Origin of the sequence: Microbacterium sp. cf332, assembly GCF_900102175.1 — a bacterium.
In the GTDB taxonomy this organism is placed as follows: domain Bacteria; phylum Actinomycetota; class Actinomycetes; order Actinomycetales; family Microbacteriaceae; genus Microbacterium.
In genome coordinates, this window is sequence record NZ_FNKN01000001.1 from 1,366,089 (window position 1) to 1,479,920 (window position 113,832).

Consider the following 113,832-nt stretch of genomic DNA (forward strand, 5'->3'; position numbering starts at 1 on the left):
CGCAGGTCGCCTTCATCGACCGCCTGTCGGAAGCGCGCGGCACCGCGCAGAACCCGCTGGCGCTGCCTACCTCGCAGCTCGGCCCGATCATCACCAAGCTGCTCGACGACGTCACCTTCGACAAGGCGACACCCGCCGAAGCGGCATCCGAGCTCGTCTCGCAGGTGCAGACGGCGCTCGACGCGAGCTGACCGGCGACATTCCGGCAGGGCCGGATGCGGGGACCTCAGCCCCCGCATCCGGCCCTGCCTCGCATCCGCCGTCCGCCATCCGCCGTCCCGGCGCGCGAGCCGACGCGAATGGCGCCGAATCAGACGCGAAAACGACTATTCGCGTCGGGTCAGGGTCAGCGTCAGCGTCAGCGTCCGGCGGCGATGAGGAACGTGCTGAACGAGTCCGTCGGCAAGACGACGTCGAAGGCCGCGCCGTCGAGGGCGATCGTCACCGGCATCTCATCGGCGAGGTCGTTCTGCATGACGACGACGATCGACCCGTCGGGGTTCTGGAAGGCGAGCTGGTTCTCGTGGCCGGTCCAGCTGAACGCGTCGATGCGCGTGGCGCCGGCCTGCACGTGGTGCGCGAGGTGCTTCATGACGAAGAACTCGTGCGTGTAACGGAACGCGTTCGTCTCGGGATCGACGACGACGAGCGAGTTCTGCGCCCAGCCCCACCGGCTCACGCCGCCCTCGTCGAGGGCGAGGTTCCAGTACGTGTACGCGTTCGCGCCGGCCTCGAAGAAGCGCTTCATGAGCGACCACGTGTACCGCGCGAACCGCCAGTCGTTCCGGCCGTCGCCGCACTCCTGCTCGCTCTGATAGAGCGACAGATGCGGCGCGATCCGGTGCGCGTCGGCGATCGCGCCCTTCCCCGCCCACTGGAACCCGGCACCCGAGACGAACGCCCCGGCGTCCGGGTCCGCCAGCACGGCCGCGAGGTGCTCGGGTGCGGGACGCTCCTGCGTGCCGAAGAACACCGCGACGCCGAGCTCCCGCATCCGCGGCCCGAGGAGGGCGATGAAGCGCGCCAGCCCCTCCGGCGTCCACGTGCAGCTCGGGAACACCTGCGGGGAGTTGAACTCGTTCTGGGGCATGACCATCGAGATCTCGATGCCCTCCGCCCGGTAGGCCTCGATGAAGCGCGAGAAGTACTCGGCGTATGTCTCCAGGTACCGCGGCTCCTGGATCATCATGTCGGTGCCCTCGACCCCGACCTGATCCGGCCGCAGCCCGTTGTCGACGTCGCTCCCGCGCCACGGCAGCGCGGCAGCGTAGTGGCCGTTCGTCTTCATCCACGACGGCGGACTCCACGGCGACGCCCACAGTTTCAGGTCCGGCCGCCGCCGCAGCGCCTCGTGGATGTACGGCACCAGGGTCGACCGGTCGTGCTCGATCGTGAAGTGCTCGAGCGCGAAGTCGCCCTCGACCTCGTCGTACGAGTACCAATCCGTCGCGAAGTCGTTGGCGCCCACCGGCATCCGGCACACCGAGAACCCCGGGCCCCGTCCCGGTGTGAAGAGCTCGTCGAAGATCTCCGCCCGGTCGGCATCGTCCAGGCGCGAGAGCGCCCGCCACCCGAGCTCGTTGAAGCACACGCCGAAGCCCTCGACGGTCTGGTGGCGACGATCCGTGCGCAGCAGCACGTCGGGCATCCCCGTCGACGGCGCGAAGCGCGGCGCCGCCATCTCGACCCACGGCCGCTCGCGGTCGGTGCTCACCCAGCTGATCTGACGGTCGAGGGTTGCGGCGGTCTCGGACATGCGGGCCTTTCGGATGCGCGCGACGAGCGGATGCTCGGAGCTCGGGCTGGCGGCGAACGCCCCGCGTCACGATGACGCGACACTGCGTTCCTCCGCCATCATGGCAGAGCCCCGAAGCCCGGGAGCCTCAGAGCTCCGGCGCCGCGGCGCCCCGGTGCGCGCCTCGTCAGGAGAACGGGCGCGCCGCCGGTCGGGCGATGCCGCCGATGACGGTCGTGGGCCAGCGCGGATCGACGGTCAGCACCTCGACACCGGCGTCGGAGATCAGCACGGTGTCCTCCACCTTCGCGCCGGGAGCGCTCGGGTTCCAGGCGAACGCGTGCGGCGTCCGCACGACGTCCCGCGTCACGTCGGTCGCCCGAGGGTCGCGCCCCGCGTAGCCCGTCGGACCGCCCTGATGGTGACGCGTCCACTCGTCCGGCGCGAACCCCGCGTCGGCGTAGCCGCGGCATCCCGCGCGGAACGCCTCGTCGAGGCGCACGCCGGGGCGGGTCGCCGCGAAGAAGGCGGCCTCGACCGCGAGGATCCGGTCGTCGTCGGCGCCGATCTCGCCCACCCAGCGGGTGGCGTTGGCGATCAACCCGTGCCTCCGGCCGCACACGACGAGCATCGCCCGCTGCCCGAGACGCGCCTCGGTCGGCAGCGGATGCCGGTGCGGCAGACGCTCGTCCCCGGCGACGAGCAGCACGAGGGGGTCGATCCCCCGCGCGACCAGACCGGCGGCGAGCGCGGTCGCCGCCGCACGCTCGGACGTCGCCGGAGACAGCTCGGCGGCGACGTCCGTCAGCACCTCGGCCACGGCGCGACCCAGCGCCCGGTAGCGGTCGACCTCTTCCGCGACCAGCTCGGCTCGCGCGGCCCGCAGCTGCGGAGCGACGTCCGCCTCGCCGATCACGCGGCCGCCGGCGACGGGCGCATCCCCGGACGCTCCACCTGTCGCGCGCGCGACGACGGACTCGTACCAGGGGACGCGGACGACCCGTGCGGCATCGTCCGCGGCAAGCTCCTCCGCGATCAGCCGGTCGGCCTCGTTCGCCGAGACGTAGAGCGTGTCACCGTCCCGTGCGGCCCGCACGGCCAGAACGGGCGGGCCCGCGAGCGAGACGTGCGTGCGTGCTCCCCCGAGGTACCACGACAGCGCCTCGTGCGACGTCAGCACGAGCGCGTCCGCCCCGACCTCGGCCCGCACAGCGCCGATGCGGCGGCGCTTCACCTCGCGCTCGGACGCCGTCGCCGCGTCGCCCCCGGGCGCCCCGTCGGCCGCGAGAGGGTGGTCGTCCGCTTCCGCGGTGGTCGTCGCAGACATCGTCGTCTCCTGTCATAAAACGTTTCCTCGCATAGTATGGCCGGACCGGAGAGGGCGGGGCACGATGGCCGGAGCGAAGCAGACCACGATCACCGACGTCGCGGCTCACGCGGGCGTCTCGCTCGCGACCGTCTCGCGCGTGATGAACGGCAACGCCACGGTCGACCCGGCCCTGGCCGAGCGCGTGCGCGCCTCGGCCGCGCAGCTCGGGTACTCGGCGAACCCGCTCGCGCGCAGCCTCGTGCTGGGCCGCACCCAGACCATCTCGGTCGTGGTTCCCGATCTCGCGAACCCCACCTTCCAGGGCATGCTGCGCGGACTCAGCCGCGCGGCGGTCGCCGACGGATACCACGTGCTCATCGCCGACTCCGATGAGCACGTCGACGAGGAGCGCCTCCTCGCCCTCGAATCGCGACGGCGATCAGACGGACTGATCCTCTGCGCCCCCCGTATGAGCGACGAACAGCTCGCCGAGGTCGTCGCCGACGTCGCACCGGTCGTGCTCGTCAACCGTGCCGGCGATGCCCCGAGCGTCGCGGCCGACTACCGGACGCCGCTGCGCGCGATCATCGACCACCTCTACGCCCAGGGCCATCGACGCTTCGCGTACCTCGCCGGCGCGGCCCGCAGCGCCTCGAGCGGGCAGCGCCTGTCCGCCCTCGCTGACGCCCGCCGGGAGCTGACGGACTGCGAGGTCGTCGAGATCGCCGCGGGCGTCGACTTCGCGAGCGGCGCCGGCGCCCTCGACGACGTCCTCGCCTCGGGGGCGACAGCGGTGCTGGCGTTCAACGACCTGTCGGCGATGGGCCTGCTGAGCGCCGCCACCGAACGCGGCGTGGCGGTACCCGGCCGACTCTCCATCGCCGGGTTCGACGACATCCCGTTCGCCCGGTACACCTCGCCCGCGCTCACGACGGCCGCGGTGCCGATGGCCGAGCTCGGGGCGCGCGCCTGGTCGGCACTGCACGACCTCCTCCAGGGCCGAACGCCCGAGCCCGCCGTGACGGTGTCGCCGGAGGTCATCGTGCGCGGGAGCACCGGGGCTCCCCCCGCCTGAGCGGCGCCGAGCGGCCCGTCGCAACCTCGCCCTCGCGCGGCCCAGATCCGTCGTGCTACGCTGAGAAAACGTTTCCTGAGAACGCTTTCCCACACGGTGGCGTCTCAGCTCTTGGCACGAAGGAGAGCCATGACCCGCACGCGCTACGCCCTGGTGGGCGCGGGACACCGCGCGCAGATGTACGTCGACGCCATCGTCGGGACCCACGCGGATCGGGCCGAGCTGGTCGCGATATGCGAGCCGAACCCCGTGCGCGCCCAGCACTATCGCGATCAGCTCGTCGCCCGCGGGCTGCCGGCGCCGACGCTGTGGTCGCCGGACGACTTGGAGCGGATGATCCACGACGCGAACGCCGAGCGGATCATCATCACGGCGCGCGACGACCTGCACGCGTCGCTCATCGTCCGCTCGCTCGACGCCGGCGCCGACGTCGTCGTCGAGAAGCCGCTCACGATCGACGCCCCGAGCGCCGCCGCGATCGAGGATGCCGTCGAGCGCACCGGACGATCGGTCGTGCTGACGTTCAACTACCGCTACTCGCCGCGCAACAGCGCGCTGCGACAGGTGATCCAGGACGGTCGCATCGGACGGGTGACCTCGGTCGACTTCTCGTGGATGCTCGACACCAAGCACGGCGCCGACTACTTCCGCCGCTGGCACCGCGAGAAGGAGCACTCGGGCGGCCTGCTCGTCCACAAGGCGAGCCACCACTTCGACCTCGTCAACTGGTGGATCCGCGATGAGCCGCGCCGGGTCTTCGCATCGGGCGGCCTGCGTTTCTACGGTGCGCAGAACGCCCGGGCCCGCTCCCTCGGCGAGCGCCCCCGGCGCGGCACGCATGACGGCCGTCACGACCCGTTCGAGCTCGACCTCCGCGACGACGACCGGCTGCGGGCGCTCTACCTCGAGGCCGAGGGACACGACGGCTACCTGCGCGATCGCGACGTCTTCGGCGAGGGCATCACGATCGAGGACAACCTGGCGCTCGTCGTGGACTACGCCGGCGGCGCCACGATGTCGTACTCGCTCAACGCCCACGCGCCATGGGAGGGCTACCGCGTCGCCGTCAACGGCACCGAGGGCCGCGCCGAGCTCGAGGTCGTCGAGCGCGGCGCCGTCCTCGAGAACGAGGGCCTGCATCCGGTGCTCGATCCCTCGGCCGTCGACGCCGCCGGGCCGGCCTCGCTCCGCCCGCAGGGCGAGCGGCTGCTCGTGCAGCGCCACTGGGAGGACGCGATCGAGATCCCCATCGAGTCGGGCGAGGGCGGACACGGCGGCGGCGACGACCTGCTGCTGGCCGACGTGTTCGTGGGGCCGGGCGACGACCCGCTGGCGCGGCCCGCCGGGTGGGCCGACGGCGTGCAGTCGATCGCGGTGGGCATCGCGGGCAACCTGTCGCTCGCGTCGGGTCTGCCCGTGCGCACGTCCGAGCTCGGCATCCGACTGCTCGACGGCCGGCGATGAGCCGCGTCGTCGTCACCGGCGGCGCGGGACGCCTCGGTCGCAGCCTCGTCGGCGGCCTCGTCTCGGCCGGACACGAGGTCGTCTCGTACGATCGGACGGTCTCGGACGCCCCCGAGCTGCAGGGCGCCGACCAACTGGCGATCGACCTGCTCGATGCGGAGGCCACGGCGGCAGCGCTGCGCGCTCAGCGTGCGGGCGCGGTCATCCACCTCGCTGCGATCGCCGTCCCCTTCAGTGCCCCGGAGGACGTGATCATGCGCACGAACGCCGCCCTGGCGGTCTCGGTGCTCGGCGGAGCCGTCGCGGCGGGCGTGCCGCAGGTCGTCGCCGCCTCCAGCCCCACCGTGCTGGGCTACGGCGCACCGCACGGCTGGGTGCCCGATCGCTTCCCCCTCGACGAGGACACGCCCCCGCGCCCCTGGAACAGCTACGCGCTGTCGAAGCTCGTCATCGAGCAGACGATGCGGATGCTGCACCGCCAGACCGGCGACGCCGTGCGCTTCGCGGCGTTCCGCCCCTGCTACGTCATCGCCCCTGAGGAGTGGCGCGGCGCCCCGACCCAGCAGGGGCACACCGTGCGCGAGCGGCTCGACGATCCGGGCCTGGCCGCCCCGGCGCTGTTCAACTACGTCGACGCGCGCGACGTCGCCTCCTTCGCAGACGCCCTCCTCGCCGCCCTGCCGTCCATCCCGAACGCCGAGACGTTCTTCGTCGGGGCCGACGACGCCCTCGCCCGACTCCCCCTCGCCGAGCTCATCCCCCGCTTCCACCCCGGCACCGAGCACGTCGCGGCCGTCCTCACCGGCACGACCCCCGCCTTCTCGAACGCGAAGGCACGACGCCTGCTCGATTGGGTGCCTCGCCACTCGTGGCGGAACTCCCTCGTCGAGGAACCCGCCCGCACCGATACCCGAAAGGACGTGCCGGTATGAACTTCGACGGCATCCTCTTCTTCCCCGTCACCCCGTTCGACAGCGCGGGCGCCATCGACCACGACCTCCTCGGTGCGCACGTCGGCCGCGGGGTCGAGCACGGTGCCGGCGGCGTGTTCCCCGCGTGCGGCACGGGTGAGTTCCATGCTCTCTCGACGGCGGAGGCGGCGGCCGTGGTCCGCACCGCGGTCGCGAGCGTCGACGGCGCCGTTCCCGTCGTGGCGGGGACCGGCGGACCGCTCGGGCATGCGCTCGAGACGGCACGCGCCGCCGCGGATGCGGGGGCCGACGCGCTGCTCGTCCTTCCGCCCTACCTCGTGGGCGGACCGCAGGCGGGCCTCGTCGCCTACGTCGAGGCGGTCGCCGCGGCCTCGGATCTGCCCGTGATCGTCTACCACCGCGCGAACGCGCAGTTCACGCCCGCGTCGATGCGGCGCCTGGCCGAAAACCCTCGGGTCGCGGGATTCAAGGACGGCGTCGGCGACATCGGCACGACGCAGCTGATCGTCCGGGCGATCGCCGAGGCGGGTCGCGACGACTTCGCCTTCTTCAACGGCCTGTTGACCGCCGAGCTCACGCAGGCCGCGTATCGCGGGATCGGGGTGCCGCTGTACTCCTCCGCCGCCTTCGCGATGATCCCGGAGGTGGCCAACGCCTACTATCGCGCCTATGTCGACCACGACGAGACGCGTCGCCTCGCCCTGCTCGACGCGTTCTACACACCGCTCGTGGCTTTGCGCGACGAGACCCCGGGGTTCGGCGTCTCGCTGATCAAGGCGGGCCTGCGGCTGGAGGGTCACGCGGTCGGCGGGGTCCGTGCCCCGCTGGTCGACCCGACGCCCGAGCAGGAGAGCCGCCTCGCGGCGATCCTCGACGCCGGACGCGCTCTGCTGTGACGACGATCACCGCGCTCGACGCGCGCCTGATCCGCATCCCGCTCACGCGCCCCTGGGCCGCCGACGTCACCGCGGTCGGCGTCATCGCGACGCACCTGCGCCGGAGCGACGGCGCCGAGGGCTGGGGCTTCGCCTGGACCCCCCAGATCGGCGCGGAGGCGGTGCTCGCGCTCCTGCGTCACGACATCGCACCCGCTGCGATCGGACGGTCCGCCGAGCCGGGCGACGCCTGGCAGGGGCTCTGGGAGCACGTGCACGAAGCGGGCGGCGGCGGGGTGACCACGATCGCCCTCGCGGGTCTCGATCTGGCGCTGTGGGATGCCGCGGCGCGGGCGGCGAGCACGTCGGTGTCGACTCTCCTCGGCCGCCGGCGCGAGAGCGCCCGCGTGTACGGCAGCGGCGTCAACCTCCACTACTCGGTCGACGAGCTCGTCGCCCAGGTCGAACGGTGGGTCGCGCGCGGCTTCGACGCCGTGAAGGTCAAGGTCGGCAAGCCGGACGTCGCCGAAGACCTCGATCGGCTGCGCGCGGTGCGCTCCGTCCTGGGCCCCGAGCGCGGCCTCATGATCGACGCGAACCAGCGCTGGGACCTCGACCGCGCGACCCGATCGCTCGAGGTCCTCGCCGAGGTCCGGCCCGCCTGGATCGAGGAGCCGTTGCGTGCCGACGACGTCGACGGCCACGCCGAGCTCGCGCACCGGCTCGTCGGGGGGTCGCGCATCCCCATCGCCGTCGGCGAGAACCTGCACACCGCCTACCGGTTCGCAGAGGTGCTGCGCCGCGGGGCCGCGCAGATCGTGCAGCCGAACATCGTGCGCGTCGGCGGCATCACGCCGCTGCGGCGCATCGCCGCGATCACCGCGGATGCCGGTGCCGAGCTGCATCCGCATCTCCTGCCCGAGCTCTCCGGCCAGCTCGCGTTGACCCTCCCCGGCGGCGCCGCCGATCCGTGGGTCGAAGACGTCGAGGATGCCGGCTTCGCCGAGCTCGGCGCGCTGCGCGACCCCTGCCCCGTCGAGATCCGCGACGGGCGCCTGTACGAGACCGATCACGTGGGTCTCGGCCTGCGCTTCACCGACCCGTCGGACACCGACGCGTCACCCACCGACGACCGCGAGGAACAGCGATGACCACGACCCCCGCCCGCATCGACGAACTGGCCGCCGCCGCGGCCGGCGCGGCACCCATCTGGCGCGACGCGGACGCCGCGACCCGCGCCGGCTGGCTGCGCGCCCTCGCCGACGCCCTCGACGGCGCGGTCGGCGAGCTCGTCGCGATCGCCGACCGCGAGACCCGCCTCGGCGAGACGCGCCTGCGGGGCGAGGTCGGCCGCACGACGGGACAGCTGCGGCTCTTCGCCGACGTCGTGACGGAGGGCTCGTTCCGCGAGATCACGATCGACGACGCCGATGCTGCGGCGACACCGCCGCGTCCCGAGCTGCGCCGCATGCTGGTGGGCGTCGGACCCGTCGCGGTTTTCTCGGCGTCGAACTTCCCCTTCGCGTTCTCGGTCTGCGGCGGCGACACCGCCTCGGCTCTCGCCGCCGGCAACCCGGTGATCGTGAAAGCGCACTCCGGTCATCTCGAGCTCTCCCGACGCACCGCCGAGATCGCGAGCGCAGCACTCCACGACGCGGGCGCACCCGAGGGGTCGTTCGCCCTCGTCGAGGGCCGCGAAGCCGGCAACGCGCTCGTGCAGCATCCGCTCGTCCGCGCCGCCGGGTTCACCGGATCGGTGTCGGGCGGCCGCGCGCTCTTCGACCTCGCGTCGGGGCGCCCCGACCCGATCCCGTTCTACGGCGAGCTCGGCAGCGTCAACCCCGTCGTCGTCACCCCGGCGGCCGTCGCGGCACGTGGCGACGAACTCGCTCGCGGGCTCGTCGCGTCGTTCACCCTCGGCGCGGGCCAGTTCTGCACCAAGCCCGGCGTGGTCTTCGTCCCGCGCGGCAGCGGCTTCGTCGAGGCCGTCGCCGCCGTCGCGCCCGCAGCCACGGGCGGCCCGCTGCTGACCGACCGCATCACCGATGCCTTCCCCGCCGGGATCTCCGCGCTCGAGGCCGACGCCTCGGTGCGGGTCGCGGCGCAGGGCGTCGCGGGCGAAGGCGCCCGTCCGATCGTCCTCGTGTCCGAGACCGTCGCGGTCGCGGCCCGTCCGGACGTGCTGCTCGAGGAATGCTTCGGCCCGGTGACCCTGCTCGTCGAGTACGACGCGGACGCCGACCTGCACGCCGCCCTCGCCGCCGTGCCCGGGAGCCTCACCGCGACGCTGCACTCCGAATCGGGCGACGAGGTCGCGGCGACCCTCGCCCTGCTCCAGGAGCGGGCGGGACGCGTGCTGTTCGCGGGCTGGCCGACAGGTGTCGCCGTGACGTGGTCGCAGCACCACGGCGGTCCGTGGCCCGCGACCACGTCGCTGCACACGTCCGTCGGGGCCACCGCGATCCGCCGATTCCTCCGCCCGCTCGTCTTCCAGGACGCACCGGCCGCACTGCTGCCGAGCGAGCTGCGCGACGACGCGTTGCCCGCCATCCCGCACCGGCGGAACGGCGTGCTCACGCTGCCGTGATCCGCAGTGGCGGTCGACCACCCGGAAAGCGCTTGCCGTAGGCTGGGGTCATGACCACGAGCTTCACCGCCGCGTTCGACTGGGCTCGCCGACACGTCGGCGACGGGCGTCTCCCCTCGGCCGTCGTCGGGGTCGCCGACGCCCGCGGCATCCTCGCCCTCGACGCGGTGGCGGCGGACGTCGACGACCGCTACGCGCTCTTCTCGATCACGAAGCCGGTGCTCGGCGTCTCGGCCGCGCGGGCGATCCAGCGGGGCGAGCTCACCCTGCAGACGCCCCTGACACGCGCGCTGCCCGAGTTCGGCCGCGATCGCGACGACATCGTGCGGCTCGCGCACCTCGTGAGCCATACGAGCGGCATCAGCGAGCCTGCCCTCGACACCCGGGTGCCGCTCCGCACCGAGCTCCTCACCCGCGGTCGCGACTTCGCCGCCGGCACGGTGTCGCGGTACTCCACGCTCGCCTTCGAGGGCGTCGCGTCACTCGTCGAGAGTGCGGGCGGCCGCACCTGGTACGACGACATCGCCGAGTGGGCGTCGGGCATCGGCGCGGGCGGTCTCACCGCCGACCTCGACGGCACGGCGCCGATCGCGGACGCCGCCGCCGCGGGGGCCGACATGACCGCGTTCGCGGCACAGCGCAATCCCGGTGCCGGCCTCGCGGGACGCGCGCGCGACCTGCTCGCACTGGGGACCGAGCTGCTGCGGATCCACGGCGGCGCCCGTGACGGCATCCTCGCCCCCGCGACGCTCGCGATGATGCTTCGGCCCCTCACCGTCGACATCCCGCGGCTCGACCCCTATCCGGCCGAACGCGGCCAGGATTGGGGTCTCGCCTGGAACCTGCGCACCCGCGCACCCGGCCTGATCGACCGCGACACCTACGGCCACGGCGGCTGGGCGGGCACGGAGTTCTGGGTCCACCCGAGCGCCGGCATCGCATGGGTGCTGCTGACCAATCGGGCATCACGCCCCGGGGTCGACACCGACGAGCTCGACAACGCGATCGTGGGAGCGCTGTGAACGCGGCGCTCCGCATCGAGCACACCCCGTGGCCGCACCCCGAGCGACCGGCCTCGCTGCCTGCCCCCGGCGAGCGAGCCCGCGGCCTCTCGGTCACCGACCGCGCCCTCTACCGGCACGGCGAGGGCTGGGTGCCGGTGTCGGGCGAGGTGCACTACAGCCGCCTCCCCCGCGAGCGCTGGGGCGAGCGGATGCGGCAGCTGCGGGCCGCCGGCGTCTCCGTCGCCTCGACCTACGCGTTCTGGAACCACCACGTCGCCGAGCGCGGACGACCGCGCTTCGACGAACACCTCGATCTCGGCGCCTTCGTCGACGAGGCGGCCGCTGCCGGGCTCGACGTCATGCTGCGGATCGGGCCCTGGGCCCACGGCGAGTCGCGCAACGGCGGCTTCCCCGACTGGGTGCAGGACATGGCGATCACCCACCGGAGCGACGACCCCGCCTACCTCGAGCTCGTGACCGAATGGTTCGGTCAGCTCGCCTCGGCGCTCGACGGTCGGGCACGGCCGGGAGGTGCCGTCGTCGGCATCCAGCTCGAGAACGAGCTCTACGACCGTCCCGATCACCTGGTGACGCTGCAACGACTCGCTCGCGAGGCGGGGATGTCGGCGCCGCTGTGGACGGCGACGGCCTGGGGCGGGGCGCAGCTGCCCGAGCGCGAGGTCCTCCCTGTCTTCGGCGGCTACGCCGACGGTTTCTGGGTCGATCCCGGAGCCCCGTGGGATCCGACCTTCCGTGCGCACTTCTTCCCCTCGCACGACTGGGACGACCCGGGAGTAGGCGCGGACGTACGCGCCAGCCAGGGCTTCGCAGCCGCCGGGGCGGCCGCCGACCTGCACGGTTTCCCGCCGGCCACCTGCGAGCTGGGCAGCGGCATGGCCACGGCCTACCACCGGCGGCCCGTCCTGGCCGGGCGGGATGTGGCAGCCCTCGCGCACGCGAAGATCGGCAACGGCTCGGCCTGGCAGGGCTACTACATGTTCGTCGGCGGTCGGAACCCCGGGCCCGGCCTGCAGGAGACGATCGACACCGGATACCCGAACGACATGCCCGAGCTCGGGTACGACTTCCACGCCCCCATCGGACAGTCGGGCGATCTCGCGGAGTCGGCTCCCCTGCTCCGCGCTCAGCACGCCTTCCTCACCGCCTTCGGCGAGCGTCTCGCGCGGATGAGGTCGTCGCTGCCGGACGTCCGCGCGACCTCTCTCGACGATCGCGGCACCCTTCGGTGGGCGCTCCGCTCGGACGGCGAGCAGGGCGTCGTGGTGATCTCGCACCACCAGCCGTTCGAGCAGGTCGCCGACGTCGCCGGCGTGCGCCTGCACGTCGTGCAGGCGGGTATCGAGACCACGTTCCCCTCGCACCCGGTGACGATCCCCGCCGGCACGCTCGCGCGCTGGCCGGTCGGGCTGACGGTGGGCGGCACGCGCATCGACTGGGCGACCGCATCGCTCGTCACCGTCCTCGATGCCGCCCCTCGCCCGACCCTCGTGCTGATCGAGGACGACGGCATCTCCGTCGAGATCTCGGCGGGCGGCCGGGGCGCGGCCACGATCGAGCCCCGGCACGAGCCGGTCGGGCTCGACGGGGTCGACGTCGTCGTCCTGCCCGCCGACGATGCGTCCCGCCTGTGGGTGCGCCCGGGCAGCCACCCCGAGCTGTGGCTGACCGACGGCGAGCTCTCGTGGGATGCCGACGGCGCCCTGCTGCGTGGCGCGTCGCAGGCTCGCCGGTACGACCCGTCGACGCGAACCTGGACGACGGTGACGGTGACGGCGGTGTCAGCCACGCCGCCGACCGCGCCGGAGGGCGAGCCCGCCGCCGTCGAGCTCGACCGCGCAGCGGCCGCTCCGCTCGCGGATCACGGCTTCGGCGGACCGCGTCACCGAGCCCCGTCGGACGAGACCTTCGCAGAGCGGGCCGCCCGGTACCGGATACGGCTGCCCGACGCGCTCGACCCCGGGGCCGACGCCGTGCTCGACCTCGACTGGGCGGGCGACGTCGGCCGCGTCGTGGTCGACGGCCGCATCGTCGACGACCGCTTCTGGGACGGCACGCGCTGGTCGCTGTCGCTGCGTGACGCGGGCGTGATCCCGACCAGCGAGGTGGTCGTCGAGGTGCTGGCGCTGTCCCCCGCCTCGACGGTCACGCTCGCGTCCGGTGCGCAGGCACGGCGTGCCCACGCGGCGGCGACGACCGTTCGCGCCTCGGTGCGGCGGCGGGGCCCCTGGCAGCGCCTCGCCTGAGGCGGTCCCGGCCGCGACGAGGGGTCAGCGACGCGGACCGGAGCTCGCGCGCACGACGAGCTCCGTCGCGACGAGCGTTCGCTCGGCGGGCACCTCGCCCCCGTCGATCTCGGTGAGCAGCGAGCGCACGGCGGCCGCGCCGATGCGGTCGAAGTGCTGCCGCACGGTCGTGAGCGGCGGCCAGAAGTTCGCCGACTCGGGGGCGTCGTCGTACCCGACCACGCTGATGCCCCCGGGGACGGGGCGACCGGCCTCGTGCAGCGCGCGCAGGAGTCCGAGCGCCATCCGGTCGTTGGCGGCGAAGACCGCCGTGACCCCGTCGACGGCGGCGAGCGACCGGCCGATCTCGTAGCCCGACTCGGCGGTCCAGTCGCCGACGTGCACCTCCGGCACGTCGGCACCACGGGCGTCGAGCGTGTCGCGCCAGGCGACGCGCCGACGCTCGGCCGCGAACGACTCCCGCGGTCCCGAGATGTGGTGGACCGTGTCGTGCCCGAGATCGAGCAGGTGCTCCGTCGCGAGACGGGCGCCGAGCGCCTGATCGTTGTCGACGACGGGATAGGGGTAGTCGGCGCTCGAGTCCACGACGACGACGGGCAGCCCCGTGGGCAGCGCGAGCTCGCGCTCGCCCAGGCGGTGGGTCTCGATGAGGATGATGACGCCGTCGACGGCGTGCTCGGCGAGTCGCACGAACGCACCGGAGACGTCGGACTGCGTCGCGGACTGCACCGTGATGACGGTGAGCGAGTACCCCGCATCCGCCGCGACCGACGCGACCGCGTCGAGCGTGCGGGTGTTGCCGTAGCTCGCGAGCGAGAACATGATCACGCCGATGCTGCGGAAGCGTCCGGAGCGGAGCGCCCGGGCCGCGCTATTCGGGCGGTAGCCCAGCTGCGCCATGGCGTCCTGCACCCGGGTCCGGGTCTCGGGGTCGACGTTGGCCCGGCCGTTCGCGACGCGCGACACGGTCTGCCCGGACACGCCGGCGAGGGCGGCGACGTCGGCCATCGAGACCTCCCGGCGCCGCGGGCGGACATCCGCGCTCACTGCCGGTCCTGATTCGCCCATGGCGGGGTCCCCCTCGATGTTGACGTTGACATGCTAGCGCCCACGGAGTTATGTTTACGTCAACATCCGCGCTCAACCGGCGAGCGCCTGCATCACAGAAGAGGCACGGACGATGACGACCACTACAGCACCCCCTCCCGCCGTGCGCACCGCGCGGAAGCGGCGGCGCGTCAGCGTCGAACAACGCGGATGGCTGTTCGTCGGCCCCTTCGCCGTGGTGTTCGCCCTCGTCTTCCTCGCACCCCTCGCCTATGCGCTGTACCTGAGCTTCTTCCGCGAGCAGATCGTCGGCGGCAACGCGTTCGTCGGGTTCGAGAACTACCTCACGGCGTTCGCCGACCCGAAGCTGTGGGACGGCTTCCTCCGCGTGCTGCTGTTCCTGCTCATCCAGGTTCCGATCATGCTCGTGCTGGCCCTCGCCGCCGCCCTCGCGATCGACAGCGCCCGGCTGCACGCCGCGGGCTTCTACCGCATCGTCATCTTCCTGCCCTACGCCGTGCCCGCCGTCGTCGCGGTCCTCATGTGGGGCTACATCTACGGCGACCAGTTCGGGCTCGCCGGCAACATCAACGACCTCCTCGGCGCACAGGTCCTGCGACCCTTCCTGCCCGAATGGATGATGGTCTCGATCGGCAACATCGTCACGTGGCAGTTCATCGGCTACAACATGCTGATCTTCTACTCGTCGCTGAAGACGATCCCCGGCGAGCTGTACGAGGCGGCATCCCTCGACGGCGCCGGCGCGTGGCGCACGATCGCGTCGATCAAGATCCCCGCCCTGCGCGGATCCATCGTCATCGCGACAATCTTCTCGATCATCGGCAGCTTCCAGCTCTTCAACGAGCCGAACATCCTCAAGCCCCTGGCACCGAACACGATCACGACGTTCTTCACGCCGAACATGTACGCGTACAACCTCTCGTTCGCCGGCCAGCAGTACAACTACGCCGCCACCGTCGCGATCATCATGGGCGTCATCACGGCGGTCATCGCCTACGTCGTCCAGTTGCGCGGATCCCGTCAGGAGATGCGATGACCGCTCCCGCCCTCGCCCGCAGCACGCCGTTCGCGCGGCGGAAGTCGCTCGTGCTCACCGTGGTGATGAGCCTGTTCATCCTGTACACGCTGCTGCCGCTGTTCTGGCTGGTCATCAACGCCACCAAGACGCAGGGCGACCTGTTCACGACCTTCGGGCTCTGGTTCGGCGACAGCTTCAACCTCTGGAACAACATCGTCGACACCTTCACCTACCGCGACGGCATCTTCGTCCGGTGGCTGGGCAACACGCTGCTCTACGTCGTCGTCGGCGCCGGCGGGGCGACGGTCCTCGCGACCATGGCGGGCTACGGGCTGGCGAAGTACAACTTCCGCGGACGCAAGGCCGTCTTCGCGGTCGTCATCGGAGCGGTCGCGGTTCCCGGGACGGCCCTCGCCGTGCCGACCTTCCTCATGTTCAGCCAGCTCGGACTCACCAACACCCCGTGGGCGATCATCATCCCCTCGCTCATCAGCCCGTTCGGCCTCTACCTGATGTGGGTGTTCGCGAGCGAGGCGGTGCCCACCGAACTGCTCGAGGCAGCCCGCATGGACGGCGCCAGCGAGATGCGGACGTTCTTCACCATCTCGACCAAGCTCCTGATGCCCGGCATCGTCACGGTTCTGCTGTTCGCGGTCGTGGCGACGTGGAACAACTACTTCCTCCCGCTCATCATGCTCAGCGATCCCGCCTGGTACCCGCTCACCGTCGGCCTCAACCAGTGGAACGCCCAGGCCACCGGCGCCGCAGCGCAGCCGATCTACAACCTCGTGATCACCGGATCGCTGCTGTCGATCATCCCCATCGTCGTGGCCTTCCTGCTGCTGCAGCGCTTCTGGCAGTCCGGCCTGAGCGCCGGCAGCGTCAAGCAGTGAGCACCCCGGACCCTGTATCCCGCACCACCCGAATCCACAACAACCCGAATCCACAACAACGAAGTGAAGGAACTCCCATGACACCCATGCGCAAGGAATCGGCGCTGCGTCGCGCCGCATCCGTCGTGGCCCTGACCGCAGCCGCCGGCCTCGTGCTCGCCGCCTGCTCGTCCTCCGGCCCCGCCGCGGGCGGCGGCAACCCCGACGACCTCGACGCGGCCCTGCAGGCCGGCGGCGAGATCACGTACTGGTCGTGGACCCCGTCCGCCGAAGCGCAGGCCGAGGCGTTCATGAAGAAGTACCCCGAGGTCAAGGTCAACGTCGTCAACGCGGGCACCAACACCGAGGAGTACACCAAGCTCCAGAACGCGATCAAGGCCGGTTCGGGAGCCCCCGACGTCGTGCAGATCGAGTACTACGCCTTCCCGCAGTTCGCCCTCACCGAGGGGCTGCTCGACCTGGCCCCCTACGGGTTCGCCGACCTCGAGGAGGACTACACCGCCTCGACGTGGAACTCCGTCGACTTCGACGGCAAGATCTACGGCCTGCCGCAGGACTCGGGCCCCATGGCGCTGTTCTACAACAAGACGGTCTTCGACCAGTACGGTCTGACGGTCCCGACGACGTGGGACGAGTACATCGCCACCGCGCGTCAGCTCACCGCCGCCGATCCGACGAAGAAGATCACGAACGACACCGGCGACGCCGGCTTCGCCACCAGCATGATCTGGCAGGCGGGCGGTGAGCCCTTCTCGGCCGACGGCACGAACGTGACGATCGACCTGGCCGACGAGGGCTCGAAGAAGTGGGCCGACACGTGGAACACGCTCGTGGAGGACGACCTGATCGCCAGCACCCCGAGCTGGAGCGACGAGTGGTTCACGGGCCTCGGCGACGGCTCGATCGCGACCCTCGTCATCGGCGCCTGGATGCCCGGCAACCTCGAGTCGTCGGTGGCCGACGCGGCGGGCGACTGGCGCGTCGCGCCGATGCCGACCTACGACGGCACCCCCGTCTCGGCCGAGAACGGCGGCGGCGGCCAGGCCGTCACGAAGCAGAGCGAGAACCCGGCGCTGGCTGCCGCGTTCCTGAAGTGGCTGAACAACGATGAGGAGAGCCTGACGATCTTCGCCGAGAGCGGCGGTTTCCCGTCGACGACCGCGCAGCTCGAGTCGGACGAGTTCCTCAACGAGGAGCCCGAGTACTTCGGTGGCCAGAAGATCAACGAAGTGCTCGTGCAGGCGGCCAAGGACGTGCGTCCGGGATGGCAGTACCTGCCGTTCCAGGTGTACGCGAACAGCATCTTCGGCGACACCGTCGGACAGTCCTACGCCTCGAAGTCCGACTTGAACGAGGGCCTCGCCACGTGGCAGGAACAGCTCGTGCAGTACGGCAACGACCAGGGCTTCACCGTCGACGAGTGACGCCCGGCGAGGGGGCGGGTCGCATCGGCATCCGGTCCGACCCGCCCCCTCGCATGTCCCATCCAGGAGAAGATCGATGACCTCCCCCGCCCGCATCACCGTCACCACCGCCGACGCCGGCGCGCCCGTGCCCCGGCGCCTCTTCGGCACCTTCGTCGAGCACATGGGCCGCTGCGTCTACGACGGGATCTTCGAGCCGGAGCATGCCACCGCCGACGACGCCGGCTTCCGCGGCGACGTGCTCGACCTCGTGCGCGAGCTCGGCGCGACGGTCGTCCGCTACCCGGGGGGCAACTTCGTCTCGGGCTACCGGTGGGAGGACGGCGTCGGGCCGCGCGACCGGCGTCCCGTGCGCCTGGACGCCGCTTGGCACAGCACCGAGACCAACCAGGTCGGCCTGCACGAGGTCGCCGCGTGGGCGGAGCAGGCCGGGCTCGAGCTCATGGAGGCCGTGAACCTCGGCACCCGGGGTGTCGCGGAGGCCGCCGATCTGCTCGAGTACGCCAACCACCCGAGCGGCACGGCTCTGTCGGAACGCCGCCGCGAGAACGGTCGCACCGAGCCGTTCGGCATCCGGCTCTGGTGCCTCGGCAACGAGATGGACGGCCCCTGGCAGATCGGGCACAAGACCGCCGACGAGTACGGGCGCCTCGCCGCCGAGACCGCGCGCCTCATGCGTTTCGTCGATCCCGACATCGAGCTCGTCGCCGCCGGCAGCTCCAACCATGAGATGCCGACCTTCGGCACCTGGGAGCGCACCGTGCTCCGCCACACCGCCGGGCTCGTCGACCACATCTCCGTGCACGCGTATTACGAGGAGACCCCGGGCGACCCGGCCAGCTTCCTCGCCTCGGGCGCCGCCCTCGACGCCTACATCGGCGAGGTCGCCGACATCATCGACGAGGTGCGGGCCGAACACGGCATCTCGGCACCCATCGGCATCAGCGTCGACGAATGGAACGTCTGGAACCAGACGCGCTGGAACGAGGTCGACAAGCCCGCCGTGTTCAGCGGCGAGTGGCCGGTCGCCCCACGGCTCATCGAGGACGACTACACCGTCACGGATGCCGTCGTCGTGGGCTCGCTGCTCATCACGATGCTCCGCCGCGCCGACCGCGTGTCGATGGCGAACCTCGCCCAGCTCGTCAACGTCATCGCCCCGATCCGCACCGAGCCCGGGGGCGCCGCGTGGCGGCAGACGACCTTCTTCCCGTTCCAGCTGACCGCGGCTGCGGCATCCGGGCATGTCGTCGTCCCGGCCATCGACACCGGCGTCATCCCGACCGCGCGCTACGGAGACGTGGGCGCCGTCGACGCCGTCGCGACGCTCGCGGGCGACGAGCTGACGGTCTTCCTCGTGCACCGGGGGCTCGACGCCGAGACGCCCGTCACGATCGACCTCGACCGCTCAGCCGCCGGCGCCGAGGCGCTCGTGCTGACCGTCCCGGCGGGCGGCGACCGGCACACCGTCAACAGCGCGTCGTCGCAGCCCGTCGCCCCGGCCGACCTGGCCGTCGACCTCCGTGACCGCACGGTGAGCCTCACCCTCCCCCCGCTCTCGTGGGCGCGTGTCAGCGTCCACCTCGCCCCGGCACCGAATCGAGACACCCCGTGACGACCTTCCGCATCGGCGAGACCGACTTCCTCCTCGACGAGCGCCCCCACCGGGTCATCGCCGGGGCCCTGCACTACTTCCGCATCCACCCGGACCACTGGGCCGACCGCATCCGCAAGGCGCGGCTCATGGGACTCAACACGATCGAGACCTACGTCGCCTGGAACGCCCACGAGCCGGTGCGCGGCGAATGGGACGCCACCGGGTGGAACGACCTCGGCCGCTTCCTCGACCTCGTCGCGGCGGAGGGCATGCACGCGATCGTCCGTCCCGGCCCGTACATCTGCGCCGAGTGGCACAACGGCGGCCTGCCGGTCTGGCTCACGAGCACGCCCGGTATCGGCCTGCGCCGCTCCGAGCCGCAGTTCGTCGAGGCGGTCAGCACCTACCTGCGGCGGGTCTACGAGATCGTGGCCCCTCGCCAGATCGATCGCGGCGGCAACGTCGTACTCGTGCAGATCGAGAACGAATACGGCGCCTACGGCTCCGACCACGACTACCTGCGCACGCTGACCGACCTGACCCGTGCCTGCGACATCACGGTTCCCCTGACCACCGTCGACCAGCCCGAACCGCACATGCTCGCGGCCGGCACCCTGGCCGACCTGCACACGACCGGATCGTTCGGCTCGCGCGCGACCGAACGCCTCGCAACCCTGCGCGAGCACCAGCCGACCGGTCCGCTGATGTGCTCGGAGTTCTGGGACGGCTGGTTCGACTGGTGGGGCGGCGTGCACCACACGACGGATGCAGCGGCCTCGGCGTCAGAGCTCGACGCCCTGCTCGCCGCGGGCGCCTCGGTCAACATCTACATGCTCCACGGCGGCTCCAACTTCGGCACGACCAACGGCGCGAACGACAAGGGCCGCTACGCGCCCATCGTCACCTCGTACGATTACGACGCCCCGCTCGACGAGTCGGGCCACCCGACCGAGAAGTACCACGCGTTCCGCGAGGTCATCGCCCGCTACGCACCCGTCCCGGACGAGGTGCCGCCCGGCCGGCCCGCGGCGCCGACGCTGACCGTCGCGCTGCGGACCACCGGAGACTGGCTTCCGGCGGCGGATGCTGCGGCGGTCGGGGACGGCGGGGCGGCGATCGCGCCTCCCACGTTCGAGGAGCTCGGACAGCTCGGGCCGCTCGTGCGCTACGACATCCCGCTGCCCGCGCAGGCGTTCGACGGGGCCGACCGCGCCGTCCTCGCCTTCGCCGAGATCCGCGACATCGCATGGATCGCGGTCGACGGGGCGCCCATCGGCCGCCTGCAGCGCGCGCTGCACGAGCGATCGCTGCCGATCCCTCGCGGCTCCCGGCTCACGGTGCTCGTGGAGGACCAGGGGCGCGTGAACTACGACGTGCGTCTCGGTGAGAGCAAGGGCCTCGTCGGCCCCGTGACCCTCGGCGGCCACCGGCTGACCGGTTGGTCGGCGCAGCCGGTCGACCTCGCGGCGGTCGCAAACGGCATCCCCGGGCCGGCCGCTCCCGGCACCGCCGGCCGCACGGGCCTCGTGGGCGCGTTCGAGCTCGACGAGCCCTCCGACCTCTTCCTCGACACGTCCGCCTGGAGCAAGGGCTACGCGTTCGTGAACGGCTTCTTCCTCGGGCGCTACTGGCGCAACGGGCCGCAGCGCACGCTGTACGTGCCGGCGCCCGCGACCCGCGCCGGCGCGAACGAGATCGTCGTCGTCGAGCTCGAGCACGTCGTCGAGCCCGTCGCCGCCCTCGTCGAGGCGCCCGACCTCGGACACCGCGAGGAGTGAGCGTGAGGCAGCCGCGCCGCGATCGGGCAGGATGGATGTCATGAGCTGGATGGTCACCGGTGGTGCTGGATACATCGGCGCGCATGTCGTGCGCGCCCTCGCCGCGGCGGGCCTCGAGCCCGTCGTCCTCGACGACCTGTCGAGCGGACACGCCGGGTTCGTGCCCGAGGGCGTGCCGTTCGTCCGGGGCTCGATCCTCGACCGGCCCCTCGTCGAGGGCGCGCTGCGCGAGCACCGCGTGGAGGGCGTCATCCACGTCGCGGGGTACAAGTACGCGGGCGTCTCGGTGACGCGTCCGCTGCACACCTACGCGCAGAACGTCGAGGGCACCCGCATCGTGCTCGAGGCGATGGCCACCGCCGGTGTCGACAAGATCGTGTTCTCCTCGAGCGCGGCCGTCTACGGCACCCCCGACGTGCCCCTCGTCACGGAGGACTTGCCCAAGCGGCCCGCCTCGCCCTACGGCGAGTCCAAGCTCATCGGCGAATGGCTGCTGCGCGACCAGGGTGTCGCCACGGCCGACTCGTCCGCCCCGCTGCGCCACACCTCGCTGCGCTACTTCAACGTCGTCGGCTCCGGCGACCCTTCCGTGTACGACACGAGCCCCCACAACCTCTTCCCGATCGTCTTCGAGAAGCTCATCGCCGGCGAGACCCCGCAGATCAACGGCGACGACTACGCCACCGACGACGGCACGAACGTCCGCGACTACGTGCACGTCGCCGACATCGCGGCCGCCCATGTCGTCGCCGCCCAGCGCCTCGCTGCGGGCGAGAGCGTCGAGCCGGCCTACAACCTCGGCTCGCAGAACGGCCTGTCGGTCCGCGAGATCATGGACGCGATGGCCCGCGTGACGGGCGTCGACTTCACGCCGAAGATCGGCCCCCGCCGGCCCGGCGACCCCGACCGCATCGTGGCGACCGGCGAGCTCGCGGCCCGCGACCTCGAGTGGGCCAACCGCTACACGGTCGACGAGATGGTGCGCACGGGCTGGGAGGCCCGCCGCGCGGCATCCGTCTGACCGGCGCCACATCCCGCGCCGAGCTCGCGCGGGCATCAGGCGCGGTTTCGGGGATCAGGCGCGGGGAGAACCGCGCGCGACGCCCCGAACTGCGCCTTACCTCTGCGCTTTACGTCAGCGCAGAGCTCGCGCGGACGACGAGCTCGGTGGGAACGGTGTGCGCCGGAGCCGTCGAGCCGGACTCGATGACCTCGACGAGAGCCTCGACGGCGCGGGCGCCGAGGGCGTCGAAGTCCTGGCGGACGGTCGTCAGCGGCGGGCGGTACTCCGCGGCATCCACCACGTCGTCGAATCCGACGACCGCGACGTCGTCCGGCACCGCACGCCCCGCGTCGCTGAACGCGCGGAGCAGGCCGAGCGCCATCTGGTCGTTCGCGGCGAACACCGCGGTGGCATCCGCGAGCGCTGCCCCCGCCGCGTGACCGCCGCGTGAGGTCCAGTCGCCGCGCACGATCGCGGGCACGTCGGCACCGGCCTCGATCAAGGCCTCGCGCCACCCGCGCTCCCGCTCCTGCGCCGCGAACGAGGCCTCGGGCCCCGCGAGGTGATGCACCGTCGCGTGCCCGAGCTCGACCAGATGCTGTGTCGCCAGACGCGCGCCACCGGCATGGTCGGTCTGCACGATCGCGAAGCGGTCGTCGGATGGCGAGTCGACGACGACGAGACGGAGGTCGGCGGGTGGTGCCGTGTCGCGCGCGAGGCGGGTCGCTTCGTTGAGCACGATGGCGCCGTCGACGCCCTGATCGCGCAGCTGGGCGAAGGCCTCCGCGATGTCGCGCGCACCGACCGTCACCACTGCGAGCGCGTAGTCGCGACCGCCCGCCGCGTCGGAGATGGCCTGCAGCATCCGCGAGTTGCCGACCGAGGCCAGGGTCGACACGACGAGGCCGATCGTGCGCGTCTGCCCCGTGCGCAGCGCCCGCGCGGCGCGGTGCATCCGATAGCCGAGCGACGCCATGGAGGCCTCGACCCGCGCGCGCGTCGCGGGGTCCACGCGCGCGCTGCCGTTCGCGACGCGCGACACGGTCTGCGCGGACACGCCCGCATGGGCCGCCACCTGGGCCATGGACACCCGCATGTCGGTCCTCTCCGTCAGTGTGTTGACGATATCACGGCCGGAATGTAGCGTGTTATCGTGAACATCACCGAACCACCCGCCGAGCCCCTCGGCGCGGGCGTCGTCAAGCGCTCCACCCGTCTCGACGACGGCCGAGAGCTCATCTACTACGACGACCCCGACACGACCCTCGGTCCCGAGCGGGGCGTCGACGCCCGCACGCTCGACCCGCGCCCCGAGACCGCGACGATGCGTCAGGACGTCCTCACCGGCGACTGGATCTCGATCGCCGCGTCCCGCCAGAATCGCGCCTTCCTCCCACCGGCCGAGCTCGACCCCCTCGCCCCGCAGACCCCGACGAATCCCTCGGAGATCCCCTCTCGGTACGACGTCGCGGTCTTCGAGAACAAGTCGCCGTCGTTCGGTCCCGCCCTCGCCGAGTCCGTGGGCGGCGCTCCCGCCGCATCCGACCCGCCCCGCGGCATCGACGACCTCGCGCACCTCGGCCTGGGCCGCACGCGCACGAGCGTCGGGCGCACCGAGGTCGTGTGCTTCTCCCCCGAGCACGCCGGATCCTTCGGAACCCAGACCGTCACACGCGCGCGCACCGTCATCGAGGCCTGGGCCGACCGCACCGCCGCCCTCTCGCAGCTTCCCGGCATCGAGCAGGTGTTCCCGTTCGAGAACCGCGGCGAGGCGATCGGCGTGACCCTGCCCCACCCGCACGGCCAGATCTACGCCTATCCGTACATCACCCCTCGCACGAGCCGCCTGCTCGACTCGATCGACCGCACCGCCCCCGACCTGTTCCAGCGCATCCTCGAATTCGAGCAGGCGGGCTCCCGCGTCGTGCTCCGCGGCGAGCACTGGACCGCGTTCGTGCCCTTCGCCGCCCGCTGGCCGATCGAGGTGCACCTGCTCCCCCATCGTCACGTCGCCGACTTCGCCGAGACGAACGAGGTAGAGCGCGACGAGCTCGCCCCGCTCTACCTGCGACTGCTGCGCGGCATCGACGCCCTCTACGAGACCGCCACCCCCTACATCGCCGCGTGGCATCAGGCCCCGGTGCGGCACGCGCGCGACAGCGCGCGCCTGCACCTGCAGCTCACGAGCCCGCGCCGCGCTGCCGACAAGATGAAGTTCCTCGCCGGGTCCGAGGCCGCCATGGGCGCCTGGATCGGCGACATCCCGCCCGAGACCGCGGCCGCGCGCATCCGCGAGGCCGTAGAAGGAGTGACCCTGTGACCGACACCGATCCGCGCACCGAGGCGCGCGACCTGCTGGCCTCGCTCGGCGCCACGACCACGAGCGAGTGGTCGGCCCCCGGCCGCGTCAATCTCATCGGCGAGCACACCGACTACAACGACGGCTTCGTGTTCCCCTTCGCGACGCCGCACCGCACGCACGTCGCGGTCGCGACGCGCGACGACGGCCGTCTGCGCGTCGTCTCGACGTTCGACGCCGTGCCCGTCGAGATCGCGATCGCCGACCTCGACGCCGTCTTCCCGACGGTCGACGGCGAGCACGCCGTCCCGGAGTGGTCGGCATATCCCCTCGGGGTCGCTTGGGCGCTCGTTCAGGCGTCCGGCGCCGATCCCGCGACGCTCGCCGGAGCCGACCTGGCCTTCGCCTCCGACGTGCCCGTCGGCGCGGGGCTGTCGTCGTCGGCGGCGATCGAGGGCGCGACGGCATCGGCGTTGAACGAGCTGTGGCACCTGGGGCTCGACCGGGTCGCCCTCGCCCAGGTGGGGCGGCGGGCAGAGAACGAAGCTGTCGGCGCCCCCACCGGGATCATGGACCAGATGGCGTCGATGCTCGGCGAGCCGGATGCCGCGACCTTCCTCGACTGCCGTTCGCTGCAGACCGACGAGGTGGAGCTCGGCTTCGCCGCCGCCGGCCTGACGCTGCTCGTGATGGACACGAACGTCAAGCATGCGCACTCCACGGGCGGATACGGCGAGCGACGGGCGTCGTGCGAGAAGGGCGCCGAGATCATGGGCGTGCCCATGCTGCGCGACCTGTCGGTCGACGACCTCGACCGCGCCGCCGCCGTCCTCGACGACGTCACGTTCCGCCGTGTCCGGCACATCGTCACCGAGAACCAACGCGTACTCGACACGGTGCGGACACTCCGCGAGCGCGGCCCGCGCGCCATCGGCGGCCTGCTCGACGCGTCGCACGTGTCGATGCGCGACGACTTCGAGATCTCGGTGCCCGAGCTCGACCTCGCCGTCGAGACCGCGCGCTCCGCAGGAGCCATCGGCGCCCGCATGACCGGCGGCGGGTTCGGCGGTGCGGCGATCGCGCTCGTGGAGAGCGGCGCCGTCGATGCGGTCTCGCGCGAGGTCGAGCGCGCTTTCGCCGCAGCCGGCTTCACCGCCCCGACCATCTTCCCGGTCAGCCCGTCGGCGGGAGCGCGCCGCGACGGCTGACGCAGCATCCGGGAGACAGCCCGCGGCTGCCCTCGTCGGACCGGGGCGATCCCCCAAACACCGCCCCGGTCCGGCGACGGCCCCGCGAGCCGGCGCGCGCACGAGAACGGGGGATGCCGAGTCGGCATCCCCCGTTCTGATCACGCCGCTTACTTGAAGGTGTCCTTGACGTCTTCACCCGTCTTCTTCGCCTCGGCCTTGACCTGGTCGGCCTTGCCCTCGGCTTCGAGCTTGTCGTTGTCGGTCGCCTTGCCGATGGCTTCCTTCGCCTTGCCGGCGATGTCCTGGGCGGCGTTCTTGATCTTGTCGTCGAGTCCCATGTCGGGCTCCTCTCGTTGTGGGATGGTGCCCCGGGCGGGGCTGTGATGGAGGTCGGTCAGGAGAGCCGGCGCTGGTCGTGCGCCAGCTTCGCCCGCAGTCCCGAGTGGATCGAGATGTAGGCCGTCACCTTCTGGCCCGTGAGCGTGCCGAGATTCGCGACCAGCCGTTCGACCGTTTCGGCCACATGCACCGGAGACGTGTTCTGCCGGGCGGTGACGCTGACGTGCAGGACGGGCTCGTGCTTGATGTCGTTCGCCGTCACCCGTGCGCTGAGGATCTCGTCGCGATCGGCGAGCGCGTTCTTGAGCGCATCGGCCGCGAACCCTTCGGTCACCGTGATGCGACCGAGGTCGCTCTCGGACCCCGTGGCGCGCAGCGACGTCCGGCGACGGCCGTGGATGCTGCGGACAATCAGGACGATCAGCAGCACCACCAGCAGGGCCAGTGCCGCGAGCACCCCGACCGCCAGCCATGTGAGGCTGGTGCCCGCGATGGTCGTGGCGTCCCAGGCCTGCTTCGCCCATTCCTCGGCACCGGAACCGAAACTCGTCCAGGCATCGGCAGCAGCCGGCACCGCAGCGCCGGCGATGACACCGGCGCCGATGGCGACGAGCACCAGTCCGAGGATCAGGAGGATCGTGCGATTGACGGCACGATTGGTGTTGTTCATGCCTTCTCCTCCTGTTCACGGGCCCGCTCCACCCGCAGCGACGGGCGCAGCTTCTGCGGCAGCCGGTACGAATCCAGCTCGGAGCCCACGACACCGCGGACACGTTCCTCGTCGACAGGAACGCCCACCGCCGGGGTGAGCGCGACGTCGACCGAGCGGTGTCCGACGCCGACACGCACCTGGTCTCGCGGCAGCCCGGTCTCGTCGGAGACGCGCTGCGCGATCGCCGAGGCGATCACGCCGTTGTCGGCCACCACGGCGCTCTCGCCGACGACGAGCTCGTGCTTCGGCAGGCGCCCCGGAGCGATCGCGAGGACGACCAGGATGAGCCCCAACACCGCGATGACCGCGCCGACCGTGACGCTGGCCCCCACGGGCACCTCTGTCGGAAGGCCGACCAGCCACCCGAAGGCGGCGGCCGGGCCCAGCAGGAGGGCCGGCTGACCGGCGAGGTTCAGCACGATCTCCGTGCCGACGTAGATCAGCGCGAGGATGACGAGGACCACCGCGACGACCATCGCGACGGTGCGCGGTGAGTGCGTCTCGCGCCGCACGACGCGACGCAGCACGGAACTGCTCATCGGACTCTCCTCTTCGCGGGGGTGGTGGCGCCGTTCACCGTGATATCGACGCGGGTGACGGGCTTGCCCAGCACACGGCCGAGCTCCTCCTGCACCCGCTGCTGCATCTCGCGGACGGTGTCGACGACGTTGCCGGCGGCGTGGATCGCCGCGGTGTCGTGGAGCGACGGGACGGGCATTGGCGTGGTGATGCGGACGGCCATCCCATCCCGGTAATCGGATGCCGAGACGGACACGCGGTCCATCTCGACCCCGACGACCTGGGACGCGATCTTCTCCGAGACCTTCCGCACCGCGCGCTCGCGCACATCGACCCGTCCGGCGAGACCGGACGTCCCTCCGGTGGCGGCCGTGTCGCCGCCACCGGGACGCATGGCCTCTGCGACGGTCATGACGAGGTGCGCCGACCTGTCAGCACGTCAGCCAGCCCGCGGACGTCGAGCTTGCCGGACGCGATGCGGCCGACTGCCGCGCCGATCGCCATGAAGAGGGCGACGAGGAGGAAACCCCAGAAGCCGAACAACAGGGCGGCGGCGGCGAGGACCGCGCCGATCAGTGCACCCGAGACGGTGGCGTTCATGCGACGCGCGACTCGGACTCGTCGTTGTCGTCGTCGGCCCCGGCGATGTGGACGTCGTTGACCTCGACGTTGACCTCGACGACCTCGAGGCCCACGAGACGGCTGATGGCACCGGCGACGGCGGCACGCACGTTGTCAGCGACCTCTTGGATCGGCGCCGGGTACTCGACGACGATCGTCAGGTCGGCGGCGGCCTGCGTCTCACCCACCTCGACCTTGACGCCCTGCGACAGGTCGGTGGCGTTGATCGCGTCTCGGATCGCGCCGAACGCGCGGGCTCCGCCGCCGCCGAGGGCGTAAACGCCGGCGACCTCGCGAGCCGCGATTCCGGCAACCTTGGCCACCACGCCGTCCGAGATCGTGGTCTTGCCCGCGGCCCCGGTGTCGGCAGGAACGCGCGACGACGAGAAGGTGCGGTCCACGCGCGAAGCCTGGGGGGCGGCGGCCGCCGACTTCGGGGTCTCGACAGCGGGGGCGGTGTTCTTCTGGTCCTCAGCCATGACGTTTCCTTATCTGTCTGGGTTGTCCGATGCAAGCTCTCGGCTCGTCATTCGGTGAGCGTTACGTTCGCTCTACAGATAAGAGGGCGGCTCATCCGGATTCGTCACAAAAAAGTTCGAGAAGTTTTCTGGGGGGACGATGCGAGCCGATGACAGCGGGTCGGACACCGACCTGCAGGCCGCGCCGGACGGCATCCTGGTGGCCCGCGCGGCCTCCGGAGACGCCGAGGCATTCGACGCCCTCCTGCATCGGCACACCCGCATCGTGCGCGCTTACGTGTACCGCATCGTCGGCACGCTCTCGGAGACCGACGACGTCGTGCAGGACGCGTTCCTCACGGCCTGGCGTCAGCTCTCCTCACTGCGCGACCCGAACGCGGTCAAGGCCTGGCTCATGAAGATCGCGAGCCGCGAGGCGTACGCGCACCTGAGAAGACGACCGGACCATGACACACTGGACGGATTCGACAGAGCCGCGGAGTCGGGTCTCCTTCCTGAGGCGGCCGCAATCCGCAACGCACAGCTGCAAGCGCTCTCCCTTGCACTCGACGCGCTGCCGGAAGCCCAACGCCGCTGCTGGCTGCTCCGAGAAGTCGGGTCGCTCAGCTATACCGAGATCGCAGAAGAGATGAACCTCCCTCTCAGCACCGTTCGAGGAAACCTTTCCCGCGCCCGTGCCAGCATCACGATCCAGATGGCGGGGTGGCGCTGATGGACGCCAACGACGTGACCCTCGACTGCGGGAAGACGATCGAGGAGATCAGCGACTACGTCGAGAGCGGCCGTTCGCCCTACGATCCCGAGATCGAGACCTGTCCCGACTGTCTCAACGCTCTCGATGCGCTCGAACGTGCGGGACGGCTGTCGCGCGAGCTGATCGCCGCCGATGCCGCCGAGATGCCCGAGCCGTCCGAGAGCTGGTTCCACGGCGTCATGACGGCCGTGCGTGCCGAGCTGCGCGCCGGACGCTCCATCCCCCTGACGCATCCCGACCCACGGGTGTCGATGTCGGTGACCGAGGGCGCCGTGCAGGCGCTCATCCGCGCGAGCGGCGATGCGATCGACGGCGTCTTCATCGGCCACTCGAAGATCCTCGGCGACGTGGAAGTGCCCGACGCGCCGATCGCCGTCGACGTCACCGCGTCGGTCGCCTGGGGCGAGTCGCTGCCCGCGGCCGCGGGCGCCGTCCGTCGAGCCGTGTCCGAAGCCCTCTCCCAGCACACCGAGCTGAACGTCACCGCCGTCGACGTCACCGTCGAGGATCTCCACCGCCCATTCCCGCCCAAGGACATCGCATGATCGACCCCGCCTCCGTCGTCGACCCGTCGAACCCGCGCCCTCTCGTCGAGGTCGCCGGCGTCACCGCTGTCCACGACCCCCGCCCGCCGCTCACCCGTGCACTCGGTGCGGCCTCGACGGCTCTGCGACTCGACACCACGCCGCCGACCGACGGCATCTTCGTCTCCGCCGACGGCGACGTCGTCACGGCGGCGGCAGCCGTCTCGGTCAGCGTGGCCGCACGCACGCCCGAGGTCGCCCGCGCCGTCGCCGACGAGGTGCGCGCGCAGCATCCGTCCGTCGACCGGATCACGGTACAGGTGCGGCGCATCGCCTGACGGACGGCGGTCGCCGCGGCACCCGCTGCGGGATGGCGGATCCGCTAGCTTCGGACTGTGACCGCGACCGTCTCGCTCTCGACCGGCCGTGTCCGAGGGCTCGAGAGGCCCGACGGCACGCTCGCCTTCCTCGGCATCCCGTACGCACTGGCCCCGGTCGGCGAGCGCCGCTTCGGAGAGCCGGAACCGGCAGAGCCCTGGGCCGACGTACGCGACGCGACCGCCTACGGGCCGACGCCGCAGCGGGGCGACTACGGCGAGACCCTCATCCCCGAGCCCTCCATCCCGGGCGACGACACACTCTCGGTGAACGTCTTCGCGCCGGGCGACGCGCACGACGAGCCTCTCCCCGTGCTCGTCTACATCCACGGTGGCGGGTTCGTGCAGGGATCCGCCGCGAGCCCCTGGTACGACGGCGCCGCGTTCGCCCGCGCGGGTATCGTCGTCGTCACCGTCTCGTACCGGCTCGGCTTCGACGGGTTCGGGCTCATCGCCGGCGCTCCCGCGAACCGGGGCGTGCGCGATTGGATCGCCGCCCTCGAATGGGTGCAGCGCGAGGTGACCGCCTTCGGTGGAGACCCCGGCGACGTCACGATCGCGGGTCAGTCCGCCGGGGGCGGCGCCGTTCTGACGCTGCTCGGGATGCCGTCGGCCCAGCCGCTGTTCCGGCGTGCGCTCGCCATCTCCGCGGCCCTCACCGAGGTCGCGCCGACACGGGCCGCCGAACGCACGACGCGCTTGGCCGCGGCGCTCGGGGTAGCACCGACCCGGGAGGGCTTCTCGCGAGTGGACGAGCTCACGGTCCTGCGCGCGCAGCAGGCACTCGAGGCCGAGCGGCACGGCGGCGTCATCGCGACGGTGCGGAGCCGGCTGGCGGAGGGCCTCCCGTGGGGGCCGGTCGTCGACGGCGACCTCATCCCGCGGCCCGCGCTCGACGCCCTCGCGGCCGGGGTCGGGGCCGACAAACCGCTCGTGCTCGGCACGACGGACGACGAGTTCACGATGGCGACCGACGCGCTCAGCGGAGCTGTGCGCCTCGTGCCCGCGCCCCTCGCGCTGGCGGTGCTCGGCGTGGGTCATGCCCGCCGCTGGCGCTACGTGCGCGACAACCACGAGCAGCGCCGCCTCGGCACCGCGGCGTTCCTCGGGCGGTACGCCACCGACCGCGTCTTCCGCGACACCGTGCCGCGCGTCGCCCGCGCGCGCGGTGGATCCGTCACGTGGACCTACCGCTTCAGCTGGCCCTCGCCGACCCGGCGATGGGCGCTGCACTGCCTCGACGTGCCCTTCTGGTGGAACCGCCTCGACGCCCCCGGCGTGACGCGGCTCGCGGGTGAACGACCGCCGCGCGAGCTGGCCGACGCGATGCACGGCGCCGCGGTGTCGTTCGTGCGAACCGGTGACCCGGGATGGCCGCGCTGGACGCCCGAAGAGGGCGCGACCCGGGTCTTCGGCGGCGCCGCGTCCGTTCCCACGGTCATCGCCGACGGCTACGCCTCGGTACGGGCGCTCGTTCCGTGACCGCCGCGGCGGTCACGGAACGCGCTTGAGCCACGCCTCGGTGGCGAACTTCGCCTCGACGAGCGCCTCGGCCTCGGCGTACTCCTCGGGAGAGACGGTGCCCGGCACCGCTCCGTAGCGCTTCGAGAACACCTCGATGAAGCGGTCGATGATCGCGTCGCGTGGCAGACCCGTCTGGCTGCGCAGCGGGTCGACGCGCTTGGCGGCCGAGACCGTCCCCTTGTCGCTGAGCTTCTCGCGCCCGATACGCAGCACTTCGGTGAGGACGGCTCCGTCCATGTCGTAGCTGAGGGTCGCGTGATGCAGCACGCCGCCGTTGGCGAGCCGTTTCTGCGCCGCGCCGCCGATCTTGCCCGACGGCGAGGCGATGTCGTTGAGCGGCTGGTAGGTCGCCTCGATGCCGAGCGAGCGGAGGGCCTCGAGCACCCAGTCGTCGAGGAACGCGTACGAGTCGGCGAAGGTCAGCCCCGCGACCAGGGATGCCGGCACGTAGAGCGAATACGTCACGATCGAGTTCGCCGCCATCATCATGGCGCCTCCGCCCGAGATCCGGCGGACGACATCGAAGCCGTGCTTCGCCGCCCCCTCGGGATCGACCTCGTTGCGGTACGACTGGAACGATCCGATGACGACGGCCGACTCGTTCCACTCCCAGATGCGCAGCGTGGGGTTGCGGCGCCCGTCGCCGACCCGCGTCGTGAGCACTTCATCGAGCGCGAGGTTCATGCTCGGCGACACCGCCCGGTCGTGGATGACCTCCCAGTCGAACTCGCGCCAGCCGGGTGCCGTGATCATCGCTCGCCGCACCGCCGTGCCGACCGACTCGGGCGTGAAGCCGAGCAGCTGCGCACCGTCCGGGAGCGCGGAGCGGACGGCCGCCGCGATCGTGGCGACGTCCGATTCCCCGGGGAGCCCCGTGATCGCGGCATCGATGTCGGCGAGCGCGTCGTCGGGCTCGAGGAAGAAGTCGCCGGCCAGGTGGAAGTCCGCGATGCGCCCGTCGCGCACCTCGAGGTCGACGACGACCAGCTTTCCTCCGGGCACCTTGTATTCGCCGTGCATGACCCCAGCCTAGGACCGGGCGGCACCGCCGGCTCGACCGGTCCCGTGGTCGGTCGCGGCATCGGTCTCGGGACGGATGCCGCTACACCTCCCGGGGGACGACGCACGGGCATCCGCCGAGAAGAGTGAGGGGCATGAACACCGCCATCGACTCCACCCCCGTCCTCGAGGCCCGCGGGCTCGTGAAACGCTACGGCCCGCTGACCGCGCTCGACCAGGTCGACCTCAGCGTGCATGCCGGCGAGGCCGTCGCCATCATGGGCGCCTCGGGGTCGGGCAAGACCACGCTCCTGCACTGCCTCGCCGCGATCATCGCCCCCGACGCCGGCTCTGTGCGCCTGGCGGCGCCCGGTGCTGACACCGCCGAGCTCGTCGGGATGCCCGACGCCGCCCGCTCCGCCGTGCGGCGCAGGCGGCTCGGCTTCGTCTTCCAGGACCACCTGCTCCTCCCGGAGCTCACCGCCGTCGAGAACGCAGCCCTGCCGCTGCTGCTCGTGGGAACCGCACGCGCCGCAGCCGAGGCGCACGCGGCGGCGTGGCTCGGTGCGCTCGGTCTCGGCGGTATGGAGAACCGCCGGATCGGCGAGCTGTCCGGCGGTCAGGCCCAGCGGGTCGCGATCGCCCGGGCTCAGGTGACGGGCGCCGCCGTCGTCTTCGCGGACGAGCCCACCGGCGCCCTCGACTCGGCGACGTCGGCCGACGTGCTCGCCGCGCTCCTGCACGCGACGACCGGACAGGGCCGCAGCCTCGTCGTCGTGACGCACGACGACGAGGTCGCCGGCCGCTGCGACCGTGTGCTGCGCATGCGCGACGGCCGGATCGTCGACGCCCCCGCGCCCGCGCTCACGGGGGCCGCCGCGGGCGCCGCCGCGCGGACGTCCGGGACGGTGCAGCGATGAGCGCCGCCACGACCGCGACCGACCGGCCCGCTGTCCTGCCGCCCGCACCCCTCGCGCCGCCCACCCGGGCCCCGGGACGATTGCGCCGCGTGACCACGCTCACGATCCTGCTGTCACGTCCGGCGCGGCAGGGCACCGCGGCGCTCGCACTGCCGCTCACGGCCTTCGCCGTGACGACGCTGCTGATGCTCACCGTCGCGGGCGGTACGCGCATGTTCCTCGTCGATCCCCGGACCGGCGACCTCGCATTCCTCTACGGCGTGCTGAGCATGCTCGCGCTGCTGCTGCTGGTCATTCCGACCGCCACGCTCGGGGCCGCGGCCGCGCGCCTGTCGAGCCGGCGCCGCAACGACGGCCTGTCGACGTTGCGGCTGCTCGGTGCGACGAACGCCGAGGTGTCGGCGATGGCGGTCGGCGAGGCCTCGGTCGTGGCCTTCGCCGGCGCCATCGTGGGCGCGCTGGCCTACGGCGTCGCCCTCCCGCTGATCGGGCTGCTGCCCTTCTTCGGCGGACCCGTCGGCGCCGGGGCGGTCTGGGCGGGATGGGGCGTCGTCGTCGCCGTCGTCGCGGCGATCGGGATCATCGCGACGGCGAGTGCCGCGGCGAGCCTGCGCCGTGTTCGCCTCACCCCGCTCGGCGTCCGGCGGCGCACCGACCCACCGCCGCGACGCATCCGCCTGCTCGTCGGGGCAGGACTCGGCATCGTCGTCGTGGGCGTCGCGGTCGGGCAGTTCGGCAGCATCGCCCCGCTCCTCGGTCCGGCCGCGGCGATGGCGGTCCTGCTCGCCCTCTTCGCCGGCTCGCTCGGGCTGGTGAACCTGATCGGCGCTCCGATCGTCGCCGCCCGCGGCCGCTCGATGGCGCGGCGCGCCCGCACCGCGGCGCAGCTGATCGCCGGACGCGAGCTCGCCGCTCACGCCGCGACCGCCTGGCGGCGGGTGTCGAGCATCGCGATGATCTCGTTCATCGCGGTCGTGGGAGGCAGCGGCATCGCCATCGCGGACATGGCCGGTGCCGAGCCGGGGGTGACGCTGTTCGCCGACATCCGGACGGGCGTGCTCGTGACCCTCGGCGCCGGTTTCGTTCTGCTGGCCGCATCCGTCGGCGTCAGTCACGCCGCATCCGTCCTCGACGACCGCGACCTCATCGTCGGCCTCGACCGCCTCGGCATGGAACCCGGGGAACTCGCCCGCGCCCGACGCATCACCGTGATGCTGCCGCTGCGCTGGGCCGCGGCGGGCGGAGCCGCGGTCGGCGTCGCGCTCGCGATGCCGATCGTCGGGATCAGCCTGGTGGTCGCGCCGTTGTCGGTGCTCGTGATCGGGCTCACGTTCGTGGCTGGCTTCGGCGCTGTGGCGCTCGCGCTGCTCGCCTCGCGTCCGCTCGTGACGGCCGTCCGGCGCGGTGCCGCGCGCTGACCCGTCTCAGGATCGCGGGAAGCGGGCGTCGAGCCAAGCGATGAGATCGGCGTGGACGTCGCCGCGCACCGCCTCGTTGAAGATCTCGTGACGCGCGCCGGGATAGACGAGCGTCGTGACGTCGGTCAGTCCGGAACGCGTGCGGTAGGCGTCAGCGAGGCGGTGGACGCTGCGGGGACCGCCCACGGTGTCGTCGCGCCCCACGAGCAGCAGTACCGGCACGTCGACGCCGAGGTCGCGGCGCGGCCGCCCCATGAGCTTCACCGTCTCGATGGGACCGAACAGACGCGGCAGCGGGGTGACCGTCGTCAGGGGGTCGTCGAGGAAGGCTCGCTGTACCCCGGTGTCGGTACTGAGCCACTCGACGCCCGTGGCGCCGGGCGCCTTCCAGGGGGCGTTGAGATCGCCGGAATTGAGCGATCCGGGCCAGCGCAGCGCCGAGCCGGACAGCACGAGCCCGGCATACGCCTCGGGGCGGTCGTCGAACAGCATCTGCGCGAGGAACGAGCCCCACGAGTGACCGAGCAGCACGATGGGCGCTCCCGGATGCTCGCGCTCGATGATGCGGGTCAGCTCGGCGCACGCGTCGCGCGCGGCGTGCAGGCCCCCGGGTCCGAGGCGGCCGAGCTTCGCGGGCCCGCCGTGCTGGCGGAGTCCGGTGCGTCCGTGGCCGCGATGGTCGTCGGCGTAGACCGTGAAGCCGGCAGCGGTGAGGACCCGCGCGATCTCGGCGTACCGACCGGCGTGCTCGCCGACACCGTGCAGCAGCTGAACGACGCCGCGGGGCTCGCCCTGCGCGGGATGGACGTCGTAGACGATCGCGACCCCGTGCGCGTCGGTGAACTCGGGCATGACGCGATTCTACGTTCACCCGCGCGGCGTGTTCCGGACCACGGGCCGTTAGCAAGACTAATGAGCTAAGCTAAATATTACCGATGAGCGCCTCCTCCCCCACCTCCGCACCGCCCGAGACACCCGCCGTCGACCTCGCGCACGAGGCGACCGATCTGCGCATGGCGACTTTCCGCCTCGCGCGACGGCTCCGCGCCCAGCGCGCGGTCGACTCGATGAGCGACGGCCAGTTCGCCGTGCTCGCCAACCTCCACGTCCACGGACCGCACACCCTCGGCGAGCTCGCCGATCGCGAACGCGTCTCGGCTCCGTCGATGAACCGCACGGTCAACCACCTCGAAGAGCTCGGCTACCTGAGCCGCACGCCCGACGGCGACGATCGGCGCAAGGTCAACATCGCACTCACCGACGACGGGCGCACGGTCGTCGTCGAGACGACGCGACGCCGCGACTCCTGGCTCGAGCATGCCCTCGAGGACCTCGACCCGGCCGACCGCGACACGCTCGCGAAGGCCGCGGTCATCATGCGGGCGGTGGCGGACCGATGAGTTCGGCCATGTTCCGCTCCTTCTCGGTCTTCAACTACCGGGTGTGGTTCTTCGGCGCACTGGTGTCGAACGTCGGCGCCTGGATGCAGGCGACCGCGCTCAGCTGGGTCGTCCTCACGGGCCTGACAGACAACGACGCCGGCGCCATGGGCATCACGATGGCCCTGCAGTTCGCGCCGCCCCTGCTGCTCGTCGGCGTCACCGGATGGGTCGCCGACCGCTTCGACCGCCGCCGCCTGCTCGTCGTGACGCAGAGCTCACTCATGGTCGTCGGGCTCGTCATCGGCACGCTCCTGCTCACCGGCGTCATGACGCTCCCCCTGATGTACGCTTTCGCCTTCGGCCTCGGGCTCATCTCCGCGTTCGACAACCCTGCGCGGCAGGCCTTCGTCTCCGACATCGTCGCCCGTGAGATCGCCGCCAACGCGGTCGCGCTCAACGCGGCATCCTTCAACGGCGCACGCATGATCGGCCCCGCGGTCGCGGGCATCGTGATCGTCGCCGTCGGCACCGGCTGGGTCTTCTTCATCAACGCCGCCACGTTCCTCGCGATGATCGTGGCTCTGTTCCTCATCCGCCCGGGCGAGCTCATCCCGCGCGTCGTCTCGCCCGGCGCGGCGCGACTCGCCGACGGGTTCCGGTACGTGCGCGGGCGCCCCGACCTCATGGTCGCCTTCGCGATGGTCTTCCTGCTCGGCGCTTTCGGCATGAACTTCCCCATCTTCGCCTCGACGATGGCCATCGAGTTCGGGCGCGACGCCGACGGTTACGGGCTGCTCAGCTCGATCCTCGCGATCGGCTCGCTCGCGGGCGCCCTCATGGCGGCGCGACGCGACCGGGCCCGCATCCGCGTCGTGATCTTCGGGGCCGGCCTGTTCGCCGTGGCCGCAGCGGTATCGGCCTTCATGCCGACCTACTGGCTCTACGCCGTCACCCTGATGTTCACGGGGTTCGCGGTCGTCACGACCCTCACCACCGCCAACGGCTACGTGCAGACGACGACCGACCCGGCGCTGCGCGGCCGCGTCCTCGCCCTGTACATGGCCATCCTCATGGGCGGCACGCCCGTCGGGGCACCCATCGTCGGCTGGGTCGCCGATCAGTACGGCCCCCGCGCGGCGATCGGCCTCGGCGCCGTCGCGGCGTTCGTCGCCTTCGGAGTCGGCGTCACCTGGATGCTCGTCTCGGGTCGCGTGCACCGTTCCGACTCGCGTCGCTTCGCCCTCTCGCTCGACGAGACGCGGCCGATCTCGGTCGTCACCCCTGAGGAGTTCAGCGACGAAGTCGCGGGGACGACGGCGATCCCGCTGCCCGACGCCCCGGCCACCGAGCGCCCCCGCGCCGCGCGCTGACCCCCCGCACCGGACGGCCCCGCCGGTCCCCGGGCGATGCACCCGTGGACCGGCGGCGCAGGTCAGCAGGTGAGCGCCGCGTACGGCACGGCGTAGGTCGCGTGGTAGCCGACACCGTCCGTCCAGGCGTAGCCGGTGACCGTGGCCGTCCCCGCGGCGACCGAACGCGCCCCGCTGTCGAGCAGCTCGTAGGCCGCCCCGCCCGCAGCGATCTTCGGCTTCGCCACGCTCGCGGCGAGGGCCGACAGGCGCAGATCCAACGTCCGGCCGTCCGCGTTCCGGGCGTAGACGGCGACGTGCGCCGTGCCGTTGACGCACTGCGCCCGGGCGTTGACCGAGAGCGCGACGGGCTGGCCGTCGCGGACGGTCGCGGGGGACGACGACGGCGATGCCGCCGACGCACCGTACCGGTTGTGCGCGACGACGATCGCCCGGTAGCTTCCCGGAGCAGCATCGGCGAAGCTCGCCCGCCGGACGTCGGGCCCGACCTCACGCGTGATCGCGATACCGTCGGCGCCCTCGATCGTGACCGTGTAGCCGGTGACCGGCTCGTCGGTCGCCGCGGCCGGCTGCCACGTCACGTTGACGCCGGCGGAGTCGACCCCGATGCCCGGCTTCGCGACCGGCAGGGCGGCGGGGCGCAGCGGCACCCCGGCGAAGTCCATCCCCGAGGCGAGGTGGAAGCCGGTGTAGCTCGGCTGGTTGTACGTGGTCTGCTGCCGTGCGACCTCGGCCCGGTACTGGGGGTCGTGCATGAGCGTGTACAGCTTGTGCCCGGTCGGCTCCGTCGAGACGTACAGGCGCAGCGCCGAGGAGTCTGCGGTGCGGACGACGAGCTCCTCGCGCCAATCCCCCAGCACGTCGGCGACGAGGCCGGGGTTGCCCTTGGTGCCGTTGTTCGCGAGCGTCCCGGATGCGGTGAGCACGGTGCCGCGCGTCCCGTCGTCGACGGTCGGGGTGACGTCGCCGCTGCCGTTGACGATCTGCGTCGTGAGGTCACCCGCCCAGCGGATGGAGGCGTTCGTGCCCGGCGTCGCCGCAGCGAGCACCTCGCCCTGCGCGGTGAGCAGCCCCGAGGCGTCGGTGCCGCCGGGCATGCTCGACCACACCTCGATGCCGGGGACGTCGGGGCGCACGTCGCCGATCATGCCGCGCCCCGTGTCGCGTCCGGAGTAGGCGCCGAAGATGACTTCGCCGGTCGCGGCGTCGCGCAGCGCGGTGCCGTAGGGCGCGTACGCCCCGCCCTCGTGGACGGTGAAGATCTCGAGCCCGGGGCGCGTCGGATCGATGTCGGCCACGTGCATCGCGTCGCCGTGCCCGAGTCGTGCCGTCTCACCCGGGGTCGCCGAGCCCTCGGGCATCTCGGCGAACGAGCTGTAGAGCAGGCTGCCGTCGTCGTCGAGAGTGGCCGAGCCGTAGACGATCTCGTGGCGGCCGTCGCCGTCGACGTCGGCGGCCGACATGCTGTGGAAGCCCTGCGTCGTGATCGTGCCGTAGACCGGGTCGGTCCCGTCGACGCCGTGGGGTCCGTCGTTGAACGGGTTCGTCATGGGCGCGTGGCCGCTGTCGACGAACCACCGCTTCACGAGGTTCTCGCCGTCCCAGTCGTACGTCGCGATGGTCGTGCGCGTGTAGTACCCCCGCGCGAAGACGGCGGACGGATGCTCGCCGTCGAGGTAGGCGACGCCTCCCAGAAACCGGTCGACGCGGTTGCCGGGCTCGATGCGCGACATCGCGTAGTCGCCCCACAGCAGCCCGTCGTCGCCGCGGTCGGGCTCGTAGCGCACGGTCTGCAGCTCGGCGCCGCTGCGACCGTCGAAGACCGTGAGGTACTCGGGTCCGTCGAGGATGAAGCCCTCGAAGTCGCGCAGGACGTTGCGGGCGCTGCGGCTCGGGGCGTAGACGTCGATGAAGTGGTCGACGAGGGCACGCGCATCGGCGTCCGACAGCGGGTAGTCGTACCGCTGTTCGATGCCGAAGGCCTCCTCGAGCGTCGCGGGCCACTGACCGGAGACCACCTCATCGCGGGTCGCCCAGCCGCGGAACATCTCGACGAGGTGATCGGCGTAGTCGTCGGCGCTCATCCGGTAGTCGTCGGTGTGCGCGTAGCCCGCCGCGATGTCGTCGTCCGGCATCGTGATGTACTGCTCCGACGCCACGGAGCCGTCGGCGGCGTAGGTGATCGACTTCGTCCCGGGCGCGGTCTTGAGGATCGTCTCGGAACGCCCGTCGCCGTCGAAGTCATAGACGAGGAACTGCGTGTAGTGCGCACCCGCGCGGATGTTCGGGCCGAGGTCGAGACGGTTCAGCAGGCGCCCGTCGAGCGTATAGGTGTCGATGTAGACGCCGCCGGTGTATCCGACCTGCGAGACGTCCTTCGCGTTCGACGGATCCCACTTCACGATGAACTCGTACTGCCCGTCGCCGTCGACGTCGCCCACCGACACGTCGTTGGCCGAGTAGTCGTACGACTCGCCCGACGGCGTGATCCCGCCGTCGGGCCGGTGCAGCGGGATGTCGAGGAAGCCGTCGCCCATCGTGATGGCGATGTCGCTCGCGGCGGCCTCCACTCCCGCGGCGACGGCGGCGACGCGGTAGACGGATGCCGCGGTGCCGGCCTCGTCTCGGTAGTTCGTGCTGTCGGTGACGGTGGCGACCGCCTCGCCGTCGCGGTAGACGACGAAGTCGGTGCCGACGAGGCCCGTCTCGCCGGCGCTCTGCGCCTCGCCCGCGAGCAGCCGCCAGCTGAGGAAGACGCCCTCGTCGGTCGGCACCGCGACGAGGCCGCGGTCGAGTGTCTCGAGCTGCGGCACCGGGGCGTCGGTCTGTCGCGCCGGCTCGGCGGCTGCGGCGGGGAACGTCACGAACCCGCCGGCGGCGAGGGCTCCCGCGGTGAGGCCCGCGAGCGCGGCGGATCGGAGTCTGTTCTTCATCGAAGCAATCCCGTTCGTCGTCGAATCCGGAAGCCGGAATACGCTTTCCGGCAGTCCGACGAGCCTAAGCGAACGCTCAGGAGCACCAGATGAGAGTTGTCTCATCCGGGGGTGACGACGGGGGCGTCAGCAGGCGACCGTCACGTCGATCGAGACGGAATCCCATCCGGGCGCCGATGCCGTGACCTCGACCGTGCCCGCGCCGAGCGGCTTCACCACGGCGAGCAGACGACCGTCGAACGTCGTGTAGACCGGGCCGGCGAACGACTCCTCGCTGTCGGTGCGCCCCGATCCGACGCCCGCGAGCGTCGCCGGACCGCTCACGCCGACCGTGACCGCGAGGTCGCGGTCGCACAGCACGACTCCTGCCGCGTCCTCGATCGCGATCTCGACGAACGCGAGCCCGTCGAGACCGACCGCCGCCTCTTCCGCGCGGGCGACGAGCGATGCCGGCCCCGCGGTGACGAGGGCGTGCCGTCCTACCTCCGCTCCCGCTCGTCGCGCGACCGCGACGATCCGTCCCGGGCGATAGCGGGTCTCGAACCGGGCGAGGAACGCCTTCTCGGCACCGACCTCCGCAACGCCGACGACCTCGTCATCGACGAGAAGCTCGATCTCATCCGCATCCGCGTACACGTCGACCGTGACGGCCGAGCCGGGGGCCGCAGCCCACGACCACGACGACACCGAGTCGGTCCACGACCAGGGTGTGGATGCGGTCGGTCGGCCGTGGTGCTGCGGTCGGTGCACGGCGATGTACGGATCGCGGCGCAGCCCGTAGACGATCTCGCGGTAGTACGAGATCGGGCGGCGGAAACCGGTGATGTCGATGTCGCCGCAGCCGGCCAGCCGGTACGGATACGGACCGGCCGTACCGGTCGGCGCGTAGCCGGGCTCGTCGGTGTAGTCGACGCGCCCGATCCCCGCCTCGCCGAGGTAGTCCCATCCCGTCCAGGTGAAGTCGCCGATGACGTGCGACAGCTCGCGGACGAGGCCCCACATCACGTCGATCCGCTCCGGGAAGGTCTCCGAGCCGACGATGATCCGATTCGGATGATCGAGGGCGTCCTGGCGGTAGCGCGAGTCGGCGTAGTTGAACCCGACCACGTCGAGCACGGCCGCGGATTCCTCGATCGATGCACTCACGAGCGGCGACGCGTTCATGAGTCCCATCTGCTCGCCCATATCGGCCATCATCGTGTTGGCGTCGGCCGTCTGCTCACGCGCCTCGGCCATGCGATCGAGGTTCGCGATGATGCCGTTGATGCCGTTCGTGACGAAGCGGGTGGGGTCGAGCTCGCGCACCCGCTCGGCCAGGCGCCGGCTCCAGGTCGCCCCGAGCGGGGTGCCCAGCTCGAGGATCTCGTTGCCGATCGAGTACATGACGACGCTGGGGTGGTTGCGGTCCTTCGCGACGAGCGCTGCGATGTCGTCGCGCCAGTGCTCGGCGAACGCGGCGGTGGCGTCGAACGGCGCCTTCGGCCGGGTCCAGGCGTCGGTGAGCTCGTCCATCACGAGCATCCCGTGACGATCGCACGCCGCGAGCATGGCTCTGCTCAGCGGGTTGTGGGCGCTGCGCAGCGCCGTGAACCCCGCCTGCTTGAGCAGCCGCACGCGTCGATCCTCGGCCGCGGCCTCGGTCGCCGCGCCGAGCACCCCGTTGTCATGGTGCACGCACGCCCCGCGCAGATCGATCGAGCGCCCGTTCAGGCGCAGGCCGTGCTGCGGGTCGAGCTGCAGCGAGCGGATGCCGAAGGTCGTGACGTCCTCGTCGAGCGGCGCGCCGTCCTCCGACGACAGCGTGCTGCGCACCCGATGGAGGGCGGGGGTGTCGATATCCCAGCGCTGCGGGTCGGCGACCGTCAGACGGGCACGCGCCGTCGCACGCTCGCCGGGAAGCACGGTGACCGGGGACTCGCCCTCCGCGGCGACGGTGCCGTCCGGCGCCTCGACCCGCCACCGGACGCGCGTGGTGACGGTGTGTCGAGTCGTGTTGGCGACCGTCGTGGCGACCGCGACGACGGCGCGCTCGTCGTCGACGTCCGGGGTGTCGACCGTGACGCCGTCGAGCGGGATGTGCACGGGGTCGGCCACCACGAGGTGCACGGGCCGGTAGATGCCGGCGCCGGAGTACCACCGCGAGTCGCGGTGCGCTCGCGCCTCGACGCTGATCCGGTTCACGGCGCCGAAACGGAGGAACGGGTCGAGCACGACGGAGAAGCCCGCGTAGCCGTTGGCCTGATGGGCCGCGAAGGCTCCGTCGACGAACACGACGGCGTCGCGGTACACCCCCTCGAACTCGAGGACCACCGTGCGCGACCGCCACTCCTCGGGTACGTCGAGAAGGCGGACGTACTCGAAGACGCCGCCCGGCGTGTATCCGGTGTGCACGCCCTGCTGCTCGTCCGGCGAGCGCGGGAGATCGCGCAGGGCGTCGTGCGGCAGCGCGACCGCGACCGGTCCGCGCCCGTCGGCGGCGGACTCGAACGGGCCGAGCTTCGGCCCGACCGTCCAGCCGTCGTGGAGCGGAGTGCGGATCACGATGCGGTCCGATCGCCGGCGTCCCCCGACTCGCGCGGCGCGTCAGGCCAGTCGATGTCCACGAAGCTGGCGAAGAGCGCGCGCAACTCCACGGCCATGTCGAGCGCGTCGCGATCGAGCAGCCACTGCACCTGCAGGCCGTCCATGAGGGCGATCGCCGTGATCGCCGCGCGGCGCGGGGTCATGCCGTGACGCAGGCGCCCTTCGTCGCGCAGCTGGCCGAACGAGCGCTCGACGTTGCCGCGCGTGTACTCGTAACGGCGCACGAAGTAACCGTGCGCGGGATGGTCGGAGGCCGTCGCCTCGGCGGACAGCGTCGTGTACAGCTCGACGACTCCCGGGCTGGAGGCGTTGTGGGCGGCGAGGTCGACGAGCCCGCGGATGACCGCGGCGCCGTCGTCGGACTCGATCGGCACCTGGACGCGGGCGCGTTCGTCGCGCTCTTCGAGGACGGCCTCGAGGAGCGCGCTCTTGTTGCGGAAATGGTGCAGGAGCCCGGCCTCGCTCATGCCGACGCGCGCGGCGATGTCGCGGAGGGAGCCGGCGCGGTAGCCCGACTGCGCGAACACCTCGAGCGCGGCGTCGAGGATGGCCTGGCGCGTGGCCTCGGTCTTGGCGTAGGTGCCTCGCCGTCGACCGCGCGGGGGCGCCGTCGTGTCGGTCGTCGTCATCATCGTCCATCTGTCCGTCGTCGCCCTCGTCGGCGAACGCTGGGCCAGTCTGCACGGTTCGATAACGAAAACCTAGCGATCGGTAGAAATTAGATTCAAAAATCTAGTCATCGCTCGGATTTGGTGCTAGCGTCCAGCGCCAGGGCGATCCACAGGGGTATCGCCTCCCGAGAAAAGGACCAAAGATGTTCCGATGGAAGGCCACAGCAGCCCTCACGGTCGTCGCGGCTCTCGCCCTGGCGGGATGCGCGAGCGGAGACACCGGATCCGGCGGCGGCGAGAGCGGTCGCGCTGACCGACTCACCCTCACAGCGATCGCAGCACCCACGAGCTACGACATCGGCCAGGGCGCGGAATGGGGCAACCGCAGCCCGTTCTTCCAGGCCGTCTTCGACACCCTCCTGTCGAAGGACTCCTCCGGCGAGACGCAGCCGTGGCTCGCGACCGAATGGTCGTACAACGACGACAACACCGTCCTGACCCTCACGCTGCGCGAGGGCGTGAAGTTCACCGACGGCACCGACCTCGACGCCGCTGCGGTCGTCGCGAGCCTCGAGCACTTCCGCGACGGCACCGCCCCGCAGGCGGCGACGCTCGCCGGCAAGGAGTTCGCCGCCGTCGACGCGACGACCGTCACGATCACGCAGGAAGCGCCGGACCCGTCGCTCGTCAACCTGCTCTCGATCGCACCGGGACTCATCCAGGCACCGTCGACCTTCGACGACCCCGACGCCGCGACCGACCCGATCGGCTCCGGCGCCTACATCCTCGACACCGCATCGTCGGTGACCGGCACCACCTACAACTACACCGCGAACCCCGATTACTGGAACGCCGACGCGGTCAAGTACGACAACCTCACGATCAACGTCCTCGAGGACGTCACCGCGACCGTGAACGCCGTGCGTGCCGGTGAGGCCAACGGTGCGAAGATCGCGGACAACAACACCATCTCCGAGGTCGAGGGCGCAGGCTGGACGATCGAGTCGAACGAGCTCGACTTCCAGGGCCTCCTGCTGCTCGACCGCGCCGGCACCATGGCTCCCGAGCTCGCCGACGTCAAGGTGCGTCAGGCCATCAACATGGCGTTCGACCGCGAGGCGCTGCTGCAGTCGCTCCAGAGCGGCTACGGCACGGTCACCGAGCAGGTCTTCCCCGAGACCTCCGTCGCGTACGACGCATCGCTCGACGACACCTACTCCTACGACCCGGATGCCGCGAAGGAGCTGCTGGCCGAGGCGGGCTACCCCGACGGCTTCACGCTGAACATGATGACGACGCCGGCGTTCCAGACGACGTTCGACCTCGTCGGACAGCAGCTGTCGGACATCGGCATCACGGTCAACTACACCGACCCCGGCACGGGCAACTTCATCACCGACATGCTCGCTCCGAAGTACCCCGCCACCTGGATGGCCCTCGAGCAGAACCCCGACTGGCAGCTGATCAACTTCATGGTCGGCCCCGACGCGACGTTCAACCCGTTCAAGTACGAGGACCCGACGGTCGACGGCTACATCCAGACGGTCCAGTTCGGCACCCCCGAGGAGTCGGACCGGGCGCTGAAGGACCTCAACAAGTACCTGGTCGACCAGGCGTGGTTCGCGCCCTTCTTCCGGGTGCAGGGCACGTTCGCCACCGACGCGAACACGAACCTCGAGTTCTGGCCCACCAACGCCTACCCGTCGATCTTCGACTTCTCGCCGAAGAACTGATCCGACTCCCCCGGGGCGGGCCGCCACGCGCCGCCCGCCCCGGGGGCACCACCTTCGGGAAGGCATCATGCTCACATTCATCCTGCGCCGCCTGCTGTCTGGCGTCGTGCTGATCGCGGTGATCTCGTTCCTCGCGTTCGTCCTCCTCTACGCGGGCGGCGGCGACATCGCCCGCCGCATCCTCGGCGAGAACGCCACGGCCGAGACCGTCGCGAAGAAGACCGAGGAGCTCGGTCTGAACCGCCCGCTGCTCGTCCAGTACGGCGACTGGGTCGCATCGGCCGTGACCGGCAACCTGGGCCGCAGCTGGTTCACCGGCGAGCTCGTCTCGGTCAGCGTCAGCGGCCGGCTCGCCGTCACCCTCTCGCTCGTGCTCGGCGCCACCATCGTCTCCGCCGTCCTCGCCGTCGTCCTCGGCGTGATGGCCGCGCGACGCGGCGGCATCGTCGACGGCGCCGTGCAGTTCCTCTCGCTCGTCGGGTTCGCGGTGCCCGGCTTCCTCATCGCCCTCCTCCTCGTGCTCGTGTTCGCCATCAACCTGGGCTGGTTCAAGGCGACCGGGTACATCCCCATCACGACGTCCGCGACCGGTTGGATCGCCTCGGTCACCCTGCCGGTGGTCGCCCTCTCGCTGGGTGCCATCGCCACCGTCGCAGCGCAGGTGCGCGGCTCGGTCATCGACGCGATGTCGCGGGACTACGTCCGCACGCTGCGCTCGCGCGGCCTGGGCATGGGCTCGGTCATCTACAAGCACGTCCTCCGCAACGCCGGCGGACCAGCCCTCGCCGTCCTCGCCGTGCAGTTCGTCGGGCTCCTCGGCGGCGCGGTCGTCGTCGAGCAGATCTTCGCCATCCCCGGCATGGGGCAGCTGAGCGTCCGCTCGACCACCCTCGGCGACGTGCCGGTCGTCATGGGCCTGGTGATCGCCTTCGCGATCATCGTCGTCATCGTGAACCTCCTGATCGACCTCGCCCAGGCCGCTCTGAACCCGAAGGTGAGACTGTCATGACCGCCATCGACGTCCCTCCCGCCGTCCCGATCGCCCCCGTGCGGGTGAGTCTGTTCCGCCGACTGCTGAAAAAGCCGCTGGGCGTGGTCTCGGCCGCTTTCCTGCTGCTCGTCGCCGTCATCGCCGTCGTGGGGCCGCTGATCGCCCCGCAGGACCCGAACTTCGCCGACATCCGCAGCATCCTCGCCCCGCCGAGCGCCGCGCATGTCCTCGGCACCGACGGCAGCGGCCGTGACGTGCTGTCGCGTCTCCTCGCGGCGACGCAGACCAGCGTCGCTGCGGCCCTCATCGCCGTCGTCGTCGCCGTCGCCATCGGAGTGGTCAGCGGCCTGATCGCCGGCTACTACCAGGGGTGGTTCAACACCGTGGCCACCTGGGTGACCGAGCTCAACATGGCGCTCCCCGGCATCGTGGTGCTGCTCGCGGCACGCGCCGTGCTCGGCCCGTCGGTCTGGATCTCGATGCTCATCTTCGGCATCCTGCTGGCGCCCGCGTTCTTCCGGCTCGTGTATGCCGCGGTCACCGCGGTGCGCGGCGAGCTGTACGTCGATGCGGCCCGCGTCTCGGGTCTCGGCGACGGCCGCATCATCGGCCGCCACGTGCTCGCGGTGGTGCGGGCGCCCATCATCATCCAGGGCGCGATCATCTCCGGCATCGCGCTGGCGATCCAGTCCGGGCTGGAGTTCCTCGGCCTGGGCGACGTCAACGTCCCCACGTGGGGCTCGATGCTCACCGACGGGTTCAAGAACATCTACAAGACGCCCGTCTTGATGATCTGGCCCTCGCTCGCGATCGCCCTCACGTGCATCGCGCTGACCCTGCTGGCCAACGTGATGCGCGACGAGCTCGAGCGCACCGTCACCGTCCGCCGCAAGCGCCGCCGCGCGGTGACAACCGCGACCGGCTCGGTCGCCGCCGTCACCACCTCGCTGTCGACGGGCGGCGGCGAGCCGATCGAGGACCTCGACGAGCTCCCCGTGATCGAGGGCGCCGGGGTCACGGTGCACCGCGAGGACGCCCGCAGCAAGGCGACCGAGAAGGTGCTCGAGATCCGCGACCTGCGCGTCGGCTACGACCAGCCCGACGGGTCGCACATCCAGGTCGTGCACGGCGTCTCGCTCGACATCCGCAAGGGCGAGGTGCACGGGCTGATCGGCGAGTCCGGTTCGGGCAAGACCCAGACCGCATTCGGGGTGCTGGGGCTGCTCCCCCGCGGCGGCCGGGTGACCGGCGGGTCGATCACCTACGAGGGCATCGAGCTCGCCGACGCCTCCGACCGCGTGTACGCCGGCGTGCGCGGCAAGCGCATCGGCTACATCCCGCAGGAGCCGATGAGCAACCTCGATCCGTCGTTCACGATCGGCAGCCAGCTCGTCGAGCCGCTGCGCAAGACGCTCGGCCTGTCGAAGAAGGAGGCGACCGAGCGCTCGCTCGACCTGCTCGCCCGGGTCGGCATCCCGCAGCCGCAGCGGACCTTCGACGCCTACCCGTTCGAGGTCTCGGGCGGCATGGCGCAGCGCGTGCTGATCGCCGGCGCGGTCTCGACGGACCCCGACCTGATCATCGCCGACGAGCCGACCACCGCGCTCGACGTCACGGTGCAGGCCGAGGTGCTGGACCTGCTGCGCGACCTGCAGGCCGAGCGTCAGATGGCGATGCTGCTCGTGACGCACAACTTCGGCGTCGTCGCCGATCTGTGCGACCGCGTCACCGTCATGCAGAACGGACGCTTCGTCGAGCAGGGCCCCGTGCGCTCGATCTTCAACGACGCACGTCATCCGTACACCCGAGCGCTGCTCGACGCGATCCTCGACGAGGGTCCCGCGCGGCCGGCGCTGGTCACGAAGGGAGCGAGCGCATGACCGCTCCGCTGCTGGACATCTCCGATCTCGTCGTCGAGTACCCCGGCAAGGGGTTCCGTGCCGAACCGTTCCGCGCCCTCAAGGGCGTCTCGCTCGACATCCTGCCGGGTGAGACCGTGGGGCTCGTGGGCGAGTCCGGGTCGGGCAAGACCACGCTGGGTCGAGCCGCGCTGGGCCTCGCCCCGGTCACCGAGGGATCGATCGTCTTCGACGGTCGCGACATCTCGCACCTGAGCCGGCGCGAGCGCCGGCCGCTGAGCGCCGACATCCAGGTCGTGTTCCAGGACCCGTACTCGTCGCTCAACCCCTCGATGACGATCGAGCAGATCCTCACCGAGCCGCTCACGGCGGCCGGCGTCGGCACGCGCGAGGCGCGCGACCGGGTGCGCGAGCTGCTCGACCAGGTCGGCCTGCCCGCCGACGCGCGCAGCCGCCTGCCGCGCGAGTTCTCGGGCGGTCAGCGTCAGCGCGTCGCGATCGCGCGGGCGCTGGCGCTGCGGCCGCGCCTCATCGTGTGCGACGAGCCCGTCTCGGCGCTCGACCTGTCGACCCAGGCACGCGTGCTCGACCTCTTCATCGAGATCCAGGAGCGCACCGGCGTGGCCTATCTGTTCGTGACGCACGACCTCGCCGTCGTCCGCCACGTCAGCCACCGCGTCGCCGTGATGTACCGCGGCGAGATCGTCGAGTCGGGCGATGCCGATCAGGTCACCGCGCGTCCGGAGCACCCGTACACGCAGCGCCTCTTCATGGCGGCTCCCATCCCCGACCCCGATCGGCAGGAGGAGCGCCGCGCCGCCCGACGGGCGTTCCTCTCGTCGGAGGCCGCGCTCGGCGCAGCCTGAACGGATGCCGGGGCCCCGTTCCGGCGCCCCGGCATCCACCCCTTCCCCACCGTCTGCTTGGAGTCCCTGTGACCGCGTCCACCGACCACCTCCGCCCCCTGCTCGAGCGGCTCTCACTCGACGACAAGGCCGCCCTCGTGCAGGGTGCCGACTTCTGGACCACCGTCGCCCTCCCGGCGATCGGCCTCCGGGCGATGACCCTCTCCGACGGCCCCGCGGGCGTGCGCGGTCCGCGCTGGGACGAACGGGATCCCTCGCTCAACCTGCCCTCCGGGTCGGCCCTCGCAGCGTCGTGGGACGCGGAGCTGGCGCACCGGTACGGCGCCGCCTCGGCTTCGGAGGCCCGCCGCAAGGGCGTCGACGTCGTCCTCGGCCCTACCATCAACCTGCACCGCTCCCCGCTCGGCGGACGGCACTTCGAATGCCTCTCCGAGGACCCCGAGCTCACCGCCGAGCTCGGGGCCGCGTACGTGCGCGGCCTGCAGGACAACGGCGTCGCTGCGACGCCCAAGCACTACGTCGCGAACGACTCCGAGACCGACCGCTTCACCGTCGACGTGCAGGTCGACGAGCGCGCCCTGCGCGAGCTGTACCTCGCTCCGTTCGAGCGCACCGTCGCCGACGCCGGAGCATGGGCGCTGATGAGCGCATACAACTCCGTCGACGGCGTCACGATGACCGAGAACGACCTGCTCGAGACTCCGCTGAACAGCGAGTGGGGCTTCGACGGCGTCGTCATCAGCGACTGGACCGCCGTGCGCTCGCTCGACGCCGTGGCCGCGTCGCAAGACCTCGCGATGCCCGGACCCGCGCCCGCGTGGGCCGAGCTGGCCGCGGCGGTGCGCGACGGTCGCCTCGACGAGGCCGACCTCGACCGCAAAGTGCTGCGCATCCTGCTGCTCGCCGAGCGGGTCGGGGCGCTCGGCGATGCCGCCCCCGCCGAGCCCGCACCGGTCGACGGCGTCGCGTTCGCCCGCGAGGCATCGGTCGCCGGGACCGTCCTGCTGCAGAACGATGGCACGCTGCCGCTCGACGCGGCGAGCCTGCGTCACGTGGCCGTGATCGGGCAGAACGCACGCGACGCCCGCACCCAGGGCGGCGGCTCGGCGACCGTCGTTCCGGAGCGCGTGGTCTCGCCGCTCGATGCGCTGCGCGGCGCGCTGCCCGCGGCGGAGGTGCGCTTCGAGATCGGCGCCGTCGTGCAGGAGGGGGTCGCCGAGTTGCCACTGTCGCAGCTGACGAACCCCGCGACGGGCGAACCGGGCATGCGTGTGAGCTTCCTCGACGCCGCGGGCGCCGAGATCTTCGCCGAGGACCGCCGCTCGACCGCCCTCGTGTGGTTCGGCGGCGACGCTCCGATCGGCGCGAGCGCGACGATCGTCTACGAGACGAGACTGACCCCCGACGAGACGCGCGAGATCGAGCTCGGCTTCGCCGGAGCGAACCCGGGCCGGCTGTTCCTCGACGGCGAGCTGCGGCTCGACGACGCGCCCGTCCTGACCGGCACCGATCTCGGCGCCGCCTTCCTCAACCCGCCCTCGCTGACGGTTCCCGTCCCGGTGACGGCGGGAACCCCCGTCGACATCCGCGTCGAGTTCGCCCGTTCTGGCGAGGGATCGATCGCCGGCGCCTTCTCGGCGACCCTCGGCGTCGCCCCCGAACGCACCGACGCCGACGAGCTGATCGCGCGCGCCGTGTCCGCGGCCGCCGAGGCCGAGGTCGCGGTCGTCGTGGTCGGGACCAACGCGAAGGTCGAGTCCGAGGGGTACGACCGCACCGACCTCGACCTGCCCGGCCGTCAGGACGACCTGGTGCGCGCCGTCGCCGCGACCGGCACCCCGACGATCGTGATCGTCAATGCCGGCTCGCCCGTGGTCCTGCCGTGGGCGGCAGATGTCGCAGCCGTCGTGCAGGGCTACTTCGGCGGTCAGGAGTTCGGCAACGCGCTCGCCGACATCCTCACCGGTGCCGCCGAGCCGGGTGGACGACTGCCCACGACCTGGCCCGCCCGCCTCGATGACGTGCCGGTCACGGACACGACCCCGACCGACGGCGTGCTGCGCTACGACGAGGGCATCCATGTCGGCTACCGGGCCTGGCTGCGGCGCGGGGTCGAGCCCGCCTTCCCGTTCGGCCACGGCCTCGGCTACACCACCTGGCGGTGGGGTGCGGCCGAGCGGCGAGGCGACGTGCTCGAGGTCACGCTGGTCAACACCGGCGAGCGCGCGGGCAAGCAGGTGGTGCAGGTGTACGCCGAGCGCCCCGAGTCCGCGGTGGACCGCCCGGTGCGCTGGCTCGTCGGATTCGCCGTCGCCCGCGCCGAGGCGGGCGAGACCGTCTCGGTGGAGGTCGCCGTCGACCCGCGCCGGCTCGCGCACTGGAGCGACGGGTGGATCGTCGAGCCCGGCCGCTTCGTGCTGCGCGCCGGCGCCTCGGCGACGCAGCTCCCCCTCACGACGGACTGGGAGGCGGGACGGTGACCGGCGAGCTGACCGGCATCCTCGCCGGCCACGCCGATGAGCGACTCTCCGACGTCGTCGCCGAACTCGAGGCGCTCCTCGCGGCCGACCCCGACCTGTCGTTCCAGGTCGCCGCCGTCCACGACGGCCGGTCGGTGCTCGACGCGTGGGGCGGCCCGCATCTCGACGGCGACTCGGTCATCGTCCCGTACTCGGTCACGAAGAACACGATCGGGCTGTCGATCGGTCTGCTGCGGGAACGCGGCGAGATCGATCTCGACGAGCGCGTCGCCCACTACTGGCCCGAGTTCGCCTCACGGGGCAAGGATGCGGTCACCGTCCGCCACCTGCTCTCGCACCAGGCGGGGCTGCCTCAGACCGACGTGCCGCTCACGTGGGAGGAGCTGCTCGATCACCACGCCGCCGCCGCACGGCTGGCCGACACGACCCCCTTCTGGCGTCCCGGCAGCGCCTTCGGCTATCACGCCATCACGATCGGCAACCTCGCCGACGAGCTCGTCTTCCGGGTGACCGGCCGCACGCTGCACGAGTTCTACGAGCGCGAGATCCGCGCCCCGCACGACATCGACTTCTATCTGGGCCTGCCGCCCGAGCTGGAAGGCCGTCGCGCCGATGTCCTGCCGATGATCCGCCCGGCCTCCGACACGGCGGTACGCGGGTACTCCGCACTCGGGCCGAAGGTGTTCGCCCCCGCGGCGGGCGACGTCGACCTCGGCAACTCGCCGCGCAGCTGGCGTTACGGCCATCCCGCCGGCAGCGGCACCGGCTCGGCCCGAGGCCTCGCGCGCCTGTTCGCGGTGATGGTGACGGGCGTCGACGGCACCGCGCCCGTACTCGGCGCCGACACCGTGGCCGCCATCGGCCAGCAGCAGATCCGCGGCTACGACGAGGTGCTGCACCAGCACGACCGCGCCCACGCCATCGTGTTCCAGAAGCCCTCGCAGCAGCTCGCCTTCGGCGGCCCGCGCGCGTTCGGGCACGACGGCGCGGCCGGCGCGCTCGCGTGCGTCGACCCCGACACCGGGCTGTCGTTCGCCTGGACCATCGCCCGCGGCCCGTGGCCCGGCGGCGCCGATCCCCGCGCCGTGGCCCTCGCCGCCCGGCTCGGCCGCATCCTGGGTGCGGCATGAGCGCCGCCGTGGCGAGCCTGCGCGCCGAGCTGCGGGACGACTCCTCCCTCGTCGCGACCCCCGCCCCGCGCCTGACCTGGACGATCGACACCGATGAGTCCGACTGGGCCCAGACGCGTGTCGACCTCGACGACGGTTCGGGCATCGTCGAGCTCGTGCAGTCCGAGAGCGCGCTCGTGGCCTGGCCTTTCGCCCCTCTCGCCGCTGGAGAGACCCGCCTCGTGCGGGTGCGCGCCCGAGGCGCCTCCGGCACCCTGACCCCGTGGAGCGATGCGCTCGAGGTCGCGGCGGGGTTCCTCGCCGACGACGAGTGGGTGGCCGAGCCCATCGGCCTCGCCGATCCGCAGCGCCCCGCGCATCCCGCGGTCGTCCGCACGAGGTTCGCAGCGTCGCGCGGCGTGACGCGCGCGGTCCTGTTCTGGACGGCGCTCGGCTCGGCCGAGCCCGAGGTCAACGGCACCGCCGTATCGGACGACGTCCTCGCGCCCGGGTGGACGGCGTACCGCGACCGGCTCGTGCACGAGACCGTCGACGTCACCGAGCTCGTCCACGAGGGCGACAACGAGCTCTCCGCCACCCTCGCGGGTGCCTGGTACACCGAGAAGTACGGGTTCTTCGCGTTCGCCGACCGGCTCTACGGAGATCAACCGTCGTTCCTCGCCCAGGTGCGTCTCACCTATGAAGACGGCACGGTCGAGACGGTCGCCGCAACCGGCAGCGGGTGGGAGGCGGCGGGAGACGGGCCCATCGTCGACTCGGGGATCTACGCCGGTGAACATCAGGACCTCGCCCGCAGCGCGCGCGGGTTCGCCGCCGCCCGCATCGGCGCGGCAGCGCGCCCCGGCTACGAGAACGTCCCGGTCCCCGAGGCGCGGATCGCTCCCCCGGTGCGCCGCACCGAGACGCGCGCGGTCGCAGCGGTCCTGCCCACGCCCTCGGGCGGGCGCATCCTCGACTTCGGTCAGAACCTCGTCGGGCGTGTGCGCCTTCGCGTCCGCGGCGTCGCGGGCGATCGAGTGGTGATCCGGCACGCGGAGGTGCTCGACGCCGGTGAGCTCGCGCTGCGGCCGCTGCGCAACGCCGCGGCGACGGCCACGTTCGACCTGTCGGGCGGCGACGACGTCCTGGAATCGCGCTTCACCTTCTACGGATTCCGCTACGCCGAGGTCACCGGGGTCGACGTCGACGTCGACGACATCGAGGCCGTCGTGCTGCACACCGACATGACCCGCACGGGGTGGTTCGCCTCGTCCGATCCGCTCATCGACCGGCTGCACGAGAACGTCGTGTGGGGCATGCGCGGCAACTTCCTCTCGATCCCGACCGATTGCCCGCAGCGCGACGAACGGCTGGGGTGGACCGGCGATCTGCAGGTTTTCGCGCCGACGGCGTCGTTCCTGTACGACTGCGCCGGGTTCCTCACCTCGTGGCTGCGCGACCTCGCGCACGAGCAGCGCCACGGGGGCGGATCGGTTCCGGTGGTCGTGCCCGCCGCCCTGACCGGGTTCGGGGCCTTCGGGGTGAGCCCGGCCGCCTGGGGCGACGCCGCCACGGTCGTGCCCACCGTGATGTACGAGCGCTTCGGAGACCGCGACGTCGTCGCGGCGCAGTACCCGAGCATGCGCGCGTGGGTCGACGCCGTCGCCGCCGACGCGGGCGAGGGCGGGCTGTGGGCGGGCCGCATGCAGCTGGGCGACTGGCTCGACCCCGCCGCGCCGCCCGACAAGCCCGGCCAGGCGAAGGTCGACTCCGACATCGTCGCGAGCGCCTACTTCGCCCGTTCGCTGCGCCAGGTCGCCGATGCGGCCCGACTGCTCGGCTTCGACGCCGATGCCGCGCACTACGGCGCCCTCGCGGAACGCAGCCGCGGCGCCTTCGTCGCGGAGTACGTCACGCCGTCCGGTCGCATGGTCAGCGACGCGCCGACCGCGTACGCGCTGGCGCTCGAGTTCGATCTCGTCGTCGACCCCGCGGTGCGCTCGGCACTCGCACGCCGGCTCGCGGACCTCGTGCGCGAGGGCGGCTACCGCATCGGGACCGGCTTCGTCGGTACGCCTCTCGTCGCCGATGCCCTGACCGGGGGCGGACGGCTGGATGCGGCGGAGCGGCTGCTGACGCAGACCGAGTGCCCGTCGTGGCTGTACCCGGTGACGCAGGGCGCCACGACCGTCTGGGAGCGTTGGGACTCGCTGCTGCCCGACGGCAGCGTCAACCCGGGCGAGATGACCTCGTTCAATCACTACGCCCTGGGCGCGGTGGCCGACTGGCTCCACCGCACCGTCGCAGGGCTCGCCCCCGCGGCGCCCGGCTACCGGCGCCTGCGGATCGCGCCCCGTCCGCTCGCCTCGCTCGACCGCGCCGCGGCCCGCCACCTCACCCCCTACGGCGAGGCGAGCGTGTCGTGGCACCGCGCCGACGGCGAGGTCGTCGTGAGCGCGGTCGTGCCGCCCAACACCCGCGCCGACGTCGACCTGCCGGGCATCCGCGCCGAGGTCGGGTCGGGATCGCACGAATGGCGCTTCACCGCGTCGGCACAGCCGCCCCGTCCCCCGCTCGACGGTCTGACCGCCTCGCTGGCCGATGTGATCGACGACCCGCGCGCCTACGACGCGCTCCTCGACGCCCTCGGCCGGCACGCCCCCGACCGCGTGCCGGCGGTGCGTGACGAGACACGCTGGGGCGCGGGGCGGACGGTGAGCTCCGTGCTCATGTTCAGCCCGCCCGACCTCCTGACGGCGGTCGACTCCGCCATCCGCGAGGCCACGGCGGGATGACCCGCCCGCCCGTCCCCTCACCTCTCCGCTCCGCTCGTCCCCGCCCAGGAGGCATGCACATGTTCGACCGCGCCACGACCTTCGGCGAAGCCCTCGACGACCCCGCGGCGCGGGCCATCCTCGAGCGGTACATGCCCGGCGTCGCCGCCTCGCCGATGGCGACGCAGTTCCGGGGCGGGCGTCTCGGCCAGCTCGTCGCCATCGTGCCGGCGCTCGAGGACCTCGCCGAGCGCGAGCGCTTCTTCGCCGCCCTCGCCGAGGTCGGCAGCGGCACGTCCCGGCCGCCCTACGCGCCGCCGATCGCCCCCGACCCGGCGTACGAAGGAGAGGACGTCCCGCGCGGCTCGGCGAGGGTCGAGGTGCCCCCGACGGCCGCGCAGTGGGATCCGATCGAGATCCGGCTGACGGGGCCGGCGCACGGCAACCCCTTCGTCGACGTCGAGCTCGACGCGGTCTTCGAGCGGAACGGGACCGAGGTGCGGGTCGGCGGGTTCTACGACGGCGACGGTGTCTACGTCGTCCGCGCCCTCGCCGACGCCCCCGGCGCCTGGCGCTTCCGCACCCGGTCGACGGCGCGCTCGCTCGACGGCATCACCGGCGACCTCGAAGTCGTCGAGCCGCGTGCGGGCTCGCACGGTCCGGTGCGGGTCGACGGCTTCCACTTCCGGCACGCCGACGGCACACGGCACCGCCCGATCGGGACGACCGCGTACGCGTGGACGCACCAGCCCGACGAGCTGCAGGAGCAGACCCTCGAGACCCTCGCCGCGGCATCCTTCGCGAAGCTGCGGATGTGCGTGTTCCCGAAGTCGTACCTGTACAACGGCGACGAGCCGGCCGATTTCCCCTTCGTCGGCAGCCTCGCCGACGGGTTCGACCTCGAGCGGTTCGACCCCGCGCACTTCCGCCGACTCGAGAAGCGGATCGCCCAGCTCGGCGCGCTCGGCATCGAGGCCGACCTCATCCTGTTCCACGCCTACGACCGGTGGGGGTTCGCCGACCTCGGGCCGGCCGTCGACGAGCGGTACCTGCGTTACGTCGTGCGCCGCCTGTCGGGCTACGCGAACGTGTGGTGGTCGATGGCCAACGAGTACGACCTGCTGTGGTCGAAGGACCTCGACGACTGGGAGCGCCTCGCGGCGATCGTGGGTCAGGAGGACGCCTTCGGCCACCTGAACTCGATCCACAACTGCCGACCGGTCTACGACTACGGCAAGCCCTGGATCACCCACGTCAGCATCCAGCGGGTCGACGTCTACCGCACCGCCGAGAACACCGACCAGTGGCGCGACCAGTGGGGCAAGCCCGTCGTGATCGACGAGTGCGCCTACGAGGGCGACATCGACCAGGGCTGGGGCAACATCACCGGCGAGGAGATGACCCGCCGCTTCTGGGAGGGCGCGGTGCGCGGCGGCTACGTCGGTCACGGCGAGACCTACTACCCGCCCGCGCACGGCCGCGACGACGAGATCCTCTGGTGGTCGAAGGGCGGAGCGCTGCACGGCTCCTCGCCCGACCGCATCGCCTTCCTCGAACAGCTCCAGGCCGAATCCCCCACCGGGGTCTGGGACCCGCTGCCGAGCGATTGGGATGTCCCGTGGGGTGGCGTCGCGGGTGAGGTCAAGATCGCGTACTTCGGCTTCAACCGGCCCCGGTTCCGCAACGTCATCCTCGAGGCCGGCGCGTGGCGCGTCGAGGTGATCGACACGTGGAACATGACCGTCGACGAGCTGCCCGGTCAGCACCGCGGCTCGCTGCGCGTCGAGCTGCCCGGCCGCCCCTTCGTCGCTCTGCGCCTCACGCGTGTGGCGGCCGCCTGATCGGTCTGCTCGGCACATTCGAACAAATGTCCGAACCCCTGCGTACCGTGGAGACATGCCCACGGAGAACGGAACGAACGACCCCGGCGGGTCACCCCATGGCGCCGCACTCGCCGCGTTCGAGGCCGCGCTCGCGCTCACACATGCCGCCTCGATCGCCTCGACCCGCGCGCTCGCCGAGCTGGGCCGGTCGGCGTTGCGCGAGGCACGGCGTGACGTAGTCCGGGGCATGGCGTCCGACATGGAACTGCGGTCCGTCGCGGCCGAGGCCGCGGGCATCGCCCGGCAGTCCGACCGGCGGCTCCAGCACGACATAGACCGAGCGATGACGATCGTCGACGACTATCCGACCGTTCTCGGCGCGTGGGAGGAACGCCGGATCACCCGCGATCACGTCGATGTGGTCGTCACGGCGGGCGTCGGAGTGCCCGAGGACATGCGGGCGGAGTACGAGGTCGCTGCGATCGCGATATGCGAGGGCGACATCCACACGCGCGTGCGGGCACCGCTGGCCGCCCTGGCGCAGAAGATGCACGACAAGCCATTCACCGAACGGCACCGGGAGGCGGCGGCCGGGCGGTGCGTACGGGTGCTGCATGGTCCGGATGGGATGTCGTCGGTGATCGCCGAGCTCCCGACCACGATCGCGGCGGGGATTCTGGATCGACTCACCCAGATCGGCCAGACCGTCACGGAGGCGCGAGCGGATGTCGCGGGCGCGGGCCGCGACATCGGGCGCGGTGCCGCATGCGGGGCGAGCGCAGAACAGGATGCCGCGGAGCCCGACCTTCGGACCATGGACCAGATCCGCGCTGATGCCTTGGCGGATCTGGTGCTCGCGGGCGCGCCGGCACTCGATCCGACCCATGGGAAGGACGGCGCGGGGGCCTTGGGGGCGATCCGGGCGCGCGTGCAGGTCGTGATCACCGCCGAGACGTTGACGGGGAAGGACGAGCACGCCGCTGACGCCGTCGGCGGTGCGCTCGTCGATGCCGAGACGGTGCGGTACCTTGCGGGACAGGCGTCGTCGTGGGATCGACTGTTCGTCGACCCCGTCACCCGCACGCCGGTCGAGATCGACACCTACCGTCCCACCGCTGCCATGGCGCGGCTGCTCACGGCGCGGGATCAGCACTGCCGGTTCCCCGGGTGCCGGCGGGCCGCGATCCGATGCGACATCGACCACACGATCGACCACGCCCTCGGCGGACTCACCCACGTCTCCAACCTTGCGCACCTCTGCCAGCGCCACCACTCGATGAAGCAATTCACCCGATGGCAGGTACGGCAACGCGGCGGCGGGGTCCTCGAATGGACCTCGCCCCTCGGGCGGATCTACCGCGAAGACCTCCCGGTACCCGCGGTCTGCTTCACGACGGAGTTCGCGACGACACCACCGGGCGGTTCCGCCGAGACCGGTGGGCCGCCCTCGCCTCCCCCGTTCTGATCCCGGTGAGGTGTTGCGGCACCGCGGTGCTCCATCGCGACCTCAGCGCGCGCTGTCGGCGGCGAGACGGCGGGCCGCGGTAGCCATGTGCGCGGCCATGGCCGAGGCGGCGGCGTCCTCGTCGCCCGCGGTGACGGCCCGCGAGATCTCCTCGTGCTCCGCGAGGGCCTGCCGCGCCTCGGCCTCGTCGTGAACGGCACGATCGGCGTAGACCTGCAGCAGGGAGCGCACGACGTGCAACAGGTCGATGAGCATCGCATTGCCGGCGAGGCGGGCGAGCTCGTGGTGGAAGGCCAGGTCGGCGCGCGCGAACTCGGCGAGGTCGGCGAGGGACGCGCGCATCCGCTCGACGTGGGCCCCCAGCTCGCCGTCGCCGGTCGCGCCCGCCGCGAGACGGGCGACGTAGATCTCGAGCCCCGATCGCAGCTCGATCAGTTCGTGCGTGTTCCGCTCGCCGATCAGCAGCCCCCACCGCAGCGTCTGCGGCAGCAGCTCGCTCGCCGCACCGCGCAGATAGGTCCCCGAGCCGGGCCGGACGTCGACGATACCGAGGATCTCGAGGGCCGCGAGCGCTTCGCGCACGGCCGAGCGGCCGACCTCGAGGGTCGCGGCGAGCTGACGCTCCGGCGGTAGCCGGGTGCCGGGAGCCACGTCGCCCGAGGTGAACAGATCGAGCAGGCGGCGCGCCACCTCCGAGACGGGCGTCCGCGCCGGGAGCGCCGCGAGGGATGCCGCGAGGTCGGGCGAACCGTCTGAACGGAAGGCGGGCATGCACCCAACCTACCCGGCGACTCAGGGTTGCAATTGGTCAACCGGTTTGCCAAACTATGGCGAGCGACGGGGCGATCCGTCGCCATCACCGACGATGGGAAGTCAGCGTGGACACCTCCGCCCCTACCGCCACCGAGCCACCCGAAGCGCGGTCCGCCATCCGCAAGGTGGCCGTCCGGCTCGTCCCGTTCGTGGCGCTCATGTTCTTCATCAACTACCTCGACCGCACCGCGATCGGCTTCGCCGCCCCGAACGGCATGAACGACGACCTCGCCCTGAGCGCCGCCCAGTTCGGGTTCGCGTCGGGGGTCTTCTTCATCGGCTACATCCTGCTCGAGGTGCCCTCCAACCTCGCGCTGCACCGGTTCGGCGCCCGCAAGTGGCTCGCCCGGATCATGGTCAGCTGGGGCATCGTCGCGGTGCTGTTCACCTGGGTTCAGAACTTCGAACAGCTCGTCGTCCTGCGCTTCCTGCTCGGCGTGGCCGAGGCCGGCTTCTTCCCCGGGGCGATCCTGTTCCTCAGCCTGTGGGTGCCCTCGCGCTACCGCGGCCGCATCCTCATGCTCTTCTACCTGGCCCAGCCCCTCACCACCGTGATCGGCGCCCCGCTGGCCGGCGCGCTCATCCAGCAGCACGGCGTCTTCTTCGGCCTCGAGGGCTGGCGGTTCATGTTCCTCGGCGTCGCGATCCCCGCCGTCATCGTCGGAGTCGTCGCCTGGTTCTACCTGAAGGACTCCCCCGCCGACGCCACGTGGCTCACGGCAGACGAGAAGACCTGGCTCACCGGGGCCCTGGCAGCCGAACGGTCGGCCACCGAAGCGCGCGAGAAGCACGTGTCGGTCCGCTTCGCCTTCCGCAGCGGCCGCGTCTGGGCCCTGTCGTTCATCTACTTCGGGTTCATCTACGGCCTCTACGCCCTCGCGTTCTTCCTGCCCACCATCATCGAGGGCTTCCAGGAGCAGACGGGACAGACCTTCGACGTCTTCCAGAAGGGCCTGATCACCGCGATCCCCTACCTGCCCGCCGCGATCGTCATGGTGCTCTGGTCGCGCGACGCCCACCGCCGCGGCATGAAGACCTGGCACATCGCGGTGCCGGCCGTGGCCGGTGCGGTGTCGATCCCGCTCGCTCTCTTCGCCGGCTCACCCGCGGCGACGATCGCCGTGATCACCGTCACCGCGTGCGCGATCTTCGCCGCCCTGCCGAACTTCTGGACCCTGCCCACCCGATTCCTCACGGGGGCCGCCGCCGCAGCCGGCGTCGCCCTCATCAACACGGTCGGCAACCTCGCCGGCTTCAGCGCCCCCTACATCACGGGCGCGGTCCGGGACTGGACCGGCGGCTACGAGCTGCCCATGGTCATCGTCGGCGTCGTGATGCTCGTCTCCGCGGTGCTCATGGTTCTGCTCGCCCGCGGGGACCGGATGGCGCCCGCCGTCGTCCCGCAAACAGGTGAGACGGCTGCCATGACGCAGAAGGGGCCCGCGGCACGATGACCCGCCTGTGGAACGACCCGGCAGACTTCGCCGACGAGATGATCGACGGCTTCGTCGCGGCGAACGCGCGCTACGTGCGCCGCGTCCCGGGCGGTGTCGTGCGCGCGACGCCCGCTCGCGCGGGCCGGGTAGTCGTCGTCGTGGGCGGCGGGTCGGGTCACTATCCCGCCTTCGGCGGTCTCGTGGGCCCCGGCTTGGCCGACGGCGCCGCGATGGGCAACCTCTTCGCATCGCCGTCGACGCAGCAGATCCATGCGGTCGCGCGCGCCGCCCATCGCGGGGGCGGTGTGTTCTTCTCGTACGGCAACTACGCCGGCGACGTCCTGAACTTCGACGCGGCGCAGGAACGGCTGCGCGCGGAGGGCATCGACTGCGACACCGTCGCCGTCACCGACGACGTCGCGAGTGCGACGCCGGACGAGAGCCACCGGCGCCGCGGCATCGCCGGTGACCTCACCGTCTTCCGGTCGGCTGCCGCCGCGGCGGCCGCGGGGTACGACCTGGCCGGCGTCGCCCGCGTGGCACGGCGGGCGAACGACCGGACGCGCTCGTTCGGCGTCGCCTTCAGCGGCTGCACGCTGCCCGGCGCCCCCGAGCCGCTCTTCAGCGTGCCGGCGGGTCGGATGGCGATCGGTCTCGGCATCCACGGCGAGCCGGGAATCGGCGAGACCGAGGTGCCGACCGCCGACGGTCTGGCGGAGCTGCTGGTCTCGACGCTACTCGCCGAGCGTCCCGCGGAAGCCGACGGGCGGGTCGTGCCGATCCTCAACGGCCTCGGTTCGCTCAAGCACGAGGAGATGTTCGTCGTCTACCGCCGCGTCGCCCAGCTGCTCGCCGATGCGGGCCTCGAGGTCATCGACCCGCACGTCGGCGAGTACTGCACCAGCTTCGCCATGGCCGGCACCTCGCTCACGCTGTTCTGGCTCGACGACGAGCTCGCCGAGCTGTGGGAGACCCCGGTCGACACCCCCGCCTACCGACGCGGGGCGGTCGCACCCGACGACTCGAGCACGCCGTCCGACCCCGCCCCCACCGCGGCGACCGACGACGCACACACGGCGATCGTCGCCGGCGACGCCGATTCGCGATCCCTCGCCGTGCTCGTCGCCGCCGCGGTCGATGCGGTCGCCGCGACGGTCGACGCCCACGTCGACGAGCTGGGTCGGATGGATGCCGTCGCCGGCGACGGCGACCACGGAATCGGGATGCAGCGGGGCTCGCACGCAGCGCAGGCCGCCGCGCACGCGGCCCGTTCGGCGGGCGCGGGAGCGGCGACCACCCTCGCCCACGCCGCGGACGCCTGGTCGGATCGCGCCGGAGGCACCTCGGGCGCACTGTGGGGAGTCATCCTCTCGGCGATCGCGGGCGCGCTCGGCGATCACGGCCGACCGGACGCGTCGGCCGTCGCGAACGGCGTCGCCGCTGCGACCCGCGGGGTGATGGCGTACGGCAAGGCCGAGCTCGGCGACAAGACGATGGTCGACGCCCTCGTGCCGTTCAGCTCCGAGCTGTCGAACGCCGTCGCCACCGGCGCACCCCTCGCCGAGGCCTGGCGCTCCGCGGCCGCCGCCGCGACGACCGCCGCCGCCGCGACCGCCGGACTGCTGCCACGCATGGGCCGGGCGCGCACGCACGGACAGCACAGCGTCGGCACCCCCGACCCGGGGGCGCACTCGCTCGCCCTCATCGCGACCGCCGTCGGCGTCGTGCTCGCCGACTCTGAGAGGACCTCATCATGACCGACACCCTGCGCATCGTCATCGGCTGCGACGACGCCGGCTTCGACTACAAGGAGGTGCTCAAGCGCGACCTCGAGGCCAGCGACCTGGTCGCCTCGGTGGTCGACGTCGGCGTCGGCGCCGACGGGCACACCCCCTACCCGACCGTGGCGATCGAGGCGGCCGAGCGGGTCGCACGCGGCGAGGCCGATCGCGCGCTGCTGATCTGCGGCACCGGGCTCGGCGTCGCGATCGCGGCGAACAAGGTCGCCGGCATCCGCGCGGTGACGGCGCACGACTCGTTCTCGGTGGAGCGCGGCGTGCTGTCGAACAACGCTCAGGTGCTGACGATGGGTCAGCGCGTCGTGGGCATCGAGCTCGCCCGGCGCCTCGTGCGCGAGTGGCTGACCTACCGCTTCGACACGGCATCGGCGTCGGCCGACAAGGTCGCCGTCATCGACCGGTACGAGAGCACCGGCTCCTGCTGATGACGCCCGTCTCCGCGCACGGCGCGGCTCACCGGACACCGCGCGCGACCGTGGGGGTGAGCCTCAAGGCGTACTTCGGTCGGCGATCCGCCCGCGTGTGGTTCGGCGAGGTGGCCGTCGCCGTCGGCGCGCACGAAGCCGTCCGCAGCGGCGCCGTCGAGGTCTTCGTCGTCCCCACCTACCTGCAGTTCGACGACGCGCGAGACTACCTCGCGCCCGTCGGCATCCACGTCGGCGTCCAGGACGTCTCGGCGCACGAGCCGGGCGCCTACACCGGCGAGATCACGGCGGCCGAGGTCGCCGAGTCGGGCGGGGTGTTCGCCGAGATCGGCCATGCCGAGCGACGTCGACTGTTCGGCGAGACCGACGAGGTCACGGCGGCCAAGGCCACCGCGGCCCTGCGCCACGGCGTCACCCCGGTGCTGTGCGTCGGCGAGTCGGAGCGCACGGATGCCGCCGCTGCCGCGCGCGCGACGGTCGCCCAGCTGCACGCCGACCTCGCCGGAGCGCCGGCCGGGCGCGTCGTCGTCGCATACGAGCCCGTCTGGGCGATCGGCGCCCCCGAGCCCGCCCCGACCGCGCACATCGTCGCGGTGAGCCGAGCCCTGCGCGCCGCACTCGACGCCGATCCCGCGCGCGCCGGCTCGACCGTGATCTACGGCGGGTCGGCCGGGCCGGGCCTGCTGGCCCGGCTCGACGGCGCTGTCGACGGGCTCTTCCTCGGCCGCTTCGCGCACGATCCCGCCGCCTTCACCCGTGTGCTCGACGAGGCAGCGGCGCTCGCCGCGACGCGCGCCGACGCCGACGCCGACGCCGACGGAGACGGGGTGGCACGGTGATCGGCCTCGGCACCTACGCCTTCCTCTGGGAGCACTCCGACCGGGTCGCGTCGCCGCTGTCGCTCGTCGGAGCGTTCGAGCGCACGCGCGAGCTGGGCGTCGACCTGTTCCAGGTCTGCGACTACGCCCCTCTCGAACTCATGGGCCAGGCCGAGCTGCGCGATGCGGCTGCCGCGGCCCGCGACCTCGGCCTGACGATCGAGCTCGGCACCAAGGGCGTCGCCCCGGAACGCCTGACGCGCTTCCTCGACCTGGCGGAGGTCTTCGACGCGCGGCTCGTGCGCAGCATGGTCTACGCACCCGACTCGCGACCGACACTGGCGCAGGCGGAGACCTGGCTGCGCGGCATCCTGCCCGCGTACGAGTCCGCCGGCGTGGTCATCGCGCTCGAGACGTACGAGCAGGTGTCGACCGTCGACCTGACGCACCTCGTCGCGACCATCGACAGCCCCAGCCTCGGCGTGTGCCTCGACCCGGCCAACGTCGTCGCCCGCCTCGAGATGCCCCGTGAGACCGTCGAGCTGGCCGCGCCGCACGTCAAGAACGTGCACGTGAAGGACTTCGCCTTCGCCCGGCAGCCCGGCTGGGTGGGCTTCACGTTCACCGGCACCCGCATGGGCGAGGGCCTGCACGACTACCCACACCTGCTCGAGACCGTCCGTCCGCGCGAGCGCGACGCCGATGGCATCAACGAGATCGTCGAGCACTGGCTGCCCTGGCAGGGCGACGCCGAGACCACTGTCCGAACCGAGCGGGAATGGACCCGCGCCACCCTGGAATACCTGAGGAGCACCTGATGAGTCACACGATCGCCGTCGTCGGAGCGGGCGGGAAGATGGGCATGCGCGTGTCCAACAACCTCGTGAAGACCGACCACACCGTCTTCTACGTCGAGAACTCCCCCGCGGGCCGCGAGCGCACCGTCGCCGCCGGGCGCGAGCTGACCGACGCCGCGATCGCGGTCGCGGACGCCGACATCGTCGTGCTCGCCGTGCCCGACCTCGCGCTCGGACCCGTCACCGCCGACCTCGTCCCGCAGCTGCGGGCCGGAGCGATCGTGCTGACCCTCGACCCCGCCGCCGCATACGCGGGACTGCTCACGACCCGCGACGACGTCATCCAGGCCGTCGCGCACCCGTGCCACCCGTCGGTCTTCCTCGAGCGCACCACGAAGGAGGAGTGGGCCGACACGTTCGGGGGCATCGCCGCGCCGCAGGACGCCATCGCCGCCATCGAGTCGGACGACGCCGACAAGCGGCGCATCGTCGAGGAGACGGTGCGCGCGATCTATGCGCCGGTCATCGACGTGCACTGGGTGACGGTGAAGCAGCTCGCGCAGCTCGAGCCGACGCTCGTCGAGACCGTCGCCTGCATGATCGGGTCCCTCCTGAACGAGGCGCTCGACGAGGCCATCCATACGATGGGCGTGCCCGAGGCCGCGGCTCGCAGCATCCTCTACGGCCACACGCAGGTCGCCCTCGCCAACGGGCTGCGCGGCGACAACCCGTTCAGCGACGCGTGCCTCATCGCGATGGACTACGGTCGCGAGAGCATCATCAAGGACGACTGGAAGAAGATCTTCCGCGACGACGAGCTCGACAAGAACCTCGCGCGGATGCTGCACCTGGACCACATCGAGCGCTGAGGACCGAGACGATGACGAGACTGCAGGGCAAGACGGCGCTCGTGACCGGCGCCGCGATGGGCATCGGGCACGCCGTCGCCGCGCGGTTCGTCGCCGAGGGCGCCCGCGTCGTGCTCGCCGACCGCAACGGGACCGCGGTCGGTGAGGCCGCCGCGGCACTCGGTCCGCTCGCGAGGCCGGCGACGATGGACATCTCCGACGAGACCGCGGTCGCGGCCGCCTTCGCCGACCTCGATGCGGCCGGATGGACGCCCGACGTCGTCGTCGCGAACGCGGGCGTGCAGCTCTTCGGGCAGGACGCCCCCGCCGCCGACCTCGACCTCGACGTCTGGCGACGGACGATCGACATCAACCTCACCGGGACGTTCCTGACGGTCAAATACGCCGTCCGAGCGCTGCTGTCCCGCGGCGGCGGGTCGATCATCCTCACCGGCAGCCCCACCGCGGTCAATGGCGAAGGCGCGGCCTTCACGGCCTACAGCGCGTCGAAGGCCGGCGTGCACGGGCTCGGACGCACCGTCGCCGCGGCTTACGCCGACCGCGGCATCCGGGTGAACACCGTGCAGCCGGCGTACACCGAGACGCCGCTGGTCTCCGCGATCAGCGATGACCCCGAGTCGCGCGCGGCCATCGTCTCGCGCATCCCGATCGGTCGCGCCGGCACCCCCGCCGACGTCACCGGCATCATGGTCTACCTCGCGAGCGACGAGGGCTCGTTCGCGACGGGTGCGACCTTCTCGGTCGACGGCGGCATGACGACGCTCTGACCATGTCGACGACATGGGGGCGCGGGAACACCGACCGGCGACGGATCGGCGCGTGGGAGTTCGATCTCCGCGGTGACGAGTTCGCCGACATCCGGCTCGCCGGCCGATGGGTGCTGCGCAGCATCCGCGCCGTCGTGCGCGACCGCGACTGGAACACGGTCGACCTCGTCGTCGACCGTGTCACGGCCGCCGGGTCGAGCGTCACCCTGCACGTGCGGGCGGCCGACGAGCGGATGCCGTTCCACGGTGTCGTGCGCGCCGAAGTGCGCGGCGAGAGTCTGCGGGTGCTGTGCGACCTCGAGGCGGCGATCCCCGTCGAGACGAACCGCGCGGGCCTCGTCGCCCTCATCCCGCCCGCCGCGGCGGGCGCCGGGCTGTCGGTGACGCACAGCACGGGCGCGGTGTCGGAGACGGCGCTGCCGCTCGCCGTCAGCCCGCACCAGCCGGTGTTCGATATCGCGGGGCTGCACTGGTACGACGACGGCCTCGCGATCGGGCTGGCGTTCGACGGCGATGTGTTCGAGATGGAGGACCAGCGCAACTGGACCGACGCCTCGTTCAAGGTCTACAGCCGGCCGCTCGCGCTGCCGTTCCCATACCCGCTCGACGCTGGCGAGCGGGTACGGCAGGTCGTCACGATCACCGCCCACGCCGACGCGCCCGCCACCTCAGCCACAGGGGATGCCGCGGGCGGGGATGCCGCGGGCGGGGAAGCCGCGATCGAGCTCGCAGCCCGCGGGGTCTTCCCCGCCATCGGGCTGGCCGCGTCGTCCGCACCCGATCCGGCCCCCGTCGTCCGGGGCACGGCGGGCACGAGCGCCGCCGCCTCCTCCGTCGGCGCGGCGAGCACGCTCGTCGAGCTCGATCTGGCGTGGCCGGGCTGGCGGGCGGCACTCGAGCGCGCGGCCGCCGAGGGCCCTCCCCTCGACGTCCGACTCGTGCTCCCCGCCGAGGCGGGGGTGTCGACGACGGTGGACGCCGCCGTATCGCGTGCACTGTCGGACGCGGTCTCCGCGCTCGCCGGCCTCACCGTGGCTCGCATCACGGCCTTCCAGCCCGCCGGGCCGGCGCGTCACGTCTCCGACGCTGCGTCCGTGGCGCGGCTGCGCTCGGCGCTGCGTGACGCGGGCCTCGACGTGCCCGTCGTCGGCGGCGCGCGCACGCACTTCACCGAGCTCAACCGCGAGCACCACCGGCTGCCTGGCGAGCTCGCCGGGATCGTCTTCAGCGTCACCCCGCTCTTCCACAGCCGCGACACCGAGCAGCTCGTCGAATCGCTCGCGATGCAGCGCCTCGTCGCAGTGCAGGCGGTCGAGATCGGGCACGGCCTGCCCGTGCACGTCGGCCCCATCACCCTCCGCCCGCACGTCAACGCCGTCGCGACGACCGCGCCGCCGCGCCCCGTGGCATCCGATCTGTCGGGTGGCTACGGCTCGCATCTGATCGACGCCGACGACCCGAGGCAGCGCGCGCCCGAACTCGCGGCGTGGACGATCGCGAGCACGGCGGCCCTCGCCGTGCCGGGCATCGCCAGCCTCACGTTCTTCGAGTCCTGGGGTCCGCGCGGCATCGTCGGCTCCGACGGCACGGCTCTCCCTCTGGCCGAGGCGGTCGCCGCCCTCGCCGCCCTCGCGGGCGGTGAGCTGCTGTCGGGCCGGAGCCCCGACGGCCTCGTCTGGGCCGTCGGCGCACAGCGCGGCGGGCAGGCCACGGTGCTGGCGGCGAACCTCGACACCCGCGAGCGGGTGCTCACGACGACGACCCCGACCGGGGCCTGCACAATCTCCCTCGCTCCCGGCGCCTGGTCGCGGGTCTGACCCCGAATCTCAGCCGGTCGAGTCGCGCACGACGAGCTCGGGGCGGAACCGCACCCGCCGCTCGTGCTCGCCGGCGGGGTCATCGAGACCGCGCAGCAGCAGGTCGACGGCGCGGTACCCGATCTCGTGCGCGGGCTGGCGGATCGAGCTGAGCGGCACGACGGTGGCCGCGGCGAAGTCGATGTCGTCGTAGCCGATGAGCGCGACCTCCTCGGGCACGCGCAGCTGACCGAGCACCGAGAACGCCTGCAGCACGCCGACGGCGAGCAGATCGTTCGCGGCGAAGACGGCGTCGACGCGATCGTCGCCGCGGCGGTCGCGCAGCTGCTCTCCGGCGGCGCGGCCGTGGAGCACAGACAGCGCCGGCACCGCGAACTCCTCCAGGTGGGCGTCCGCGACCTCGGCGACCGCGCGCCGCGCACCCTCGAGACGGTCGGCGACCTGCCGGATGGACACCGGCCCGCGGACGAACGCGACGCGCCGACGACCCCGCGCCAAGAGGTGCGAGACGGCGAGATAGCCGCCCTCGACGTCGTCGACCGAGACCGACGCGAAGACGTCGTCGGGAACCTCGCGGTCGACGAGGACGACCGGCACGCCGGCTGCCTGCAGCGCTCGCAGCCGGTCGAGATCGTCTCCGACGGGAGTGACCAGCACGCCGTTGACCCGCTGCTCGCGGAAGAGATCGAGGTGGGCCGACTCGCGCTCGGACTTCTCGTCGCTCGTGCTCAGCAGCACCGTCATCCCGCTCTCCGCGGCGCGCTCCTCGGCGCCGCGCGCGACCTCGGCGAAGAACGGGTTGCCGATGTCGAGCACCACGAGTCCGATCGACCGGCTGCGCCCCGCGCGCAGCTGCCGTGCGGCGTCGTTGCGCACGAAACCGAGGTCGGCGATGGCCTGCTGCACCCGCGCGACCATGTCGGGCGACACGCGCGCGGGGTTGTTGAGGACGTTCGACACGGTCCCCACCGACACGGATGCCGCGACCGCGACATCCCGCACGCTCACTGCCATGCCCTCAACCGTAGCGCCCGACGACCGAGCGCGGCAGATCACGGGTAAACGTTTCCCGGTTGTGTCGGGCTCGCTGACCCGCTAAGCTCATGAAACGATTCACAAACCGGCCCACCAAGGAGCCTCGATGACGAGTGCATCTGCGCACCGGGTCTGCTTCTCGCTGCAGATCCACCCCGACCTGATCGACGAGTACGTCGCCCGCCACACGCCGGTGTGGCCGGACATGCTCGCCGAGATCGCCGCATCCGGACGACGCAACTACTCGCTGTTCCTCGGCGACGGCGGGCGCCTCATCGGCTACTACGAGGTCGACGACGACGCCGCGGCACAGGCCTACCTCGCCGCCTCGCCCGTGGCCGCCCGCTGGGAGGCCGAGATGGCGCGGTTCTTCGTGGGTCTGGCCGGACGCCCCGACCAGGCCGCCACACCCCTGACCGAGGTCTTCCACCTGCACGACCAGCTGGCGGCGGCCGCGCCGCATTCCGCCTCCCCGACATCCGCCACCCCCACCGACGAAAGCGACGCCGCATCGTGAGCACCCTCTCCCCCGACCACTTCGCCCTGCTCCAGCGCCAGGGCATCGAGCTGCCCAGCTGGGCATTCGGCAACTCGGGCACGCGCTTCCGCGTGTTCCCGACCGCCGGCACCCCGCGCGACCCGTTCGAGAAGATCGCCGACGCCGCCGAGGTGAACCGTGTGACCGGTCTCGCGCCGTCGGTCGCCCTGCACATCCCGTGGGACAAGGTCGACGACTACAGCGCGCTGCGCCGTCACGCCGAGGACCTCGGCGTCGCCCTGGGCACCATCAACTCGAACACCTTCCAGGACGAGGACTACAAGTTCGGCGCCCTGACCCACGAGGACGACGCGATCCGCCGCAAGGCCGTCGACCACCACCTCGAGTGCATCGACGTCATGGACGCCACGGGCTCGCGCGACCTCAAGATCTGGCTCGCCGAGGGATCGAACTACCCCGGCCAGAACGACATGCGCGCCCGCCAGGACCGCCTCGCCGACTCGCTCCAGCAGATCTACGCGCGCCTCACGGGCGAGCAGCGCCTCGTGCTCGAGTACAAGTTCTTCGAGCCGTCGTTCTACCACACCGACGTGCCCGACTGGGGAACGAGCTACGTCCAGGTCGCCGCCCTCGGTGAGCGCGCCATGGTGTGCCTCGACACGGGCCACCACGCCCCCGGCACCAACATCGAGTTCATCGTCATGCAGCTGCTGCGCCTGGGCAAGCTCGGCTCGTTCGACTTCAACTCGCGCTTCTACGCCGACGACGACCTCATCGTGGGGGCGGCCGACCCGTTCCAGCTGTTCCGCATCCTCGTCGAGGTGCTGCGCGGCGGCGGCTTCGACAACCCCGACGTGGTGTTCATGCTCGACCAGTGCCACAACATCGAGGCGAAGATCCCCGGGCAGATCCGCTCGGTGCTCAACGTCCAGGAGATGACGGCGCGCGCCCTCCTCATCGACGGTGAGGCCCTCGCCGCCGCACGCACCGCGAACGACGTGCTCGGGGCGCAGGCGGTCTTCATGGACGCCTTCTACACGGACGTCCGCCCGGCCCTCGCCGAATGGCGCGAGTCGCGGGGACTGCCGGCCGACCCGATGGCCGCATACGCGGCATCCGGCTACCAGCAGAAGATCGAAGCCGACCGTGTCGGCGGCACGCAGGCCGGCTGGGGTGCCTGAGCGCACGGCGGCCGGCGGCCTCGTCCGCGTCTACCCGGCCGCCCGACCGAACGGCGCGGGACTGGTCTGGATGCACGGCGGCGGCTTCGCGTTCGGTGACCTCGACATGCCCGAAGCGGATGCCGTCGCGCGCGGCCTCGCCGAGGCGGGCACGACGGTCCTCTCCGTCGACTACCGCCTCGCCCCCGCCCCTGCGGGGTGGGGTGGGGCCGACGACGCGGCCGGCGAGCGCGGCGACCACCGCTACCCCGCGGCATCCGACGACGTCCTCCGTGCCTGGGAGTGGGCCACGGCGCACGCCGACGAGCTCGCGATCGCACGCCTCGCCCTCGGCGGGGCCAGTGCCGGGGCGAACCTCGCCGCGGGCGCGACGCTCCGCCTGCTCGCGGCGGGAGTCGCCCCACCCCGACTCGTGGTGCTGGCGTACCCGACCCTGCTCGCCGTCCAGCCCGCGCCCGGCCTCGCCCTGCGCGCCGCTCTCGACGCGCACCCCGAGCACGATCGATTCGGCAGCGAGGCCGTCCGCAGCATGTACGAGAACTACCTCGGCGGATCCGTCATCGGCGCGCCGATCGCGGCCGTGCCGGGCCTCGCCTCGGCCGCGGAGCTCGCCGATTTCCCGCCCACCCTCATGATCAACAGCGAGATCGACGAGCTGAGCGTCTCGGGCGACGTGTTCGCCGCGACGCTCCGGCAGGCCGGCCGTGACGTCGAGACGGTGGTCGAGCCCGGTACCGACCACGGCCACCTCAACCGGCCCGAGAAGCCGGGCTTCGCGGCATCGATGGCACGCATCGTCGCCCGTCTCGAACGCCTCGCCGCATCCTGATCCCGACCGCCACCTCGTCCCGACCACACGAACCGTCCCGTCCCGAAGGAAAGCCATGACCTCCGCCGCAGCCGCCGACCTGATCGCGCGCAGCAACCGCCTGGGCTCCGACCCGAAGAACACCAACTACGCAGGGGGCAACACGTCCGCCAAGGGCACCGACATCGACCCCGTCACCGGCGAGCCCGTCGAGCTGCTCTGGGTGAAGGGGTCCGGCGGCGACCTCGGCACGCTCACCGAGTCGGGTCTCGCCGTGCTCCGTCTCGACCGGATGCGCGCACTCGTCGACGTCTACCCCGGACTCGAGCGCGAGGACGAGATGGTCGCGGCCTTCGACTACTGCCTGCACGGCAAGGGCGGCGCCGCCCCCTCGATCGACACCGCGATGCACGGCCTCGTCGACGTCGCCCACGTCGACCACCTGCACCCCGACGCCGGCATCGCGATCGCGACCGCCGCGGACGGCGAGGCGCTCACCGCGAAGATCTTCGGCGACGGCACCGGTTCACAGCGTGTCGTCTGGGTTCCGTGGCGGCGCCCCGGCTTCCAGCTCGGGCTCGACATTGCCGAGATCAAGGCGCAGAACCCGCAGGCCATCGGCTGCATCCTCGGCGGGCACGGCATCACCGCGTGGGGCGACACCTCGGACGAGGCCGAGGCCAACAGCCTCTGGATCATCGAGACGGCGCAGGCCTACATCGACGAGCACGGCGCGGCCGACCCGTTCGGCGGCACCCGCGCCGGCTTCGAGGCGCTTCCCGAGGCCGAGCGTCGCGCGCGTGCCGCAGCCCTCGCCGCGACGATCCGCGGCATCGCCTCGACCGACAAGCCGATGGTCGGCCACTACACCGACGCCGACGTCGTGCTCGACTTCCTGGCGTCCGAGAAGGCCCCGGCCCTCGCGGCGCTGGGCACCAGCTGCCCCGACCACTTCCTGCGCACGAAGGTCAAGCCCCTCATCCTTGACTTGCCCGCGACGGCATCCGTCGACGAGCAGGTCGCCCGCCTGCACGAACTGCACGCCGCGTACCGCGCGGACTACCAGGCGTACTACGACGCCCACGCCGACGCGTCGTCCCCCGCCATCCGCGGCGCCGACCCGCTCATCGTGCTCGTGCCGGGCGTCGGCATGTTCTCGTACGGCGCCAACAAGCAGACCGCGCGCGTGGCCGGCGAGTTCTACGTGAACGCGATCAACGTCATGCGCGGCGCCGAGGCCCTCTCCACCTATGCGCCGATCTCCGACGCCGAGAAGTTCAACATCGAGTACTGGACCCTCGAAGAGGCGAAGCTGCAGCGGATGCCGAAGCCGAAGACCCACCAGGGGCGCATCGCCTTCGTCACCGGCGCAGCATCCGGCATCGGAAAGGCCATCGCCACGCGACTCGCCGCCGAGGGGGCGTGCGTCGTCGTCGCCGACCTCGATCTCGAGAAGGCGCAGGCTGCGGCGGCCGAGCTCGGCGGAACCGACGTCGCGATCGGCGTCGCCGCCAACGTCGCCGACGCCGACGGCGTGCAGGCCGCGATCGACGCGACGCTGCTCGCGTTCGGCGGCGTCGACCTCGTCGTCAACAACGCCGGGCTCTCGCTGTCGAAGCCCCTGCTCGAGACCACCGAGAAGGATTGGGATCTGCAGCACGACGTCATGGCGAAGGGCTCGTTCCTGGTGTCGAAGGCCGCAGCGAAGGCGCTCATCGAGCAGAAGCTCGGCGGCGACGTCATCTACATCTCGTCGAAGAACTCCGTCTTCGCCGGCCCGAACAACATCGCCTACTCGGCGACGAAGGCCGACCAGGCCCACCAGGTGCGCCTGCTGGCGGTCGAGCTCGGCGAGCACGGCGTACGGGTCAACGGCATCAACCCCGACGGCGTGGTGCGTGGTTCGGGCATCTTCGCCGCAGGCTGGGGCGCCAACCGCGCGGCCACCTACGGCGTCGAGGAGAAGGACCTCGGTCAGTTCTACGCGAACCGCACGATCCTCAAGCGCGAGGTCGTGCCCGAGAACGTCGCCGACGCCGTCTACGTGCTGACCGGCCCCGAGCTCTCGCGCACGACGGGCCTGCACATCCCGGTCGACTCCGGCGTCGCCGCCGCGTTCCTGCGATGAACGCGGGCACTCGAGTGCACGGCTTCCCGCCGAGTGCACGGCATCCGCACGCTCCGAGGTCGTGCACTCGGCGACAGGCCGTGCACTCGCGGAAAGGATGCCGCGCGTGAGCGTGTCGGGGAACGTGGCGGCGGTGGACCTCGGGGCCACCAGCGGGCGGGTCATCGTGGGGCATGTGGGGGCTGACATGCTGCGCACCGAGACGGTCGCGCGCTTCGCGAACGATCCGGTGCCCGCCGGCGACGGTCTGCACTGGAACCTCGTGGGCATGTACGGCTCCGTGCTGGCGGGTCTGCGCGACGCGTTCCGCACGACGCCCGGGATCGCCTCGATCGGCGTGGACTCATGGGCGGTCGACTACGGTCTCCTGCGCGGCGGACGACTGCTCGGCGAGCCGTTCCACTATCGCGACGAGCGGACGGCCCGCGGGGTCGAGAGCGTTCACGCGCGCTTCCCGCACGCCGAGCTGTTCGAGCGCAACGGCCTGCAGTTCCTGCCGTTCAACACGCTGTACCAGCTCGCCGCCGAAGACCCCGAGGTGCTTGCGTTCGCCGACACTGCGCTGCTGGTGCCCGACCTCGTCGGGTACTGGCTCACCGGGGTCGCACGCGCCGAGGAGACCAACGCCTCGACGACGGGGCTGCTGCGGGTGCTGCAGGCTTCGTGGGACGACGCCCTCGTCTCGGCGCTGGGCCTGCCCCGCCGCATCCTGCCGCCCCTCATCGCACCGGGCGACCGTCTCGGTGCGCTGCGGGCCGACGTCGCCGCCCTGCTCGGGGCGCCGGTCGACACGGCCGTCACCGCCGTCGGCTCGCACGACACCGCCTCGGCCGTCGTCGCCGTGCCGATGCAGCCGGATGCCGCGGCCTACATCTCGTGCGGCACCTGGGGCCTCGTCGGCGTCGAGGTCGATCACCTGGTGCTCACCCACGCCGCGCTGGAGGCGAACTTCACGAACGAGGGCGGTGTCGACGGCCACGTCCGGCTGCTGCACAACGTCATGGGACTGTGGGTGCTGAGCGAGGCCGTCCGGCAGTGGGAGCGACACGAGGGGCACCGCATCGACCTGCCGACGCTGCTCGATGCGGCCCGCGAAGCCGAGGGTGTCGTGTTCGACGTCAACGACCCGCGATTCCTCGCTCCGGGTGCGATGACCCCGCGCATCGACGCGTGGTGCGCCGAACACGATGTCGCGCCTCCGCGCACTCGCGCCGAGTACGCGCGGTCGATCGTCGAGTCGCTCGCGCAGGCTTTCGCCGACGCCGTATCCGACGCCGCTCGTCTGGGCCGTGTCGACGTGCGGACCATCCATGTCGTCGGCGGCGGCGCGCTCAACGAACTGCTGTGCCAGCGCACCGCCGACCGGGCGGGGATGCCGGTACTCGCCGGTCCTGTCGAGGCGACCGCGCTCGGCAACGTGCTCGTCCAGGCCCGCGCCGCAGGGTTCGTCTCGGGGTCGCTCGAAGCGCTGCGCGACCTCGTCGCCCGCACCCACGAGCCTCGGCGCTACGACCCCCGCACCTAGCCGCCCGGTCCGACCCGCCACCCGGGCATCCCCTGCCCGGCGATCCCCCGCGCCGGCGCCACCATCCGCGCAGGGACCGGTGTCAAGGGGTGCCCTCGCGACCCGAGGCGGGCGTAGCGTCGCGCCCATGAGCACCCACGACACCCCGGCCGGCGACCCCGGCGACAGCCCCACCTCGACCGGCGACCGACACCTCGACGACACGAGCGCCGAGCAGTCCATCACGGAAGACGCCCCGCGGGGCGGCGACGAGACGACCGAGGACGAGCTCACGGCCGACAACGCTGCCGAAGAGGACATGCTGAAGACCCTCGATCCGGGCGACGCCCCCGCCTGACGAGCGTCGCGCCGCGAACGGCAGCGAGCCCGGCCGGAGTTCCCGGCCGGGCTCGCTGCGTGCGGGCGACTCAGAAGTCGAAGTCGCCGATGTTGTCGGCGTCGAACACGAACGGATCGCCGAGCAGCACGGTGCCGTCGGCGCCGACGTCGAACGAGCCGAGCTTGCCGGCCTCGAACGAGTCACCCTCCTCGCCGGTGATCTCACCGGTGATGAGCGCCTGCGCGGCCCACGCGGCCAGGTAACCGAGGTCGGCCGGGTTCCACAGGGCGAAGGCCGTGACGGTGCCGTCCTCGACGTACTCGCGCATCTGGTTCGGGGTGCCCAGCCCGGTCAGCGCGACCGTGCCCTTGTACTCCGACGTCGACAGGTAGCGGGCGGCCGCGGCGATGCCGACCGTGGTCGGCGAGACGATGCCCTTGAGCTCCGGGTACGTCTGCAGCAGCGCCGCGGTCTTGTCGAACGAGGTCTGGTCGTCGTCGTCCCCGTACGCGACCTCGACGAGCTCGATGTCGGGGTGGCTCGCGGCGAGCTCCTCCTTCATGAGCTCGATCCAGGCGTTCTGGTTCGTCGCGTTCGCGGATGCCGACAGCACGGCGATCTGACCGGCGTCGCCGATCTGCTCGGCGATGAGATCGACCTGCACCTTGGCGATGCCTTCGGAGGTCGCCTGGTTGATGAACACGTCGCGGCATTCGGGGTTCGTGTCGGAGTCGAAGGTCACGACCTTCACGCCCGCCGAGCGCGCCTCGTCGAGCGCGTCGCAGATCGCCTCGGGGTCGTTCGCCGAGATGACGAGGCCTCCCACGCCCTGCTGTGCGGCGGTCTGGATGTACTGCACCTGCGACGTCGGGCTGGCTTCGGTCGGACCGACCTCTTCGTAGGTGCCGCCGAACTCGTCGACCGCTTCCTCACCGCCCGAGTTGGACGTGTCGAAGTAGGGGTTGCCGAGGTTCTTGGGCAGGAAGGTCACGGCGAGGTTGCCGCCGTCGCCTCCCCCGTCGCCGTCACCGCCGCCGGTGTTGCCCGAGCAGCCTGCTGCCACGAGCGTCATGCCGAGCGCGAGCGCGACGATCGCACCGGCGCGCCCCGTGCGCTTGATTCCAAACATCATTGTTTTCCTTCCGTGGTGCGAGGGTTCCCGCGGGTGTGGTGTCAGGTGTTGCGGTTCTGCTCGGCGTCGCGCGCGCGGACGGCTGCCCGCCGCCCGCGCCGCTTGCCGACCGCCGCGGTCCGCCGGCGGTGCACCCAGACGAGGATGCTGGCCGAGACGACCGAGAGGATCAGCAGCACGCCGGTGATGACGTTGATGATGTCGCTGGACACACGAGCCAGGCGCAGTGCACTGCCGAGCGTCCCGATCAGCAGCACGCCGGCGATGACGCCGTGCAGCGCGCCGCGTCCGCCGAAGATCGAGACGCCGCCGAGCAGCACCGCCGCGATGATCTGCAGCTCCATGCCCATGGCGTTGTCGCCGCGGGCGTTGGAGTACAGCAGGGTGAAGTACACGCCCGCGAAGCCCGCGACCGTGCCCGAGAGCACGAACAGCGTGAACTTCGTGCGGCCGACGTCGATGCCCGAGAAGTGCGCGGCCTCCTTGTTGAGGCCGATGGCGTACAGCGAGCGGCCGAACGGCGTGAAGTGCAGGAGGACGGCGAAGACGACGGCGAGCACGATGAACGGCACGATGATCATCGGCACCGGGGTGCCCGGCACGTTCGCCTTGGCGAGGTCGGTCCACTCCTCGGGGAACTCCGTGATGGCGGTGGTGCCCAGCAGGCCGACCGCGATCCCGCGGAAGAGCGCGAGCGTCCCGATCGTCACCGCGAGCGAGGGCAGGCCCACCACGGTCACGAGGAAGCCGTTGAACACTCCGCAGACGGTGCCGACGAGGATCGCGAGCACGGCGGCGACCGCGAACGGCAGACCCGCTTGGGTCAGCACGCCGGTCATGACGCTCGAGAGCCCGAGGATGCTGGCGACCGAGAGATCGATCTCCTCCGTGATGATGATGAGCGTCATCGGCAGCGCGATCAGCAGGATCGGCGCGATGTCGCGCAGCAGGTAGGTGAGTGTCAGCGGGCTGTCGAAGTTGCGCACCGACGCGAGGGCGACGACGACCACGACCACGAGGATCGCGATGATCGCCATCTCGCGGGTGAGCAGCATCCGCCGCCATGCGGGACGGGTGTAGGGCTGGTGAAGCCGGACCAGGGTGGTCTCGGTGGCCGGGGCGCTCATCGGCCCTCCTCCCGTTGTGCGATGAGTCGTCGGTGCTGCCGCACCGCGAGGACGCGATCGAGCACGATCGAGCCGAGGATGAGGACGCCGACGACGGCGCGCTGCCAGAAGTCGTCGATCCCGAGGATCGGCAGCGCCCGGTTGATCGTGAGCAGCAGGAAGGCGCCGATCGCGGCCCCCCACACGGTGCCGACTCCGCCCGAGATCGCGACCCCGCCGATGACCGCGGCGCCGATGGCCTGCAGCTCCCAGCCGGTGCCGGCAGCCGAGCTGACGGTGCCGTACCGCGCGGCGTAGAGGACCCCGGCGAGGCCCGCGAGGGCGCCCGAGACGACGAAGGCGGTGACGATGCGCTGCGAGACCTTGAGGCCGTACAGGTGCGCGGCGCCGGGGTCGGAGCCGATCGCGTAGAACTCGCGGCCCCCGCGGATGTTGCGCAGGTACCAGGCGGCGGCGATCAGCACCACGAGGGCGATGATCGTGAGGATCGGGATGCCGACGAGCTGGTCGGTGCCGAGACCGCGGAAGGCCCGCGGCAGGTCGGAGGCGTTGATGCGGTCCGAGCCGGTCCACGCGACGTTCACACCGCGGTAGATGTACATCGTGCCGAGGGTGATGACGAGCGCCGGCACCTTCGCCCACGCGACGAGCAGGCCGTTGACGGCGCCCAGCAGACCGCCCAGCAGGATGCCGGCCGCGAACACCGCGACGATCGGGATGCCGTCGATGTCGCTGAAGAGCCGCCCGGTCAGGTAGGCGGTGAGGCCGACGACCGACCCGACCGACAGGTCGACGTTGCGGGTGACGAGGACGATCGCCTGGCCGACCGCGACGAGAAGCAGCACCGAGGGGGTCAGCAGCAGGTCGCGGAAGCCGTCGGGCGAGAACAGGAAGTTGGGGTTGGCCGTGGTCGCCGCGACGACGATGATGACGAGCGCGAGGGCGATGCCCGTCTCCCGGGCGGTGACGACCTGACGGACGACCCGCCCGAGGCGGTCGGCCCCGCCCGTTCGGCCGGCGGGAGCGAGGGTGGCGCTCATGCGACGGCCTCCGCATCCGCTGTCGCGGCGAACATGATCGCCTCGGGTGTGGCCTCGGCGCGGTCGAACTCGCCCGTGAGGCGGCCTTCGCGCATGACCAGGACGCGGTCTGCCATACCGAGCACCTCCGGGAGTTCGGACGAGATCATCAGGATCGCGAGGCCCTGTTGGGCGAGCTCGCTGAGCAGGCGGTGCACTTCCGACTTGGTGCCCACATCGATGCCACGCGTGGGCTCGTCCACGATGAGCACGGTCGGCTCGGTCGCGAGCCACTTGCCGAGCACGACCTTCTGCTGGTTGCCGCCCGAGAGCGTGCCCGCCTCGGTGTCGAGCGCGGCGGTCTTCACTTCGAGCCGGCTCGCCCACACCTTGGCCGCCGCGTTCTCGCGCGCGTTCCACAGCAGTCCCCAGCGCGCGAGCTTGCCGCGGATGGCCAGGGTGATGTTGCGCGAGACGCCGTCGTCGAGCACGAGGCCCTGCTTGCGGCGGTCCTCGGGGACGAGCGCGATGCCGCGCTCGGTGGCCTTCTGCGGGCTGCCCTTCGGCAGGGCGGAACCGTGCAGCGTGACCGAGCCGGATTCGTAGGGATCGACGCCGAAGATCGCCCGGGCGACCTCGCTGCGCCCGGCCCCCACGAGACCGGCGAGCCCGACGATCTCGCCGGCGCGCAGCTGGAAGGACACGTCGCGGAAGACGCCCGGCCGCGTGAGGCCGGTGACCTCGAGGACCACGTCGCCGATCTCGGCGGGGAGCTTGGGGAAGAGCTCGGTCACGTCGCGTCCCACCATCTGGCGGACGAGCTCGTCGACCGTCGTGTCGGCGATGGCGGTCGTGTCGACGTACGACCCGTCGCGCATGACGGTGACGGTGTCGCAGAGCTCGAACACCTCGTCGAAGCGATGCGAGATGAACAGCAGCGCACGCCCCTCGTCGCGCAGGCTGCGGGCGACGGCGAACAGGCGCTCGACCTCGACTCCCGAGAGGGCCGCGGTGGGCTCGTCCATGATGAGCACGCGCGCGTCGAGCGAGATGGCCTTGGCGATCTCGATGATCTGCTGGTCGGCGATCGAGAGTCCCTCGGTGACGCGGTCGGGGTCGACGTTGACGCCCAGCCGCTCGAAGATCGCCGCAGCCTCCTGGCGCATCGCCCGGCGGTCGATGCGCCCGACACGCGACGTCGGCTGTCGACCCATGAAGATGTTCTCGGTGACCGAGAGATCGGGGAAGAGCGTCGGCTCCTGGTAGATGACGGCGATGCCCGCCGCCTTCGACTGCGCGGTGCTGGTGAAGTCGACCGTCTCGCCCTCGAGCAGGAAGTCGCCGCCGTCACGCCGGTAGAGCCCGGCGACGATCTTGACGAGGGTCGACTTGCCGGCCCCGTTCTCGCCGATGAGGGCGTGGATCGACCCGCGTCGCAGCGTGAGGCTGCCCGAGCGCAGGGCCACGACCGCGCCGAACGATTTCACGACGCGTCGCAGCTCCAGCGCGGCGGCCGCGTGCGGGGATTCGGCATCGATGGCCACGATGGCTCCTCTTCGTTGAGGTCGGGATGACGGGTCGTCGTCGGGTGATCTGATCGAAAGTGAATCGATTCAGGTTGGATTCAGCTACTGTAAGGACAATCATCGACGGGGGTCAAGTCAACGACCGACAGTGACCGGATCGTGATCCGACGAAGGGGCGGGATGCCGTGGCGATCAGCATTCGCGATGTCGCCCAGCGCGCCGGCGTCTCGGTCGGCACCGTCTCCAACGTGCTCAACCGGCCCGACGAGGTCTCGAGCGAGTCTGTCGAACGCGTCACCCGCGCGATCGACGAATTGGGCTACGTCCGCAACGACGCGGCCCGCAAGCTGCGCGCCGGCGTCTCGACGACCGTGGGGTTCGTCGTGCTCGACGGGCAGAACCCGTTCTTCAACGACGTCGTGCGGGGCGCCGAGGACGAGGCGTCGCGCGACGGCATCGCGATCCTCTACGGCAACACCGACGACGACGTCACGCGCGAGCGGATGTACCTCGATCTGTTCGAGGAGCAGCAGGTGCGCGGCGTGCTCATCGCGCCGCACGGTGACATCACCGCCCGGCTGCAGCGCCTGCGCGCACGGGGCATCGCGGCGGTGCTCGTCGACCGCTTCAGCGGCGACGGGCGGTTCTCGTCGGTGTCGGTCGACAGCGTCGCCGGCGGACGGATGGCCGCGGCGCACCTCATCGAGACCGGCCGGCGGCGCATCGCCTTCGTCGGCGGGCCGTTCGACGTCCGCCAGATGACGGATCGACTGGCCGGCGCCCGCGTCGCCGCCGAGAACGCGTCGCCGCGCGCCGAGATCGAGGTCGTCTCGACGACCGCGCCGACCGTGGAGCAGGGAGCGGAGGCGGGGCGACGCATCGTCTCACGGCCCCGAGCGAACTGGCCCGACGCCATCTTCGCGGGGAACGACCTGCTGGCGATGGGCCTGCTGCAGTCGCTCGTGGTCGGCAGCAGGATGCTCGTTCCCGACGAGATCGCCATCGTCGGGTTCGACGACATCTCGTTCGCGACCGCGACCGCGGTTCCCCTGACGACGCTTCGTCAGCCGAGCCGCATGATCGGACGCACCGCGCTCCGTGTCCTGCTCGAGGAGGCGGGCGACCCCGACCTCATCCCGCGGCAGACCGTCTTCCAGCCCGAGCTGGTCGTCCGCGCTTCGACGTCGGTGCGTTGATCACGCCTCGCGCGTGATGGTCACCGTCACGTGCAGGGCGCTCTTGTACGGACCGGCGAACACGCCGCGCAGCGGCGGCACGTCGTTGTAATCCCGCCCGCGCCCGACCAGCACGTGCCGGTCGCTGATCTCGATGTTGTTGGTCGGGTCGAACCCCTGCCAGTCGCCCGCGAACCACTCGACCCACGCGTGCGACTCGCCTGTCACCGCCACCCCGACCTGAGCGTCGGGATCGGGGTGCAGGTATCCCGAGACGTAGCGCGCCGGGATGCCGACGCTGCGCAGGGCGCCGAGGGTGATGTGCGCGATGTCCTGGCAGACGCCCTTGCGCTCGGGCCACGACTCCGCCGCGGTCGAGTGCACGCCGGTCACGCCGGGCATGTACTCCACGGCGTCGCCGATCGCGACCGCGATCGCGTGCGCGGCGGGGCCGGGCTCGTCGTGCGACGCCGCGATCTCACGGGCGAGCTCGGCGACCTCGGGGTGCGGCGCGGTGCGCACGGTCTGTCCGAGCTGCTCGACCGTGTGGATCGAGCGTTCCGACTCGTCGGCGAGGTCGCGCCACGAGATCTGCCGGTGCTCGATCGGCCGCGGCCGCACCTCGACGAGCGAACGGGCCGTGATGGCGAGCGAACGGTGTGCGGCGAGCACGTCGAACGCGGCGACCCGGGTGCCGAAATAGTCGACGTAGTGGTTGACCGCGGTCGTCGGATCGATGTCGAGCTGCGAGCTGAGCACGAACTGGCTGTCGGTCGAGCTGGGCAGCATCCGCGCCTCGTTGTACGACGCCGCGACGTCGCCCGGGTAGGTGAACCCGGTCGTGTGCTCGATGCGCAGACGCTTCACGAGGTCTCTCCGATCCAGTTCGGCTCCGCCGCTGTGGGGAAGAAGCGGCTGCGGATCGCCTCGGACGCCTCCCGGGTCACCTTCTGCACGTTGTCCATGTGCTCGGGCAGCTCCGAGAGGATCTCGCCCAGTGGCCGGTACTCGAGGTCGTTCCGGATGCGGCCGAGGGCGCGCAGCACCGCGTTGGAGTGCCCGACACGGTCGGCGACGGGATCGATGGCGCTCATGCACTCCTCTGCGCGCTGGATCGAGTGGATGATCGAGCGCGGGAACAGCCGGTCGAGCAGGAGGAACTCCGCCGCATTGCGCGCGCTCGGCATGCCGCGGTAGGTGCGGAGGTACGCCTCGTACGCGCCGCACGAGCGCAGGATGGTCGTCCACGACGGGCCGGACTCCTCGGTCAGCGACCGGGTCGCGAGCAGCCGTGCCGTCATGTCGGTGCGCTCGATCGAGCGACCCAGCGTGAAGAACTGCCAGGCCTCGTCGCGGCTGGTCGACGAGTCGGTGACGCCGATCGCCAGCGCCGCACGCTCGCGCACCCAGTGGAAGAACTCGTGCACCTTCTCGGCGTTCAGACGCCGCGGCATCCGGGAGTAGGTCGTGTTCAGGGTCTCCCACAGCTCCGTCGAGACGATCTCTCGGGCACGGCGGGCGTTCTCACGCGCCGACTGCAGCGAGTACGCGATGCTCGACGGGTTCGTGCGGTCGACCGCGAGCCGGGTGAGCACGTCCTGGCGGGTCACGATGTCGAGGCCCTCCGGAGGGAACGAGCCCATGACCGACAGCAACGACCGGCAGGCGGTGTCCTCGTCGATCCATGGGTCCTCGAGCAGCAGCTGCAGGTGCACGTCGAGGATGCGCGCGGTGCCGTCGCTGCGTTCGATGTACCGGCCGATCCAGAACAGGCTCTCGGCGATGCGGCTCAGCATGTCGCACCCCCGGTCTGCTGCTGCTGCTCCTGCTGCTCGCGCAGGCCGTCCGGGTGGTCGTGCGGCGAGTGGGCCGGTTCTTCCTGCTCGTCGTAGACGATCGGGATGGCCTGCGTCGACGCCTGGTCGGCGACGAGCCCGGCGAGGTTGCCCTGGCTGTACTCGAGGGTGCGCGGCGCATCGCCGCCGACGACCCACGTGTCCTTCGAGCCGCCGCCCTGGCTGGAGTTCACGACGAGCTGTCCCTCCGGGAGCGCGACACGGGTGAGCCCGCCTGGCAGCACCCACACCTCGTCGCCGTTGTTGACGGCGAAGGGCCTTAGATCGGCATGACGGGGCCGCATGCCGTCCTCGACCAGGGTGGGGATCGTCGACAGCATGACGACCGGCTGCGCGATCCAGCCGCGCGGGTCGGCGAGCAGCTTCTTGCGAAGCTTCTCGAGCTCGGCCGGGGAGGCGTCGGGGCCCACGACGAGGCCCTTGCCTCCCGAGCCGTCGACGGGCTTCACGACCAGCTCGTCGAGGCGGTCGAGCACCTCCTCGAGCGCGCCGGGATCCTCGAGCCGCCAGGTGTCGACGTTCTTGAGGATGGGCTCCTCGGCGAGGTAGTAGCGGATGAGGTCGGGCACGTAGGTGTAGAGCAGCTTGTCGTCGGCGACGCCGTTACCCACCGCATTGGCGATCGTCACGTTGCCGAGGCGCGCGGCGAGCATGAGGCCCGGAGCGCCGAGCATCGAGTCGGCACGGAACTGCAGGGGGTCGAGGAAGTCGTCATCGACACGGCGGTAGATGACGTCGACGCGCTGCGGACCCCGGGTGGTGCGCATGAACACCTTGCCTCCGGAGCAGACGAGGTCGCGGCCCTCCACCAGCTCGACGCCCATGAGACGCGCGAGCAGCGTGTGCTCGAAGTAGGCCGAGTTGTACACGCCCGGGGTCAGCACGACCACGTTGGGCTCGTCGACACCGGGGGGCGCCGAGGCGCGCAGCGCCTGCAGCAGCTTGTTCGGATAGTCCCCCACGGGCCGCACCCGCATCGAGACGAACAGCTCCGGCAGGGTCTGCGCCATCACCCGGCGGTTCGAGATCACGTAGCTGACCCCCGAGGGCACGCGCACGTTGTCCTCGAGCACGCGCATCTCGCCGTGCTCGTCGCGGATGAGGTCGATGCCGGAGACCTGGATGCGCACGCCGTTGGCCGAGCGGATGCCGGCGGCCTGCCGGTAGTAGTACTGCGACGATGCGATGAGCTTCGCGGGCAGCACACCGTCGCGGACGCAGAACTGGTGGCCGTAGGCGTCGTCGAGGAAGGCTTCGAGCGCGCGCACGCGCTGCTTCACGCCCGACTCGACGTGCGACCACTCGTCGTAGTCGATCACGCGGGGTACCGCATCCAGCGGGAAGGGCCGCTCCTCGCCCGCGAAGTCGAAGGTGACGCCCTGAGCGAGGTACGAGCTCGCGAGCGACTCGGTGCGTCCGCGGAGCTCCTCCTGGGTCATCTGTGCGAGCGCCTGATACAGCTCGCGGTACGCCGCGCGCGAGCTCCCGGGGGCCGGCATCGTGCCCGAGACCTCGAACATCTCGTCGTACGGCGGCACCCCCGACACGGTCTTGCGCGGCGTCAGCGTCGAGCCGTATCCGTCGAAGAGGTCACCCATGGATGCGAGCCTAATCCGGCCTGTGTTGCGTCAGTATTTCCCGCTCGGTTTCGTTCGCCGTGTTGACATCCGACGCACCGGTCGGGGATGCGCCCGTCGGACCGGTGGGGCTGATGTCGTCCCGCCCGGGGCGGGAGCCGACACCAGCACCACCGGTCCTGCCGGTGTGTCGCTCAGGCGTGTCAGCCGCGCACGGCGAGCTCGTAGACGCGGGCGATCTTGGCCTCCGTGGCCGAGGCCGAGGGGTTCGTCACCACGAGACGCACCGCCTCGACCCCGTCGGCGCCGATCGCGACCTCGCGGGCAGCCTGCGTGTTGCCGGTGACGGCGGCGACCTGCTGCCAGCCCGACGCGGTGCGGACCTCGACCGTGAAGTCGACGAGCACGACGCCGGTTCCGGCCCCGCCGCCGAATCCGCTGTACACACCGAGCGAGCTCACCCGCTGCGGCGCGGCCAGCTCGATCGTGGCCGTCGGCGTCGCGTCGCCCACCGCCGAGAGCCATCGGCCGGCGTCGGTGCAGTCACCGTCGACGAGCCGCGAGCCCGGATACGCCCCGGAGTATGTGGACGACACCGTGACCGCGGCCCCGAGGGCGTCGTGCGAGGCGCACGGCGAGACGTTGGGCAGACCGCCCAGCCAGTCCTTGACGAACTGCCCCTGGTGCTCGCCGCCGAGGATGTTCCAGTCGTAATCGAACATCTGCGGCTTCCAGAAGTTGTCGAGGATCCACGCCTGCCAGCCGATCCACGGACGGGCGTCGAGGTAGGTGCGGAACGGCACACCCCAGTTCGTCGTGGTTCCCGCCGTGATGCTGTCCGAGAACTCTCCCGGCGGGTTCCATCCGAACTCGGTGATGACGACGGGGATCTGCTGAGCCGCGTTGCCGAACTTGCTGTCGAGCAGCGCCGTCGTCGGGGCCCCCTGGTTGGGGTAGATGTGGAAGACGTACGCGATGTTGCCGCCCACGATGGGGTCGCTCACGGCACCGTTGACGAATGTGCTCCACTGCGGCGAGCCCATCAGCAGCAGGGTGTCGGGCGCGGCCTCCCGGATGCCGTCGACGACCGGCTGGATGTAGGCCTTCCACGTCGACCAGCTCGCGGGGTTGATGGGCTCGTTGAAGACCTCGAAGACGACGTTGGTCACGTCGCCGTACTGCGGCGCGATGTAGTCCCAGAAGCGCTCGACCGTCGAGCGCGGCACGGCACCCGCCCCGTCGCCGTAGTCGCGGACGAGGTGCAGGTCGATGATGAGATAGATGCCGAGGTCGACGGCCTGCTGGACGTACGGCGCGATGTACTCGGCGTCGTAGGCGGCGAGGTCGGTGGTCGCGGAGATCTCGGTGACGGGCAGGCGTACGACCTTCGATCCCCAAGCGGCCGCGAGGTCGATCATCTCGGAGGTCGGCCGCGAGTCGCAGTAGTCGCAGAGGTCGTTCTGCTCGGGGGCGAGCACCGAGACCCCGCGCAGGGCGACGTCTGCTCCGGTGGCGTCGACGACCCGGTTCCCCTGGGCCGACAGCGCGGGGAGAGACCCGTCGGCGACGGCAGCGGCGGGCGCGACCCACGCGAGACCGGCGATGAGCGCGACCGCCGAGACGACGGCGCCGAGGCGGCGTCGCCGGCGCCCGCGTCGACGCGCGACGGGATGGGGCGGGTGGGAGAGAGGGGGCATGGATCCGTCCTTCCTGACACGTGCGCCGGCCTCGTCGCCGACGTACGATCCCGACGCGTCAGCGCGACGGGACGACTTCGCGGGCTCGTTCCCGCGGCTTCCAGTGGTGCGTGCGCACCTCTTCCGGCCAGCGCAGCGCGATGCCGAGACGGTCGGTCAGCACCCGGCGCAGGTCGTCGAGCAGTCGCGGCCGGGCCCGGACGGCGCGTGGGGGCACCCCCTCGGCGAGCGCGACGGCGGCGAGTGCGGCGACGGCCTCGCCGATGCTCCATTCGACCGGATGCAGGCGATAGCAGCCGTTGGTGATGTGGGTCGAGCCGATGTTCTTCGCGGCCGGCAGCAGGTTGTCGACGCGCACCGGCAGCAGCGCGCCCAGCGGGATCTGGAACGGGTACGACTCGATGTCGACGTAGGTGCGACCGCCCGTCGAGGGATGCAGGTCGATGCGGTAGTGCCCGAGCCCGACGCTGTCGTCGAACACGGCGCTCCCCGCCCCCGCGCCGCGGGCCTGCACGCCGACGTGCTGCTCGAGCACCCGGAACTCGGTCACCGCGCGCCGCGCCTCGCGGATGTAGACGCGGTCCGCGTATCCGTCGGCGGTGCCGGTGACGTCGCCGCGCAGGCGGAGGCCGGGGTACCCGGTGCCACCGTCGTGCCGCGGCGCCTCGGTCTGCATCCAGTACAGGAACGACTCCGACAGCTCCCGGCTCGCCGCCCGCGCCCGATCCGCCGCGGCCCCGTCGACGCCGAGAAGGGGCGCCTCCCAGTAGTCGATCTGCGGCCAGTTGACGAGCGTCACGTCGGAGATGCCGCCCGTGAAGTTCTCGGCGGCGAGCACGCGGCGATACCGCCAGAGATCGAAGGGCACGTCGGGGGTGTCGACCTCCTGGAAGAGCGGGCGGGTCCGTTCGTGCAGCCCGATCGGCTCGATGTCGGTCCACGACAGCTGCGGTCCCGGCCAGAAGGAGTCGACGTGCGTCCGCCAGTGCTCGTAGCGCGCGGGGCGATCGCCGACATGGTCCTCGCCCTCGCGGTGCTCGATCGCGAAGCACCACGAGACCGCCTGCTGGTCCATCGGGTCGGCGACCGCGGGGGCGTGCAGCTCACCGGTGTCGTCGACTCCCTCGGCGCCGATGACGTGCTCGACCCGAGCGAGCTCGAGCAGGTCGCCGAGCTCGGTGGCGTCCACCACGATCGGCGCCGTCAGCACCGTCTCCTCCCCCGTCCGACTGCGGACGACCACGCCCTCGACCCGGTCGCCCACGACGTCGACCGCGACGGGCTCGTGGTCTCGGAGGACCCGGAGTCGCCCGGTCGCGAGCCACGGCGCAAGCATCTCGTCGATGACCGCGTCGGCGACGCGCGGCTCGTGACAGAGGCGGCTGACGATGCCGCGTCCCGGATTGAAGATCGGCTCGGCGGCCGCCGCCGTCGTCACCGGGTAGTTGCGGCGGTAGTAGTCGCGGACCCGGCGACGGAACTCGGCGTAGCTCGGCGATGTCGTCGGCCGCTCGATCCAGGCGTGCTCGTCGGGGGGCACCGCCTGCGACGTCAGCTGCCCGCCGAGCCTCCCGGACTCCTCGGTCATCACGACCCGCAGGCCCAGACGCGTCGCGGTGATCGCCGCGGCCACCCCGCCGACGCCCCCTCCGATGATCAGCAGGTCGATCGACTCGGTCATCCTCGTTCCTCCCTGACGCTGGCGACGGTGCCACCGGCGACCACCTCGCACGCGACGAACGTGCTCTCCCGGTCGGCATCCGGATCGTCCACCATCTCGATCAGGCGGTCGACGGCGAGCCGTCCGATCTCCTGGCGCGGGATTCGGAGGTCGTCCCAGCGCAGGTCCGCGGCGCTCGTGTCCTCGAGGACGGCGACAGAGACGTCACCCGGGATGTCGAGCCCGAGCTCGGTCAGTCGGCTGCGCAGCTCGACCGCCACCCGCTCGCTCTCGGCGACGGCGGCGGTGCAGCGTCCGGCGGCGAGAGCAGCGACGACCTCGTCGGGAACGCCCGCGCGGCCCTCGCGGAATCCGGGTGACGCGTCGGCGATACCGAGGCGGGTGATCGCCTCCGCATACCCGGCGCGGCGGTCCTCGTACGGTTCGACGTCGATCGAGTCGCGCAGGTACGCGAGGGTGCGGTGCCCCAGCGCGTGCAGGCGCTCGACGATCTCGGAGGCCGCGGCACGGTAGTCGGGGATGATGCACGGGATCGCGGCTCCGGGGACGTCGCGACGACCGATGTGGATGAAGGGGTACCCCTCGCGCCAGAGCTTCGCGAGCTCGTCGCGGTCGGGCGAGACGCCCAGCAGGACGCTGCCGTCGGCGATGCGCAGCCGGTTCGTCTCGTCGCGGTAGATGCGCCGCCCGCCGGCACCGTCGCCCGTCGAGCTGAACAGCACGAGGTCGTGGCCCGTCTCCTCGGCCCGCTGCTCGATGCCGAGCAAGAACTCGACGTAGAAGCCCTCGCGCGCGTTCGGGAAGAGCGGCTCGAACGTGTGAACTCCGAGCAGTTGCGTGCGCGAGCCACGGAGATTGCGTGCGACCGGGTTGGGCACGTAGCCGAGCTCGGCGATCGCCTCGTGGATGCGCTGGCGGGTCTCGTCGGGGATGCGCGCGGCGTCGCCGCTGATCACGCGCGACACCGCCGACTGCGACACGCCGGCGAGGCGGGCGACGTCGGACTGGCGGATCGAGCGCGGGCGGGTGCTGGGCGTGGTCACGGGACCTCCTCGGTCAGAGTGCGGGAGACGAGCTGCGTCATCGACGAACCGGCGAGCTCGTGCCCGCGACCGACGTCGTGCAGCCAGCAGTCTGCGCCATGGTCGGGCCCCACGACGATCCGGGGCGGACGCGTCGTGCGGCACTGCTCCATCGCGAACGGGCACCGCGGGTGGAAGCGGCATCCGCTCGGTGGGTCGATGAGGCTCGGCGGCTCGCCGAGGTCGTCGGCCGACCCGAAGACGGCGTCGCGATCGCGATCGGGGTCGCCCTGCGGGTCGGGCGACGACTCGATGAGAAGCTTCGTATACGGATGCTGCGGGTCGGCGATCACCGCCTCCTTCGGGCCCATCTCGACGATGCGGCCCGCGTACATCACGACGATGTCGTCGCAGAGATAACGGGCGCTCGCGATGTCGTGGGTGATGTACAGCAGCGCGAGACCGTCCTCGCGGCGGAGCCGGTCGAGGAGGTTGAGCATCTCGAGCCGGATCGAGACGTCGAGCATCGAGATCGGCTCATCGCCGAGGAGGACGCGCGGCTCGACCGCGAGGGCGCGTGCGATCACGACGCGCTGGCGCTGGCCGCCCGACAGTTCGTGCGGGAACTTCTCGAGGTAGTCGTCGGCGGGGGTGAGCGCGACGCGTTCCAGCAGCTCCCGCGCACGGCCCAGCCGCTCGGCGCGGGAGAGCCCGCGGTGGTGCAGCCGGATCGCCCGGTCGATGTTGTGCCGCACGCGGTGCAGCGGATTGAGCGACCCGAAGGGGTCTTGGAAGATCAGCTGCACCGCCTTGCGATAGGCGAGTTCGGCCTGGCCGGTCGGGCGTTCGACGGCTCTCCCCTCGAGGCGGATGCTGCCCGAGGTGGGTTCGTAGAAACGCGCGAGCAGCCGCGCGAGCGTCGTCTTGCCGCTGCCGCTCTCGCCGACGACGGCGGTGACCCGCCCCGGGAGGAGCCGGAGGGTGATGTCCTCGACCGCGTGCACGGTCGCCTTGGCGCCGAGCCCCGACGTGACGGTGAAGTGCTTGGTGACATCGACGGCCTCGAGCACCGGCGCGGACTCGATGGGCTTCGTCGTCATCGTCTCGCTCATGAGCCGACCTCCTCGGGTTCGCGCAGATGGCAGGCGACGGACCGCTCGCCGTGCGGGGTGAGCTGCGGCAGCTCCGACCGGCAGCGGTCGAACGCGTGGGCGCAGCGCGGCGCGAACGGGCAGCCCGCGGGGAGCAGTCGCAGGTCGGGAGGCGTACCCGGGATGCCCTCCAGACGCTCGATCGGTGCGTGCAACGGCGGGAAGGAGTCGCGGAGGCCCTGCGTGTACGGATGAAGCGGTGAGCGGTAGATCTCGCGCGATGCCGCGAGCTCGACGATTCGGCCGGCGTACATGACGGCGATGCGGTCGGCGAGCTCGAGCAGCAGCGACAGGTCGTGCGTCACGAACACCACGGCAAACCCGAGCTCACGCCGCAGCCGCAGCACCTGCGCGAGGATCTGCCGCTGCATGACGACGTCGACCGCCGTCGTCGGCTCGTCCATGACGACGAGCTCGGGCCGGCAGGCGAGAGCCAGCGCGATGGTCGCACGCTGCCGCATCCCGCCCGACAGCTCGTGCGGGAAGCTGCGCGCCCGGTCGGCCGAGATGCCGACGAGCCCGAGCAGCCGCCGCGCCTCCTCCCACGCCGCGGCCCGGCTCATCGAACGGTCGTGCGTGCGCAGCACGTCGACGAACTGCTCACCGACGCGGGTGACCGGGTTGAGGGCGTCCATCGCGCTCTGCAGCACGATCGACAGCCGGGTCCAGCGGAGCCCCCGCAGCCGCCGCGGGGTGAGCCGCACCAGGTCGATCCCCGCTCCGCCCTCGCGGGGGTGGTACACGACGCTTCCCGCCGTCGTGACGGCCGGGGGCCGTTGCAGCCGGGTGAGCGCCGTGATGAGCGTCGACTTGCCCGACCCCGACTCACCGACGACGCCGAGGATCTCGCCGCGCTGCAGGTCGAAGGTCACGTCGACGCAGGCGCGCACCGCGCCCGCCGCGCCGGCGTACTCGACGGTGAGCCCCCGCACTTCGAGCAGCACGTCGGAGCCCGCGGCATCCGAGGGCGCCTTCGGTCGTCTCTCCTGGATCATCGTCATGTCATGCCCTCTCTGCGCCGGTCGCCTCGAGCACGGCGGCCTCCCGGCGCACCGAGGCGGTGCGCTTCGCGACCCGCCGGCTCGCCGCCCGCAGCTTGGGGTTCGCGAGCTCGTCCACGCCGAAGTTGATGAGCGCGGCAGCCGTGCCGACGAGCGCGATGCACAGCCCGGGCGGAACGAACCACCACCAGAGCCCGCGCAGCACGGCGCTCTGCTGCTGCGCGGCCTGGATCATGGTGCCCCAGCTGATCGCCGACGAGTCGGAGACACCGAGGAAGGCGAGCCCCGCCTCGGCCATGACGGCGCCGATGAGGCCGCCGAGGAACATCGACGCGATCCAGCCGTACAGGTGGGGCAGCACCTCGACGAAGATGAGGCGCCGGTGCGGCTCGCCCAGCATCCGCATGGCCTGGACGAAGTCGCGGTTGCGCACGCTCATCGCCTGGGCGCGGAGCGTGCGCGCTCCGCCGGCCCACCCGAACACGCCGATGATGATCGCGATCATGACCAGGCCCGTCCCCTGCAGGTAGCCGGCGACCACGAAGATCAGCGGCAGCACCGGCATGACGAGGAAGATGTTGGTGAGGAAGTTCAGCAGGTTGCCCGTGGTGCCGCCGAAGTAGCCCGCCGGCACGCCGACGACGATCGCGATGGCGGTGCCGATGGCCGCACCGAGGAACCCGACGAACATCGAGCCCCGGGCACCTTCGATGACCTGCGCGAGCACGTCCTGGCCGAACTGCGTCGTCCCGAGCGGATGCGCCGCGCTCGGCGGCGCGGCGATCGCCGAGATGTCGTTGGCGCGGGCGTCGAGACCCAGCGCCGACAGCAGCACGGGACCGAGCAGGGCGAGCAGCACGAAGAACGCCAGCACGACGACCCCGAAGAGCACCTTGCCGTTGCGGAGCAGGGAGGCACGCATGTCAGCTCTCCTCTCGGACGCGCGGATCGAGCCACACGTACAGCGAGTCGGCGATGAGGTTCGCCAGCAGGACGGTGAGGGTCACGAGCAGGAACACGCCCTGCATGACCGGGTAGTCGCGCTTCTGCAGCGCCGAGAACAGGAGGTATCCGATGCCCGGGTAGCTGAAGACGATCTCGGTCAGCAGCGCCCCGCCGACCACGCCGCCGAGCGCCATCGCGAAGCCGGTGAACTGCGGCAGCATCGCGTTGCGCGCCGCGTACCGCCAGCGCACGCGCGCGGGAGAGAGGCCCTTGGCCTGCGCGAGGAGCACGTAGTCCTCGCGCACCGTCGTGACGGTCATGTTGCGCATGCCCAGCATCCACCCGCCGAACGCCGAGAAGATGATCGTCAGTGCGGGCAGCGCCCCGTACTGCATGACGCTCAGCAGGAAGGCCGGCTCGAGCGAGATCGGCAGGTTCGGGTCGTATCCGCCCGAGAGCGGGAACCAGCCGAAGACGAAGCCGAACAGCCACAGGGCCAGCAGCGCGATCCAGAAGTAGGGCACCGACGAGACGAAGGTGATGAGCGGCGTCATGATCGAGTCGAACCGCGACCCGGCCCGCCAGCCGACGGCGACTCCGAGCATCGTGCCGAGCACGAACGAGATGACGGTCGTCGTCCCCACGAGCAGGAGCGTCCACGGCAGGCCGGCACCGACGAGATCGGCGACCGGGACCGGGAAGTTCGAGATCGACACACCGAGGTCGAACCTCGCCAGCTGGGCCACATAGGCGCCGTACTGCTCGAACAGGTTCTGATCGGGGTTGCCGAAGAGCCCGCGGATCGACACCAGCGCCTCCGGCGCCAAGGCCTGACCGCTCACCCGTTCGAGCTGGTCGATGATCGCCGCCGACGGGTCGCCGGGCATGAGGCGCGGGATGACGAAGTTGAGCGTCACCGCCGACCACGCCGCCACGAGGTAGAAGCCGAGGCGCTTGAGGAGGAAGGCCCCACTGCGACGGCGGGGCTTCCGGCGCGCCGAGACCTCGGCCAGGGCCGTCGTCGTCGTGGGCGTGGGAGCCCCGCCGAGCGCGGTCATGACGCCGGCTTCAGCGAGAGCAGGGTGCGGACGGTGTCGGGCCCGAGGCTCGGGAAGGGCACGGCGTCGAAGTCGTCGGGCGTCGGCCAGCCGGTCCAGTGCGTCGCGTTGATGTCGACGAACCAGTACGAGTTGTACAGCGGGCTGAAGGGCACCTCGTCGACGACGATCCGCTGCATCTCCTGTCCGAGCGAACGCAGGGTGTCCTCATCGGCCGCCCGGGTCATGTCCGACAGGATGCGGTCGGTCTCGGGATCGTTCCAGCGCCCGACGTTCGTCGCGGCGGCTGTGCCGAGGGGCTCGACGTACCGACTGTCGAGGAACCCGTAGACGCCGTAGACGCCCGCGCCTCCGGTCGTGGCGATCGTCAGGTCGAAGTCGCCCGTCTTCTGCTGGTCGTAGAGGGTCGCCCCCGGGGCCCCCGCCGGGGCGACCGTGATGCCCAGCACCGACTTCCAGCTGTTGATCATGATGTCGGCGTACGCGTTCCACCCGAAGTCCTGGTTGAACGACAGCCGGGGCGAGTACCGCTGCCCGTCCTTCTCGAGGGCGCCGTCGACGACCGTGAAGCCGGATGCCGCGAGCGCCGCCTGCGCCGCGGCGGGATCCACGTCCTGCACGACACCGCGATACTCCGGCGCGATCCAGTCGGCGTAGATCTGGTCGACGAGGCCCGTGGGGCCTGCCTCGGTGCCCGGCCGGTTGAGCGTCGCGGTGATGTCCGAGCGCGGGATCGACAGCGCGAGCGCGCGCCGCAGGTCGACGTTGTCGAAGGGCGGCTGCGCGGTGTTGTACATCATCGAATAGGCGCCGCCGGTGGCGTAGAGCTGGTACAGGTTGGTCTCGGGGCTCTGCGCGACGAACTCCTCCTCCGCGCCCGCCCACGACGCCGGCGCCCAGTCGACATCGCCGCGGAGCAGCTGCGCCTTGACCGCCTCGACGTTGGTCGCGAGCACCTTGAGATAGGTCATGGGCATCTGCCCGCCCCAGTAGTCGTCGCGCGCCTTGAGCGTCACCTGCTGGGCCGCGAACGCGTCGACCGTGAAGGGGCCCGTGCCCACGGGATCGGGGTTCGTCCAGCTCATGAGGTCCTGGTCGCGCCAGATGTGCTCGGGGACGACGGGCAGCGAGCTCGACGCGAACTGGTTGAGAGCGGCGAACGAGGGCTCGGCGAAGTCGACCCGGACCGTGTCGTCGTCGATCTTGCTCACCGCCTCGTAGGTCACACCGGCGAGGTTGAGTTCGGGGCGTTCGAGCGGGAGCGTGAGCGAGTAGACGACATCGTCGGCATCCATCGTCTCGCCGTCCGAGAACGTCACATCGGAGCGCAGCTCGATCGTGAGCGCGGTGCCGGCCTCGTCGAACTGCAGCGATTCGGCGAGCCACGGCTCGACGACAGCGCCGTTGGCGTAGTCGATGCGGGCGAGAGGCTCGTAGATCAGCTCGGCGTTGGGGGCCTTCTCGGTCGCGGGCCCGAGGACGTTGTAGTTGCGGACATACGTCGTGCCGCCGTCCGACTTGCCGTAGATCAGGGTCTCGGCGCGGGCGGCGGTGTTCGTGGCGGTGCCCGGCGTGCAGGCGGCCAGAGCGAGCGCCGCCGTCGCGAGTGCGGCGGTGGCGGCGATTCGGGAAGTGCGCATTCCGGTCTCCTGTGACGTGGCGTGCGATCCCGGCGGTCATACGTATGAGCGCCGGTCCGTAGAAGAACGACGGTGTGCTTCTACGTATGACCAGCACGGTAGCGGACTCGGAGCGACGGTGTCAACGGTCATTCCCGGAACAGTGGCGATACACCTGTCGGAGCCGCGGGGCGGGTGTCGCTCAGAGCACCACGCGTGACATCACGAGCACCATCCCTCCTGCGGATGGTGCGTGACACGACGGGATCAGGCGGAGAGCACGACGCGTAGCTGCTCGATCGCCCAGTCGAGCTCGGTCGCCCGGACGACGAGCGGCGGAGCCAGCACGAGCGTCGCGTCACCGACCACGTCGACGAGGACACCGCGCGCGACGAGGCGTCGGGCGACATCCGCGGCCGTCACCACGGACGGGTCGACGTCGACGCCCGCCCAGACCCCCGCGAGACGCACGCCGACGGCCCCCGCCCCCGTCAGCACCTCGATCCGTCCGGCGAGGTGCTCGGCGAGCGCGCGGGCCCGGTTCTGCAGCTCGCCAGCCTCGAGCATCTCGACCACGCGGTGCGCGAGGGCGCTCGCGAGCGGAGAAAGGGATGCCGCGGCGCGGGCCTCGCCGAGCAGCGCGCGGCTCCCGACGACGGCGGCGACGGGCACGATGCCACCGCCGAGCGCCGGGCCGATCACGCGGAGATCGGGCGCCTGCCCCTCGCCAGCGAGTGCGACGGTGTCGCCGAGCCTGCCGAGTCCGCTGCGCGTCTCGTCGAGGATCAGGGCGACCCCGCGGTCGGCGCACGCCTGCCGCGCGGCCTCGAGATACCCGGGGGGCGCGGCGATGACCCCCGCCGCGGCCTGCACGGGTTCGAGGACGACGGCGGCGACGGTGTCGTCGAGTGCCGCGGCGAGCGCGTCGACGTCGCCGAAGGGCACCGCGACGGCGCCCGACGCCGTGAGCTCGGGGTGCGAGCCGGCCGCGACCACGACGGTCGTCCGCGACCCCGCGCCGACCGCGACCGTGACGGCGGCGCGAAGCGCGTCGGGCCCGGTGGCGGCCGGCAGGACCTGTTCCGCGCCGAGCAGTGCGGCAAGCGCGTCGGCGAACCCGTCGGCCCGGTCGTCCGTGACGACGGCGCTCGTCGCGGTCAACCGTCCGAGCTGCTCGGTCGCGACCGCGAGCAGGGCGGGATGCCGGTGCCCGAAGGTGAGCGCGGGATCGGCGGTGAGGTCGAGGTAGCGACGCCCCTCGACGTCGGTCACCCACGCACCCTCGCCCACCGCGGCCATGACCGGCAGCAGGGGCGGTCCCCCGGCCAGGGCATGCGCGGGCGCAGCCGTCTCGCTGCCATCGGGGGTCGGGCGGTTGTCGGCGATCGTCATTCGGGCTCCTGGCGGTCGGCGGTCGCGCACGCGGCGGCGGGTCGCCGGGTGGCCGGCATCCATTCTCTCCCGAGGGCCGTCGGACCCGCTGAGAACATCGCCCATGACCGGGAGGTGAGTGGCTCGGCACGACTGCGCAAGTCGCTCCCGGATCGTGTCCGCGACTGTCAGGCTGGTGACACACCACCGCGCATCGTCGCGATCGTCGAAGGAGACCCATGCAGCAGCGCACCCTCGGACCGTTCACCGTCTCGGCCATCGGCCTGGGCGGGATGCCGGTCTCGATGAACAACGACAAGCAGATCCCCGACCGGAAGGATGCCGTCGCCACCGTCCACGCCGCGCTCGACGCCGGCGTCACCCTGCTCGACACCGCGGACATCTACGCCCCGAGCTGGGACACGATGGGGCACAACGAGGAGATCATGGCCGAGGCGCTGGCCTCGTGGGGCGGCGATCGGTCTCAGATCGTCGTGGCGACGAAGGGCGGCATCACCCGCAGCGAGGGCGAGAAGTGGGGCCGCGACGGCTCGCTCGACTACCTGCGGCAGGCCGTCGAGGCGTCGCTCCGCGTGCTCCGGGCTGATGTGATCGACGTCTACCAGTACCACCGCCCCGATCGCTGGATGGTCTACGGCGAGGTCATGGAGAACCTCAAGACGCTGCAGCAGGAGGGAAAGATCCGCGCGGTCGGCATCTCGAATGCGAGCGTCGAGGAGATCGAGATCGCGCAGCAGGTGCTCGGTGAGGGCAACCTCGCGAGCGTCCAGAACGAGTTCTCGCCGCGGCATCCGGGCAGCTACGACGAGCTGCGCTACTGCGCCGACCACGGCATCGCGTTCCTCCCGTGGAGCCCGCTCGGCGGCACGGGCGGTGCCGCCCGGTCGGTCGGTGACCGGTTCGCCGTGTTCGGCGAGGTCGCCCGCGCACATGGCGTGAGCCCCCAGCAGGTCGTGCTCGCCTGGGAGCTCGGACTGGGCGACACCGTCATCCCGATCCCCGGCGCGCGGCGCGCGGAGTCGATCGTCGACAGCGCGAAGGCCGCCGACCTCGAGCTGTCGGGCGACGAGCGCGCACGCCTGTCGCACTCGGTCGGCATCGACGCCTGACTGCGGTCTCCCCGAGCCCGCTCCATCGACCCGAGCCCACCCCGCATCAGCGGGGCAGAAGGGGTGGGCTCGGGCGCCAGGGGCGGGCTCGGGCGCCAAGACCACGGCGCGGGTGCGCGATTACTGCGGCGTTGAGCGGGCCTCGATCTGCCGGAGCGCGGCCGCGGCACGGGCGGCGGCAGAACGCCGCAGGATGCCGTGCACGAGCAACACCGCACCCACGAGCATGGGCAGGCTGAGCGACGGCGAGAACGCCAGCGCGATGACCGCGAGGGCGAGCCCCACCGCCCCGAGCCCGATGAACAACGACCCGAGGAGCGATTCGCGCTCGATCGACAGGCGGGCAAGAATCAGGGTGGGCGCGGCGGCTGCGTCGTCCGTCATCCCGCCACGCTACCGAGACGGCGCCACCGCAGCCACCGGCGGCGGTTCAGATGACGGATTCGGACCAGGGGTCGGGGTTGCCGAAGCGGTGCGCGGTGACCGTGATCGACTGCTCGTGCAGGAACGGGAGCAGCTCGATGCGGCCCGCCGTCGTGACCTCGTCGGTGTAGACGGACACATCCGGGTCGCCCTCCGTCGCCGCGGCGATGCCGGCGCGCACCTCGGCGACCGTCTCGCGAGACCCGACCAGGCGGATGCGGCCGGGGCGGCGCTCCGGCACGGCGAGGCGCTCGAGCCACTCGCCGTCGGACTCGACCGAAACGGCGATGTCGACTTCGCCGAGCGCGCGGCGGACCTCGGCGAGAAGACCCACCGGCGAGCTCAGCGACACGACCGACCCGGCCCGCACGCCCGCGACGAGCACGCGCAGCACGGCCTGCCAGGTCGCATCAGCGGCCGCGCGCACGGCGACGTCGACCGGCCGGTAGCGGAACAGGTTGCGCTCGACGCCGAGTCCCGACACGTCGCGCACCTGGCCGAACTCGCGGTCCCAGACGACGGCATCAGCCAAGGCGCCGCGCCGCAGCCATTCGAAGGACTCGTAGTCGAGCGTGGGCTGCGCCGACTCGATGATGGTCGTGATGCGCGAGTCGAGACCGCGCAGATGCAGGGTGCTGGATGCCGCGCCCTGCGACGCGCGCCATGTGCCGAGGCCTACGAGATAGTTCGGCCCGCCCGCCTTGGTGCCCGGACCGACCGACGACCGCTTCCAGCCGCCGAACGGCTGCCGCTGCACGATCGCACCCGTGATCCCGCGGTTGACGTACAGGTTGCCGGCCTCGACGCGGTCGAGCCAGGTCGCGAGGTCGTCGGCGTCCTGCGTGTGCAGGCCCGCGGTCAGCCCGTACGCCACGGCGTTCTGCAGCTCGATCGCCTCGTCGAGCGAGCGGGCGTGCATGACGCCGAGCACCGGCCCGAAGAACTCCTCGAGATGCGTGCGCGATCCCGCCCGCACCCCGACCTTGACGCCCGGCGACCAGAGCCGTCCTCCGGCGCCGTCCCCGAGGTCGAGGGGTCGCGGCTCCACGAGCCAGCGCTCCCCGTCATCGAGGGTCGTGAGCGCCCAGTCGAGTTTGCCGTGGGGCGGTTCGATGAGCGGGCCGACCTCGCTGCGCGGATCCGTGGGCGGCCCCACCCGCAGCGATCGCGTCGCGTCGACGAGCTGCCGCGCGAACCGCTTCGAGCGTCCGACCGGACCGACGAGGATCGCGAGCGATGCGGCGGAGCACTTCTGCCCCGCGTGTCCGAAGGCGCTCTTGATGAGGTCGGCGGCCGCCAGGTCGAGGTCGGCCGACGGCATGACGACGATCGCGTTCTTACCGCTCGTCTCGGCCAGCAGCGGCAGTTCCGGCCGCCACGAACGGAACAGCGCCGCGGTCTCCCACGACCCGGTCAGGATGACGCGGTCGACCGAGGGATGCGTGATCAGCTCGCGGCCGAGCTCGCCCTCGTCGAGGTCGACCAGGGCGAGCAGATCGCGCGGCACGCCCGCCTCCCACAGCGCCTCGGCGACGACGGCGGCGCAGCGGCGCGCCTGCGGGGCCGGCTTGAAGACGACGCCCGAGCCCGCCGCGAGGGCCGCGAGCACGCCGCCCGCCGGGATGGCGAGCGGGAAGTTCCACGGCGGCGCGACGACGGTGACCGACGCTGGCTCGAACACGGCCCCGCTGACGCGGTCGAGTTCGCGCGCCGTCGCCGCGTAGTAGGCGGCGAAGTCGACCGCCTCGCTGACCTCGACGTCGGCTTCGGCGAGCACCTTGCCGGTCTCCGAGGCGGCGACCTCGATGAGCTCCGCGCGGCGCGACTCGAGGGCGCGCGAGGCGGCGAGCAGCACAGCGCTGCGATCGGCTGCGGCGAGCGCGCCCCAGGCGGAGGCCGCGGCCCCGACGCGCCCCACGATCTCATCGAGCGCCGCGACGTCGCCGACCCGCGCCGCCGCGATCGTCTCGTCACCGGCGATGCTGTCGTCGATGCGTGCGAGGATGTCGCGCGCCCAGACGCGGTTCACGGCGAGCGCCGGATCGGTGTCGGGCGCGTTCACGAAGCCGGGGGCGCCGAGAGCAGGGCCGCGGCGCGACTCGCGCGGCGCGTAGACGGCGGTCTCGACGAACCGCTCGCCGCCGAACAGGATGTCGTCACGCCCGCCTACCGCGGTCGTGTCCTCCGCCCCGGCGGCGTCGGCGATGCCGAGAACCGCCTGCGTCAGCCCCTCGTCGCCGGGCGCGGGGTCGCGCGTGATGCGCTGCGGCGCGATCGCGCGCAGGGCGAGGCCTCGGTCCTGCGTGCGGTTCGGACGCCCCGGCAGAGCCGGGTCGCTCGCCCGCTCGAGAGAGGCGACGAACCGATCGCGCTCGCGCTCGAACAGGGTCGCGTCGGTGTCGAGGTCGAAGGCCGCCGACAGGAAGTTCTCGTTCGAGGCGTTCTCCTCGAGACGACGCACGAGATAGCTGATGGCGACGTCGAACTCGTCCGGCCGTACGACCGGTACGTACAGCAGCACGTGTCCGACATCCTCGGTGACCGCGGCGACCTGTCCCTGCGCCATGCCGAGCAGCATCTCGATCTCGATGTCGTCGCGCACGCCCCGCTCCCCCGCCAGCAGCCAGGCGTAGGCGATGTCGAACAGGTTGTGGCCGGCGACGCCGATGCGCACGGCCGCGCTCCGGTCGGGTCGCAGGGCGCGGTCGAGGCACCGCAGGTACATCGCGTCGGCGTCGAGCTTGCTCCCGTGGGTGGCGAGCGGCCAGCCGTGCATCGCAGCATCCACCCGCTCCATTGCGAGATTCGCCCCCTTGACCAGTCGGACCTTGATGCGGCTCCCCCCGGCGGCGACCCGTGCCTGCGCCCACGTGGTCAGCTCGTCGAGGGCGTCGGCGGCGTCGGGCAGGTAGGCCTGCAGCACGATGCCCGCCTCGAGCCCCCGCAGCCGCTCGTCCTCGAGGATGCGGGTGAAGACGGCGATCGTCAGATCGAGGTCGCGGTACTCCTCCATGTCGAGGTTGATGAACGTGCCGTCCTCGGCGGCGCTGAGGTACAGCGGCAGCAGCCGCTCGACCACGTCGGCGACGACCTCGTCGAACGCCCACATCGAGATGCGGCTGATGATCGCCGAGACCTTGACCGAGACGTAGTCGACGTCGTCGCGGCGGATCAGCTCGTGGATGCCCTCGAGACGCCGCCGCGCCTCGTCCTCGCCGAGCACCGCCTCACCGAGCAGATTGAGGTTGAGGCGGGCCCCCGACTCGCGGATGCGGGCGATCGCCGGACCCAGCTTGTGAGGCCGGGCGTCGACGACGAGGTGGCCGACCATCTCACGCAGGGCCGTGCGGGCGATGGGCACGACGGGCGTCGGCAGCACGGGGGCGACGGCACCGCCGACGCGCACGGCGCCGCGCAGGTACCAGGGCAGGAACTCCGGCACGAGCGGCGCGACATGGTGCAGCCGCGACGCGGCGGCCGTCACGCTCTCCGGGCGCATCACGCCGTCGACGAAGCCGATCGTGAAAGGCAGTCCGTTCGGGTCGCGCAGCACTCCGGCGAGGCGTTGCGCCGCGCCATCCGCGGGGAAGTCCGCCGAGGTGTGGACCCACGTCCGCGCCAACTCGACCGCCCGATGAGCGAGCGGATCGTCGACGGGGAGGTCCGGCGGGGTGCTGCCGGACGAAGCGGTGTCGGACATGCCGTCAGCCTACGTCGCGGGTTCCCGTCCGCCGCGGCGCCTCGCCCGGGGTCACTCCCAGACGCTGGGCGCCTCGGCGCGCGTCGAGGGCAGCGCCGTCGCGGCGGCCCACTCGGTCATCCACGGCTCGAGCTCGGGCAGGTCGTCGCGACGTCCGAGCACCGCGAACAGCTCGTCGAGCGGGACGATGCCGCCCGTGCGACGGAGGAACCGCGACCGCACGAGCATCTCGGCGTAGACCTCGCCCCCGACCACCGCCCGGTGGACCATGTAGACCGACTTGTCGTCGTGCCCGTGCAGCCGGGTCTCGATCGTGAAGCGCTGCCAGAGGTTCAACGACTTCCGGAAGGTGATCGTGCTGCTCGCGACGACGCCGTACCAGCCCTTCTCCTGGAAGGTGTCCCAGATGCCGTTGCGCACGAGAAGGTCGAATCGGCCGAGGTCGAACAGCGACGCGTAGCGGCCGTTGTTCATGTGGCCGAGCAGGTCGATGTCGGTGGGCAGCGTCCGCAACCGCACGCGGCCGACCGCCATGAGCGGCCGCGGGCCCTTCCTGCTCAGCTGGCGCTTCGCTCGCCAGATCGTCAGGAGGGTCCGGAGCCACACGTTCACGAGGGCAGACGCTATCGGATCACCCATGCCCGCGGCCGCATCCGTTGTACATCTCCGACAACTCGCGCGCCCGCCCGCCCGCAGAACGGAGAAGCCGCGGGTCAGGCGCGCGCGGTGTCGAGCACGATCACAGCCCACGACAGCGCCGGCAGGGTGGCTCGCAGCGTGCCCTCGTCGAGGCCGACGCCGCGGAGCGGCACGAGGCCGACGGCGTCCTGCTCCTGCTCGGTGTTGACCGACAGCCGGTCGCCGTCCGCGGGCACGGTCAACACCTCGGCCGACACGACGCTCGAAGCGCCCAACCCGCGCAGCTCGAGCGAGACGTCCGTCTCGGAGTCGAGCGATCGGTTCGCGACGAACAGCGCGACCCGGCCGGTCGACTCGTCCCATGTGGCGGCGGCGTCCACGACGTCCACGTCGCCGAACTTCGCCGTCGGAGTCTGGTCGGAGTCGATCGCGAGGCGCAGCACCCGGCCCTGCGCGAGCTGCGACATACGCGCGAAGGGCCAGAAGATGGACTGACGCCACGCCGGACCGCCCTCCTCCGAACGGATGGGCGCGATCACGTTGACCAGCTGCGCTTGGTTGGCGATGCGTACGCGGTCGCCGTGACGCAGCAGGCTGTGCAGGAAGGTCCCGACGACGACGGCGTCGGTGACGTTGTACGTGTCCTCGATGAGACGCGGGTGGGCGCGCCATTCCTTCGACGCCGAGACGATGTGCGGCTGGTCCTCGGTGTCGAGGCCCTGCTGATACCAGACGTTCCACTCGTCGAACGAGATGTCGACCTGCTTGCGATGCTTCCCGGCGGCCTTGACCGCGTCGATCGTCGACACGACGCCGTCGATGAAGGCGTCCATGTCGACGGCCTCGGCGAGGAAGGATGCCGCGTCCCCCTCGTCCTCCTGGTAGTAGGCGTGCATCGAGATGTAGTCGACCTCGTCGTACGCGTGCGTGAGGACGGTGTGCTCCCACGTGCCGAAGGTCGGCATCTGCCGGTTCGACGAGCCCACCGCGACGAGCTCGATGTCGGGGTCGACGAGGCGCATCGCCTTCGCCGTCTCCTGGGCGAGGCGGCCGTACTCGCGGGCGGTCTTGTGGCCGATCTGCCACGGGCCGTCGAGCTCGTTGCCGAGGCACCACAGGCGGATGTCGAACGGGTCTGCGGCACCGTTCCGGCGACGGAGGTCCGACCAGTACGTGCCGCCGGGGTGATTGGCGTACTCGACGAGGGCGCGGGCCTCGTCGACGCCCCGCGTGCCGAGGTTCACGGCCTCCATGACCTCGACCTGGGCCTCGCGTGCCCAGTCGACGAACTCGTGGAGTCCGAACGCGTTGGTCTCGACGGTGTGCCAGGCGCCGTCGAGGCGGTGCGGCCGGTCGGCGGCGGGTCCGACGCCGTCCTCCCAGTTGTAGCCCGACACGAAGTTGCCGCCGGGGTAGCGGACGACCGTGGCGCCGAGCTCCTTCACGAGCGAGAGGACGTCGCGACGGAAGCCGCGGACATCGGCCTGCGGGTGGCCGGGCTCGTAGATGCCGGTGTAGACGCAGCGACCCATGTGCTCGACGAACGAGCCGAAGAGGCGGCGCGGCACGTCGGCCACGGTGAAGTCGCGATCGAGGACGATGCGGGCGCGGGGCATGATGCTCCTGTTCTATAGGGGATGCGGGATGCGGGTGGGGGTGTCGAGACGGTGCGCGGCGCTGCTTCGCCGGTCACTGACCGCCGAAGCCGGTGGTCGCGACGCCGCGGACGATCTGCTTCTGGAACACCAGGAAGACGACGATCAGCGGCACGGAGGCCAGCACCGCCTGGGCCATGACCTGCGCGTACTGCACGCCGTAGGCGCTGATGACGGTTTGGAGCCCCACCGGCAGGGTCATGAGGGTCGTGTCGTTGATGATGAGGAACGGCCAGAGGAAGTTGTTCCATGCGCCGATGGAGACGAAGATCGCGACGGCCCCGAGGATGGGCCGCGACAGCGGCAGCACGATCGACCAGAACACGCGGAAGCGTCCGGCACCGTCGACGCGCGCGGCATCCTCGAGCTCGATCGGCACCTGGTCGAAGAATTTCTTCAGGATGAAGACCATCGCCGGCGCGACGATCTGCGGCAGGATCAGCCCCCACGGGGTGTCGACGAGGTTGAAGGCGAGCATCTCGTAGAACAGCGGGATGATCAGCACCTGTGGCGGGATCACGATCGAGGCGATGACCGCGCCGTAGAGCAGCTTCTTGCCCCGGAACTCCAGACGCGAGAACGCGTACGCGGCCACGGCCGAGATCGCGACCGTGAGGAGGGTGATGACGGCGGAGGTCCAGAGGCTGTTGCCGGCCCAGATCCAGACGTTCCCCTGCGAGAGGATCGAGGTGAAGGCCTCCGTGGTGGGCCCGCTCTCACCGACCCAGCCGCCCGCTCCCGAGGCGGCATCCGTCTCGGTCTTGAAGGCGGTCGCGACCGCCCAGAGGAACGGCAGCAGCCACCCGATCGCGAGGAGCGCGAGGGCGACGAACGCGGCGATGGTGACCGCGCCGAGTCGGCGCTGCCCGGGCTTGCTCCCGCGCGGGTCGGGACCGACCCCGGGCGCGACGACGGCGCGCGTAGCCGTGGAGCCTGCGGTGGTGACGCTCATGAGTGCTCCTTCCGGCGACGGGTGGCGAGGGCCTGGATGACGCCGATCAGCACGATGACGGCGAAGAAGACGTACGAGATGGCGGCCGAGTAGCCGAAGCGGTAGCCGACGAACCCGGACTCGTAGATGTACTGGACGATCGAGCGGGTGGTCTCGCTCGCGATGCCTCCGAGCATCTGATACGCCTGGTCGAACAGCTTGAGCGATGCCAGCACCTGCAGGATGACGATGAGCACCGTGACCTGGCCGAGCTGCGGGATGGTGATCGAGAAGAGCTTGCGCCACTCCCCCGCGCCGTCGATCGAGGCCGCTTCGTACTGGGTCTCGGGGATGTTCTGGAGCGCCGCGAGGTACAGCAGGAAGTTGAACCCGATCGTCCACCACACGGTCGCGACGACGATCGCGAGCATGTTGGTGTCGGGGTTCTGCAGCCACGCGATCGGTTCGAGGCCGAATGCCTCGAGGATGTTGTTGGCCGCGCCGATCTGCGGGTTGAAGATCCACACCCACATCTGCGAGATCACCGTCGAGGCGAGCAGGTAGGGCATGAAGAACGACAGCCGCCACAGCCATTGACCGGGCAGGCCGCGCTGGACGAGCAGGGCCATGACGAGGGCGAGGGCGACGAGCGGCACGGTCGAGAGCACCGTGAACCAGGCGGTGTTGCCCAGTGACTGCCACATGACGGGGTCGCCCAACGCCTCGACGTAGTTCGCGATCCCGATGAACGAGCCGCCCGCGCCGGTGAGCGACTGGTCGGTGAAGCTCAGGTACAGGCCGTGCAGCAGCGGCCACACGAGGAACAGGAGGAAGGCGGCGAGGAACGGCGCGAGGAAGCTCCAGGCGATGCGCTGCTCGCCGCGGTCGCCGGCGTGGCGGCGCCGCCCGGTGCGGGCGCCCGTGACGATCGTCCGCGTCGCCGCGGTGTCGGCGAGACCGGCGCGCGCGGATCCGGTGTCGAGGGTCATGCGCGGGCTCCTTCCGGCGCAGCAGGGTTCGGCGTCTGCAGGCGCTGCTCGACGCCCGCGCGGAAGCGCGCGACCGCCTCGGCGGGATCGGCGCCGCGCAGCAGGACGTTCTGCACGGCGGCTCCGAAGTCGGCCTGGAACCGCGAGCCCGAGCCGGTGAACCACGCGGGCGGGTCGTATTTGACGAGCTCGGCGGCCTCGGCGTAGTGCGCCTGCGGCAGGAGGTCGGCGTACGCGGGCGACTGCGTCACCGGAAGGTAGGCGGGGATGTGACCGGCGCCCGCCCAGTCGAACGAGCCCTTCAGGATGTCTGCGACGAAGCGGTAGACCAGGTCGCGGCTCTCCTCGTCGGGCGCGCTCTGGTGCGGGAGCGTGAAGGAGTGCGAGTCTGCGTAGACCGAGGGCGTGCCGAACACTGCCGGGATGACGGTGGCGTCGATCGGGAGGTCCTGCTGCTGCATCGAGCGCAGTTCCCAGACCCCCGTCAGGAAGAGCCCGCTGCGGCCGGTCGCGAACTCCGCGATCGCGCTCTGGTAATCGGCGCTGCGTGAGGCGATCTCGTCGTCGAGCAGCTGCTGCATGAAGCTCAGCGCCGCGACGGCGGCATCCTCGTCGATCTGCGCCCGCCCGCCCTCGGGCAACTCGATCTCGAGCCCGTGCTGGGTGTAGAGCGTGTAGAACAGGCGCCACATCTGCGCACCGTCGCCGAGGTATCCGAACGACAGCCCGTGCGATTCCGACACCGCGGCGACGGCTCGCCCCAGCTCGAGGAAGTCCTCGGGAGACGTGATGGGCGGCAGCTTGCCATCGCTGTCGAGCACGCCCGCCTCGGCGCAGATCTCGGTGTTGTACATCAGGATGAAGGGATGCGCGTCGAGCGCGACGCTGTAGAGGTCGTCGCCGATGAACCCCTTGCGCCAGATGGCGTCGGTGAAGGTGCTCGCGTCGACGCCGAGGTCGGCGAGTCGCGCGGTGTCCCAGGTGTCGAGGAGCCCGCCCGGCGCGTACCCGACGACGCGCGACGCGTGCATCACGGAGACGTCCGGCGCCCGTCCGCCGGCTGCGGCCATCGCGAGCTTCGTGTAATACGGCTCCCCCCAGGCGAGCACCGTCGGCCGGACGCTGTAGTCGGACTGCGCGGCGTTGACGCCGTCGATCAACCCCGACATGGTGACGCCGTCGGCGCCCGAGAGCAGGTGCCAGAACTGCAGGGTGCGCGCGCCCGGACTGCCGGGCAGACCGGCGCACGATGCGAGGAAAGCGGTTCCGGCGAGGGCGGCGGCTCCGCTGAGGAACCTCCGCCGACTGAGTTCGAGGGGTGGGGCCATCGGTCACTCCTTTGTGACGGCACGACATCGTGACAACCAGGGACCCCTCTACTTTTACATCGATGTAATAACTCCGCAAGGGTCTCAGCGACGATGGTCCTACGACTCAGCGGGGAAAGTGCCCGCCCGGCGCGGCTTGGGTGCTCGCTCGGGGCACGACCCGGTGGGCGATCGCGACAGCGCGGACGGGAGCGTCGCGCGCCGTCATACGCTCCTCGAGCAGGGCGATCGTCGCGCGGGCGAACTCGTGTCGGTCGAACGAGACGGTCGTGAGCTCCGGAGTCGTGAACCGTGACTGCTCGACGTCATCGAAGCCGCACACGAGCACATCGTCGGGAACCCGGATGCCCGCAGAAGCGAGCGCGTGGAGCGCTCCGACCGCGATCGAGTCGGTGAAGCAGAGCACGGCGTCGAACGCCACCCCACGCTCCATCAGAGCACCGACGCCTGTGGCCCCCGCCGCCATGTTCCAGGGCAGCACGTTGATCTCCCGCCGCGCATCGTGCTCGATGCCGGCAGCGGCGAGCGCGTCGAGCATGCCCGCCAGGCGGAGCCGACTCGTCGCCGTCGCGTGGTCGGCGCGCCCGTCGCCGCCGATCGCCGCGATCCGCCGCGCGCCGCGCGCGATGAGATGCGCGACGGCGTCGCGGGCTCCGGCGCGACTGTCGATGAGGACCCGGTCGGTCACGTGCTGCTCGACCTCTCCGATGAGCACGACGGGCGGCAGACGATCGTCGCGGTCGACGACGCTGTCCTCGATGCGGATCGGATTCAGCACGACGCCGTCGACGAGGTGCTGCCGTGCCCGTGAGACGAGGTCGCGCTCGCGCTCGGGCTCGAGCGCGGTCTCCTCGATCTGCACGGCGTATCCGCGCTGGTGGGCGGCGTCGACCAGGTGATGGAGCATGTCGGCCGAGAACGCCGTCGCGAGGTCGGGCAGGGCGATCGCGATCACCCCCGAGCGTCCGTTCCGCAGCCCGCGGGCGCTCAGGTTGGGGACGAAGTCGAGCTCGCGCATGGCCGCCTCGACGCGCTGCTGCGTCTCGGGACGCACCACCGCCGTCCCGGTGAGCACGTTGGAGACCGTCTTGGCCGAGACTCCGGCGAGCGCTGCGACGTCCTTCATGGTGGCTCGGCCGGATCTCTCCTTCGGCATGTGCTCAGACTAGGCCCCGCGCAGCGGCACCTCCGGCCGTGTTTCGCCGGCGACGAGGGCTGCCGCGGCGACGGGCGCCCGGAAGAACGCCAACTCGTGCCGCATCGAGCGGTCGAAGGCTGTGGCCATCCGTCCTCGTTCCCTCGGCGAGGCTCCTGCGGCCGCCCGGTCGACGATGTCGACGGCCCTCCGCGTCGAGGCGGCGAAGCCCGGATCGGCGTAGGTCTCGAGCCAATCGCGATACGGATGCCCCGGATGCCGAGCCCCGGCGAGTCGCTCGCCCAGATCGGAGTACAGCCAGAAGCAGGGCAGCAGGGCGGCGACGAGCTCGCCGTACGAACCGCGCGAGGCCGCGGCCTGCAGGTGATCGGTGTACGCGAGTGTGGACGACGCCGGCTCGACGTCAACGGTGTCGATCCGAGAACGGTGGAGCTCGGACTCCACGGCGATGGCAGAAGCGGCCGACTCCGCCCAGAACACCTGCTCGGCGCCGTCGGGCGCCAGAGCGCTCGCCCGTGCGAGCACGCGGGCGTACTCCGACAGGTAGAGCGCGTCCTGACGCAGGTACCACGCGAAGCGGTCGGGGGCGAGGGCGCCGGTGCGCAGACCGTCGACGAACGAGCACGCCTCGACGGCGGCGCGGATCGGCGCGGCGCATCGCCACACCTCGGCAGTCCATCCTCGACCCGGGTCGCCGCTGCCGAGGCGTCCGGTCGCGTGCCGATCGCGGAACTCGTGCATGTGGTCGATCGGGCCGTTGCCGCGCCCGACCGAGAGGGCGGAGCCCGCCACGATCGCACCGGCGAGCCAGGTCGTGGCGCGCGTGAGGGCGTCGGGCCAGTCCAGACCCGCCGCAGCCAGCGTGGCCATCGCCGCCGACAGCGAGCAGCCGGTGCCGTGCGTGTTCGTCGAGACGATACGACGCCGCGACACCTCGGCCACCACCCCGTCGGAGGTCACGATCGCGTCGGGGCACTCCTCGCCCGCCAGATGCCCTCCCTTGACGAGCACCGTCGTGTTCGCCCGTCCGGCGAATCGCCGCGCCTGAGCGCGGGCGTCGGACCACGTGTGCGCGACCGGCTCGTCGACGAGGACCGCCAGCTCCGGTAGGTTCGGGGTCACGAGGTCGACGCGGCGGCACAGGTCGCGGATCCCGCTCTCCGCCGCGGCGTCGAGCAGCCGGTCGCCGCTCGTCGCGATCATCACGGGGTCGAGCACGACGACGTCGCCGCGGCGCGCGGCGAGCCACTCGTCGACCACCGTGACGATCGGCGCGGAGTGCAGCATCCCGATCTTCACCGCATCGATCTCGACGTCGTCGCCCACGGCGTCGAGCTGGGCGCGGAGGAAGCCCTCAGGAGGCACATGCACGGCCCGCACGCCCCGGGTGTTCTGCGCGACGAGCGCGGTCACGGCCGCCATGCCGTAGCCGCCGAGCGCGGCGATCGATTTGAGGTCGGCCTGGAGCCCGGCGCCGCCCGTCGGATCGGTCCCGGCGATACTCAGGACGCGGGGCACGCGCGGTGTGCTCGTCATCGGACGCCACCGCCCGCCGCCACGCGTCCCCGCCGCTCCGCGTCGCGGAGCTCGCGGGCCGCCGCGGCGGGGTCGCCTGCGGCGCAGATCGCCGACACGACCGCGACCCCGGCGGCTCCGGCCCGCCGCAGCGGGGCGACATCGTCGGGACCCACCCCGCCGATCGCGACACAGGCGAGCGACGTGGCCGCCGCGCACGCGCCGAAGCCCTCGACCCCGAGCGCGGGCGGATGGTCCGCCTTCGTCCGCGTCGGCCGGATGACCCCGACGCCCAGGTAGTCGAGCGTGCCCGACGGCATCTCGGCGGCCGCGCGGAGGTGCGCAGCCTCGTTCGCCGTCCATCCGATGACGGCGTCGGGACCGAGGAGGCGCCGCGCCACGCCGGGCGGGATGTCTTCCTGTCCGAGGTGGACGCCGTCCACCTGCACCCCCGCGTCGACGGCGGCGAGGACGACGTCGACCCGATCGTCGACGATCAGCGGGACCCGGCCCGCCACCACGCCCGCGATCACGCCGGTGCGACGGAGCAGCTCGGCCGCGCTCACGCGCTTGTCCCGCAGCTGCACGACCGTGACGCCACCGGCGATGGCCGCATCGACGATCGCCGGCAGCGTGTCGAAGGCCACGCGGTCGTCGGTGACGAGATGGAGGGACAGATCGAGGCCGGCCCGGCGGGTCACCGGACGGCTCCCGCGGCGAACGACTCGACGCGGGCCGGCTCCTCGAGGTACTCCGTCCCGCCGAGGTCCTCCGGCGCCACGGCCGCGAGGGCGTCGAGGAACGCGACCGCGAACGACCCGGGACCGGATGCCGTCGATGCCGCGGCCTCCGCGGCGCGCTTGTGCGCGACCGAGGCGGCCGCCGCGGCCGACAACGGCTCGGCGACACCGAGGAACGCCGCCATCGTGGCGCCGAGAGAGCAGCCGCCGCCGGTGACCCGCGTGAGCACGGGGTCGCCCCCGGGCACGCGGACCACGTGATCGCCGTCGGTGATCAGGTCGACCGCGCCCGAGACGGCCACGACCGCACCGGTGCGCCGGGCGAGCGAGACCGCGAGAGTCCGTACGGCCTCGGGCGCTTCGAGGCTGTCGACGCCGCGCCCCCCGGCACCGGATCCCGCTACCGCGGCGATCTCGGAGGCGTTGCCGCGGATGATCGCCGGCCGAGCCGCCGCGAGCTCGGCGGCGAGCGCCGTGCGCACCGGCAGCATCCCGACGGCGACCGGGTCGAGGACCCAGCGCCGGGTCGCTCCGACGACCTCCCGCGCGGCGGCCCGCTGCTGCTCGGTCGGCGTGCCGAGGTTCAGGAGCACCCCGTCGGCGATACCGGCGAACATCCCCGCCTCGCCGGGGTTGTCGACCATGGCGGGGCTCGCGCCGAGCGCCAGCAGGGCGTTCGCGGTGAACCCGGTGACGACGGCGTTCGTCACGCAGTGGGTGAGCGGAGCGGCATCCCGCAGCGCTCGCAGCGCCGCCTCGGGTCCGCGGACGGTGGGCACGACATCGCGCATTTCGACATCCCTTCGCCAGCATTGCACTGGAGCAGGTTCGACGGGTCTGATCTCAGCTCGCGGTCGCGGGCACCCCGTGTCGGGACACGACCATAGCAGGCGGATTACCGCCGATCACGCCTCCGACTTTTCTCACGGCCGCCTCAGCGCGTAGGTTGCGGAGAGCACGCCGTCGGGCCGGTGGGCGAGGGGGTGGGGCGTGACGCCAGCCGGATACGCGTTGATCGCGGTCTGTGTCGTGACGGTCGCGGCGCTGGTCGTGCTCTTCGTGCTGCGACCGAGCTGGCGGCGGCGCGGCGGCCTGCTGCGCTTCGGGGTGGCCGCGGCTCTGGCGGCGACCGTGTCGAGCCTGATGTATCTCGTGCATTCGCGGTCGGAGGATCTCGCGTCCCTCGTGATCGGCGACGTCGCGATGGTGCTGGCGCCCGGGTTCGTCTTCGCAGGACTGGGCGCGCTCGGCGGCGGGATGAGCGCACGGGTCGCCCTCGTCGGGATCGTCGCGATCGCCGTCGGCGTCGTATCGGCCGTCGCCCCCCTCCCGACCTCGCTCTCGACGAAAGCCCTCGCTCTCGCGGCGCTCTGCGCGGCCGGCGCCGTCGCGACCCGGCATCCCGCCCTCGCCGCCCGTCGCGGTTCTCGACTGCTCAGCGCGGCACTCGGCTGCTACGGCGTGTTCTCGGCCTCGCGGGTCGTCGTCGGCCTGACGGCGGGGTGGCAGTCGTCGCTCTACGAGACCGGGTTCTCGATCTTCCCGACGACGATCGTGGGCGGCGTGGCCGTGCTCGTCATCGGCACCGCTGTCGTCATGATCGTCTCCGACCGGCCGGACGACGCCCCCACCGCCGCCGTGCCCGCCGTAAGACACCCCGAGGGGGCACCCGCCTGGTCGGTGACGCTCGGAGCCCTCGACGTGTTGCGAACGGCGCTCGGGGCCTCCCGGGCGACGCGGATGTCCTCCGACCTCCTCGCGGCCACGCGCGAGATCGACCCCGCCGCCGTGTCAGACGCGGCAGGCGCCGGGACCCGCCTGCGCACCGACCACGACCGTCAGGCGATCGAGCGGTCGCTGCGGGCGCGGCTCGTCGAGGCGGGGTGGAGCCCCGGCGAGCTCGGGCTGCTCTCCGTCGAACGAGAGTCGTGAGGCGCGCGTCGGCAACCCCGCGGCTCCGATTTCCCGCCGCCGCCGCCCGCGCGTAGAGTCACGCCATGGAAGCCGAACTGCAGACCGACATCGTCGTCCGTCCGGTGCGGGATGTCGACGCCGAGGCCCTCGGGCGCGTGCACGCCACCTGCTGGCACGAGACCTACGACCACCTCATCAGCACCGCTGCCCTCCAGAGCGTCTCGCCGCGGCGGCTCGCCGAGTTGTGGACGCACTGGGCCGCGCAGGGCGACGACTTCCGGATGCACGCCGCGCTCGTGCGCGGCGAGATCGTCGGCTTCGTCGGATCGGGACCTGCGCGTGATCGTGACGCTCCCCGCCTGCGCGAGCTGTACTTCATCTACCTCCTCGACGCCTGGCACGGCACCGGCATCGGACAGCTGCTGTTCGATGCGGCGGTCGAGAAGGACGAGGAGATCTACCTGTGGGTCGCCGAGGACAACCCCCGCGCCCACCGGTTCTACGAGCGCAACGGCTTCGCCCTCGACGGCCAGAGCCACACCGAGCCCTTCCTCGGCGAGACCTTGACCGAGGTCCGCTTCGTCCGCTGAGACGGATCCGCCCCCAGGGGTGCGCTTCCGCGTGATTCCTCCCCGCTCCGCGGTGTCGCGCATCACTCAGGGGAACATCTGTTCGATAGTCGTGTCGCACCCTGCTGGCATGATGGGAACATGAAAGCGAACGGTGCGACGAGCGCGGTGGGAGCGTCGAGCAGCGGCCTCCCCCACGAGGCGGCGTTCTCCGAGCTCGAGCAGGCGTTGACGCTCAAGCACGCTGGCGAGGTCGCGCACGTGCGTGCGCTCGCGGAGCTGGGCCGGTCGGCGTTGCGCGAGGCACGGCAGGGTGGGGTTCGCGGGATGGCGTCCGACATGGAGCTGCGGTCGGTCGCTGCCGAGGCCGCGGGGATGGCGCGGTCCACGGACCGGCGGGTGCAGCGTGAGATCGATCACGCGATGACGGTGGTCGATGACTACCCGGCGGTGTTCGCCGCGTGGGTGGA

At 71.7% G+C, this 113,832-nt stretch carries 96 protein-coding genes, 1 pseudogene and 1 riboswitch (1 of these 98 cut by a window edge); of the genes and pseudogenes, 53 read left to right on the forward strand and 44 right to left on the reverse strand.

The window, feature by feature from the left end; translation table 11 throughout:
* Nucleotides 1-191, forward strand: partial view of an ABC transporter substrate-binding protein gene (locus BLT21_RS06495; protein ID WP_091500517.1) — the 3' end only. Its footprint begins 1,090 nt before the window's first position; the window shows 191 of its 1,281 coding nt (coding positions 1,091-1,281); the start codon falls outside the window, past its left edge; it ends in the stop codon at nucleotides 189-191.
* A gap of 167 nt (nucleotides 192-358) precedes the next feature.
* Here BLT21_RS06495 and BLT21_RS06500 read toward each other — a convergent pair whose 3' ends face one another.
* Nucleotides 359-1,756, reverse strand: a complete 1,398-nt coding sequence (locus tag BLT21_RS06500; protein WP_091500518.1) for a glycoside hydrolase family 30 protein — start codon at nucleotides 1,754-1,756, stop codon at nucleotides 359-361.
* A 166-nt stretch (nucleotides 1,757-1,922) separates the two neighbouring features.
* On the reverse strand, nucleotides 1,923-2,915 hold the full coding sequence (locus BLT21_RS06505) for a M24 family metallopeptidase (RefSeq protein WP_091500735.1): 993 nt from the start codon (nucleotides 2,913-2,915) through the stop codon (nucleotides 1,923-1,925).
* A 211-nt stretch (nucleotides 2,916-3,126) separates the two neighbouring features.
* Between BLT21_RS06505 and BLT21_RS06510 the strand changes: the two genes are divergently transcribed.
* From BLT21_RS06510 to BLT21_RS06545, 8 genes are all read left to right on the forward strand, one after another.
* Nucleotides 3,127-4,119 carry a LacI family DNA-binding transcriptional regulator gene (locus BLT21_RS06510; protein WP_091500519.1) on the forward strand — a complete coding sequence of 331 codons (993 nt, stop codon included), beginning with the start codon at nucleotides 3,127-3,129 and terminating at the stop codon, nucleotides 4,117-4,119.
* A gap of 129 nt (nucleotides 4,120-4,248) precedes the next feature.
* The gene (locus BLT21_RS06515) at nucleotides 4,249-5,583 is read left to right on the forward strand and encodes a Gfo/Idh/MocA family protein (protein ID WP_091500520.1); all 1,335 of its coding nucleotides are present in this window, start codon (nucleotides 4,249-4,251) and stop codon (nucleotides 5,581-5,583) included.
* The gene (locus tag BLT21_RS06520) at nucleotides 5,580-6,515 is read left to right on the forward strand and encodes an NAD-dependent epimerase/dehydratase family protein (protein ID WP_091500521.1); all 936 of its coding nucleotides are present in this window, start codon (nucleotides 5,580-5,582) and stop codon (nucleotides 6,513-6,515) included. Before BLT21_RS06515 ends, BLT21_RS06520 begins: the two co-directional genes overlap by 4 nt.
* Nucleotides 6,512-7,411 (forward strand): 5-dehydro-4-deoxyglucarate dehydratase, encoded by a 900-nt coding sequence (locus BLT21_RS06525; RefSeq protein WP_091500522.1) that lies wholly within the window; start codon nucleotides 6,512-6,514, stop codon nucleotides 7,409-7,411. The genes BLT21_RS06520 and BLT21_RS06525 overlap by 4 nt, the downstream gene beginning before the upstream one ends.
* Nucleotides 7,408-8,541 (forward strand): mandelate racemase/muconate lactonizing enzyme family protein, encoded by a 1,134-nt coding sequence (locus BLT21_RS06530; protein ID WP_256335946.1) that lies wholly within the window; start codon nucleotides 7,408-7,410, stop codon nucleotides 8,539-8,541. Before BLT21_RS06525 ends, BLT21_RS06530 begins: the two co-directional genes overlap by 4 nt.
* The gene (locus tag BLT21_RS06535) at nucleotides 8,538-9,977 is read left to right on the forward strand and encodes an aldehyde dehydrogenase (NADP(+)) (RefSeq protein ID WP_091500523.1); all 1,440 of its coding nucleotides are present in this window, start codon (nucleotides 8,538-8,540) and stop codon (nucleotides 9,975-9,977) included. The genes BLT21_RS06530 and BLT21_RS06535 overlap by 4 nt, the downstream gene beginning before the upstream one ends.
* A gap of 50 nt (nucleotides 9,978-10,027) precedes the next feature.
* Nucleotides 10,028-10,999: a serine hydrolase domain-containing protein gene (locus BLT21_RS06540; RefSeq protein WP_091500524.1), complete on the forward strand. Its 972-nt coding sequence runs from the start codon at nucleotides 10,028-10,030 to the stop codon at nucleotides 10,997-10,999.
* A complete protein-coding gene (locus BLT21_RS06545; RefSeq protein WP_176786824.1) occupies nucleotides 10,996-13,245 on the forward strand; it encodes a beta-galactosidase in 2,250 nt (749 codons plus the stop codon). Before BLT21_RS06540 ends, BLT21_RS06545 begins: the two co-directional genes overlap by 4 nt.
* A 24-nt stretch (nucleotides 13,246-13,269) precedes the next feature.
* Here BLT21_RS06545 and BLT21_RS06550 read toward each other — a convergent pair whose 3' ends face one another.
* Nucleotides 13,270-14,253, reverse strand: a complete 984-nt coding sequence (locus tag BLT21_RS06550) for a LacI family DNA-binding transcriptional regulator (RefSeq protein WP_091500526.1) — start codon at nucleotides 14,251-14,253, stop codon at nucleotides 13,270-13,272.
* Between the two features lie 172 nt (nucleotides 14,254-14,425).
* Between BLT21_RS06550 and BLT21_RS06555 the strand changes: the two genes are divergently transcribed.
* The 6 genes from BLT21_RS06555 to galE all read left to right on the forward strand — a co-directional run bounded on the left by BLT21_RS06555 (nucleotide 14,426) and on the right by galE (nucleotide 22,044).
* A complete protein-coding gene (locus BLT21_RS06555) occupies nucleotides 14,426-15,349 on the forward strand; it encodes a carbohydrate ABC transporter permease (protein ID WP_091500527.1) in 924 nt (307 codons plus the stop codon).
* Nucleotides 15,346-16,224, forward strand: a complete 879-nt coding sequence (locus BLT21_RS06560; RefSeq protein ID WP_091500528.1) for a carbohydrate ABC transporter permease — start codon at nucleotides 15,346-15,348, stop codon at nucleotides 16,222-16,224. The genes BLT21_RS06555 and BLT21_RS06560 overlap by 4 nt, the downstream gene beginning before the upstream one ends.
* Nucleotides 16,225-16,301: 77 nt before the next feature.
* Nucleotides 16,302-17,648, forward strand: coding sequence for an ABC transporter substrate-binding protein (locus BLT21_RS06565; protein ID WP_256335947.1), 1,347 nt, complete (start codon nucleotides 16,302-16,304; stop codon nucleotides 17,646-17,648).
* A gap of 76 nt (nucleotides 17,649-17,724) precedes the next feature.
* A complete protein-coding gene (locus BLT21_RS06570) occupies nucleotides 17,725-19,263 on the forward strand; it encodes an arabinosylfuranosidase ArfA (RefSeq protein ID WP_091500530.1) in 1,539 nt (512 codons plus the stop codon).
* On the forward strand, nucleotides 19,260-21,023 hold the full coding sequence (locus BLT21_RS06575) for a glycoside hydrolase family 35 protein (protein WP_091500531.1): 1,764 nt from the start codon (nucleotides 19,260-19,262) through the stop codon (nucleotides 21,021-21,023). The genes BLT21_RS06570 and BLT21_RS06575 overlap by 4 nt, the downstream gene beginning before the upstream one ends.
* A 40-nt stretch (nucleotides 21,024-21,063) precedes the next feature.
* Complete coding sequence (gene galE, locus BLT21_RS06580) at nucleotides 21,064-22,044, forward strand: UDP-glucose 4-epimerase GalE (RefSeq protein ID WP_091500532.1); 981 nt, start codon at nucleotides 21,064-21,066, stop codon at nucleotides 22,042-22,044.
* Nucleotides 22,045-22,153: 109 nt separating this feature from the next.
* Here the strand turns inward: galE and BLT21_RS06585 are convergent, their stop codons facing one another.
* Nucleotides 22,154-23,122, reverse strand: a complete 969-nt coding sequence (locus BLT21_RS06585) for a LacI family DNA-binding transcriptional regulator (RefSeq protein WP_256335948.1) — start codon at nucleotides 23,120-23,122, stop codon at nucleotides 22,154-22,156.
* Between the two features lie 63 nt (nucleotides 23,123-23,185).
* On the opposite strand from BLT21_RS06585, the gene galT reads away from it, so the two are divergent.
* Both galT and galK read left to right on the forward strand, forming a co-directional pair.
* On the forward strand, nucleotides 23,186-24,346 hold the full coding sequence (galT, locus tag BLT21_RS06590) for a galactose-1-phosphate uridylyltransferase (protein WP_091500737.1): 1,161 nt from the start codon (nucleotides 23,186-23,188) through the stop codon (nucleotides 24,344-24,346).
* Nucleotides 24,343-25,533 (forward strand): galactokinase, encoded by a 1,191-nt coding sequence (gene galK / locus BLT21_RS06595; protein WP_091500534.1) that lies wholly within the window; start codon nucleotides 24,343-24,345, stop codon nucleotides 25,531-25,533. Before galT ends, galK begins: the two co-directional genes overlap by 4 nt.
* Nucleotides 25,534-25,682: 149 nt before the next feature.
* Here the strand turns inward: galK and BLT21_RS06600 are convergent, their stop codons facing one another.
* The 6 genes from BLT21_RS06600 to BLT21_RS06625 are packed head-to-tail and all read right to left on the reverse strand — an operon-like array spanning nucleotide 25,683 to nucleotide 28,185.
* Complete coding sequence (locus tag BLT21_RS06600; protein ID WP_091500535.1) at nucleotides 25,683-25,853, reverse strand: CsbD family protein; 171 nt, start codon at nucleotides 25,851-25,853, stop codon at nucleotides 25,683-25,685.
* A gap of 56 nt (nucleotides 25,854-25,909) precedes the next feature.
* The gene (locus tag BLT21_RS06605) at nucleotides 25,910-26,524 is read right to left on the reverse strand and encodes a hypothetical protein (RefSeq protein WP_091500536.1); all 615 of its coding nucleotides are present in this window, start codon (nucleotides 26,522-26,524) and stop codon (nucleotides 25,910-25,912) included.
* Nucleotides 26,521-27,105 (reverse strand): Asp23/Gls24 family envelope stress response protein, encoded by a 585-nt coding sequence (locus tag BLT21_RS06610; RefSeq protein WP_091500537.1) that lies wholly within the window; start codon nucleotides 27,103-27,105, stop codon nucleotides 26,521-26,523. The genes BLT21_RS06605 and BLT21_RS06610 overlap by 4 nt, the downstream gene beginning before the upstream one ends.
* Nucleotides 27,102-27,497 (reverse strand): Asp23/Gls24 family envelope stress response protein, encoded by a 396-nt coding sequence (locus BLT21_RS06615; RefSeq protein WP_091500538.1) that lies wholly within the window; start codon nucleotides 27,495-27,497, stop codon nucleotides 27,102-27,104. The genes BLT21_RS06610 and BLT21_RS06615 overlap by 4 nt, the downstream gene beginning before the upstream one ends.
* A complete protein-coding gene (locus BLT21_RS06620; RefSeq protein WP_091500539.1) occupies nucleotides 27,494-27,685 on the reverse strand; it encodes a DUF2273 domain-containing protein in 192 nt (63 codons plus the stop codon). Before BLT21_RS06620 ends, BLT21_RS06615 begins: the two co-directional genes overlap by 4 nt.
* The gene (locus tag BLT21_RS06625; RefSeq protein ID WP_091500540.1) at nucleotides 27,682-28,185 is read right to left on the reverse strand and encodes an Asp23/Gls24 family envelope stress response protein; all 504 of its coding nucleotides are present in this window, start codon (nucleotides 28,183-28,185) and stop codon (nucleotides 27,682-27,684) included. Before BLT21_RS06625 ends, BLT21_RS06620 begins: the two co-directional genes overlap by 4 nt.
* Nucleotides 28,186-28,324: 139 nt before the next feature.
* On the opposite strand from BLT21_RS06625, the gene BLT21_RS06630 reads away from it, so the two are divergent.
* Genes BLT21_RS06630 through BLT21_RS06645 form a run of 4 tightly spaced genes read left to right on the forward strand, consistent with a single transcriptional unit; the run spans nucleotide 28,325 to nucleotide 31,322 of the window.
* On the forward strand, nucleotides 28,325-28,897 hold the full coding sequence (locus BLT21_RS06630; protein ID WP_091500541.1) for an RNA polymerase sigma factor: 573 nt from the start codon (nucleotides 28,325-28,327) through the stop codon (nucleotides 28,895-28,897).
* Entirely contained in the window at nucleotides 28,897-29,484 is a 588-nt protein-coding gene (locus BLT21_RS06635) for an Asp23/Gls24 family envelope stress response protein (RefSeq protein WP_256335950.1), read from the forward strand. Before BLT21_RS06630 ends, BLT21_RS06635 begins: the two co-directional genes overlap by 1 nt.
* The gene (locus BLT21_RS06640) at nucleotides 29,481-29,801 is read left to right on the forward strand and encodes a hypothetical protein (protein WP_091500543.1); all 321 of its coding nucleotides are present in this window, start codon (nucleotides 29,481-29,483) and stop codon (nucleotides 29,799-29,801) included. The genes BLT21_RS06635 and BLT21_RS06640 overlap by 4 nt, the downstream gene beginning before the upstream one ends.
* A 57-nt stretch (nucleotides 29,802-29,858) precedes the next feature.
* On the forward strand, nucleotides 29,859-31,322 hold the full coding sequence (locus BLT21_RS06645; protein ID WP_091500544.1) for a carboxylesterase/lipase family protein: 1,464 nt from the start codon (nucleotides 29,859-29,861) through the stop codon (nucleotides 31,320-31,322).
* Nucleotides 31,323-31,334: 12 nt separating this feature from the next.
* Here BLT21_RS06645 and BLT21_RS06650 read toward each other — a convergent pair whose 3' ends face one another.
* Complete coding sequence (locus tag BLT21_RS06650) at nucleotides 31,335-32,384, reverse strand: lipoate-protein ligase LplAB (protein ID WP_091500545.1); 1,050 nt, start codon at nucleotides 32,382-32,384, stop codon at nucleotides 31,335-31,337.
* Between the two features lie 134 nt (nucleotides 32,385-32,518).
* On the opposite strand from BLT21_RS06650, the gene BLT21_RS06655 reads away from it, so the two are divergent.
* A complete protein-coding gene (locus BLT21_RS06655; protein WP_091500546.1) occupies nucleotides 32,519-33,283 on the forward strand; it encodes an ABC transporter ATP-binding protein in 765 nt (254 codons plus the stop codon).
* Nucleotides 33,280-34,701, forward strand: a complete 1,422-nt coding sequence (locus BLT21_RS06660; RefSeq protein WP_143024948.1) for an FtsX-like permease family protein — start codon at nucleotides 33,280-33,282, stop codon at nucleotides 34,699-34,701. Before BLT21_RS06655 ends, BLT21_RS06660 begins: the two co-directional genes overlap by 4 nt.
* 6 nt (nucleotides 34,702-34,707) lie before the next feature.
* On the opposite strand, the gene BLT21_RS06665 is transcribed toward BLT21_RS06660, so the two are convergent.
* On the reverse strand, nucleotides 34,708-35,553 hold the full coding sequence (locus BLT21_RS06665) for an alpha/beta fold hydrolase (RefSeq protein WP_091500548.1): 846 nt from the start codon (nucleotides 35,551-35,553) through the stop codon (nucleotides 34,708-34,710).
* A gap of 83 nt (nucleotides 35,554-35,636) precedes the next feature.
* On the opposite strand from BLT21_RS06665, the gene BLT21_RS06670 reads away from it, so the two are divergent.
* Together BLT21_RS06670 and BLT21_RS06675 are read left to right on the forward strand one after the other, a co-directional pair.
* A complete protein-coding gene (locus BLT21_RS06670; protein WP_091500549.1) occupies nucleotides 35,637-36,101 on the forward strand; it encodes a MarR family winged helix-turn-helix transcriptional regulator in 465 nt (154 codons plus the stop codon).
* An 8-nt stretch (nucleotides 36,102-36,109) separates the two neighbouring features.
* Nucleotides 36,110-37,453: an MFS transporter gene (locus tag BLT21_RS06675; protein ID WP_176786825.1), complete on the forward strand. Its 1,344-nt coding sequence runs from the start codon at nucleotides 36,110-36,112 to the stop codon at nucleotides 37,451-37,453.
* A gap of 62 nt (nucleotides 37,454-37,515) precedes the next feature.
* Here BLT21_RS06675 and BLT21_RS15925 read toward each other — a convergent pair whose 3' ends face one another.
* From BLT21_RS15925 to BLT21_RS06690, 3 genes are all read right to left on the reverse strand, one after another.
* Entirely contained in the window at nucleotides 37,516-40,386 is a 2,871-nt protein-coding gene (locus BLT21_RS15925) for a rhamnogalacturonan lyase family protein (RefSeq protein WP_218125722.1), read from the reverse strand.
* Nucleotides 40,387-40,512: 126 nt separating this feature from the next.
* Nucleotides 40,513-42,927, reverse strand: coding sequence for a glycoside hydrolase family 2 TIM barrel-domain containing protein (locus BLT21_RS06685; protein ID WP_091500551.1), 2,415 nt, complete (start codon nucleotides 42,925-42,927; stop codon nucleotides 40,513-40,515).
* A complete protein-coding gene (locus BLT21_RS06690) occupies nucleotides 42,924-43,601 on the reverse strand; it encodes a TetR/AcrR family transcriptional regulator (protein WP_218125725.1) in 678 nt (225 codons plus the stop codon). The genes BLT21_RS06685 and BLT21_RS06690 overlap by 4 nt, the downstream gene beginning before the upstream one ends.
* A 182-nt stretch (nucleotides 43,602-43,783) precedes the next feature.
* On the opposite strand from BLT21_RS06690, the gene BLT21_RS06695 reads away from it, so the two are divergent.
* The 9 genes from BLT21_RS06695 to BLT21_RS06735 all read left to right on the forward strand — a co-directional run bounded on the left by BLT21_RS06695 (nucleotide 43,784) and on the right by BLT21_RS06735 (nucleotide 58,680).
* A complete protein-coding gene (locus BLT21_RS06695) occupies nucleotides 43,784-45,313 on the forward strand; it encodes an ABC transporter substrate-binding protein (RefSeq protein WP_091500552.1) in 1,530 nt (509 codons plus the stop codon).
* Nucleotides 45,314-45,380: 67 nt separating this feature from the next.
* Entirely contained in the window at nucleotides 45,381-46,322 is a 942-nt protein-coding gene (locus BLT21_RS06700; protein ID WP_091500553.1) for an ABC transporter permease, read from the forward strand.
* The gene (locus tag BLT21_RS06705; RefSeq protein WP_091500554.1) at nucleotides 46,319-48,184 is read left to right on the forward strand and encodes a dipeptide/oligopeptide/nickel ABC transporter permease/ATP-binding protein; all 1,866 of its coding nucleotides are present in this window, start codon (nucleotides 46,319-46,321) and stop codon (nucleotides 48,182-48,184) included. The genes BLT21_RS06700 and BLT21_RS06705 overlap by 4 nt, the downstream gene beginning before the upstream one ends.
* Complete coding sequence (locus BLT21_RS06710) at nucleotides 48,181-49,029, forward strand: ATP-binding cassette domain-containing protein (protein ID WP_091500555.1); 849 nt, start codon at nucleotides 48,181-48,183, stop codon at nucleotides 49,027-49,029. The genes BLT21_RS06705 and BLT21_RS06710 overlap by 4 nt, the downstream gene beginning before the upstream one ends.
* Before the next feature lie 194 nt (nucleotides 49,030-49,223).
* On the forward strand, nucleotides 49,224-51,509 hold the full coding sequence (locus BLT21_RS06715; protein WP_256335974.1) for a beta-glucosidase: 2,286 nt from the start codon (nucleotides 49,224-49,226) through the stop codon (nucleotides 51,507-51,509).
* On the forward strand, nucleotides 51,506-52,639 hold the full coding sequence (locus tag BLT21_RS06720) for a serine hydrolase domain-containing protein (RefSeq protein WP_091500556.1): 1,134 nt from the start codon (nucleotides 51,506-51,508) through the stop codon (nucleotides 52,637-52,639). Before BLT21_RS06715 ends, BLT21_RS06720 begins: the two co-directional genes overlap by 4 nt.
* Nucleotides 52,636-55,413 (forward strand): alpha-L-rhamnosidase, encoded by a 2,778-nt coding sequence (locus BLT21_RS06725; protein WP_091500557.1) that lies wholly within the window; start codon nucleotides 52,636-52,638, stop codon nucleotides 55,411-55,413. Before BLT21_RS06720 ends, BLT21_RS06725 begins: the two co-directional genes overlap by 4 nt.
* 59 nt (nucleotides 55,414-55,472) lie before the next feature.
* Nucleotides 55,473-57,233, forward strand: coding sequence for a DUF5605 domain-containing protein (locus BLT21_RS06730; RefSeq protein WP_091500740.1), 1,761 nt, complete (start codon nucleotides 55,473-55,475; stop codon nucleotides 57,231-57,233).
* A 55-nt stretch (nucleotides 57,234-57,288) separates the two neighbouring features.
* A complete protein-coding gene (locus BLT21_RS06735) occupies nucleotides 57,289-58,680 on the forward strand; it encodes an HNH endonuclease signature motif containing protein (protein WP_256335951.1) in 1,392 nt (463 codons plus the stop codon).
* 42 nt (nucleotides 58,681-58,722) lie between these two features.
* On the opposite strand, the gene BLT21_RS06740 is transcribed toward BLT21_RS06735, so the two are convergent.
* Nucleotides 58,723-59,451 carry a FadR/GntR family transcriptional regulator gene (locus tag BLT21_RS06740; protein WP_091500558.1) on the reverse strand — a complete coding sequence of 243 codons (729 nt, stop codon included), beginning with the start codon at nucleotides 59,449-59,451 and terminating at the stop codon, nucleotides 58,723-58,725.
* 107 nt (nucleotides 59,452-59,558) lie between these two features.
* On the opposite strand from BLT21_RS06740, the gene BLT21_RS06745 reads away from it, so the two are divergent.
* From BLT21_RS06745 to BLT21_RS06780, 8 genes are read left to right on the forward strand one after another with little or no spacing between them, the layout of a single operon-like run.
* The gene (locus tag BLT21_RS06745) at nucleotides 59,559-60,947 is read left to right on the forward strand and encodes an MFS transporter (RefSeq protein ID WP_256335952.1); all 1,389 of its coding nucleotides are present in this window, start codon (nucleotides 59,559-59,561) and stop codon (nucleotides 60,945-60,947) included.
* Entirely contained in the window at nucleotides 60,944-62,686 is a 1,743-nt protein-coding gene (locus BLT21_RS06750) for a dihydroxyacetone kinase family protein (RefSeq protein WP_091500560.1), read from the forward strand. The genes BLT21_RS06745 and BLT21_RS06750 overlap by 4 nt, the downstream gene beginning before the upstream one ends.
* Nucleotides 62,683-63,153 (forward strand): ribose-5-phosphate isomerase, encoded by a 471-nt coding sequence (locus BLT21_RS06755; protein WP_091500561.1) that lies wholly within the window; start codon nucleotides 62,683-62,685, stop codon nucleotides 63,151-63,153. The genes BLT21_RS06750 and BLT21_RS06755 overlap by 4 nt, the downstream gene beginning before the upstream one ends.
* Nucleotides 63,153-63,992, forward strand: a complete 840-nt coding sequence (locus BLT21_RS06760) for a triose-phosphate isomerase family protein (protein ID WP_091500562.1) — start codon at nucleotides 63,153-63,155, stop codon at nucleotides 63,990-63,992. Before BLT21_RS06755 ends, BLT21_RS06760 begins: the two co-directional genes overlap by 1 nt.
* Nucleotides 63,989-64,789, forward strand: coding sequence for a sugar phosphate isomerase/epimerase family protein (locus tag BLT21_RS06765; protein ID WP_091500563.1), 801 nt, complete (start codon nucleotides 63,989-63,991; stop codon nucleotides 64,787-64,789). The genes BLT21_RS06760 and BLT21_RS06765 overlap by 4 nt, the downstream gene beginning before the upstream one ends.
* Nucleotides 64,789-65,637, forward strand: coding sequence for a phosphogluconate dehydrogenase C-terminal domain-containing protein (locus BLT21_RS06770; RefSeq protein WP_091500564.1), 849 nt, complete (start codon nucleotides 64,789-64,791; stop codon nucleotides 65,635-65,637). The genes BLT21_RS06765 and BLT21_RS06770 overlap by 1 nt, the downstream gene beginning before the upstream one ends.
* Nucleotides 65,638-65,648: 11 nt before the next feature.
* A complete protein-coding gene (locus BLT21_RS06775) occupies nucleotides 65,649-66,404 on the forward strand; it encodes an SDR family NAD(P)-dependent oxidoreductase (protein ID WP_091500565.1) in 756 nt (251 codons plus the stop codon).
* A gap of 2 nt (nucleotides 66,405-66,406) precedes the next feature.
* Complete coding sequence (locus BLT21_RS06780) at nucleotides 66,407-68,221, forward strand: D-apionate lactonase family protein (RefSeq protein ID WP_091500566.1); 1,815 nt, start codon at nucleotides 66,407-66,409, stop codon at nucleotides 68,219-68,221.
* Between the two features lie 9 nt (nucleotides 68,222-68,230).
* On the opposite strand, the gene BLT21_RS06785 is transcribed toward BLT21_RS06780, so the two are convergent.
* On the reverse strand, nucleotides 68,231-69,235 hold the full coding sequence (locus BLT21_RS06785) for a LacI family DNA-binding transcriptional regulator (RefSeq protein ID WP_091500567.1): 1,005 nt from the start codon (nucleotides 69,233-69,235) through the stop codon (nucleotides 68,231-68,233).
* 127 nt (nucleotides 69,236-69,362) lie between these two features.
* On the opposite strand from BLT21_RS06785, the gene BLT21_RS06790 reads away from it, so the two are divergent.
* The 6 genes from BLT21_RS06790 to BLT21_RS06815 all read left to right on the forward strand — a co-directional run bounded on the left by BLT21_RS06790 (nucleotide 69,363) and on the right by BLT21_RS06815 (nucleotide 75,734).
* On the forward strand, nucleotides 69,363-69,773 hold the full coding sequence (locus BLT21_RS06790) for an L-rhamnose mutarotase (protein WP_091500568.1): 411 nt from the start codon (nucleotides 69,363-69,365) through the stop codon (nucleotides 69,771-69,773).
* Nucleotides 69,770-70,936, forward strand: coding sequence for an L-rhamnose isomerase (gene rhaI / locus BLT21_RS06795; RefSeq protein WP_091500569.1), 1,167 nt, complete (start codon nucleotides 69,770-69,772; stop codon nucleotides 70,934-70,936). Before BLT21_RS06790 ends, rhaI begins: the two co-directional genes overlap by 4 nt.
* Complete coding sequence (locus BLT21_RS06800; RefSeq protein WP_256335953.1) at nucleotides 70,929-71,765, forward strand: alpha/beta hydrolase fold domain-containing protein; 837 nt, start codon at nucleotides 70,929-70,931, stop codon at nucleotides 71,763-71,765. The genes rhaI and BLT21_RS06800 overlap by 8 nt, the downstream gene beginning before the upstream one ends.
* A 55-nt stretch (nucleotides 71,766-71,820) precedes the next feature.
* Entirely contained in the window at nucleotides 71,821-73,872 is a 2,052-nt protein-coding gene (locus BLT21_RS06805) for a bifunctional aldolase/short-chain dehydrogenase (protein WP_091500570.1), read from the forward strand.
* Nucleotides 73,873-73,969: 97 nt separating this feature from the next.
* On the forward strand, nucleotides 73,970-75,397 hold the full coding sequence (locus BLT21_RS06810) for a rhamnulokinase (protein WP_091500571.1): 1,428 nt from the start codon (nucleotides 73,970-73,972) through the stop codon (nucleotides 75,395-75,397).
* Nucleotides 75,398-75,524: 127 nt separating this feature from the next.
* The gene (locus BLT21_RS06815) at nucleotides 75,525-75,734 is read left to right on the forward strand and encodes a hypothetical protein (RefSeq protein WP_091500572.1); all 210 of its coding nucleotides are present in this window, start codon (nucleotides 75,525-75,527) and stop codon (nucleotides 75,732-75,734) included.
* A gap of 70 nt (nucleotides 75,735-75,804) precedes the next feature.
* Here the strand turns inward: BLT21_RS06815 and rhaS are convergent, their stop codons facing one another.
* From rhaS to BLT21_RS06835, 4 genes are read right to left on the reverse strand one after another with little or no spacing between them, the layout of a single operon-like run.
* A complete protein-coding gene (rhaS, locus tag BLT21_RS06820; protein WP_371113423.1) occupies nucleotides 75,805-76,848 on the reverse strand; it encodes a rhamnose ABC transporter substrate-binding protein in 1,044 nt (347 codons plus the stop codon).
* Between the two features lie 41 nt (nucleotides 76,849-76,889).
* Nucleotides 76,890-77,975 (reverse strand): ABC transporter permease, encoded by a 1,086-nt coding sequence (locus BLT21_RS06825; RefSeq protein WP_091500573.1) that lies wholly within the window; start codon nucleotides 77,973-77,975, stop codon nucleotides 76,890-76,892.
* On the reverse strand, nucleotides 77,972-79,015 hold the full coding sequence (locus tag BLT21_RS06830; RefSeq protein ID WP_091500574.1) for an ABC transporter permease: 1,044 nt from the start codon (nucleotides 79,013-79,015) through the stop codon (nucleotides 77,972-77,974). Before BLT21_RS06830 ends, BLT21_RS06825 begins: the two co-directional genes overlap by 4 nt.
* Complete coding sequence (locus BLT21_RS06835; protein WP_176786826.1) at nucleotides 79,012-80,538, reverse strand: sugar ABC transporter ATP-binding protein; 1,527 nt, start codon at nucleotides 80,536-80,538, stop codon at nucleotides 79,012-79,014. The genes BLT21_RS06830 and BLT21_RS06835 overlap by 4 nt, the downstream gene beginning before the upstream one ends.
* A gap of 167 nt (nucleotides 80,539-80,705) precedes the next feature.
* Between BLT21_RS06835 and BLT21_RS06840 the strand changes: the two genes are divergently transcribed.
* Nucleotides 80,706-81,716: a LacI family DNA-binding transcriptional regulator gene (locus BLT21_RS06840; RefSeq protein WP_091500576.1), complete on the forward strand. Its 1,011-nt coding sequence runs from the start codon at nucleotides 80,706-80,708 to the stop codon at nucleotides 81,714-81,716.
* Here the strand turns inward: BLT21_RS06840 and BLT21_RS06845 are convergent, their stop codons facing one another.
* From BLT21_RS06845 to BLT21_RS06900, 12 genes are all read right to left on the reverse strand, one after another.
* A complete protein-coding gene (locus tag BLT21_RS06845) occupies nucleotides 81,717-82,562 on the reverse strand; it encodes a transglutaminase family protein (protein WP_091500577.1) in 846 nt (281 codons plus the stop codon).
* Entirely contained in the window at nucleotides 82,559-83,491 is a 933-nt protein-coding gene (locus BLT21_RS06850) for an alpha-E domain-containing protein (RefSeq protein WP_091500578.1), read from the reverse strand. Before BLT21_RS06850 ends, BLT21_RS06845 begins: the two co-directional genes overlap by 4 nt.
* The gene (locus tag BLT21_RS06855; protein WP_091500579.1) at nucleotides 83,485-85,149 is read right to left on the reverse strand and encodes a circularly permuted type 2 ATP-grasp protein; all 1,665 of its coding nucleotides are present in this window, start codon (nucleotides 85,147-85,149) and stop codon (nucleotides 83,485-83,487) included. Before BLT21_RS06855 ends, BLT21_RS06850 begins: the two co-directional genes overlap by 7 nt.
* A 182-nt stretch (nucleotides 85,150-85,331) precedes the next feature.
* Nucleotides 85,332-86,825, reverse strand: a complete 1,494-nt coding sequence (locus BLT21_RS06860) for a cellulase family glycosylhydrolase (RefSeq protein ID WP_091500580.1) — start codon at nucleotides 86,823-86,825, stop codon at nucleotides 85,332-85,334.
* 58 nt (nucleotides 86,826-86,883) lie between these two features.
* Nucleotides 86,884-88,506: an FAD-dependent oxidoreductase gene (locus BLT21_RS06865; RefSeq protein ID WP_091500581.1), complete on the reverse strand. Its 1,623-nt coding sequence runs from the start codon at nucleotides 88,504-88,506 to the stop codon at nucleotides 86,884-86,886.
* Entirely contained in the window at nucleotides 88,503-89,549 is a 1,047-nt protein-coding gene (locus tag BLT21_RS06870) for a LacI family DNA-binding transcriptional regulator (RefSeq protein ID WP_091500582.1), read from the reverse strand. Before BLT21_RS06870 ends, BLT21_RS06865 begins: the two co-directional genes overlap by 4 nt.
* Entirely contained in the window at nucleotides 89,546-90,640 is a 1,095-nt protein-coding gene (locus BLT21_RS06875) for an ABC transporter ATP-binding protein (RefSeq protein ID WP_256335955.1), read from the reverse strand. Before BLT21_RS06875 ends, BLT21_RS06870 begins: the two co-directional genes overlap by 4 nt.
* Nucleotides 90,637-91,680, reverse strand: a complete 1,044-nt coding sequence (locus BLT21_RS06880; protein ID WP_091500583.1) for an ABC transporter ATP-binding protein — start codon at nucleotides 91,678-91,680, stop codon at nucleotides 90,637-90,639. The genes BLT21_RS06875 and BLT21_RS06880 overlap by 4 nt, the downstream gene beginning before the upstream one ends.
* Nucleotide 91,681: 1 nt before the next feature.
* Nucleotides 91,682-92,602 (reverse strand): ABC transporter permease, encoded by a 921-nt coding sequence (locus BLT21_RS06885; protein WP_091500584.1) that lies wholly within the window; start codon nucleotides 92,600-92,602, stop codon nucleotides 91,682-91,684.
* Between the two features lies 1 nt (nucleotide 92,603).
* Complete coding sequence (locus tag BLT21_RS06890) at nucleotides 92,604-93,683, reverse strand: ABC transporter permease (protein WP_091500585.1); 1,080 nt, start codon at nucleotides 93,681-93,683, stop codon at nucleotides 92,604-92,606.
* Entirely contained in the window at nucleotides 93,680-95,323 is a 1,644-nt protein-coding gene (locus BLT21_RS06895; protein WP_091500586.1) for an ABC transporter substrate-binding protein, read from the reverse strand. Before BLT21_RS06895 ends, BLT21_RS06890 begins: the two co-directional genes overlap by 4 nt.
* A gap of 246 nt (nucleotides 95,324-95,569) precedes the next feature.
* Complete coding sequence (locus tag BLT21_RS06900; protein ID WP_091500587.1) at nucleotides 95,570-96,694, reverse strand: aminotransferase class III-fold pyridoxal phosphate-dependent enzyme; 1,125 nt, start codon at nucleotides 96,692-96,694, stop codon at nucleotides 95,570-95,572.
* Nucleotides 96,695-96,912: 218 nt separating this feature from the next.
* Here BLT21_RS06900 and BLT21_RS06905 point away from each other — a divergent pair, with 218 nt between their 5' ends.
* The gene (locus BLT21_RS06905) at nucleotides 96,913-97,803 is read left to right on the forward strand and encodes an aldo/keto reductase (RefSeq protein WP_091500588.1); all 891 of its coding nucleotides are present in this window, start codon (nucleotides 96,913-96,915) and stop codon (nucleotides 97,801-97,803) included.
* 120 nt (nucleotides 97,804-97,923) lie between these two features.
* On the opposite strand, the gene BLT21_RS06910 is transcribed toward BLT21_RS06905, so the two are convergent.
* The 11 genes from BLT21_RS06910 to thiM all read right to left on the reverse strand — a co-directional run bounded on the left by BLT21_RS06910 (nucleotide 97,924) and on the right by thiM (nucleotide 111,670).
* Entirely contained in the window at nucleotides 97,924-98,187 is a 264-nt protein-coding gene (locus BLT21_RS06910; RefSeq protein ID WP_091500589.1) for a hypothetical protein, read from the reverse strand.
* A 46-nt stretch (nucleotides 98,188-98,233) separates the two neighbouring features.
* Nucleotides 98,234-101,926, reverse strand: a complete 3,693-nt coding sequence (locus BLT21_RS06915; protein WP_091500590.1) for a proline dehydrogenase family protein — start codon at nucleotides 101,924-101,926, stop codon at nucleotides 98,234-98,236.
* Nucleotides 101,927-101,977: 51 nt separating this feature from the next.
* The gene (locus BLT21_RS06920; RefSeq protein ID WP_091500591.1) at nucleotides 101,978-102,538 is read right to left on the reverse strand and encodes an acyl-CoA thioesterase; all 561 of its coding nucleotides are present in this window, start codon (nucleotides 102,536-102,538) and stop codon (nucleotides 101,978-101,980) included.
* A gap of 101 nt (nucleotides 102,539-102,639) precedes the next feature.
* Nucleotides 102,640-104,181, reverse strand: coding sequence for an arabinosylfuranosidase ArfA (locus tag BLT21_RS06925; protein ID WP_091500592.1), 1,542 nt, complete (start codon nucleotides 104,179-104,181; stop codon nucleotides 102,640-102,642).
* Nucleotides 104,182-104,254: 73 nt separating this feature from the next.
* Nucleotides 104,255-105,172 (reverse strand): carbohydrate ABC transporter permease, encoded by a 918-nt coding sequence (locus BLT21_RS06930; protein WP_091500593.1) that lies wholly within the window; start codon nucleotides 105,170-105,172, stop codon nucleotides 104,255-104,257.
* The gene (locus BLT21_RS06935; protein WP_091500594.1) at nucleotides 105,169-106,140 is read right to left on the reverse strand and encodes a carbohydrate ABC transporter permease; all 972 of its coding nucleotides are present in this window, start codon (nucleotides 106,138-106,140) and stop codon (nucleotides 105,169-105,171) included. The genes BLT21_RS06930 and BLT21_RS06935 overlap by 4 nt, the downstream gene beginning before the upstream one ends.
* The gene (locus tag BLT21_RS06940; protein WP_091500595.1) at nucleotides 106,137-107,468 is read right to left on the reverse strand and encodes an extracellular solute-binding protein; all 1,332 of its coding nucleotides are present in this window, start codon (nucleotides 107,466-107,468) and stop codon (nucleotides 106,137-106,139) included. Before BLT21_RS06940 ends, BLT21_RS06935 begins: the two co-directional genes overlap by 4 nt.
* A gap of 106 nt (nucleotides 107,469-107,574) precedes the next feature.
* Nucleotides 107,575-108,624, reverse strand: coding sequence for a LacI family DNA-binding transcriptional regulator (locus tag BLT21_RS06945; RefSeq protein ID WP_091500596.1), 1,050 nt, complete (start codon nucleotides 108,622-108,624; stop codon nucleotides 107,575-107,577).
* A 9-nt stretch (nucleotides 108,625-108,633) separates the two neighbouring features.
* Entirely contained in the window at nucleotides 108,634-110,160 is a 1,527-nt protein-coding gene (locus BLT21_RS06950) for a bifunctional hydroxymethylpyrimidine kinase/phosphomethylpyrimidine kinase (RefSeq protein ID WP_091500597.1), read from the reverse strand.
* The gene (thiE, locus tag BLT21_RS06955) at nucleotides 110,157-110,840 is read right to left on the reverse strand and encodes a thiamine phosphate synthase (RefSeq protein WP_091500598.1); all 684 of its coding nucleotides are present in this window, start codon (nucleotides 110,838-110,840) and stop codon (nucleotides 110,157-110,159) included. Before thiE ends, BLT21_RS06950 begins: the two co-directional genes overlap by 4 nt.
* The gene (gene thiM, locus BLT21_RS06960; RefSeq protein WP_091500599.1) at nucleotides 110,837-111,670 is read right to left on the reverse strand and encodes a hydroxyethylthiazole kinase; all 834 of its coding nucleotides are present in this window, start codon (nucleotides 111,668-111,670) and stop codon (nucleotides 110,837-110,839) included. Before thiM ends, thiE begins: the two co-directional genes overlap by 4 nt.
* Nucleotides 111,661-111,757: riboswitch (TPP riboswitch) on the reverse strand. Its footprint overlaps the gene before it by 10 nt.
* A gap of 112 nt (nucleotides 111,758-111,869) precedes the next feature.
* Between thiM and BLT21_RS06965 the strand changes: the two genes are divergently transcribed.
* The 3 genes and pseudogenes from BLT21_RS06965 to BLT21_RS06975 form a co-directional block, all read left to right on the forward strand.
* Nucleotides 111,870-112,811 (forward strand): hypothetical protein, encoded by a 942-nt coding sequence (locus BLT21_RS06965; RefSeq protein WP_143024949.1) that lies wholly within the window; start codon nucleotides 111,870-111,872, stop codon nucleotides 112,809-112,811.
* 65 nt (nucleotides 112,812-112,876) lie between these two features.
* The gene (locus BLT21_RS06970) at nucleotides 112,877-113,383 is read left to right on the forward strand and encodes a GNAT family N-acetyltransferase (RefSeq protein ID WP_091500601.1); all 507 of its coding nucleotides are present in this window, start codon (nucleotides 112,877-112,879) and stop codon (nucleotides 113,381-113,383) included.
* A 120-nt stretch (nucleotides 113,384-113,503) separates the two neighbouring features.
* Nucleotides 113,504-113,832 (forward strand): annotated as a pseudogene (locus tag BLT21_RS06975) (hypothetical protein); the annotation flags it as partial.

Coding starts and splice junctions, on each gene's coding strand:
- BLT21_RS06500 (WP_091500518.1), bottom strand. CDS start 1,756: ATGTCCGAGACCGCCGCAACCCTCGACCGTCAGATCAGCTGGGTGAGC.
- BLT21_RS06510 (WP_091500519.1), top strand. CDS start 3,127: ATGGCCGGAGCGAAGCAGACCACGATCACCGACGTCGCGGCTCACGCG.
- BLT21_RS06515 (WP_091500520.1), top strand. CDS start 4,249: ATGACCCGCACGCGCTACGCCCTGGTGGGCGCGGGACACCGCGCGCAG.
- BLT21_RS06520 (WP_091500521.1), top strand. CDS start 5,580: ATGAGCCGCGTCGTCGTCACCGGCGGCGCGGGACGCCTCGGTCGCAGC.
- BLT21_RS06525 (WP_091500522.1), top strand. CDS start 6,512: ATGAACTTCGACGGCATCCTCTTCTTCCCCGTCACCCCGTTCGACAGC.
- BLT21_RS06535 (WP_091500523.1), top strand. CDS start 8,538: ATGACCACGACCCCCGCCCGCATCGACGAACTGGCCGCCGCCGCGGCC.
- BLT21_RS06540 (WP_091500524.1), top strand. CDS start 10,028: ATGACCACGAGCTTCACCGCCGCGTTCGACTGGGCTCGCCGACACGTC.
- BLT21_RS06550 (WP_091500526.1), bottom strand. CDS start 14,253: ATGGCCGACGTCGCCGCCCTCGCCGGCGTGTCCGGGCAGACCGTGTCG.
- BLT21_RS06555 (WP_091500527.1), top strand. CDS start 14,426: ATGACGACCACTACAGCACCCCCTCCCGCCGTGCGCACCGCGCGGAAG.
- BLT21_RS06560 (WP_091500528.1), top strand. CDS start 15,346: ATGACCGCTCCCGCCCTCGCCCGCAGCACGCCGTTCGCGCGGCGGAAG.
- BLT21_RS06565 (WP_256335947.1), top strand. CDS start 16,302: ATGACACCCATGCGCAAGGAATCGGCGCTGCGTCGCGCCGCATCCGTC.
- BLT21_RS06570 (WP_091500530.1), top strand. CDS start 17,725: ATGACCTCCCCCGCCCGCATCACCGTCACCACCGCCGACGCCGGCGCG.
- galE (WP_091500532.1), top strand. CDS start 21,064: ATGAGCTGGATGGTCACCGGTGGTGCTGGATACATCGGCGCGCATGTC.
- BLT21_RS06585 (WP_256335948.1), bottom strand. CDS start 23,122: ATGCGGGTGTCCATGGCCCAGGTGGCGGCCCATGCGGGCGTGTCCGCG.
- BLT21_RS06600 (WP_091500535.1), bottom strand. CDS start 25,853: ATGGGACTCGACGACAAGATCAAGAACGCCGCCCAGGACATCGCCGGC.
- BLT21_RS06605 (WP_091500536.1), bottom strand. CDS start 26,524: ATGAACAACACCAATCGTGCCGTCAATCGCACGATCCTCCTGATCCTC.
- BLT21_RS06610 (WP_091500537.1), bottom strand. CDS start 27,105: ATGAGCAGTTCCGTGCTGCGTCGCGTCGTGCGGCGCGAGACGCACTCA.
- BLT21_RS06615 (WP_091500538.1), bottom strand. CDS start 27,497: ATGACCGTCGCAGAGGCCATGCGTCCCGGTGGCGGCGACACGGCCGCC.
- BLT21_RS06620 (WP_091500539.1), bottom strand. CDS start 27,685: ATGAACGCCACCGTCTCGGGTGCACTGATCGGCGCGGTCCTCGCCGCC.
- BLT21_RS06625 (WP_091500540.1), bottom strand. CDS start 28,185: ATGGCTGAGGACCAGAAGAACACCGCCCCCGCTGTCGAGACCCCGAAG.
- BLT21_RS06630 (WP_091500541.1), top strand. CDS start 28,325: ATGCGAGCCGATGACAGCGGGTCGGACACCGACCTGCAGGCCGCGCCG.
- BLT21_RS06635 (WP_256335950.1), top strand. CDS start 28,897: ATGGACGCCAACGACGTGACCCTCGACTGCGGGAAGACGATCGAGGAG.
- BLT21_RS06640 (WP_091500543.1), top strand. CDS start 29,481: ATGATCGACCCCGCCTCCGTCGTCGACCCGTCGAACCCGCGCCCTCTC.
- BLT21_RS06650 (WP_091500545.1), bottom strand. CDS start 32,384: ATGCACGGCGAATACAAGGTGCCCGGAGGAAAGCTGGTCGTCGTCGAC.
- BLT21_RS06655 (WP_091500546.1), top strand. CDS start 32,519: ATGAACACCGCCATCGACTCCACCCCCGTCCTCGAGGCCCGCGGGCTC.
- BLT21_RS06660 (WP_143024948.1), top strand. CDS start 33,280: ATGAGCGCCGCCACGACCGCGACCGACCGGCCCGCTGTCCTGCCGCCC.
- BLT21_RS06665 (WP_091500548.1), bottom strand. CDS start 35,553: ATGCCCGAGTTCACCGACGCGCACGGGGTCGCGATCGTCTACGACGTC.
- BLT21_RS06670 (WP_091500549.1), top strand. CDS start 35,637: ATGAGCGCCTCCTCCCCCACCTCCGCACCGCCCGAGACACCCGCCGTC.
- BLT21_RS06675 (WP_176786825.1), top strand. CDS start 36,110: ATGTTCCGCTCCTTCTCGGTCTTCAACTACCGGGTGTGGTTCTTCGGC.
- BLT21_RS15925 (WP_218125722.1), bottom strand. CDS start 40,386: ATGAAGAACAGACTCCGATCCGCCGCGCTCGCGGGCCTCACCGCGGGA.
- BLT21_RS06690 (WP_218125725.1), bottom strand. CDS start 43,601: ATGATGACGACGACCGACACGACGGCGCCCCCGCGCGGTCGACGGCGA.
- BLT21_RS06695 (WP_091500552.1), top strand. CDS start 43,784: ATGTTCCGATGGAAGGCCACAGCAGCCCTCACGGTCGTCGCGGCTCTC.
- BLT21_RS06700 (WP_091500553.1), top strand. CDS start 45,381: ATGCTCACATTCATCCTGCGCCGCCTGCTGTCTGGCGTCGTGCTGATC.
- BLT21_RS06705 (WP_091500554.1), top strand. CDS start 46,319: ATGACCGCCATCGACGTCCCTCCCGCCGTCCCGATCGCCCCCGTGCGG.
- BLT21_RS06710 (WP_091500555.1), top strand. CDS start 48,181: ATGACCGCTCCGCTGCTGGACATCTCCGATCTCGTCGTCGAGTACCCC.
- BLT21_RS06715 (WP_256335974.1), top strand. CDS start 49,224: ATGACCCTCTCCGACGGCCCCGCGGGCGTGCGCGGTCCGCGCTGGGAC.
- BLT21_RS06725 (WP_091500557.1), top strand. CDS start 52,636: ATGAGCGCCGCCGTGGCGAGCCTGCGCGCCGAGCTGCGGGACGACTCC.
- BLT21_RS06730 (WP_091500740.1), top strand. CDS start 55,473: ATGTTCGACCGCGCCACGACCTTCGGCGAAGCCCTCGACGACCCCGCG.
- BLT21_RS06735 (WP_256335951.1), top strand. CDS start 57,289: ATGCCCACGGAGAACGGAACGAACGACCCCGGCGGGTCACCCCATGGC.
- BLT21_RS06740 (WP_091500558.1), bottom strand. CDS start 59,451: ATGCCCGCCTTCCGTTCAGACGGTTCGCCCGACCTCGCGGCATCCCTC.
- BLT21_RS06750 (WP_091500560.1), top strand. CDS start 60,944: ATGACCCGCCTGTGGAACGACCCGGCAGACTTCGCCGACGAGATGATC.
- BLT21_RS06755 (WP_091500561.1), top strand. CDS start 62,683: ATGACCGACACCCTGCGCATCGTCATCGGCTGCGACGACGCCGGCTTC.
- BLT21_RS06760 (WP_091500562.1), top strand. CDS start 63,153: ATGACGCCCGTCTCCGCGCACGGCGCGGCTCACCGGACACCGCGCGCG.
- BLT21_RS06770 (WP_091500564.1), top strand. CDS start 64,789: ATGAGTCACACGATCGCCGTCGTCGGAGCGGGCGGGAAGATGGGCATG.
- BLT21_RS06775 (WP_091500565.1), top strand. CDS start 65,649: ATGACGAGACTGCAGGGCAAGACGGCGCTCGTGACCGGCGCCGCGATG.
- BLT21_RS06780 (WP_091500566.1), top strand. CDS start 66,407: ATGTCGACGACATGGGGGCGCGGGAACACCGACCGGCGACGGATCGGC.
- BLT21_RS06785 (WP_091500567.1), bottom strand. CDS start 69,235: ATGGCAGTGAGCGTGCGGGATGTCGCGGTCGCGGCATCCGTGTCGGTG.
- BLT21_RS06790 (WP_091500568.1), top strand. CDS start 69,363: ATGACGAGTGCATCTGCGCACCGGGTCTGCTTCTCGCTGCAGATCCAC.
- BLT21_RS06805 (WP_091500570.1), top strand. CDS start 71,821: ATGACCTCCGCCGCAGCCGCCGACCTGATCGCGCGCAGCAACCGCCTG.
- BLT21_RS06810 (WP_091500571.1), top strand. CDS start 73,970: ATGCCGCGCGTGAGCGTGTCGGGGAACGTGGCGGCGGTGGACCTCGGG.
- BLT21_RS06815 (WP_091500572.1), top strand. CDS start 75,525: ATGAGCACCCACGACACCCCGGCCGGCGACCCCGGCGACAGCCCCACC.
- rhaS (WP_371113423.1), bottom strand. CDS start 76,848: ATGATGTTTGGAATCAAGCGCACGGGGCGCGCCGGTGCGATCGTCGCG.
- BLT21_RS06825 (WP_091500573.1), bottom strand. CDS start 77,975: ATGAGCGCCCCGGCCACCGAGACCACCCTGGTCCGGCTTCACCAGCCC.
- BLT21_RS06830 (WP_091500574.1), bottom strand. CDS start 79,015: ATGAGCGCCACCCTCGCTCCCGCCGGCCGAACGGGCGGGGCCGACCGC.
- BLT21_RS06850 (WP_091500578.1), bottom strand. CDS start 83,491: ATGCTGAGCCGCATCGCCGAGAGCCTGTTCTGGATCGGCCGGTACATC.
- BLT21_RS06855 (WP_091500579.1), bottom strand. CDS start 85,149: ATGGGTGACCTCTTCGACGGATACGGCTCGACGCTGACGCCGCGCAAG.
- BLT21_RS06860 (WP_091500580.1), bottom strand. CDS start 86,825: ATGCCCCCTCTCTCCCACCCGCCCCATCCCGTCGCGCGTCGACGCGGG.
- BLT21_RS06865 (WP_091500581.1), bottom strand. CDS start 88,506: ATGACCGAGTCGATCGACCTGCTGATCATCGGAGGGGGCGTCGGCGGG.
- BLT21_RS06875 (WP_256335955.1), bottom strand. CDS start 90,640: ATGAGCGAGACGATGACGACGAAGCCCATCGAGTCCGCGCCGGTGCTC.
- BLT21_RS06880 (WP_091500583.1), bottom strand. CDS start 91,680: ATGACGATGATCCAGGAGAGACGACCGAAGGCGCCCTCGGATGCCGCG.
- BLT21_RS06885 (WP_091500584.1), bottom strand. CDS start 92,602: ATGCGTGCCTCCCTGCTCCGCAACGGCAAGGTGCTCTTCGGGGTCGTC.
- BLT21_RS06890 (WP_091500585.1), bottom strand. CDS start 93,683: ATGACCGCGCTCGGCGGGGCTCCCACGCCCACGACGACGACGGCCCTG.
- BLT21_RS06895 (WP_091500586.1), bottom strand. CDS start 95,323: ATGCGCACTTCCCGAATCGCCGCCACCGCCGCACTCGCGACGGCGGCG.
- BLT21_RS06900 (WP_091500587.1), bottom strand. CDS start 96,694: ATGACGATCGCCGACAACCGCCCGACCCCCGATGGCAGCGAGACGGCT.
- BLT21_RS06905 (WP_091500588.1), top strand. CDS start 96,913: ATGCAGCAGCGCACCCTCGGACCGTTCACCGTCTCGGCCATCGGCCTG.
- BLT21_RS06910 (WP_091500589.1), bottom strand. CDS start 98,187: ATGACGGACGACGCAGCCGCCGCGCCCACCCTGATTCTTGCCCGCCTG.
- BLT21_RS06915 (WP_091500590.1), bottom strand. CDS start 101,926: ATGTCCGACACCGCTTCGTCCGGCAGCACCCCGCCGGACCTCCCCGTC.
- BLT21_RS06925 (WP_091500592.1), bottom strand. CDS start 104,181: ATGCCCCGCGCCCGCATCGTCCTCGATCGCGACTTCACCGTGGCCGAC.
- BLT21_RS06930 (WP_091500593.1), bottom strand. CDS start 105,172: ATGAGCGTCACCACCGCAGGCTCCACGGCTACGCGCGCCGTCGTCGCG.
- BLT21_RS06935 (WP_091500594.1), bottom strand. CDS start 106,140: ATGACCCTCGACACCGGATCCGCGCGCGCCGGTCTCGCCGACACCGCG.
- BLT21_RS06940 (WP_091500595.1), bottom strand. CDS start 107,468: ATGGCCCCACCCCTCGAACTCAGTCGGCGGAGGTTCCTCAGCGGAGCC.
- BLT21_RS06945 (WP_091500596.1), bottom strand. CDS start 108,624: ATGCCGAAGGAGAGATCCGGCCGAGCCACCATGAAGGACGTCGCAGCG.
- BLT21_RS06950 (WP_091500597.1), bottom strand. CDS start 110,160: ATGACGAGCACACCGCGCGTGCCCCGCGTCCTGAGTATCGCCGGGACC.
- thiM (WP_091500599.1), bottom strand. CDS start 111,670: ATGCGCGATGTCGTGCCCACCGTCCGCGGACCCGAGGCGGCGCTGCGA.
- BLT21_RS06970 (WP_091500601.1), top strand. CDS start 112,877: ATGGAAGCCGAACTGCAGACCGACATCGTCGTCCGTCCGGTGCGGGAT.